Annotated in this window: 98 protein-coding genes, 5 tRNA genes, 3 rRNA genes and 7 pseudogenes (1 of these 113 cut by a window edge); 43 read left to right on the top strand and 70 right to left on the bottom strand. The window is 64.5% G+C overall.

Translation table 11 applies throughout. The features are described from left to right. Together QP164_RS00560 and QP164_RS00555 are read left to right on the top strand one after the other, a co-directional pair. A protein-coding gene (locus tag QP164_RS00560; protein WP_333921780.1) for a sensor histidine kinase crosses the window boundary here: on the top strand, window positions 1-1,308 show its 3' portion. It extends 105 nt beyond the left edge of the window; 1,308 of the gene's 1,413 nt are visible here — the last part of the coding sequence; its start codon lies off the left edge, out of view; it ends in the stop codon at window positions 1,306-1,308. 24 nt (window positions 1,309-1,332) lie between these two features. After that, a complete protein-coding gene (locus QP164_RS00555) occupies window positions 1,333-2,223 on the top strand; it encodes an NAD(P)-dependent oxidoreductase (RefSeq protein WP_333921779.1) in 891 nt (296 codons plus the stop codon). A gap of 3 nt (window positions 2,224-2,226) precedes the next feature. Here QP164_RS00555 and QP164_RS00550 read toward each other — a convergent pair whose 3' ends face one another. The 3 genes from QP164_RS00550 to QP164_RS00540 form a co-directional block, all read right to left on the bottom strand. Then, complete coding sequence (locus tag QP164_RS00550) at window positions 2,227-2,583, bottom strand: DUF427 domain-containing protein (RefSeq protein ID WP_333921778.1); 357 nt, start codon at window positions 2,581-2,583, stop codon at window positions 2,227-2,229. A 133-nt stretch (window positions 2,584-2,716) separates the two neighbouring features. After that, on the bottom strand, window positions 2,717-3,082 hold the full coding sequence (locus QP164_RS00545; RefSeq protein WP_333921777.1) for a thiol-disulfide oxidoreductase DCC family protein: 366 nt from the start codon (window positions 3,080-3,082) through the stop codon (window positions 2,717-2,719). Beyond that, window positions 3,079-3,654: a TspO/MBR family protein gene (locus QP164_RS00540; RefSeq protein ID WP_333921776.1), complete on the bottom strand. Its 576-nt coding sequence runs from the start codon at window positions 3,652-3,654 to the stop codon at window positions 3,079-3,081. Before QP164_RS00540 ends, QP164_RS00545 begins: the two co-directional genes overlap by 4 nt. A 137-nt stretch (window positions 3,655-3,791) precedes the next feature. Between QP164_RS00540 and QP164_RS00535 the strand changes: the two genes are divergently transcribed. Beyond that, window positions 3,792-3,865, top strand: a tRNA-Gly gene (locus QP164_RS00535). Window positions 3,866-4,053: 188 nt separating this feature from the next. On the opposite strand, the gene QP164_RS00530 is transcribed toward QP164_RS00535, so the two are convergent. Both QP164_RS00530 and QP164_RS00525 read right to left on the bottom strand, forming a co-directional pair. After that, complete coding sequence (locus QP164_RS00530; RefSeq protein WP_333921775.1) at window positions 4,054-5,088, bottom strand: phytase; 1,035 nt, start codon at window positions 5,086-5,088, stop codon at window positions 4,054-4,056. After that, window positions 5,088-8,300, bottom strand: coding sequence for a TonB-dependent receptor (locus QP164_RS00525; RefSeq protein ID WP_333921774.1), 3,213 nt, complete (start codon window positions 8,298-8,300; stop codon window positions 5,088-5,090). Before QP164_RS00525 ends, QP164_RS00530 begins: the two co-directional genes overlap by 1 nt. A gap of 152 nt (window positions 8,301-8,452) precedes the next feature. On the opposite strand from QP164_RS00525, the gene QP164_RS00520 reads away from it, so the two are divergent. Next, window positions 8,453-10,978 carry a TonB-dependent receptor gene (locus tag QP164_RS00520; RefSeq protein ID WP_333921773.1) on the top strand — a complete coding sequence of 842 codons (2,526 nt, stop codon included), beginning with the start codon at window positions 8,453-8,455 and terminating at the stop codon, window positions 10,976-10,978. Window positions 10,979-11,118: 140 nt separating this feature from the next. Here QP164_RS00520 and QP164_RS00515 read toward each other — a convergent pair whose 3' ends face one another. The 6 genes from QP164_RS00515 to QP164_RS00490 form a co-directional block, all read right to left on the bottom strand. Beyond that, window positions 11,119-11,520 (bottom strand): sensor histidine kinase, encoded by a 402-nt coding sequence (locus QP164_RS00515; RefSeq protein WP_333921772.1) that lies wholly within the window; start codon window positions 11,518-11,520, stop codon window positions 11,119-11,121. After that, on the bottom strand, window positions 11,517-12,455 hold the full coding sequence (locus tag QP164_RS00510) for a histidine kinase dimerization/phospho-acceptor domain-containing protein (RefSeq protein WP_333921771.1): 939 nt from the start codon (window positions 12,453-12,455) through the stop codon (window positions 11,517-11,519). Before QP164_RS00510 ends, QP164_RS00515 begins: the two co-directional genes overlap by 4 nt. Next, complete coding sequence (locus QP164_RS00505) at window positions 12,455-13,135, bottom strand: response regulator transcription factor (protein WP_333921770.1); 681 nt, start codon at window positions 13,133-13,135, stop codon at window positions 12,455-12,457. Before QP164_RS00505 ends, QP164_RS00510 begins: the two co-directional genes overlap by 1 nt. A gap of 74 nt (window positions 13,136-13,209) precedes the next feature. Beyond that, window positions 13,210-14,739, bottom strand: coding sequence for a methyl-accepting chemotaxis protein (locus QP164_RS00500; RefSeq protein ID WP_333921769.1), 1,530 nt, complete (start codon window positions 14,737-14,739; stop codon window positions 13,210-13,212). Then, window positions 14,736-15,056: a hypothetical protein gene (locus tag QP164_RS00495; protein WP_333921768.1), complete on the bottom strand. Its 321-nt coding sequence runs from the start codon at window positions 15,054-15,056 to the stop codon at window positions 14,736-14,738. Before QP164_RS00495 ends, QP164_RS00500 begins: the two co-directional genes overlap by 4 nt. A gap of 80 nt (window positions 15,057-15,136) precedes the next feature. After that, on the bottom strand, window positions 15,137-16,120 hold the full coding sequence (locus QP164_RS00490; RefSeq protein ID WP_333921767.1) for a quinone oxidoreductase family protein: 984 nt from the start codon (window positions 16,118-16,120) through the stop codon (window positions 15,137-15,139). Between the two features lie 106 nt (window positions 16,121-16,226). Between QP164_RS00490 and QP164_RS00485 the strand changes: the two genes are divergently transcribed. Further along, window positions 16,227-17,687 carry an aldehyde dehydrogenase family protein gene (locus tag QP164_RS00485; protein ID WP_333921766.1) on the top strand — a complete coding sequence of 487 codons (1,461 nt, stop codon included), beginning with the start codon at window positions 16,227-16,229 and terminating at the stop codon, window positions 17,685-17,687. A gap of 100 nt (window positions 17,688-17,787) precedes the next feature. Here QP164_RS00485 and QP164_RS00480 read toward each other — a convergent pair whose 3' ends face one another. From QP164_RS00480 to QP164_RS00460, 5 genes are all read right to left on the bottom strand, one after another. After that, the gene (locus tag QP164_RS00480; RefSeq protein WP_333921765.1) at window positions 17,788-19,563 is read right to left on the bottom strand and encodes an SLC13 family permease; all 1,776 of its coding nucleotides are present in this window, start codon (window positions 19,561-19,563) and stop codon (window positions 17,788-17,790) included. Between the two features lie 69 nt (window positions 19,564-19,632). Next, a complete protein-coding gene (gene metH, locus QP164_RS00475) occupies window positions 19,633-22,347 on the bottom strand; it encodes a methionine synthase (RefSeq protein ID WP_333921764.1) in 2,715 nt (904 codons plus the stop codon). A gap of 141 nt (window positions 22,348-22,488) precedes the next feature. Then, complete coding sequence (locus QP164_RS00470; RefSeq protein ID WP_333921763.1) at window positions 22,489-23,547, bottom strand: homocysteine S-methyltransferase family protein; 1,059 nt, start codon at window positions 23,545-23,547, stop codon at window positions 22,489-22,491. A gap of 113 nt (window positions 23,548-23,660) precedes the next feature. Beyond that, complete coding sequence (metF, locus tag QP164_RS00465) at window positions 23,661-24,605, bottom strand: methylenetetrahydrofolate reductase (RefSeq protein ID WP_333921762.1); 945 nt, start codon at window positions 24,603-24,605, stop codon at window positions 23,661-23,663. Further along, window positions 24,602-25,555: an ArsR/SmtB family transcription factor gene (locus tag QP164_RS00460; protein WP_277984315.1), complete on the bottom strand. Its 954-nt coding sequence runs from the start codon at window positions 25,553-25,555 to the stop codon at window positions 24,602-24,604. Before QP164_RS00460 ends, metF begins: the two co-directional genes overlap by 4 nt. Window positions 25,556-25,748: 193 nt before the next feature. Between QP164_RS00460 and QP164_RS00455 the strand changes: the two genes are divergently transcribed. The 3 genes and pseudogenes from QP164_RS00455 (at window position 25,749) to QP164_RS00445 (ending at window position 27,414) form a co-directional block, all read left to right on the top strand. Then, window positions 25,749-26,120, top strand: coding sequence for a hypothetical protein (locus QP164_RS00455; RefSeq protein WP_132739398.1), 372 nt, complete (start codon window positions 25,749-25,751; stop codon window positions 26,118-26,120). Between the two features lie 114 nt (window positions 26,121-26,234). Continuing rightward, window positions 26,235-26,471: a hypothetical protein gene (locus tag QP164_RS00450; RefSeq protein ID WP_333921761.1), complete on the top strand. Its 237-nt coding sequence runs from the start codon at window positions 26,235-26,237 to the stop codon at window positions 26,469-26,471. Then, window positions 26,468-27,414, top strand: a pseudogene (locus tag QP164_RS00445) (aldo/keto reductase). The gene QP164_RS00450 and the pseudogene QP164_RS00445 overlap by 4 nt, the downstream one beginning before the upstream one ends. A gap of 191 nt (window positions 27,415-27,605) precedes the next feature. On the opposite strand, the gene QP164_RS00440 reads toward QP164_RS00445, so the two are convergent. From QP164_RS00440 to QP164_RS00425, 4 genes and pseudogenes are all read right to left on the bottom strand, one after another. Beyond that, the gene (locus QP164_RS00440; protein WP_333921760.1) at window positions 27,606-27,920 is read right to left on the bottom strand and encodes a hypothetical protein; all 315 of its coding nucleotides are present in this window, start codon (window positions 27,918-27,920) and stop codon (window positions 27,606-27,608) included. A 48-nt stretch (window positions 27,921-27,968) separates the two neighbouring features. Further along, window positions 27,969-30,077 carry a S9 family peptidase gene (locus QP164_RS00435; protein ID WP_333921759.1) on the bottom strand — a complete coding sequence of 703 codons (2,109 nt, stop codon included), beginning with the start codon at window positions 30,075-30,077 and terminating at the stop codon, window positions 27,969-27,971. Next, a complete protein-coding gene (locus QP164_RS00430) occupies window positions 30,074-32,149 on the bottom strand; it encodes a S9 family peptidase (RefSeq protein ID WP_333921758.1) in 2,076 nt (691 codons plus the stop codon). Before QP164_RS00430 ends, QP164_RS00435 begins: the two co-directional genes overlap by 4 nt. A gap of 42 nt (window positions 32,150-32,191) precedes the next feature. Next, window positions 32,192-33,561: pseudogene (locus tag QP164_RS00425) on the bottom strand (cytochrome P450). A 104-nt stretch (window positions 33,562-33,665) separates the two neighbouring features. On the opposite strand from QP164_RS00425, the gene QP164_RS00420 reads away from it, so the two are divergent. Next, the gene (locus QP164_RS00420) at window positions 33,666-34,445 is read left to right on the top strand and encodes an SDR family NAD(P)-dependent oxidoreductase (RefSeq protein ID WP_333921757.1); all 780 of its coding nucleotides are present in this window, start codon (window positions 33,666-33,668) and stop codon (window positions 34,443-34,445) included. 214 nt (window positions 34,446-34,659) lie between these two features. Here QP164_RS00420 and QP164_RS19670 read toward each other — a convergent pair. Both QP164_RS19670 and QP164_RS00405 read right to left on the bottom strand, forming a co-directional pair. Then, window positions 34,660-36,278: pseudogene (locus QP164_RS19670) on the bottom strand (choline dehydrogenase). Between the two features lie 57 nt (window positions 36,279-36,335). After that, window positions 36,336-36,890 carry a TetR/AcrR family transcriptional regulator gene (locus QP164_RS00405; protein ID WP_333921756.1) on the bottom strand — a complete coding sequence of 185 codons (555 nt, stop codon included), beginning with the start codon at window positions 36,888-36,890 and terminating at the stop codon, window positions 36,336-36,338. A 113-nt stretch (window positions 36,891-37,003) separates the two neighbouring features. On the opposite strand from QP164_RS00405, the gene QP164_RS00400 reads away from it, so the two are divergent. From QP164_RS00400 to QP164_RS00375, 6 genes are all read left to right on the top strand, one after another. After that, window positions 37,004-38,257 carry an acetyl-CoA C-acetyltransferase gene (locus QP164_RS00400; RefSeq protein ID WP_333921755.1) on the top strand — a complete coding sequence of 418 codons (1,254 nt, stop codon included), beginning with the start codon at window positions 37,004-37,006 and terminating at the stop codon, window positions 38,255-38,257. Continuing rightward, entirely contained in the window at window positions 38,257-39,795 is a 1,539-nt protein-coding gene (locus QP164_RS00395) for an acyl-CoA synthetase (protein ID WP_333921754.1), read from the top strand. The genes QP164_RS00400 and QP164_RS00395 overlap by 1 nt, the downstream gene beginning before the upstream one ends. Further along, window positions 39,792-40,889, top strand: coding sequence for an acyl-CoA dehydrogenase family protein (locus QP164_RS00390; protein ID WP_333921753.1), 1,098 nt, complete (start codon window positions 39,792-39,794; stop codon window positions 40,887-40,889). Before QP164_RS00395 ends, QP164_RS00390 begins: the two co-directional genes overlap by 4 nt. 12 nt (window positions 40,890-40,901) lie before the next feature. Then, window positions 40,902-42,107: an acyl-CoA dehydrogenase family protein gene (locus QP164_RS00385; RefSeq protein WP_333921752.1), complete on the top strand. Its 1,206-nt coding sequence runs from the start codon at window positions 40,902-40,904 to the stop codon at window positions 42,105-42,107. A gap of 37 nt (window positions 42,108-42,144) precedes the next feature. Then, window positions 42,145-42,825 carry a hypothetical protein gene (locus QP164_RS00380; RefSeq protein WP_333921751.1) on the top strand — a complete coding sequence of 227 codons (681 nt, stop codon included), beginning with the start codon at window positions 42,145-42,147 and terminating at the stop codon, window positions 42,823-42,825. Window positions 42,826-42,889: 64 nt separating this feature from the next. Beyond that, window positions 42,890-44,296, top strand: coding sequence for a coniferyl aldehyde dehydrogenase (locus QP164_RS00375; RefSeq protein WP_435368399.1), 1,407 nt, complete (start codon window positions 42,890-42,892; stop codon window positions 44,294-44,296). Window positions 44,297-44,477: 181 nt separating this feature from the next. Here QP164_RS00375 and QP164_RS00370 read toward each other — a convergent pair whose 3' ends face one another. The 3 genes from QP164_RS00370 to QP164_RS00360 form a co-directional block, all read right to left on the bottom strand. After that, entirely contained in the window at window positions 44,478-46,457 is a 1,980-nt protein-coding gene (locus tag QP164_RS00370; RefSeq protein WP_333921749.1) for an ATP-binding protein, read from the bottom strand. A 1-nt stretch (window position 46,458) separates the two neighbouring features. After that, window positions 46,459-47,970, bottom strand: coding sequence for an ATPase domain-containing protein (locus QP164_RS00365; protein ID WP_279388901.1), 1,512 nt, complete (start codon window positions 47,968-47,970; stop codon window positions 46,459-46,461). 155 nt (window positions 47,971-48,125) lie between these two features. Continuing rightward, a complete protein-coding gene (locus tag QP164_RS00360) occupies window positions 48,126-49,283 on the bottom strand; it encodes a lactonase family protein (protein ID WP_333921748.1) in 1,158 nt (385 codons plus the stop codon). Between the two features lie 219 nt (window positions 49,284-49,502). On the opposite strand from QP164_RS00360, the gene QP164_RS00355 reads away from it, so the two are divergent. Genes QP164_RS00355 through QP164_RS00345 form a run of 3 tightly spaced genes read left to right on the top strand, consistent with a single transcriptional unit; the run spans window position 49,503 to window position 52,053 of the window. Next, a complete protein-coding gene (locus QP164_RS00355; protein ID WP_333921747.1) occupies window positions 49,503-50,240 on the top strand; it encodes an MFS transporter in 738 nt (245 codons plus the stop codon). Then, the gene (locus QP164_RS00350; RefSeq protein ID WP_333921746.1) at window positions 50,237-51,052 is read left to right on the top strand and encodes a hypothetical protein; all 816 of its coding nucleotides are present in this window, start codon (window positions 50,237-50,239) and stop codon (window positions 51,050-51,052) included. Before QP164_RS00355 ends, QP164_RS00350 begins: the two co-directional genes overlap by 4 nt. Next, on the top strand, window positions 51,049-52,053 hold the full coding sequence (locus tag QP164_RS00345) for a helix-turn-helix domain-containing protein (RefSeq protein ID WP_333921745.1): 1,005 nt from the start codon (window positions 51,049-51,051) through the stop codon (window positions 52,051-52,053). The genes QP164_RS00350 and QP164_RS00345 overlap by 4 nt, the downstream gene beginning before the upstream one ends. A gap of 16 nt (window positions 52,054-52,069) precedes the next feature. On the opposite strand, the gene QP164_RS00340 is transcribed toward QP164_RS00345, so the two are convergent. From QP164_RS00340 to radA, 7 genes and pseudogenes are all read right to left on the bottom strand, one after another. Next, window positions 52,070-52,396, bottom strand: a complete 327-nt coding sequence (locus tag QP164_RS00340; protein WP_333921744.1) for a DUF423 domain-containing protein — start codon at window positions 52,394-52,396, stop codon at window positions 52,070-52,072. After that, entirely contained in the window at window positions 52,393-54,156 is a 1,764-nt protein-coding gene (locus QP164_RS00335; RefSeq protein ID WP_333921743.1) for a cation:proton antiporter domain-containing protein, read from the bottom strand. The genes QP164_RS00340 and QP164_RS00335 overlap by 4 nt, the downstream gene beginning before the upstream one ends. Beyond that, window positions 54,156-54,587: an iron-sulfur cluster assembly scaffold protein gene (locus tag QP164_RS00330; RefSeq protein WP_333921742.1), complete on the bottom strand. Its 432-nt coding sequence runs from the start codon at window positions 54,585-54,587 to the stop codon at window positions 54,156-54,158. The genes QP164_RS00335 and QP164_RS00330 overlap by 1 nt, the downstream gene beginning before the upstream one ends. Then, window positions 54,584-55,150: a CvpA family protein gene (locus tag QP164_RS00325; RefSeq protein WP_132897589.1), complete on the bottom strand. Its 567-nt coding sequence runs from the start codon at window positions 55,148-55,150 to the stop codon at window positions 54,584-54,586. The genes QP164_RS00330 and QP164_RS00325 overlap by 4 nt, the downstream gene beginning before the upstream one ends. A 59-nt stretch (window positions 55,151-55,209) precedes the next feature. Further along, the gene (locus QP164_RS00320; RefSeq protein ID WP_333924146.1) at window positions 55,210-55,776 is read right to left on the bottom strand and encodes a YkgJ family cysteine cluster protein; all 567 of its coding nucleotides are present in this window, start codon (window positions 55,774-55,776) and stop codon (window positions 55,210-55,212) included. 23 nt (window positions 55,777-55,799) lie between these two features. Continuing rightward, window positions 55,800-56,114: pseudogene (locus QP164_RS00315) on the bottom strand (hypothetical protein); the annotation flags it as partial. A 415-nt stretch (window positions 56,115-56,529) separates the two neighbouring features. Further along, window positions 56,530-57,900 carry a DNA repair protein RadA gene (gene radA, locus QP164_RS00310; RefSeq protein WP_056052850.1) on the bottom strand — a complete coding sequence of 457 codons (1,371 nt, stop codon included), beginning with the start codon at window positions 57,898-57,900 and terminating at the stop codon, window positions 56,530-56,532. 103 nt (window positions 57,901-58,003) lie between these two features. Between radA and QP164_RS00305 the strand changes: the two are divergent. Next, window positions 58,004-59,154: pseudogene (locus QP164_RS00305) on the top strand (glycosyltransferase family 4 protein). Window positions 59,155-59,321: 167 nt separating this feature from the next. Here the strand turns inward: QP164_RS00305 and QP164_RS00300 are convergent. Further along, window positions 59,322-59,612 carry a DUF2218 domain-containing protein gene (locus QP164_RS00300; RefSeq protein WP_333921741.1) on the bottom strand — a complete coding sequence of 97 codons (291 nt, stop codon included), beginning with the start codon at window positions 59,610-59,612 and terminating at the stop codon, window positions 59,322-59,324. Then, on the bottom strand, window positions 59,609-60,193 hold the full coding sequence (locus QP164_RS00295) for a PadR family transcriptional regulator (RefSeq protein WP_333921740.1): 585 nt from the start codon (window positions 60,191-60,193) through the stop codon (window positions 59,609-59,611). The genes QP164_RS00300 and QP164_RS00295 overlap by 4 nt, the downstream gene beginning before the upstream one ends. 285 nt (window positions 60,194-60,478) lie before the next feature. Between QP164_RS00295 and QP164_RS00290 the strand changes: the two are divergent. From QP164_RS00290 to QP164_RS00280, 3 genes and pseudogenes are all read left to right on the top strand, one after another. Continuing rightward, window positions 60,479-61,796: pseudogene (locus tag QP164_RS00290) on the top strand (replication-associated recombination protein A). After that, window positions 61,789-62,661, top strand: coding sequence for a hypothetical protein (locus QP164_RS00285; protein WP_333921739.1), 873 nt, complete (start codon window positions 61,789-61,791; stop codon window positions 62,659-62,661). The pseudogene QP164_RS00290 and the gene QP164_RS00285 overlap by 8 nt, the downstream one beginning before the upstream one ends. A gap of 32 nt (window positions 62,662-62,693) precedes the next feature. Next, window positions 62,694-62,769 (top strand) — tRNA-Thr (locus tag QP164_RS00280). A gap of 124 nt (window positions 62,770-62,893) precedes the next feature. Here QP164_RS00280 and QP164_RS00275 read toward each other — a convergent pair. Further along, window positions 62,894-63,520, bottom strand: coding sequence for a hypothetical protein (locus QP164_RS00275; protein WP_333921738.1), 627 nt, complete (start codon window positions 63,518-63,520; stop codon window positions 62,894-62,896). A gap of 162 nt (window positions 63,521-63,682) precedes the next feature. Here QP164_RS00275 and QP164_RS00270 point away from each other — a divergent pair, with 162 nt between their 5' ends. The 5 genes from QP164_RS00270 (at window position 63,683) to QP164_RS00250 (ending at window position 67,456) form a co-directional block, all read left to right on the top strand. Then, on the top strand, window positions 63,683-64,174 hold the full coding sequence (locus tag QP164_RS00270) for a hypothetical protein (protein ID WP_333921737.1): 492 nt from the start codon (window positions 63,683-63,685) through the stop codon (window positions 64,172-64,174). A gap of 218 nt (window positions 64,175-64,392) precedes the next feature. Next, window positions 64,393-65,028: a hypothetical protein gene (locus tag QP164_RS00265; RefSeq protein WP_333921736.1), complete on the top strand. Its 636-nt coding sequence runs from the start codon at window positions 64,393-64,395 to the stop codon at window positions 65,026-65,028. 273 nt (window positions 65,029-65,301) lie between these two features. After that, complete coding sequence (locus tag QP164_RS00260) at window positions 65,302-65,817, top strand: hypothetical protein (protein WP_333921735.1); 516 nt, start codon at window positions 65,302-65,304, stop codon at window positions 65,815-65,817. A 357-nt stretch (window positions 65,818-66,174) separates the two neighbouring features. Next, window positions 66,175-66,354: a hypothetical protein gene (locus QP164_RS00255; protein ID WP_333921734.1), complete on the top strand. Its 180-nt coding sequence runs from the start codon at window positions 66,175-66,177 to the stop codon at window positions 66,352-66,354. A gap of 181 nt (window positions 66,355-66,535) precedes the next feature. Further along, the gene (locus QP164_RS00250; RefSeq protein ID WP_333921733.1) at window positions 66,536-67,456 is read left to right on the top strand and encodes a hypothetical protein; all 921 of its coding nucleotides are present in this window, start codon (window positions 66,536-66,538) and stop codon (window positions 67,454-67,456) included. A gap of 237 nt (window positions 67,457-67,693) precedes the next feature. Here the strand turns inward: QP164_RS00250 and QP164_RS00245 are convergent, their stop codons facing one another. The 6 genes from QP164_RS00245 to QP164_RS00220 all read right to left on the bottom strand — a co-directional run bounded on the left by QP164_RS00245 (window position 67,694) and on the right by QP164_RS00220 (window position 70,818). Continuing rightward, window positions 67,694-68,131: a hypothetical protein gene (locus tag QP164_RS00245; protein ID WP_333921732.1), complete on the bottom strand. Its 438-nt coding sequence runs from the start codon at window positions 68,129-68,131 to the stop codon at window positions 67,694-67,696. A 139-nt stretch (window positions 68,132-68,270) separates the two neighbouring features. Beyond that, window positions 68,271-68,549 (bottom strand): hypothetical protein, encoded by a 279-nt coding sequence (locus QP164_RS00240; RefSeq protein ID WP_333921731.1) that lies wholly within the window; start codon window positions 68,547-68,549, stop codon window positions 68,271-68,273. A 217-nt stretch (window positions 68,550-68,766) separates the two neighbouring features. Next, on the bottom strand, window positions 68,767-69,012 hold the full coding sequence (locus tag QP164_RS00235) for a hypothetical protein (protein ID WP_333921730.1): 246 nt from the start codon (window positions 69,010-69,012) through the stop codon (window positions 68,767-68,769). Continuing rightward, window positions 69,009-69,377 carry a hypothetical protein gene (locus QP164_RS00230; RefSeq protein WP_333921729.1) on the bottom strand — a complete coding sequence of 123 codons (369 nt, stop codon included), beginning with the start codon at window positions 69,375-69,377 and terminating at the stop codon, window positions 69,009-69,011. Before QP164_RS00230 ends, QP164_RS00235 begins: the two co-directional genes overlap by 4 nt. Window positions 69,378-70,059: 682 nt before the next feature. After that, window positions 70,060-70,443 carry a hypothetical protein gene (locus tag QP164_RS00225; RefSeq protein WP_333921728.1) on the bottom strand — a complete coding sequence of 128 codons (384 nt, stop codon included), beginning with the start codon at window positions 70,441-70,443 and terminating at the stop codon, window positions 70,060-70,062. A gap of 3 nt (window positions 70,444-70,446) precedes the next feature. After that, window positions 70,447-70,818 carry a hypothetical protein gene (locus tag QP164_RS00220; protein WP_333921727.1) on the bottom strand — a complete coding sequence of 124 codons (372 nt, stop codon included), beginning with the start codon at window positions 70,816-70,818 and terminating at the stop codon, window positions 70,447-70,449. A 507-nt stretch (window positions 70,819-71,325) separates the two neighbouring features. Here QP164_RS00220 and mobV point away from each other — a divergent pair. Continuing rightward, window positions 71,326-72,561, top strand: a complete 1,236-nt coding sequence (gene mobV, locus QP164_RS00215) for a MobV family relaxase (RefSeq protein WP_333921726.1) — start codon at window positions 71,326-71,328, stop codon at window positions 72,559-72,561. 473 nt (window positions 72,562-73,034) lie between these two features. Here mobV and QP164_RS00210 read toward each other — a convergent pair whose 3' ends face one another. Further along, window positions 73,035-73,271, bottom strand: a complete 237-nt coding sequence (locus QP164_RS00210; RefSeq protein WP_333921725.1) for a hypothetical protein — start codon at window positions 73,269-73,271, stop codon at window positions 73,035-73,037. A 348-nt stretch (window positions 73,272-73,619) separates the two neighbouring features. Here QP164_RS00210 and QP164_RS00205 point away from each other — a divergent pair, with 348 nt between their 5' ends. From QP164_RS00205 to QP164_RS00190, 4 genes and pseudogenes are all read left to right on the top strand, one after another. Next, a complete protein-coding gene (locus QP164_RS00205) occupies window positions 73,620-74,090 on the top strand; it encodes a LexA family protein (RefSeq protein WP_333921724.1) in 471 nt (156 codons plus the stop codon). Continuing rightward, window positions 74,087-75,355, top strand: coding sequence for a Y-family DNA polymerase (locus QP164_RS00200; RefSeq protein ID WP_333921723.1), 1,269 nt, complete (start codon window positions 74,087-74,089; stop codon window positions 75,353-75,355). The genes QP164_RS00205 and QP164_RS00200 overlap by 4 nt, the downstream gene beginning before the upstream one ends. Window positions 75,356-75,454: 99 nt before the next feature. After that, a pseudogene (locus QP164_RS00195) lies at window positions 75,455-75,988 on the top strand (ion channel); the annotation flags it as partial. A gap of 88 nt (window positions 75,989-76,076) precedes the next feature. Next, window positions 76,077-76,421, top strand: coding sequence for a hypothetical protein (locus QP164_RS00190; protein ID WP_333921722.1), 345 nt, complete (start codon window positions 76,077-76,079; stop codon window positions 76,419-76,421). A gap of 21 nt (window positions 76,422-76,442) precedes the next feature. On the opposite strand, the gene QP164_RS00185 is transcribed toward QP164_RS00190, so the two are convergent. From QP164_RS00185 to QP164_RS19665, 3 genes are all read right to left on the bottom strand, one after another. Beyond that, window positions 76,443-77,102 (bottom strand): SOS response-associated peptidase family protein, encoded by a 660-nt coding sequence (locus QP164_RS00185; RefSeq protein WP_333921721.1) that lies wholly within the window; start codon window positions 77,100-77,102, stop codon window positions 76,443-76,445. 189 nt (window positions 77,103-77,291) lie between these two features. After that, window positions 77,292-77,471, bottom strand: a complete 180-nt coding sequence (locus QP164_RS00180) for a hypothetical protein (protein ID WP_132897255.1) — start codon at window positions 77,469-77,471, stop codon at window positions 77,292-77,294. Between the two features lie 873 nt (window positions 77,472-78,344). After that, complete coding sequence (locus tag QP164_RS19665) at window positions 78,345-78,587, bottom strand: DUF6894 family protein (RefSeq protein ID WP_431358289.1); 243 nt, start codon at window positions 78,585-78,587, stop codon at window positions 78,345-78,347. Between the two features lie 201 nt (window positions 78,588-78,788). On the opposite strand from QP164_RS19665, the gene QP164_RS00175 reads away from it, so the two are divergent. Then, window positions 78,789-78,977 (top strand): hypothetical protein, encoded by a 189-nt coding sequence (locus QP164_RS00175; RefSeq protein ID WP_333921720.1) that lies wholly within the window; start codon window positions 78,789-78,791, stop codon window positions 78,975-78,977. 56 nt (window positions 78,978-79,033) lie between these two features. Here the strand turns inward: QP164_RS00175 and QP164_RS00170 are convergent, their stop codons facing one another. Next, the gene (locus QP164_RS00170; RefSeq protein WP_333921719.1) at window positions 79,034-79,699 is read right to left on the bottom strand and encodes a hypothetical protein; all 666 of its coding nucleotides are present in this window, start codon (window positions 79,697-79,699) and stop codon (window positions 79,034-79,036) included. Window positions 79,700-79,880: 181 nt separating this feature from the next. Here QP164_RS00170 and QP164_RS19660 point away from each other — a divergent pair, with 181 nt between their 5' ends. Then, window positions 79,881-80,396 (top strand): SH3 domain-containing protein, encoded by a 516-nt coding sequence (locus QP164_RS19660; protein WP_443027401.1) that lies wholly within the window; start codon window positions 79,881-79,883, stop codon window positions 80,394-80,396. A 678-nt stretch (window positions 80,397-81,074) separates the two neighbouring features. Continuing rightward, a complete protein-coding gene (locus tag QP164_RS00165) occupies window positions 81,075-81,965 on the top strand; it encodes a putative phage abortive infection protein (RefSeq protein WP_333921718.1) in 891 nt (296 codons plus the stop codon). Window positions 81,966-82,208: 243 nt separating this feature from the next. Here QP164_RS00165 and QP164_RS00160 read toward each other — a convergent pair whose 3' ends face one another. The 13 genes from QP164_RS00160 to QP164_RS00100 all read right to left on the bottom strand — a co-directional run bounded on the left by QP164_RS00160 (window position 82,209) and on the right by QP164_RS00100 (window position 91,200). Continuing rightward, a complete protein-coding gene (locus tag QP164_RS00160; protein ID WP_333921717.1) occupies window positions 82,209-83,954 on the bottom strand; it encodes a hypothetical protein in 1,746 nt (581 codons plus the stop codon). Beyond that, complete coding sequence (locus QP164_RS19655; protein ID WP_443027463.1) at window positions 83,954-84,115, bottom strand: ribbon-helix-helix protein, CopG family; 162 nt, start codon at window positions 84,113-84,115, stop codon at window positions 83,954-83,956. Before QP164_RS19655 ends, QP164_RS00160 begins: the two co-directional genes overlap by 1 nt. Window positions 84,116-84,347: 232 nt before the next feature. Then, window positions 84,348-84,638 (bottom strand): hypothetical protein, encoded by a 291-nt coding sequence (locus tag QP164_RS00155; RefSeq protein ID WP_333921716.1) that lies wholly within the window; start codon window positions 84,636-84,638, stop codon window positions 84,348-84,350. Window positions 84,639-84,733: 95 nt separating this feature from the next. Then, window positions 84,734-84,955: a hypothetical protein gene (locus QP164_RS00150; RefSeq protein WP_333921715.1), complete on the bottom strand. Its 222-nt coding sequence runs from the start codon at window positions 84,953-84,955 to the stop codon at window positions 84,734-84,736. A gap of 190 nt (window positions 84,956-85,145) precedes the next feature. Beyond that, window positions 85,146-85,325 (bottom strand): hypothetical protein, encoded by a 180-nt coding sequence (locus QP164_RS00145; RefSeq protein WP_333921714.1) that lies wholly within the window; start codon window positions 85,323-85,325, stop codon window positions 85,146-85,148. Continuing rightward, window positions 85,322-85,504: a hypothetical protein gene (locus tag QP164_RS00140; protein WP_333921713.1), complete on the bottom strand. Its 183-nt coding sequence runs from the start codon at window positions 85,502-85,504 to the stop codon at window positions 85,322-85,324. The genes QP164_RS00145 and QP164_RS00140 overlap by 4 nt, the downstream gene beginning before the upstream one ends. Next, window positions 85,501-85,806, bottom strand: a complete 306-nt coding sequence (locus QP164_RS00135) for a hypothetical protein (protein WP_333921712.1) — start codon at window positions 85,804-85,806, stop codon at window positions 85,501-85,503. The genes QP164_RS00140 and QP164_RS00135 overlap by 4 nt, the downstream gene beginning before the upstream one ends. Window positions 85,807-85,931: 125 nt before the next feature. Further along, window positions 85,932-87,464, bottom strand: coding sequence for an AAA family ATPase (locus tag QP164_RS00130; protein ID WP_333921711.1), 1,533 nt, complete (start codon window positions 87,462-87,464; stop codon window positions 85,932-85,934). Next, a complete protein-coding gene (locus tag QP164_RS00125; RefSeq protein ID WP_333921710.1) occupies window positions 87,461-88,447 on the bottom strand; it encodes a CHC2 zinc finger domain-containing protein in 987 nt (328 codons plus the stop codon). The genes QP164_RS00130 and QP164_RS00125 overlap by 4 nt, the downstream gene beginning before the upstream one ends. Then, window positions 88,444-88,776: a hypothetical protein gene (locus tag QP164_RS00120; protein ID WP_333921709.1), complete on the bottom strand. Its 333-nt coding sequence runs from the start codon at window positions 88,774-88,776 to the stop codon at window positions 88,444-88,446. Before QP164_RS00120 ends, QP164_RS00125 begins: the two co-directional genes overlap by 4 nt. Further along, entirely contained in the window at window positions 88,773-89,111 is a 339-nt protein-coding gene (locus QP164_RS00115) for a hypothetical protein (RefSeq protein WP_333921708.1), read from the bottom strand. Before QP164_RS00115 ends, QP164_RS00120 begins: the two co-directional genes overlap by 4 nt. Beyond that, window positions 89,108-89,401, bottom strand: a complete 294-nt coding sequence (locus tag QP164_RS00110) for a hypothetical protein (protein WP_333921707.1) — start codon at window positions 89,399-89,401, stop codon at window positions 89,108-89,110. Before QP164_RS00110 ends, QP164_RS00115 begins: the two co-directional genes overlap by 4 nt. A gap of 659 nt (window positions 89,402-90,060) precedes the next feature. Continuing rightward, a complete protein-coding gene (locus QP164_RS00100; protein WP_333921705.1) occupies window positions 90,061-91,200 on the bottom strand; it encodes a tyrosine-type recombinase/integrase in 1,140 nt (379 codons plus the stop codon). A 260-nt stretch (window positions 91,201-91,460) separates the two neighbouring features. Here QP164_RS00100 and QP164_RS00095 point away from each other — a divergent pair, with 260 nt between their 5' ends. After that, on the top strand, window positions 91,461-93,461 hold the full coding sequence (locus tag QP164_RS00095; protein WP_333921704.1) for a beta-N-acetylhexosaminidase family protein: 2,001 nt from the start codon (window positions 91,461-91,463) through the stop codon (window positions 93,459-93,461). 306 nt (window positions 93,462-93,767) lie between these two features. Here QP164_RS00095 and QP164_RS00090 read toward each other — a convergent pair whose 3' ends face one another. The 4 genes from QP164_RS00090 to QP164_RS00075 form a co-directional block, all read right to left on the bottom strand. After that, a complete protein-coding gene (locus QP164_RS00090) occupies window positions 93,768-94,433 on the bottom strand; it encodes a UPF0149 family protein (RefSeq protein ID WP_333921703.1) in 666 nt (221 codons plus the stop codon). 28 nt (window positions 94,434-94,461) lie between these two features. Then, on the bottom strand, window positions 94,462-94,644 hold the full coding sequence (locus tag QP164_RS00085; RefSeq protein WP_333921702.1) for a hypothetical protein: 183 nt from the start codon (window positions 94,642-94,644) through the stop codon (window positions 94,462-94,464). A 102-nt stretch (window positions 94,645-94,746) separates the two neighbouring features. After that, the gene (rsgA, locus tag QP164_RS00080; protein WP_333921701.1) at window positions 94,747-95,769 is read right to left on the bottom strand and encodes a ribosome small subunit-dependent GTPase A; all 1,023 of its coding nucleotides are present in this window, start codon (window positions 95,767-95,769) and stop codon (window positions 94,747-94,749) included. A gap of 265 nt (window positions 95,770-96,034) precedes the next feature. Continuing rightward, complete coding sequence (locus tag QP164_RS00075; RefSeq protein ID WP_333921700.1) at window positions 96,035-96,298, bottom strand: hypothetical protein; 264 nt, start codon at window positions 96,296-96,298, stop codon at window positions 96,035-96,037. Between the two features lie 305 nt (window positions 96,299-96,603). Between QP164_RS00075 and QP164_RS00070 the strand changes: the two genes are divergently transcribed. Further along, complete coding sequence (locus tag QP164_RS00070) at window positions 96,604-97,419, top strand: glycoside hydrolase family 16 protein (RefSeq protein WP_333921699.1); 816 nt, start codon at window positions 96,604-96,606, stop codon at window positions 97,417-97,419. Between the two features lie 11 nt (window positions 97,420-97,430). Here QP164_RS00070 and QP164_RS00065 read toward each other — a convergent pair whose 3' ends face one another. Then, entirely contained in the window at window positions 97,431-98,648 is a 1,218-nt protein-coding gene (locus QP164_RS00065; protein WP_333921698.1) for an MFS transporter, read from the bottom strand. Window positions 98,649-98,929: 281 nt separating this feature from the next. On the opposite strand from QP164_RS00065, the gene QP164_RS00060 reads away from it, so the two are divergent. From QP164_RS00060 to QP164_RS00035, 6 genes are all read left to right on the top strand, one after another. Next, window positions 98,930-101,980: a TonB-dependent receptor gene (locus QP164_RS00060; protein ID WP_132739491.1), complete on the top strand. Its 3,051-nt coding sequence runs from the start codon at window positions 98,930-98,932 to the stop codon at window positions 101,978-101,980. A 230-nt stretch (window positions 101,981-102,210) separates the two neighbouring features. Further along, window positions 102,211-103,791 carry a tryptophan halogenase family protein gene (locus QP164_RS00055; protein WP_333921697.1) on the top strand — a complete coding sequence of 527 codons (1,581 nt, stop codon included), beginning with the start codon at window positions 102,211-102,213 and terminating at the stop codon, window positions 103,789-103,791. Beyond that, window positions 103,791-104,501, top strand: a complete 711-nt coding sequence (locus QP164_RS00050; RefSeq protein ID WP_333921696.1) for a SapC family protein — start codon at window positions 103,791-103,793, stop codon at window positions 104,499-104,501. Before QP164_RS00055 ends, QP164_RS00050 begins: the two co-directional genes overlap by 1 nt. After that, window positions 104,494-105,525, top strand: a complete 1,032-nt coding sequence (locus QP164_RS00045) for a cupin-like domain-containing protein (RefSeq protein ID WP_333921695.1) — start codon at window positions 104,494-104,496, stop codon at window positions 105,523-105,525. The genes QP164_RS00050 and QP164_RS00045 overlap by 8 nt, the downstream gene beginning before the upstream one ends. Then, entirely contained in the window at window positions 105,522-107,033 is a 1,512-nt protein-coding gene (locus tag QP164_RS00040) for a tryptophan halogenase family protein (RefSeq protein WP_333921694.1), read from the top strand. The genes QP164_RS00045 and QP164_RS00040 overlap by 4 nt, the downstream gene beginning before the upstream one ends. A gap of 10 nt (window positions 107,034-107,043) precedes the next feature. Continuing rightward, window positions 107,044-108,090: a LacI family DNA-binding transcriptional regulator gene (locus QP164_RS00035; RefSeq protein ID WP_333921693.1), complete on the top strand. Its 1,047-nt coding sequence runs from the start codon at window positions 107,044-107,046 to the stop codon at window positions 108,088-108,090. A gap of 89 nt (window positions 108,091-108,179) precedes the next feature. On the opposite strand, the gene QP164_RS00030 is transcribed toward QP164_RS00035, so the two are convergent. The 6 genes from QP164_RS00030 to QP164_RS00005 all read right to left on the bottom strand — a co-directional run bounded on the left by QP164_RS00030 (window position 108,180) and on the right by QP164_RS00005 (window position 113,820). Continuing rightward, window positions 108,180-108,256 (bottom strand) — tRNA-Met (locus tag QP164_RS00030). Window positions 108,257-108,340: 84 nt separating this feature from the next. Beyond that, window positions 108,341-108,455 (bottom strand): 5S ribosomal RNA (gene rrf / locus QP164_RS00025). A 221-nt stretch (window positions 108,456-108,676) separates the two neighbouring features. Beyond that, window positions 108,677-111,474: ribosomal RNA gene (locus QP164_RS00020) — 23S ribosomal RNA — on the bottom strand. Window positions 111,475-111,935: 461 nt separating this feature from the next. Then, window positions 111,936-112,011 (bottom strand) — tRNA-Ala (locus QP164_RS00015). 15 nt (window positions 112,012-112,026) lie between these two features. Next, window positions 112,027-112,103, bottom strand: a tRNA-Ile gene (locus QP164_RS00010). 230 nt (window positions 112,104-112,333) lie between these two features. Further along, window positions 112,334-113,820, bottom strand: a 16S ribosomal RNA gene (locus tag QP164_RS00005). Together the 16S, 23S and 5S rRNA genes with 3 tRNA genes alongside form the textbook arrangement of a ribosomal RNA operon. Between the last annotated feature and the right edge of the window lie 400 nt (window positions 113,821-114,220).

The following is a 114,220-nucleotide window of genomic DNA, read 5'->3' as shown; positions in this document are numbered from 1 at the left end:
CATGTCCTCGAACGCTTCGTCACACGCGGACTCGACGAGCGGCTCGATGCGCAGGTCGCGGTGCTGGCGCGTGCGGTCCGTCCCGACGCGACGCTCGACCGGACGCGCGCGGTCGACCTGCCCGAATTCGGCGAGCCCGGATCGGACTGGTCGTGGCAGGTCGAAGGCCCCGCCGGTCGCTTCGATAGCGGCACGACCCGCCCCCTGCCCCCGATCACACCGCCCGCCCCCAAGCCGGCGCCACCGATCGACGCAGTACCGCCAGCCCCGCAGCCCGATCCCGAGCGTCCCCATCCTCCCGGCCCCGGCGGTCCCGAAGATCACGCCCTCCATGCCGGCGACACGCGCGATCGCAGCGGCAATCGCCTCCACTCGCGCACGATGGATGTCGCCACGCCGCGCGGCTCCGTGACGATCACCGCGATCGGGCCGCGGCGGATCGTCGAGGACCCGTTGCGCGAGGCGATGATCCCGCTGCTCGGCTCGCTCGCGCTGCTCGGAGTCGGGCTGGCGCTGGCGACGTTTGTGCAACTCCGCTTCGGCCTGCGTCCGCTGCGCGACCTCCGCACGGCGCTCGCCGCCGTCCGCGCCGGTACTGAGCGTCACGTCCCCGACGACCAGCCCGGTGAACTGCAACCGCTCGTCACCGAACTCAACGCGCTGATCGACCAGAACGCCGCCGGGCTCGCGCACGCACGCCAGCATGTCGCCAATCTCGCGCACGGCCTCAAGACCCCGCTGGCGGCGCTGTCGCTCAAGCTGGCGGAGACCGGCGCGGACGACGACGTCCGCGACATGGTCGAGCAGATCGACCGCCGCGTCCGCCATCATCTCGGTCGCGCGCGCGCCGATGCGACCGGCGGCGCACGCGTTCGAACCCAGATCGCCCCCGCGGTCGACGACCTGCTCGCGGTGCTGCGGCGGATCCATGCCGATCGGCCGATCGCGGTCGAACGCGCCATCCCCGCCGATCTTGCGGTCGCGATCGACCCGCAGGATCTCGACGAGATGATCGGCAACCTGCTCGACAATGGCTGGCGCCATGCGCGATCGGCGCTGACGATCGATGCGCGCGCCGCCGACGGCATGGTGACGCTCGGCATCGCCGACGATGGCGACGGCCTCGACGACAGCGCGATCGCGGAAGCGATGCTGCCCGGCCGCCGGCTCGACGAACGCAGCGACGGTCACGGCTTCGGCCTGTCGATCACGCGCGAGCTTGCCGAACTCAACGGCGGCAGCCTCGCATTGGGCCGATCACCGACCGGCGGACTGATCGCGCGTCTCAGCCTGCCGCTGCGCGCCTGACGCAGCGATCCGCTGCGGCGTGCGTTGGCCCGCTACGGACAGTCGGAAGGATCGAGCATGAAAGTCGGATTCATCGGTCTCGGCCAGATGGGCAGCGCAATGGCCGCCAATCTCGTCAAGGCAGGGCATGAGGTGACGGTGTGGAACCGCTCGCCCGACAAGGCGGCGGACCTGGTTGCAGCCGGCGCGACGCTGGCCGCAACGCCCGCGGCGGCCGCGCAGGGCGACGTGGTAATGACGATGCTCGCGGACGACACCGCGCTCGAAGCCGTGGTGTACGGCGACGACGGCATCCTGAACGCGCCCGCGCTCCACGTGTCGCACAGCACGATCGGCGTCGCGCTCGCCGACCGCCTCGCAGCGGTCTCGGATCGCTATATCTCGGCACCCGTTTTCGGTCGCCCGCCCGCCGCCGAAGCCGGCAAGTTGTTCATCGTCGCAGCCGGCGCGGACGATCTGATCGATCGCTGCGAACCGCTGTTCGAGGCGATCGGCCAGCGCGTCTTTCGCGTCGGCACCACGCCGTCGGCCGCCAATCTGGTCAAGCTCAGCGGCAATTTCATGATCATGGCCGCGGTCGAGGCGATGGCGGAAGCGATGACGCTGGCGGAGAAGGGCGGCGTCGATCGCGCGACCCTGCTCGAGGTGCTGACCGGCACGTTGTTCTCGGCACCCGTCTACAAGACCTATGGCGACATGCTGGTGGCCGATGCGTTCAAGCCGGCCGGTTTCGCCGCCCCCTTGGGCCTGAAAGACATGAACCTCGTCGATGCCGCCGCGAGCACCTCGCGCACGCCGATGCCGCTGCTCGGAATCGTCCGCGATCATCTGCGCACCGCGATCGCGCTGGAGGGCGACGACGTCGACTGGGCCGGCGCAGGACTCGCGGTGCGCCGGGCCGCCGGACTCAAATAAGGCTTACCAATAGCGGCTGCCGGGCACGCCCTTGAACGGCCCGGCGAGATCCGCGGTGATCCAGCCGCCATAGAAGCCGCCGGGCTGCGGCACGACCGTCTCGCCATCGACGGTGCACACATCGAACGGTGCAGCATAGAAAGCGAGATGGTCGCGCAAGGCCGCAAACGCGCGGGTCGGTGCGGGATAGCTCCAGGCGATGTCGCGGTGCGTCTCGCCGTCGAGCACGAGATCGTAATAGACCGCATCGCCCTTCCACTCGCAGAACGACCGATGCGTGGAGCGCCGAAGCAGCGCCATCGTCACGTCGTCGGGCGGGATATAATAGCTCGGCGGGTGGCTGGTTTCGAGCGTCCGCACGCTCGCGCGCGTATCCGCGATGACCTGCCCACGATGCTCGATGCGGATGTGGCGCGCACATCGCTCGGCGATCGCAGGACGAGGAAGTCCCAGACGCTGGTCTGTCCGGGCAACACCGGATCACGGGCGACGGTCATGGCTTCACCGCCTCGCGCCGTCGCAGCGCGCGCTGCAACTTGGGTCGGACGCGCAGGAAGCCGATATAGACGCGCTCGAGCAGGCCCAGCACGATCGGCTGGCGCGCAGCCAGACCCAGCGGGCGGAGAACCGGGATCGCCCGCCACATCGCCGCGAATGCCGCCGCGCCCGAGAGCAAATGCCCGTCCTCGCGCGCATGAAACCGGGCTAGCAGATCGCGTCGGTCGATCGGGCAGGAGGCGTCGCCATCGGTCGCATCGATGAACTCGATCGCGCCGCGCCGGTCGAGCCGCCGCATCAGCGCGATTTCGCGCCGGCATAGCGGGCAGTCGCCATCATGCCATACGGTCAGCCGGCTCATCGTCGGGTGTCGTTGCGCTGGCTGATCCGGGTCGCGAGCACCGTCGCGAAGCCGAGCCAGGCGACGAACGGCACGCCCAGTCCTGCGGCCGGGCGATCGACCTTGGCGGCGGTGGCGACATAGGCGACGCCGGTGACGACCATCCCGCCTGCCGCGATCGCGCTCGTCTCCAGCGCGCGCTTGCGGAAGAACAACTCGGTCCAGCCACCGACCATTGCGGTGTTGAGCAGCCACAGCCCAACCGCGGCGTTGCGACGCGGATCGGCCGGCGCGCGCATCAGGCGATAGCCGCCAACCGCCAGCCCGGTTTCGAGCACAGGCCAGACCGCGCCGAACACCGCGTCGGGCGGCGTGAAGCCCGGCTTGTCGAGCCGTTTGTACCAGCGCCGCGTCTTGGGGTGCGAGGGATCGGGCGCGTTACGCCGTCCCAACACTGCGCTCGCGCCCAGCACGCCGGCCACGATCAACGCCGCAACCGGCTTGGACAAGCCCGTCCGCGACACGCCGGTCCGCGACGGATCGGTCAGCGCAACGTCCGACGGGTCGGTGTGAATCGGTGTGGAGGTCGACATGCCCTGGTCCTTTCGGGCACGACGCCCGTGGTGCTACAGCGTCGGACGCCCGCGGACGTTCCGTGTGCGCTTGATACTTGAACTTCGCGATCGTGCCGGGTACGGACACCGCACCACGCCTCGAACGACGCGTGTCGGCGGGTGTAGCTCAATGGTAGAGCTTTTGCTTCCCAAGCAAGTGACGAGGGTTCGATTCCCTTCACCCGCTCCAAATTTCATCGATGTGGTGTGATCGTAGCCCGGCTATCGTAAGGGGCGCGCACGACGGATCGACCCTCATCCCGTTGGCCGACAACGCGCCGTACCGCGCCAAGCGCCGGTCGCGACCATGTGGTGGTCGCGGACCAGCTACCTAAGCTGTCGATCGCGGCGGCATAGCGCGCGCCTGCGTGGCGGCGGTCAGCGCAGTTTCAGCGCCCGCCGGACGGCATCCCAACCGACATATTTGAAATTCTGTGTGGCGGGCGCGTTGTCGCCGTCCTGTGCTACCAGCAGGCCGCGTGGATAGGCGCGCCCGAAATCGCCGAGCATCAGGTCGATGCCGTCGGTGTCACTGGTGCCGTCGATCCCGCCGCCTCCGATCCGGAATCGGCCCACATAGGTGACGCCGGGCAGACGGTAGAGCGTGTAGGCGTTGTCGCCCTGGCTCGACACGACCAGATAACCGCCGGTCCTGCCCGAGGGTGCGAGCGCCAGACCCTCCGCATCGGCGACCAGCGTCCTGCCGTCGACCTTGGCGATCGGGGTCCCGGTGACGGGTGCGGACGGATCGGCGTCGAACCGCCAGAGCCCTACGTCTTCCTCCGCGACATATAGCTGCCCGGTGCGATCATCGACGACGCAGCCTTCGGACTGGGTGCCGAGCTTCATCGAGCGGACCGTCGTGACCTTGGGCGCTGCGCCGGAGAGGTCGATGGCGACCTGGTCGATGCGGCCGTCTTTCAGCACGACAAAGCCGAACAGCGCGTGGTCGCGCGCGCGGGTCCAGAGGCACATGCCGTAGGCCTCGCCCGGCCCGACCGAGAAGCGGCCGAGCGGGACGAGCTTTGCTGCCGCCGTGTCGAGGGTGAACAGCGAGACGTGTGCGGTGGCGATGTCGGCCCGGTCGCTGGCAGCGGCGATCACGCGCCCACCGGTCTTGCCGCCAAGATCGCGCAGGTCGACGTTGTTGAGCCGCGCGGCGGGCGTGAAGCTCAGTCGCTTGCCCGTCAGGCTGTAGACGTGGATGCCCGCCTTCTTGTCTGTGCCGATGACGAGGCTCTTCGCCGGATCGCTCGCGTTGCGCCAGATCGCGGGATCGTCGGCGGCATCGGCGGCGGTATCGACCGGATCGGTCTCCGCCGTCGCCGCAACCATCGGTGCCTCGACCGCGACCGGGACCGAGGTCGTGGCACATCCCGCGAGGAGCAGCGCCGCAAACGGAAGCGCGCGCATCAGAACGTCACCCGCACGCCGCCGGTATAGCGCCGCCCGAACGTCTCATGTTCGATCGTGTACGCCGACGATCCGACATAGCGGCGGCCGGGACCGTTCAGCAGGTTGGCGAAATCGCCGTAGATCTCGACATTGCCGTTGATCGCGTAGCGCACCGATGCGTCGAGCTCATTGTCCTTGGCCCAGTAGAAGTCGCCGCCATCGACGCCGCGGACGGTGTCACCGACCTTCGCGACCGATCCGATCGCATCGAGCCATGCCGAGCGGTTCTGGTACGAGACGCGCGCGGAGAAGCCGTATTTCTCGTAATAGGCGATCAAATTGTAGATCGCGTCCGACGCGCCGGGCAGCCGTACCTTCCGCGACGGGATATCATCCGTACCCGGCGTGTCCGCGCGGCTCTTGTTGATCGTCGCGTTGAGCTGGATGCCGAAGCCACCCATCCAGTCCGGCAGGCCGAGAGCGGCGGTAAACGGATCGAGCTGCTGCTGGATCGCGCCCTCGATGCCCATGATATAGCCCTTGCCGCCGTTCAGGACGGTCGAGAACTGATATTGCGAGCGATCGGTATTGCCGCTGTTAAGGATCGTGCTGCCGAAGGTCTGCACCGAGTCGAACAGGACGTTGGTGACGTCCTTGTAATAGGCACCGATCGACAGGAAGCCGCGCGGCATTGTGTAATATTCGACATAGGCATCGACGCCCTTGGCCTTTTCGGGCTTCGCGTCGGGGTTGCCGCCGGACACGGTCAGGTTGGCGTCGTTATAGGTCAGGTTCGGGCGCAGCTGATCGTAATCGGGCCGCGCGGCGCCGGTGTTGAACGACAGCCGCGCCTTCATCCGATCGTTGACGTCCCAGTTGAGGTGGAGGCTCGGATAGACCAGCGTCTGGCTCGATTTCGCCTCGACCGGCGTCGCCACGCTCGTAGCGGCGTTGATCGAGAACGCCCGCGCGTCGTTGCGGATATGCTCGACGCGGGCACCACCGATGATGCTGCCCCAGTTGGTCGTCACCGTGGCCATCGCGTACGCCGAATAGACCTTCTCGCCGACCTTATAATAGTTCGCGTCGACCGGCAGATAGCTGGCGACGGTCTTCGCCTGGTCGACCAACCCGAGCACCTTGTCGCGGTCGAAATACTGGAAGGTGTAGCCGAGCGGAATCTCGCCCTGGAACCCGCCGGACTTGGCGATCGCGGAATAGTTGGTCGAGATTCCTGCGGCGGCGAATTGCGCTGCGCTGTTGATATCGAGCAGATCCTCGTTCGCGGTCTTGGTGCGATCGTCATAGCGGACGCCGGCGGTGAACACCGTCTGCGCGCCGAATAGCGACGCCTCGCGGCTGACGTCGAGCTTGGCGGTGTACGCCTCGGTCACGTCCTGCGCCTTCAGCGAGCGGAGACGGGTCAGCGACGTCGGGAAATCCTCGATCGCGGTTACCTGCGCCCCGCGCGAGAACGTCCCGTCGGCGTTGCGGATCGTGCGGAACAGCTGGACCTTGGCAAGCTGCGGGTCGGTCAGGTCATAGCCCACGGTCAGCCGGTTGGTGGCGTTCGTGAAGCTAGGGCTTTCGTAGTTCAGCTGCGCCGGCTGCGTTCGGTCGTCGATCGAACGCGTGAAATTACCGCGCCATGCGACCTTCCACTCGCCGAGTTCGTGATCGCCGCCGACCGTGTTGGTGAACACCGACTGCTTGTATTTGCGCACCGTGAAGTTCGCGTTGAGATCGACGCCGTAGACGGTGCCGAGCAGCGGCGTGTTGCCGGTGCAGATGTCGGCATAGCCGGTGGTGCCCGATGCGGGCCGAGCGTTGACGGTGCAGGCGGCGCTGCCGGTCGGCGCACGCGACTGCTGGTCGTCGAGATCGAAGATGTAGTTGTTGCGCTGCTCGTCGTCCTGGAACGCCGAGTAGATCGTCTCCGCGAACAGCTTGTGGCCGGGCGCCGGGCGCCAGTCGAGCCGGGTCGACAGCGAGTAGTTCTTCCGCGTCAGCCGGTATAACTTGTTCTCGGTCTCGCGTGCCCAGTTGCGCGTCTGATAGCCGGGCCGCTTGTCTTCCTTGACCGCCTCGAAATCGGTCTCGAAATTGTCGGTGACCATGCCGCGGCGATACAGGCTGGCGGAGGATACGATGCCGAACTCGCCGATCCCGGTGTCGATCCGGTCGGAGATGACGAGCGAGCCTTCATATTCGGTCTTCTTGCCGAGTTCGACATGGCCGAGGCCGCCCTTGGCCTGCACCTTCATGCCCGGATAATCGAACGCGGATCGCGTGATGATGTCGACATTGCCGGCGATCGTTTCGCCGGTCATGTCGGGGGTGACGGCCTTGCGCACGATGATCTGCGAGGCGATCGCCGACGGGATCGAGTCGAACCGGGCGTCGCGACCTTCGGGGCTGACGACGTTGATGCCGTCGATCGACAGCGTGGTCCAGTTGATCGGCGCGCCGCGCAGCGTGATGTAGCGCGCCTGGCCCTGGTCGCGCTGGACGCCGACGCCGGGCAACCGGCTGACCGCCTGTGCGACGTTCTGATCAGGCAGGCGACCGATCGAATCCGAGGCGATGACCGAGACGAGCGACGGACTGGTGCGCTGGATCTGGAGCGCTGCGGCTTCCGATTCCGCGATCGGACGCGAGCCGGAAACGACGATCTCCGCCCCCTCGCCTGCGCCCGCATCCGTGCCAACGGCCGCGGTCATCGCCACGTCGAGCGTTACCGGGGCATCGGCGACCGTGACGGTCCGGCGCGCATCGGGGAAGCCGACATAGCGGATCACGAGTTCGTGCGTGCCGGCGGGGACGCCGTTCAGCGAGAACCGCCCGGTGCGATCGACGACCGTCGACAGGTCGAGCGCGGGGATCGAGACCGATGCGCCATCGAGATAGTCGCCGCTACCAGCCTGCGACACCGTGCCGGTAACTGATCCAGGCGCGCGCGGCGCCCGACTGGCGTTACGGCGACCGGGGTTGCCGCGACCGGCGTTGCGGCGATCGGGGCGGCAATCGGGCCAGCATGCGCGGCGGCGATGCTCAACGGCATCAGCGCGCAGCCAGCGAGCAAGCCATGCGCGAAAACAGGGCCGCGAAAGCGGCGCGACAGGTTGGATGTCATGATGGGTCCCCGGATGTCCCGGCTTTGTCCAGCCGGCTTGGGAGGCGCGGTAGCCGCTGCGGATGGCAGCCGCGTTACGCGTGCGTGACAGGAACATGACAGCCCCGTCATCTCGCGCGACGCTGGCGACGCGCATTAAGCCAACATTAAAAACGTCGGACACGCGATTCTTATAATCGTAACGGACGTGCCACGACCGCCGCCTATCGCGCCCTTCAAGGCAAACACTGCCGAAAAGGGAACTCCTCGATGTTGAATTCAGCAAGCCTGCGCTTGCGGCTGCTGGCCGGCGCCGCCTTGACGGTCGCGATCGCGTCGCCCGCCTTCGCCGCTGCCGCCACGCCGACTGCCACCAAGGATACGGCGACCGTCGCCGCCGCCGATCCCGTGCCCGTCGATCCTGCCGCCCCCGTGACCGCCGACCCTGCCGACCAGACCGGCCTGGGCGAGATCGTCGTGACCGCGACCAAGCGCGAGACCAACCTGCAGAAGACGCCGATCGCGATCAACGTGCTCAGCAGCCAGGCGCTGACCGATCGCCACGTCCAGAGCCTTTACGATCTCGCCGACGGCGCGGTGCCGTCGCTGCGTGTCGCGACCTTCGAGGCGCGCCAGTCCGCGCTGACGATCGGCATCCGCGGCATCGTGCCGCTCGACGCCAACCAGCCCGCCCGCGAGCAGGGCGTCGGCGTCTATATCGACGGCGTCTATCTCGGTCGCCAGCACGGCCTGAACGCAGCGCTGTTCGACGTCGACCGGATCGAAGTGCTCAAGGGCCCGCAGGGCACGCTGTTCGGTCGCAACACCGAAGGCGGCGCGCTCAGCATCGTCACCAAGGGCCCGAGCGGCAAATGGGGCGGCAGCGCGACCGGCGGGATCGCGAACTACGGCAGCTACAACGGTACGCTGCATCTCGACCTGCCGGAAACCTACGGCGTTGCGCTGAAGCTCGACGGCGTCATCCAGCATCAGGATGCGACCACCAAGAACCCGCTCGAGGGCCAGACCGGCTTCAACTATTATCATCGCCGCGGCTTCAAGGCGACCGCGCGGGTCCACCCGATCTCGGGCATGACCGCCGATTTCAGCTACGATAACGGCTATGACTCGAACAGCCCGTTCTACAGCCAGCTGCTCAACGTGAACCCGAACGGGTGCAAGGCGGGGGCGCAATCGGCATCGTCCGCCTGTGCCCTCCCCGGCACCAACTACACCACGCTTACCGGCACCGTGAAGCCGCTTCCGAGCCAGGTCGTGGTCAACGGCACCAGCCGCGCGAAGGTCGCCGATATCGGCGTGCCACAGCAGCCTAGTGTCGACAAGACGCACGGCTTCACCTCGAACATCCGTTGGGATGTCGCACCCGAGATCGAACTCCGCTCGATCACCGCATGGCGCGGCGTGAACGCGACCCAGTATGACAATAGCGGCGGCTATCACCGCGTCCCCGTCGTTGCCGCTGGCTGCGTTGGCAGTGCGTGCAACTTCAGCCGCTACAGCCTTGCCGACCTGCATCAGAACCAGTTCAGCCAGGAATTCCAGGCAGTCGGCACGGTCGGCCAGTTCGATTACGTCGCCGGGCTCTATTACTTCAACGAACATATCAGCGACGACGCGGCGACGCCGAACTCGCTGGCGTTCAATTCTGCGCTGACGACGATCTCAGTGCTCGATCCCTGCACCGGGTCGGGCGGGTTCGGCTCGCTCGTGGGCTGTCGATCGATCGATCGTGCCTCGGAAGTGCATTCGAAGAGCTATGCCGGCTACGGCCAGGTCACCTGGAACGCGACCGATCGCGTCCACCTGACCGCCGGTGGCCGTTACACGCGCGACGAAAAGCAGGGCGTGCTGCATTATTCGCGCAACCTGAACTACGACACGGCGACTGCCGCTCAGCTGACCGCGGCCGGCTACAAGCCGCTCGACGCCACCTGGAACCGGTTCAATCCGATGGCGACGCTCGCCTATGATGCCAGTGACACGGTCCATGTCTACGCCAAATACGCGACCGGCTATCGCGCCGGCGGTGCCAGCTCGCGCACCTCGAACTACCAGACGTTCAACCCGGAGGACGTGAAGTCGTACGAGATCGGCGCGAAGACCGATTTCTGGAACCACCGTGCGCGCCTGAACCTTGCCGGCTACATCATGGATCGCAAGAACAGCCAGGTCGACATCAGCTCGATCCAGACGACCGCGTCGGGCAGCTTTAACAACCTCGTGACGATCAATGCGCCGGGGATTACCAAGATCCGCGGGATCGAGGCCGATCTGACCGTGCAGCCGGTCGACGGGCTGACGCTGACCGCAGGCTATGCGTACACCTACACGAAGATCCCGCCGGTGCTGATCGCGTCGACCGGGGTGTACCAGAACTTCTACATCGTGTTCACGCCGCGCAACGCCGCCAACGGGTCGATCGACTACACGATGCCGATCAGCGACATGGACCTGAAGTTCCACCTCGACGGCAACTACTCGCAGGCCACGCAGACCTTCGACCAGTTCGCGACCAAGAACGATCCGGCGTTCATCGCCAACGCGCGTCTGGCACTGGCGAACATCCATGTCGGCGGCAGCAATGCGGTGACGATCTCGGCCTGGGTCCGCAACCTGTTCGACAAGCAGTATGTGTTCCGCCGCGATCCGTCGAACAGCCTGCCGGGCGCCCCGACGACCAACCTCACATCGGGCAGCGTCAACAACGTGCTGGGCGACTATGGCAACTTCAACGCGCCGCGCACCTACGGCATGGAAGCCTCGGTCAAGTTCTGACCTCACGATCCTCCCCCGCAAGGGGGAGGCGGCGCCGAAGGCGACGGAGGGGAGGATACCAAACATAGGGTGTCGCCCCCGCCCCCTCCGTCAGGCTCCGCCTGCCACCTCCCCCTCGCGGGGGAGGATTACTTGTTGGCTCAGCCGCGTGGCAAGCTCAGCACCACGCGTAACCCAGGTCCCGCGTCCTCGAGCGACAACGTGCCGCGGTGCAGGCGAACGATCGCATCGATCAGCGCGAGGCCCAGGCCGTGCCCGACATCGTGACGGCTGATGTCCAGACGCCCGAACCGGCGAAGCGCCAGTTTGCGCTGGTCGGCCGGGATGCCTGGGCCATCGTCGGTCACCGTCAGCATCGTCGCGACCTTGGTCGAGACGACGCCGATCTCGATCCGCGTGCCCGTGGGCGTATGGCGGATCGCGTTCTCGATCAGGTTGACCGTCGCCTGACCCAGCAACTGGCGATCTCCAACGATAGGGGCTGGTTCCTTCACGACGATGTCGAGCCGCCGACCGCTATCCACCACGACCGGCTGCATCATGTCGCCGACCTCCCGAACCAAGTCGGCGACATCGACCGCCGCGAACGCGGCGCGACGATCGCCCCCTCGACCTCGGCGATCCGCAGCATTGCCGCGAACATCGCGAGCAGCTCGTCGCTCATCGCGATTGCGGCTTCGAGATCCTCGCGCTGCGCCGCCGTCTCGGCCCTGCGTACAGTCAGCGCAAGCTGGCTGCGCAACCGCGCGAGCGGCGTGCGCAGGTCGTGCGCGATGTCGTTCGAGACGTTGCTGATGCTCGCCATCAGGTCCGAGATGCGATCGAGCATCCGGTTGAACGCCATCGCCTGATGCGCGAACTCGCCGCCCGATGGGTGGATCGGCACGCGTCGCGTCATGTCGCCGTCGATGATCGCCTCGACCGTGCGCCGCGTCTCACTGATCCGCCGGCCGATCGTGACGACGAAGAAGACCATGCCGCCAATCACGATCAGCACGATCGAGCCGAACCCGATCAGGTAGATCCGCGTGCGCGCGGCGTTGTAGTCGTCGAACGGCTCGGTCTCGGCGACCGTGGTCAGCGTCATTCCGCCGCCGACGGTACGGACCAGCGCACGGCCCGCGGACAGCCCGGCGATCCGGTCGTCGCGCGCGATTGTGGAGAAGCCCAGCGGCAGGCGGCGCGACAAGGTGATGTTGCCGCCGAGCCGACGGCCGTTCGCATCGACCAGCAACAAACCGATATCGCCGGTGTCGCGTTCGCGCATCGCCGCGTCGATCCGGCGAAAGACGTCGGCCGATCGCCGGTCGCCCGGCACGCCCGCGATCGCGTCGCTGACGACCAGGATACGGCGATCGACCAACCGCTCGATCGTCTGCAGCGTGATACCGTGGATCGCGACCCCGGTCCCGATCGTCGCGACCAGGAACGCCAGCAGAAAGGCCCCGGTCAGCGTGCGAAGCGACCGGAACCGCATCAGCCGCGCAACATGTAACCGACGCCGCGCACCGTCACGATCGGGTCCTCGCCGCCCGCCGCGGTCAGCTTGACGCGGAGGTGGCGGACATAGACGTCGACGATGTTGGTGGTCGGCGCGAAGTCGTAGCCCCAGACGCGCTCGACCAGCATCGCCCGCGTCAGCACCGCATCGGCATTGGCAACGAACTCGGCGAGCAGCTTGAACTCGAGCTTGCCGAGGTCGAGCGCGATGCCGTCGCGCCATGCGCGGAACTTGGTCGGGCTGACGACGATGTCGCCCGCGCGGATCGTGTCTGCGCTACCGCCGGTCCAGCCGCGTCCGCGTACCACCGCGGCCAGCCGCGCGCTGAGTTCGGCGGCGGCGACCGGCTTGACCACGTAATCGTCCGCCCCCGCCTCGAGCCCTTCGACCTTCTCGACCGACCGGCCGAGCGCGGTGAGCATGATCACCGGCACCGTCATGTTGCCGCCGCGCAGCCGCGCGAGCACCGACATCCCGTCGACCTTGGGCAGCATCCGGTCGAGCACCACCGCATCGAACGGCGCGCTGTCGACCGCGGCCAGCGCCTCGCGGCCATCGACCGCGACCGTGACGCGGTGATCGAGCCCGCGCAGTTCCTCCGCCATCGCCTGCGCGAACACCGCATCGTCCTCGACCAGCAACAGGTTCAGGCTCATCGTCGTCTCGCCGAAAGGATCACTTGGATGGGGCCCCGCCCTACCGCGCTTTCGCCCCCCAGGCAAACCGCGCGCTACGCGGCCTTCAGCTGGATCACGAAGCGGTCGGTCGCCGCGCGGAGCTGGCGCGCGGTATCGAGCAGCCCGGTCGCGGCGCGGGCGACCATGTCGGACAGCCCCGCGGTCTCGCCTGCGACCCGCGCGATCCCAAGCAACTCGTCCGCCATGCTGTCGATCCCCGCCGCGGTGCTGTCAGCGGTGCGCTCGATCGACGCCGCGGTCTGGTGGTGATGCCGCACCTCCGCCTGGATCGTGTCCGCGGCGGTCGCGAGGTGGCCGATCATCGTCGCGATCCGGCCGAGCGCATCGTTGGCGACCCCCGCCCCCTGCTCCGCGGAGCCAGCCAGCGCACGGATCTCGCTCGACGCGCCGGTCGCCTGCCCGGCAAGCTGCTTGACCTCGCTCGCGACCACCTTGAACCCGTTGCCGGCATCGCCCGCGCGCGCCGCCTCGATCGTCGCGTTCAGCGCGAGCAGGTTGGTCTTGGCGGCGATCTGTTGAATGGAGTTGGCAAAGCTGCCGATCGTCTGCGTCCGTTCGACGAGCGCGATCATCGCCGTGTGGCTGAGCGTCGATGCGGTACGCGCCTCGGTCCCGAGCTGGACCTGCTGTTCGGCCACGCTTGCGATCGACGTCACCGACTGGGTCAGCGCATGGATCTGTGCCGACAACCGCCCCGCGCTCTCCGACGACTGCGTAGCCGCGGCGGCGCTCGCTTCGGTCTGGCGGGTGGCGACCTGCGCGAGTTCGTTCAGCGCGCGCGCCGATCCGTCGAGCCGGGACGACGCCGACCCGACCGAATCGACGATATCGGCCACCGACGCCTGGAACGCCTCCGCCAACGCCAGCATCTCGGCGGCACGCTGCGCGGCGAGTTCGCGCTCGATCTCCAGCCGACGCTGGCGTTCGCGCGCCTCGCGTGCCTCGGCCGCGCGCATCCCGGTGATCGCCTCCTCCATCCGGTTGCGGCTGTCGATCGCCTCGTTCGCGAGCGTCTCGCTCTCGCAGCGTGCAGTCTCCTGGCGGATCATCAGGCTGCGCAGACGGGCGGTGACATAACCCAGCACCGCGAGCTGCAACCCCACCGCGGCGGCATGAATGACGACGCGGCCGATATTGCCCGAGCCCGTGAACACCCACCCGGGTGCCGCCGTCTCCAGCACCAGATGATGCACCGCGATCAGGCCCGCGGCGAGCGCGATCGGCCGCCAGTCGCAGAGCACCACGAGGGCGGCGAGCGCGACGAAAAAATACATGTGCGCATCCATCTGCCAGGCATGCCCCTGCAACAGATAGACGCCGAGCGCCGGATACACCGCGGCGGGCGTGCCGGAGACCAGCCGCGCAACCGGGTCATGACGCCGCCGCACCGCCATCAGCGTCGGCGCGAGATTGACCAGCACCGCGACGACCAGCACCGGCACGAGCCCGTCGGCATCGAGCCACAGGCCCATCACGCCAAGCCATAGCGTACAGACCCAGCCCGCGATCGCGACGATGGCGATGCCGCGCGCGCGGAAGATCTGGAGGTCGGTGGGGTTCATGCCGCGACCGCCGTTTCGCCGCAGGCTGCGGCCGACGCGCCGAGCAGCACCACGCCATGCGCCATCATCAGCCCTGCCAATTGCGCACGATCGCCCCTGACGATGTAGCTGTTCGGCAACGGCCCGGCACCGATCAGCAGGGCATGGCCCGCGACCGCGGTCGGCAACAGGCTCGCGGCCGCGTTCGCGCCGACCGGTACGAGCAGATATTCGCCATGACGCGGCGGCCAGGCCATCAGTACCGCGAAGCCGATGACGACTGCGATCCCCTGTGCGGCGATGCAGATCGCCACCGCGGAATTGTAAGAACGAACCATATGTTCGACGTAGGTACAATGCGTTAGGCGGCAGTTAACGTATCGGTCACCGTTTCGCTATCGCTCAATCAGCCAGTCGATCACAGGGCCTTACGGCAGCAGCAGCGTGCTCCCCAGGTACGCCCGCTCTCGACCGCGCGATGCGCATCGGCCGCGTCTTCGAGCGCGAAGGTCTGGCCGATCTCGGGTGTGATCGCGCCGCTGTCGAGCATCGCGAACAGGCGGGCGATGCCGGTCTGCCTCTCCTCGGGCGTAACATAGTAATCGAACAGAGTCGGCCGGGTCACGAACAGCGACCCTTTCCGCGCGAGGATGCCGATGTTGACGCCCTCGACCACGCCCCCCGCATTGCCGTAGCTGACGATCAGGCCACGTTTCGCCGCACTGTCGAGCGAGGCGTTCCAGGTCGCGCCGCCGACGCCGTCGAGGATGATGGGCACACCCTTGCCGTCGGTGATCTCGCGGACCCGCGCGGCGATGTCCTCGGACTTGTGGAGGATGACGTGGTCGGCGCCGGCTTTGCGGGTACGCGCCGCCTTGTCCTCGCTGCCGACGCTGGCGATGACGGTCGCACCGATCGCCTTGAGCCAGCCGACCAGGATGTGGCCGACGCCGCCCGCGGCCGCGTGGACGAGCACGGTCTGGCCCGCCTGCACCTTGGCGCAGCGCTCGACCAGGAACTCGGCGGTAGTACCTTTGAGCAGGATCGCCGCGGCGGTGCGGTCGTCGAGCGTGTCGGGCAGCTTGAAGAGTTGGTTCGCAGGCACGTTACGCTCGGTCGCATACGCGCCGCGCGACGGGCCGAAGGTGCCGACACGGTCGCCGGGCGCGAAGTCGGTGACGCCCTCGCCGACCGCCATCACCACGCCCGCCGCCTCGCTGCCGAGCCCCGAGGGCAGGTCGACCGGGTACACCCCGCTGCGGTGGTAGGTGTCGATATAGTTCAGGCCGACCGCCGTGTTGCGCATCCAGACCTCGCCCTTGGCCGGAGGCGGCAGTTCGACGTCACGCCACTGGATGACCTCGGGACCGCCGATCTTCTCGATGAATGCCACTCTCGCCATGCCGGCCTCCCAATGAATTTCCCGGTCAACCTACGGCATGCGTTTCGGGTTGCAACCGATCTCCGCCGAGCCCATTCCTTGGCGAGACAAGATGCGGAGAGGCACGATGAAAAGCTATTTGAAGCAGTATATCGATGGCGCGTGGGTCGAGAGCGAGGGCGGCACCGTCTATCAGGTGATCGACCCGTCGACGGAACAGCCCTGCACCGAGATCACGCTGGGCACCGCCGCGGATGTCGACAAGGCGGTCGCCGCGGCCCGCGACGCGTTCGAGAGCTGGAGCCAGACGAGCGTGCAGGAACGGCTCGACGTGCTCGGCCGGATCATGACCGAATACAAGGCACGGATGCCCGATCTGGCGAAGGCGATGTCGCAGGAGATGGGCGCACCGATGGCGCTCGCGTCGATGGCGCAGGCGCCCACCGGGCTCGCGCATTTCTCCGCGACCGCGAAGGCGCTGGCGGCGTTCGAATTCTCCGAGACCATCGGCAAGGCGACCGTCGTGCACGAGCCGCTTGGCGTCGTCGCGATGATCACGCCGTGGAACTGGCCGCTGAACCAGATCTGCGCGAAGGTCGCGCCTGCGCTGGCGGCGGGCGACACGATGATCCTGAAGCCGTCCGAGGAGGCGCCGTCGTGCGCGGTGATCCTGGCGGAGATCATGGATGCGGCGGGCGTGCCGGCGGGGGTGTTCAATCTCGTCAACGGCGACGGTCCAGGCGTCGGCGCGGCGCTGTGCGCGCACCGCGAGGTCGACATGGTGAGCTTCACCGGGTCCACGCGCGCCGGGATCGCAGTGGCGCTCGCGGCGGCGCCGACGGTTAAGCGCGTGCATCAGGAGCTTGGCGGCAAGGCGGCGAACCTCGTGCTGGAAGGCTCCGATCTTGCGGCTGTGTTGCCGCCGACGGTTGCTGGCGTGCTCGCCAATTCGGGCCAGAGCTGCATCGCGCCGACCCGCCTGCTGGTCCATGCGAGCCAGGTTGCGGAGGCGACCGCGATCGTGAAGTCGATGATGGAGCAGACCAAGGTCGGCGATCCCGCGGAGATGGGTCAGCATATCGGCCCGGTCGTCAACAAGGCGCAGTTCGACAAGATCCAGGGGCTGATCCAGTCGGCGATCGACGAAGGCGCGACGCTGGTGACCGGCGGCGTAGGTCGGCCGGACGGGCGCAATGCGGGGTATTATATCCAGCCAACGCTGTTCACCGACGTCCGCCCCGACATGCGGATCGCGCAGGAGGAGACGTTCGGCCCGGTCGCGACGATCACCTCGTATGCCGATCAGGACGAGGGCATCCGCATCGCCAATGCGACCGAATACGGCCTGTCGGCGACGATCTCGGGCGATCCGGCGGCGGCGGCGAAGGTCGCACCAAAGTTGCGCGCGGGGCTGGTGACGATCAACTCGTGGAGCCCGGACATCGGCGCGCCGTTCGGTGGCTACAAGCAATCGGGCAACGGCCGCGAGAACGGGCGCTATGGGCTGACGGACTTCATGGAGGTAAAGACAATCACCGGCCTGCCGGGTGACGTACGCGAGGGAAGGCCGGCCGAAGCCGGGGCCTGACCCTGCAACCCTCCATCATCCTGACGAAAGTCAGGATCCAGAGCCGATAGGACGGCGCGCGTAACACTGGATCCTGACTTTCGTCAGGATGACGGGTGACTCAGTGCATCGGCCAGACCGCGACGATCAGCGGGGTGCCTACCAGCAGCACGAGCAGCGACAGCGGTGCGCCGAGCCGCGCGTAGTCGCTGAACCTGTACCCGCCCGGCCCCATCACCAGCGTGTTGCACTGGTGGCCGATCGGGGTGAGGAAATCGCATCCCGCCCCGACCGCGGTCGCCATCAGGAAAGCCTCGGGCCGGAACCCGAGATCGCCGGCAAAAGTCGCGGCGATCGGTGCCATCACCAGCACGGTCGCGGCATTGTTGAGAAACGGCGTCACCGCCATCGCCGCCGCCAGTATCAGCGCGACCGCGCCCCAGGGCGGCAGCGTCGCCGCGGTCGACGACAGCCACGTCGCGATCACCTCCGACGCGCCGGTCGTGCGCAACGAGTCGCTGACCGGGATCAACGCGCCGAGCATGATCAGGATCGGCCATTCGACATGGTCGTACGCCTCGCGCACCGGCAGCACGCCGGTCGCCATGATCAAACCCGCCGCGGCGAAGAACGCGACCGCCACCGGCACGAACCCCATCGCCGTCGCGCTCATCGCCACCGCGAGAATGGCGATCGGCAGCCAGCTCCGCTTCGATACGCCGAGCCGCATCTCGCGCTGCGCTAGCGGCAGACAGCCAAGATCGCGCAGCTTGCTCGGCAACTGCTCGAGAGGCCCCTGCAGCACCAACACGTCGCCGGCGCGCAATTCGGTATTGGCGAGGCGCCGCGAGAGATGCTCGCCCTGCCGTGAGATCGCGATCAGGTTCACGCCGTAGCGCGCCTGCAACGCGAGCCGCGCCGCGGTCTTGCCGACCAGCGCCGAGCCGAGCCCGATCACCGCCTCGATCACGCCGACCTCGTCGTCGTCGTCCTCGTCCGCCTTCTCCCGGTCCTCGCCTTCCAGCTTCAGCCGATCGCGCGCGATCACCCGTTCGAGCGCATCGGGATCGCCCCCGAGGATCAGCGTATCGCCCGCGCGCAGATGTGTGTGGTCGTGCGGCGCGCTGCGCATCCCGGCGCGAAGGATGCGGGTGATCGTCACCTCGCGGTCGTGGCGGTCGAGGAACGCATCGACGGTCTCGTCGACCGCGGGCGAGCCGTCGGGGATCATCGCTTCGGTAACATAGCCTTTGATGTCGAGCGCCTCGCCCATCGTCGGCGCGGCACGGCGATCGCGCGGCAGCAGCCGGTAGGCGAAGCGGAGATAGATCAGCCCCATCAGCGTCAGGCCGAGTCCGACCGGCGCGTAGTCGAACATCCCGAACGGGTGCCCGGTCATCTGTTCGCGGACGCGGCTGACGATGATGTTGGGCGACGTGCCAACCAGCGTGATGAGCCCGCCGAGCAGCGACGCGGACGCCATCGGCATCAGGAAGACCGAGGGCGAGGTGTCGTTCTTCTTCGCCATCTGGAACGCGGCGGGCATCAGCATCGCGAGCGCGCCGATGTTCTTGACCAGCGCGGAGGCGAACCCGACCGAGGCGGTCAGCAGCAGCAGTTGCGAGCGGACGCGGGTCACGCGGCTGGCGAACTTGGCGAGCGCGCGTTCAATAATTCCCGAGCGCTGCACCGCCGCCGAGATCACCAGCGCCGAGCCGACGATGATGACGATGTCGTCGGAGAAGCCCTTGAACGCGTCCTCCGGGCTGACAATGCCCAGCGCGATGCTGGCGAGCAACGCGAGGATCGCGGTGACATCGTAGCGGAACCTGCCCCAAATGAAGAGCGCCATCATCCCGAACAGCGTGGCGATCGAGAGATACTGGGGAACGGTCATCGGGTCTCCGCATGTCGACCCATAATAAGCGCGGGCTCGCGGCGGTTGTTCCGCGCGCGAGCCCGGACCTTAGTCGAGGTTAGGACGAAGCCAGCGTTCGGCGGTCTTGAGGTCCGCGCCACGGCGTGCGGCATAGTCTTCGAGCTGGTCGCGGCCGACGCGGGCGACGCCGAAATACTCGGCCTGCGGATGGCCGAAATAGAAGCCGGAGACGGCGGCGGTCGGGAACATCGCGAAGCTCTCGGTCAGTTCGAGCCCGGTCGCGGTCGGGGCGTCGAGCAGGTCGAACAGGATCGGCTTGAGGCTGTGATCCGGGCAGGCGGGATAGCCGGGTGCGGGGCGGATGCCGCGATACTGTTCCTTGATCATCGCCTCGTTGGTGAGCTGTTCGTCGGGGGCATAGCCCCAGAGATCGGTGCGGACGTGCTTGTGTAGACGTTCGGCGAAGGCTTCGGCGAAGCGGTCGGCGAGTGCTTTCAGCAGGATGTCGTTGTAATCGTCGTTGTCCGCCTTGAAGCGGGCGATGTGCTCGTCGATCCCGTGGATGCCGACCGCGAAGCCGCCGAACCAGTCGTCCTGCGTGTCGACGAAATCGGCGAGGCACATGTTGGCGCGGCCTTCGCGCTTGGCGATCTGCTGGCGCAGCATGGGGAGCCGATATTCCTCCCCGGCACGGGGAGGGGACCATCCGCAGGATGGTGGAGGGGGCCTCCGCGAGCGGGACGCTGTGTGGCACGCCCCCTCCACCGCTGCGCGGTCCCCTCCCCGTGCCGGGGAGGATACAAGTATGTCATCCCCCACGCGGCGTGCCGGCCACAGCCCTGCGACGCCGCGTGGGGTCAGCCACTTCTCCGCGACGATCGTGTCGAGCATCGCCTGCGCATCCGCGTACAGCGAACTCGCGCTCTCGCCGACGACCTCGTCGGTCAGGATCGCCGGGAAATTGCCCGCCAACTCCCACGCGCGAAAAAACGGCGTCCAGTCGATATAGTCGCGCAGATCCGACAGATCCCAATCCGCGAACACATGCACGCCAGGCTTCACCGGCGCAGGCGGTTTCAGCGCGAAATCCGCAACGAACGCGCGCTCGCGCGCGGTCGCCAGAGGCAGCAACTCGCTCTGCCCCTTGTTCGCGCGCGAGATCCGCACCGCCTCATACTCGTCCGCGGTCTTGGTCACGAACTCGTCGCGGATCGTGTCCGACACCAGGGTCGACGCGACGCCGACCGCACGGCTCGCGTCGAGCACATGCACCACCGGGCCATCATACGCCGGCGCGATCCGCAGCGCGGTATGCACCTTCGACGTCGTCGCGCCGCCGATCAGCAGCGGCATCGTCATCCCCGCGCGCTTCATCTCCTCGGCGACCGTGACCATCTCGTCGAGGCTCGGTGTGATCAGTCCGGAGAGCCCGATCATGTCCGCATCATTCTCATTCGCGGATTCGAGGATCTTCGACCACGGCACCATCACGCCGAGATCGACCACGTCGAAGCCGTTGCACTGCAGCACCACGCCGACGATGTTCTTGCCGATATCGTGCACGTCGCCCTTGACGGTCGCCATGATGATCTTGCCCTTGCCGCGCGCGCCGGGCTCCTTGGCCGCCTCGATATACGGGAGCAAATGCGCGACCGCCTTCTTCATCACGCGCGCCGACTTCACGACCTGCGGCAGGAACATCTTGCCCGATCCGAACAGGTCGCCGACGACGTTCATGCCGTCCATCAGCGGACCTTCGATGACCTCGATCGGCCGCCCGCCATTGCCGGCGATGACCAGCCGTGCTTCCTCGGTATCCTCGACCACGTGCAGGTCGATGCCCTTGACCAGCGCATATTCGAGCCGCTTGTTGACACCCAGCGAGCGCCATTCCGCCGCCGCCTTCTCCGCGACCACGTCGGTGCCGCGATAGCGTTCGGCGAGCGCGACCAGCCGATCGCCCGCCTCGGGATCGGTGTTGAGCACGACGTCCTCGACTGCCTTGCGCAGTTCGGGATCGATATCGTCGTAGATGTCGAGCTGGCCGGCGTTGACGATCGCCATGTCCATGCCCGCGGGGATCGCGTAATACAGGAAGACGCTGTGCATCGCGCGGCGCACCGGTTCGTTGCCGCGGAACGAGAAGCTGAAGTTCGACAGCCCGCCCGAGATATGGACGTGCGGGCAGCGCGCCTTGATCTCCTTGCACGCCTCAATGAAGTCGACGCCGTAGTTGTTGTGCTCCTCAATTCCCGTCGCGACCGCGAAGACGTTGGGATCGAAGATGATGTCCTCGGGCGGGAAGCCGATCCCGACGAGCAGCTTGTACGCGCGCTCGCAAATCTCGACTTTCCGGTCCTTGGTGTCCGCCTGGCCGACCTCGTCGAACGCCATCACGACCACCGCCGCACCGTACGCCATGCACTTGCGGGCCTGCGCCAGGAACTGCTCTTCGCCCTCCTTCATGCTGATCGAATTGACGATCGGCTTGCCGCTGACGCACTTCAGCCCGGCTTCGATCACGCTCCATTTCGAACTGTCGACCATGAACGGGATGCGCGCGATATCGGGTTCGGCGGCGATCAGCTTGAGGAACGTCGTCATGGCGTGATGCGCGTCGAGCAGCCCCTCGTCCATGTTGACGTCTAGCACCTGTGCGCCGCTCTCGACCTGCTGGCGCGCGACCTCGACCGCGGCGGGATAGTCGCCCGCCATGATCAGCTTCTTGAAGCGCGCCGAGCCGGTGACGTTGGTGCGCTCGCCGATGTTGACGAAAGAGGTGGAGGAGGAAGTCGTGGTCATCGGTTTTCCAATTCCTCCCCGGTACGGGGAGGGGGACCGCTCGCAGAGCGGTGGAGGGGCTCTCCACGAACGTTACGCTTGGTGGAGAGCCCCTCCACCACGCCTTTCAGGCGCGGTCCCCCTCCCCGTGCCGGGGAGGATTTACGCCGCCATCGTGAACGGTTCTAGGCCGGCGAGTTTGGTCCGCACTTCAGGCCGCGCAACCGCACGCGGTTCGAGCCCGCGCACGCCGTCGGCCATCGCCTTGATATGCGCCGGCGTCGAGCCACAGCAGCCGCCGAGCACGTTGACCTGTTTCGCCACCGCCCACTCGCCGACCAGCCCCGCCGTCGTCGCCGGCTGCTCGTCATACTCGCCGAGTTCGTTGGGCAGCCCGGCGTTCGGGTAGATCATGATCAGCGTGTCCGCGATCGCGCTCAGCGTCTTGACGTGCGGGCGAAGCTGCTCCGCACCGAACGAGCAGTTCAGGCCGATCGTGATCGGCTTGGCGTGCCGCACCGCATGCCAGAACGCCTCGACCGTATGCCCCGACAGGTTGCGCCCAGACAGATCCGTCAGCGTCATCGACATCATGATCGGCACGTCGCGCCCGAGCGCATCGCCCGCCTCGATCGCCGCCATGATGCCTGCCTTGGCGTTGAGCGTGTCGAACACCGTCTCGATCAGGATGAAGTCGACACCGACCCCCTCGCCGCCTTCGAGCAGCGCGTCGATCTGTTCGCGGTACACGCCCTTCAGATAATCGAAGTCGATCTCGCGAAAGCCGGGATCGTTGACGTCGGGCGACAGCGACAGCGTCTTGTTGGTCGGCCCGATCGCGCCGGCGACGAAGCGCGGACGGCCGTCCTTGGCCTCGTATTCGTTGGCGAGCGCGCGAGCGATCCTGGCGGACTCGACGTTGATCTCGCGCACCAGATGCTCTGCGCCGTAGTCGGCCTGCGAGATGACGTTTGCGCTGAACGTGTTGGTCGAGACGATGTCAGACCCCGCCTCGAGATATTCGCGCGTGATCGTTTCGGGGACGTCCGGCTTGGTGATCGCCAGGATGTCGTTGTTGCCCTTCTGGTCGTGCGACAAGCCGAGCGACCCTGCGTAAGCCGCCTCGTCGAGCTTCCAGTTCTGGATCTCGGTGCCGAACGCGCCGTCGGTGATCAGGATGCGCTTGGCGGCTTCCGCGTTGAAACGTTCACGTGGTGTCATCGTCAATCTCCTCCCCTCCCGCTGGCGGGAGGGGTCGGGGAGGGAAGTGCCGCAAACGAGACGGTCGGGTTGGGCCACGCCCTCCCCGACCCCTCCCGCAAGCGGAGTGGTCGCTACGCCGCAGCGACCTTTTCGCTCGGCTTCGCGCGAACACCGAGCATGTGGCAGATCGCGTACGCCAGCTCGGCGCGGTTGAGCGTGTAGAAGTGGAAGTCCTTCACCCCGCCCGCGTAGAGCCGCCGGCACATCTCGGCCGCGATCGTCGCGGCCACGAGCTGCCGCGCCGAAGGATGATCGTCGAGGCCTTCGAACAACCGGTCCATCCACGCCGGAATCTCCGCACCGCAGAGCCCAGCGAACTTCCGCGTCTGCGCGACGTTCGACACCGGCAGGATACCCGGCAGGATCTGCGCGGTGATCCCGGCGGCTGCAACCCGGTCGCGAAACCGGAAATACGCTTCGGGCGAGAAGAAGAACTGCGTGATCGCGCGGGTCGCACCGGCATCGATCTTGCGCTTCAGATTATCAATATCCGCGTCATGCCCGCCCGATTCCGGATGGCATTCGGGATACGCCGCGACTGAAATCTCGAACGGATGCAGCCTCCGCAACCCCGCGACCAAAGCCGCGGCGTTCTCATACCCGCCCGGATGCGCCTGATAGGGCTGACCCAGCGTCGGCATGTCGCCACGAAGCGCGACGATGTGGCGCACGCCCGCTGCCCAATATTCCTCGGCCACCTGGTCGATCTCGGCCTTGGTCGCCTCGACGCAGGTCAGATGCGCGGCGGCGTTCATCGATGTCTCGCGCTGGATCCGCGCGACCGTCGCATGTGTCCGTTCGCGCGTGGACCCACCCGCGCCGTACGTCACCGATACGAAATCGGGCGCTAGCGGCTCCAGCGTGCGGATCGCCTCCCAGAGTTGATTCTCCATCTTCTCGCTCTTCGGCGGAAAGAATTCGAAGCTCAGCCCGACATCGCCCGCCAGATCCGCGAACAGCGGTTCTTCGAGCGCACGGCGCGCTTCGGCCAGTTGGGGGATCGAAATGTTCGTCATGCCGCCTTCACCTCACGCAAGCCCGCGCCGATCTTTCGGCCGAGCCATAATTTCACCGTCAACTCACCGCCCTCGAGCGTCTCCACGCGCGCCGTCTGCAAGCCCGCGGCCTCGAACCACGCCGCCATCTGCTCGTCCGCAAACCCGAGACGAGTATGGGCATCGCGCACCCGCAATTCCTCGCGGTCGTGGCTCGCGAAATCGGCGATCAGCAACCGACCGCCCGGTGCGAGCACCCGCGCCGCCTCGCTAACCGCCGCTCCCGGCTGCTGCGCGAAATGGAGCACGTGATGCAGGATCGCGACGTCCGCCGCGGCATCGGCCATCGGCAACGCGTACAAATCAGCCTGACGCAGTTCGGCGTGCGTCATGTCGTGCAGCTTGGCGCGCGCCAGCCGCAGCATCTCCGAACTGCGATCGATCCCGAGCGCGACCGTAGCCTGCCCGCCAAACAGTTCGAGCATCCGCCCGGTGCCCGTACCGATATCGATCAGCGTCCCCACCGGCGCGTCGCCGAGCACTGCCGCCATCGCCGCCTCGACCTCGCTGTCCGCGACATGCAACGACCGAATCGCGTCCCACTCGTCGGCATGCCCCTCGAACCACGCCGCCGCCGACGCCGCCCGATCCGCGCGCACCGCCGCGAGCCGCGCCGCGTCCGCCACTGCCCAATGATCCGGCTCGGTCTTCGCCCAGGTATCGAGCGCGCCTGCAACCGGCTCGACCACGTCCGGCGCGCCGAGCGCGACGAACACCCAGCTGCCCTCCTTGCGACGTTCGGCCAGCCCTGCATCGCACAGGATCTTCACATGCCGCGAGACACGCGGCTGGCTCTGCCCGAGCACCTGCGCGAGTTCGCCGACCGACAGCTCCATCCGCCGCAACAGCGCAAGGATCCGCAACCGGGTCGCGTCCGCCAGTGCACGGAAGATTTCGAGCGCCATCGTCATGAAAGTTCATATAAAGATTTCTTTATATGAGGTCAACGCGGGCGTGCGCATCTTCCATTTCCGCCATAGGTCTCTGCGACTTATCGCATCGCGCGCGATCGTGACGGATCGGAAACGCTTTCTCCGCGTTCGATTGCGCTATGGGCTGGGGATTCCCCGGTCCACAAGACGACATCCACGGGAGTAGATACCTATGAAGAAGTTCCTGATCCCCGCCCTGGCGCTCACCGCCGGTCTCGCCGCTTGCAGCAACAACGCGCAGGACCAGACCGCACAGGCCGCCAACGCGATCGCCGCCGACGCCAGCGCGACCACCGCCAACGCGGTCGACGACGTCAGCGCAGCCAGCGATCGCGCGCTGGGTTCGGCCGAGCGCTCGCTCGACAACGCCGGTGCGAAGCTCGACAACGCCACCGACAATCTCGATGTGAAGGCCGATCGCGCCGGTGACCGCATCGAAGCCGGTGCAGACCGCGCAGGCGCCTCGATCAGCAACGGGGCCGACCGCGCCGCCGACGCCACCGGCAACGCGCTGACCCGCGCCGGCAACGCGATCAAGGACTAAGCCTTGCCAAGGCGCCCCCACCTCCCCGTCATCCCAGCGAACGCTGGGATCTTCCGGTTCGGGTCACGACGACCGACACGGAAAGATACCAGCTTTCGCTGGCATGACGGTGTGATGGTGGGGGCGCTGTTTGCTATTTCTTCGCTGGCGGCCTGCTCACCCGCCAGCGATCCCGGTGCCGTTACCGCCGACGAAGCGCATCAGTTGAACGAAGCGGCCGCGATGCTCGATGCCAACAGCGTCGAGCTGAACGCGGTCGCCGCCGCTCCTGACGACACTGCGCCCGACACCGAAGCATCCTCGAATTCTCTCTCGAATCCCCTCTCGAATCAAAGCGATCAGACCCGATGACCCTTCGCCGCCTCGGCTCGACCGATCTGAAGATCGCCCCCTCGTTCTCGGCGGCAACGTATTCGGTTGGACCGCCGACCGCGCCGCCAGCTTCGCCGTGCTCGACGCATTCGTCGCGGGTGGCGGCACAATGATCGATACCGCCGACGTCTATTCGGCGTGGGTCGACGGCCATAAGGGTGGCGAATCCGAGAGCATGATCGGCGAATGGCTGAAGGCCAGCGGCAAGCGCGACGACGTGCTGATTGCGACCAAGGTCGGCATGCTCCCCGGCGAGGGCGGCGAAAAGCTTGCCCCCGCGCGTATCGCCGCGGCGGCCGAAGCCTCGCTCAAGCGTCTCGGCACCGATCGCATCGATCTGTATTACGCACATCAGGACGACGACTCGCAGACGCGGGAAGCCGTCCTCGAAGCGTTCGGTAAGCTGGTCGATGCGGGGAAAGTCCGCGTGATCGGCGCATCGAACTTCCACGCCGCCCGCCTCAAGTCCGCTGTCGAGGCCGCGAAGACGTCGGACCTGCCGCGCTATCATGTGCTCCAGCCCGAATATAACCTCGTCAGCCGGACCAAGTTCGAAGGCGAATTGCAGGATTACTGCGTCACCGAGAATATCGGCGTGCTGCCCTATTACGGTCTCGCCTCCGGCTTCCTGACCGGCAAATACCGTACCAAGGACGATCTCGGCCAGAGCGTTCGCGGCGGCCGGATGGGCGAATTGCTCGAAGGCAAGGGCAAGGCCGTGCTCGACGCGATGGACGCGGTCGTCGAAGCCACTGGTGCGACGCACGCGCAGGTGGCACTGGCTTGGCTGATCGCACAGCCGGGCGTGACGGCGCCGATCGCCAGCGCCACCAGCGTGAAGCAGGTCGAGGATTTGCTGCCCGCGATGACGCTTGAATTGTCGAAGGACCAGCTCGACACCCTGACTGACGCAGGTGCGTAGACTTTCAAGTATCAGACGTCCGCGAACCTCCACGTCGTCCTGACGAAAGTCAGGACCCAGGGTTACAGTAGTCAACGTTAGACAACGTTTGGTGCTCTGGGTCCTGACTTTCGTCAGGATGACGGGTTTTGCCGGGTGATTTCGGACAACCATTTCAGAACTGTGGCGTGACGCTTCGCAACGACAGAGCCTCATGAACCCCAAGGGCTAGCCGTCTTCGGCACCGACACACCCGGCGTCTTCGCGGAAACACCATCCAACCCGGCGAGCGGCAGCGCATCCGCCGCATTCCCGCTCGCAACCGGCGCCGACACCAGAACCGCGATATCCGCCGCCGTCTCCTGATCGGTCAGCCGATGGACGATGTCGCGCACCGTCGCCACCTCCCAACCATCGTCATACGCGATCGCGAGCTTGTGCCCGACCGACGGCAGCGCATCGAACTCGTAATCCTCTTGCCGGTCTGCCGCAGCCCAACTCGCGCCCATGAAAATCCGAACCAGCATCCGCGCACCTTCTCGTTTCGATACGGCACCGCTCCGAGTGCCAGGCCGCTATTTAGCCAGCCCAAGTTGTTGCAACATGAACGCCTGCCACTCGGAATTCTGGCGATAGCGCTCGAACCGGCCGGACTTGCCGCCATGCCCCGCCTCCATGTTTACCCGGAACAGCAGCGGGTTCTTGTCGGTCTTCAGTTCGCGCAACTTGGCGACCCACTTGGTCGGCTCGTAATATTGCACCTGGCTGTCCCATAGCCCGGTGCCGACGTAGAGCGCCGGATACGCCTTGGCCTTGACGTTGTCGTACGGCGAATAGCTCAGCATATAGTCGTACGACGCCTTCTGCGCGGGGTTGCCCCACTCGTCATACTCGAACGTCGTCAGCGGGATCGACGCGTCGAGCATCGTCGTCACAACGTCGACGAACGGCACCTGCGCGATGATCAGCTTGTAGTCCGCCGGCGCCATGTTCGCGACGCCGCCCATCAGCAGGCCGCCCGCGCTGCCGCCCATCGCCGCGACGCGGTCCTTGGCGGCGTATTTCTGCGCGACGAGATACCGCGTGACATCGATGAAGTCGGTGAAGCTGTTCTTCTTGTTGAGCAGATGCCCGTCGTCATACCAGCCACGGCCCATCTCCTGCCCGCCGCGGATATGCGCGATCGCATACACCACGCCGCGATCGAGCAGGCCGATGCGGCCCGGATCGACGCCCGGATCGCTCGATATCCCGTAGCTGCCATAGGCGTATTGGAAGAGCGGCGCGGTGCCGTCGCGCTTGGTGCCCTTGGCGTAGACCAGCGACACCGGCACGCGCGTGCCATCCCGCGCAGGCGCCCAGACGCGTTCGGTGGCGTATTTCGCAGGGTCGTATCCCGGCACCGGCGCGACCTTCAGCACGCGGCGCTCGCCGGTCTTCGCGTTGACCTCGTAGGTGGTCGTCGGGGTGACGAGCGAGCCGTAGGTGTAGCGAACCCAAGGCGTCGCCGTCTCTTCATTCACCTCGAGCGCCATGCGATAGGCAGGTTCGTCGGCGGTGACCGCGGTCGACTTGCCCGCATCGTTCAGCACGCGGATCATCCGGTTGCCGCCCTCGCGCTGGTCGATCGCGACGAACCCGTCGAACGGCTTGAAGCTCTCGATGAAGACGGTGTCGCTGGCGGGAGTCAGGTCGCGCCACGCCGCCGTGCCCTTGGCCAGATCGGCGTCGGCGACAGTCACGAGCTTGTAGTTCTTCGCGTCCCTGTTGGTGCGGATGATCCAGCGGTTGCCGATGTGATCCGACCTGTAGCGGAACTCGCGCGCGCGCGGCGCGACGATCGTGAAATTCGTCGGGGCGGCGGCTGGGGCGCAGCGCTGCTCGTCGCTGACCGTGCTGCTCACGCCGATGCAGACGAACTTGTCGTCGGACGTGCGCGAGACGTCGATCGAGAAGGTGTCGTCCTTCTCCTCGTACAACAGCCGATCGCTGGCGACCGGCGAGCCGAGGACGTGCGCCTTCACGCGGTAGCCACGCAGCGTCACCGGGTCCTTTTCGACGTAGAGCAAGGTCTTGTTGTCGTCCGCCCAGACGACGTTGGGTTCGATGTTCGAAACGGAGTCGGCGATCGTCGCGCCGGTCGCGAGGTCCTTCACCTTGAGGACATATTGGCGACGGCCGACGGTGTCTTCGGCCCAGGCGACGCGGGCGTTGTCGGGGCTTACCGCCCAGTCGCTCAGCGCGAAGAAGCTATGGCCCTTCGCCATCGCCGGTTCGTCGAACAGCGTTTCGGCAGGCGCGGTACGGCTGCCCTTGCGACGCTCCAGGATCGGGTAATCCGCGCCCGTCTGGAACCGCGAACCGTAATAATAGCCGTTCTTCGCATACGGGACCGAGCTGTCGTCCTGCTTGATATGCGCGACGGTCTCTTCGTAGAGCTTGGCCTGAAGCGGCTTCAGCGACGCGAGTTGCGCATCGGCGTACGCATTCTCCGCAGCGAGATAGGCGAGCATCTCGGGGTTTTTCCGCGTATCGTCGCGCAGCCAGTAATAATCATCCTCGCGCGCGCCGTTGGGCGACGTCACCTGGAACGGCTTCTTCGCCACGCGCGGCGGCTGGACCTGCGCGACCGCCGCCGTCGAGACCAGCGCCACGCCGGCGAGCATCATGTACCGTATCGTCACTGTGCTGCTCCCTGTGCCGGTGCTGTTGCGACTGCCGGCTTCCGGTATCGATCGAACCAGGCGATGATCGCCGATGCCTTCGCCGCGGATTGCGACGGGCGAGCGGCAAGGCCACCGTGGCTCGCGCCCGGCACCTTCACCAGCGCGGTCGGCACGCCGCGGATCTGGAGCGCCGCATAATATTGCTCGGACTCGCTCACCGGGGTCCGGTAATCGTCGCCCCCGACCACCACCAGCGTCGGCGTCTTGACGTTGCCGACCAGGCTCAGCGGCGAGCGGTTCCAATAGCTCATCGGATCCTCCCAAGGCAGCTTGGTGAACCAGTAGCGTGAAGTGAACAGCGTGTTGTCCATCGTCAGCGCCTCGCTGATCCAGTTGATTACCGGCTTCTGCGTCGCGGCGGCCTTGAACCGGTCGGTCTTGCCGACGATCCACGCGGTCAGCAGCCCGCCGCCCGAGCCGCCGGTTACGAACAGGTTTTCGGGATCGGCGGTGCCGTCCTTGATCGCCGCGTCGACCGAGGCGATCAGGTCGTCGTAATCGGCAGCGGGATAGGTCTTGTCGATGAGGTTGGCGAACTCGGCGCCGTAGGAGGTCGATCCGCGTGGGTTGGTCCAAAGCACCGCATAGCCAGCGGCGGCATAGAGCTGCATGTCGGTCGCGAAACCAGGGCCGTAGGCGGCGTTAGGACCGCCGTGGATTTCGAGGATCAGCGGCACGCGCTGCCCCACAACCCGGCCCGGCGGGGTCGCGAGCCACGCGTCGATCGAGCGACCATCGGGTGCGGTCACCGCGATCTTGCGTACCGGCGCGAGCGCCTTCGATCCGGTCAGCACCGCGTTGAGCATCGTCAGGCGTCGCGATTTGCCGCCCGCCAGCACCCAGACGTCGGCGGGCGTGCTCGCATCGCCGCCGGTATAGGCGATCGTCCCACCCTTCGAGACCGAGAACTCGCCGCCGGTATAGGGCCGGTCGAGCCCGCCGCCCGCGACATTGTCGATCAGCGGCGTGACGCGGCCGTCGACACCGACGCGGGCGACGCGGCGCTGGCCGTGGTCGTCATAGCTCGCGTACAGGCTGCGGCCATCGGCCGACCACACCGCATCGTCGATCGCGCGGTCGAGCGTGGCGGTCAGCGAGCGGGGCGATCCCGCGTCACGGTCGCCGACATAGAGTTGCGTGTTCTCGTAGCTGCGGCGCTTGTCGTCGAAGCCGAGCCACGCGATCTTGCTGCCGTCTGGCGATACGCGCGGCTGCGCGTCGGGACCGTCACGCGTCGTGAGCGTCCGCATCGTGCCGCTCGTCGCGTCGACCGCGATCACGTCGGAGTTCATCACCTGGCGATCGGCGGCGGGCCCACGGATCGCGGCGAAGACGATGCTGCGGCCGTCTGGCGTCCACGACAGCGGGCCGCCATCGTCGAACTTGCCGTATGTCAGTTGCCGCGCCGCGCCGCCGTCCGCGCCGACCACGAAGAGGTGGTCGTAACCCGGCTTTACATAGCCCGGCCCGTCGTTGCGGTAGTTGACGCGGTCGATGATCGTCAGCGGCTCGGCCCATTTCGCGCCCTCGGGCTTGGGCGGCTGCGTGCCGAGCTTGGCGCCCTCGCCTGCTACCGTCGCGATATAGGCGAGCTTGGTGCCGTCGGGCGACCAGGCGAGCGCCTGCGGATCGCCGGGGAAACTGGTCACGCGCGCGCTCTGCGCACCGCCGATCCAACGGACGAACAGCTGTGATCCCTCGCCGTCGCGCGCGGCGTAGGCAATACGCGCCCCGTCGGGTGACCAGCGCGGGCTGCTGCCGTCGGTGGCGAACGGCGTCTGGCGACCGCTTGCGACGTCGATCAGCCAGAGCGAGGACTGCATCTTGTCGGTCATCACGTCGCCCGTGCGGCGGACGTAGACGATCGTCCTGCCATCCGGACTGATCTGCGGGTCGGCGGCGATCGTCAGGCCGAACAGGTCGCTGCCGGTGAAGCTGCGTGTCGGGCCGTCAGGTATCGGCGCGGCCGGCTGTTGCTGGGCAAAGGCCGGCGTTGCCGCGAGCAGGAGGAGGGCAAGGGTCAAGCGCAACGAACGGCTCCTTCGAATGAACCGCGCGAAGATGACACACTATTACGGGGTGGCAAGCGGTACGAACGTCACCGGCAAACCATCCTTCGGCCGCGGGATCGGGAAGACCTGCCATGTGTCGCCGCTGCCCGCCGCCGCCTCGATCCGGTAGCGCGTGAGCAGATGCGCGATCAGCAGTCGCATCTGCATCGTCGCGAAATACAGCCCGATGCACATATGCGCGCCACCGCCGAACGGCACCCAGGCGAACCGGTGGCGGCCCTTCGATGCCTCGGGCGTGAAGCGCAACGGGTCGAACCGCTCGGGATCGGGCCAGTATTCGGGCATCCGGTGCGTATAGGTGATCGCCGTCCCGACGCTCGTGCCCGCGGGAATGTCATACCCCCAAAGCTGAAAGCCTTCAGCGCGCGGCGCGGGATCGACGGGACCGGCGGCATCATCCGCAGCGATTCCTTGAACGCATATTCAGTCAGCACGAGACGATCGAGCTGCTCGGTCAGCGGCAGCGCCGGGTCCAGCGCAGCGACTTCCTCGCGCAGCCGTTCCTGCCACTCGGGGTTGCGCGCGAGCAGCATCACGAGGCTGGTCGCGGAGGACGTGATCGTGTCGTGCGCGGCCATCATCAGGAAGTTCATATGGTCGGCGATCGCCAGCGCGGACAGCGGCGCACCGTCGTCATCGGTCGCACGGCAGAATTGCGAGAAGAAATCCTGGCCGTCGCCGGTCCGCCGCGCAGGGATTTCACGCTCGAAAAGGTCGACGAGGTACGCGCGCGCCTTCACGCCCTTGCGCATCTGCGTGCCGGGCCAGGGTTTGCGGATCGGCGACACGCTTGCCTGCACCTCGTCGACGAACGCCTGATTGATCCGGTCCGCCTCCGCGCCGAGCGGCACGCCGAGGAAGCTGGTCGCGGCGAGATCGAGCGTGAGCTTTTTCACCACGTCGTAGAAGCGCAACGTCTGCCCGGCCCAGCCACCGATCGCCGCCTCGATCCCCGCATCGAGTTCGGTCGCATAATGCCGCATCGGCTCAGGCTTGAACGCGACCGACAGCGTCTTCCGGTCGGCGCGATGCTTGTCGAAATCCATCAGCATCAGGCCGCGCGGGAACAGCAGGTTGAGCACCGGTCCCCAACCCTGTTCGGACGAGAAGATCTTGTCGCGGTCGAACAGCACCAGCTCGTTCGCGTCGGGACCGAGCAGATTGACGCCGGTGCCGCCGAGCGCGCGATTGCGATACACCGGGCCATAGCGCGCCGCCATATCCTCCGAGAACGCGATCGGATCGGCGAGCAACTTGAAGGTGTTGCCGACGAACGGCAGGCCGTAATTGCCCGGGATGTGATCGAGCGCGCCCTTACGCTGACGCGGGAGCCAGTGCGCGCTGGCGTTCTGCAACATGGCGTGGCTCATCGACGGATCCTCAGCGACATGCCGGCTTGGCAACGCCAGGATACGGGCATAACTATTGTTCTGCAACCGGGGCGCGGATCCCGGGGCTTTGACAGGAGAGATGCATGGACCTCGCACACACTGCTGCCGTCGTGACCGGCGGCGCGTCGGGATTGGGCGCAGCAACCGCGCGCGCGCTGGCCGCCAAGGGCGCGAAGGTGGCGATCTTCGACCTCCAGGCGGACAAGGGCGAAGCGCTCGCCGCGGAGATCGGCGGGGTGTTCTGCAAGGTCGACGTCACGTCCGACGACAGTGTCGATGTGGGGTTCGCGGCGGCGCGCGCGGCGCACGGCCAGGAGCGGATCCTGGTCAATTGCGCAGGCACGGGGAATGCGGCGAAGACCGCGGGGCGCTCGAAGCAGGACGGCTCGATCAAGCATTTCCCGCTCGATGCGTTCGACCGGATCATCCAGATCAACCTGGTCGGCACCTTCCGCTGTCTCGCCAAATCGGCGGCGGGAATGCTGACGCTGGAACCCGGCGAGGACGGCGAACGTGGCGCTATCGTCAACACCGCTAGTGCTGCGGCGGAGGATGGCCAGATGGGACAAGCGGCGTACTCTGCGTCAAAGGCCGGCGTGGTCGGGATGACCCTGCCGATCGCGCGCGACCTGATGAGCGAAGGGATCCGGGTGAACACGATCCTGCCGGGGATCTTCGACACGCCGCTGCTGGCGGCGGCGCCACAGCCGGTGCGCGATGCGCTGGCGGCATCGGTGCCGTTCCCCAAGCGCTTGGGGCGGCCTGAGGAGTTTGCGGCGCTCGCGCTGACGATGATCGAATGCGGGTATTTCAATGGCGAAGACGTGCGGCTGGACGGCGCGATCCGGATGGCGCCTCGGTAGGATCTACCTCACCGTTCCCACGGAAAAGGCGGCAAGGGGCCAAGTCGTTCCGTCCAGGTGAACGCGACCTGCTAATCCTCCCCCGCCAGGTGGAGGTGGCTGGCGCTTGCCAGACGGAGGGGAGGAAAGCGAAACGCCGGCTCCGTGTCCTCCCCTCCGTCACCTACGGTGCCACCTCCCCCTTGCGGGGGAGGATGCAAATACCGATCGCCCTCTAAGCAGCACGCGCCAGTTGCCGCCCCTTGATCATATCCGCCGCTTTCTCCGCGATCATGATCGTCGGCGCGTTGGTGTTCGAGCCGATCAATGTCGGCATCACCGACGCATCCACCACCCGCAAACCTTGCAACCCGCGCACCGCCAACGTCGCATCGACCACCGCCAGCTTGTCGTCCGCGGTGCCCATCTTGCACGTCCCCACCGGGTGATAGATCGTCTCCGCCGTCCGCCTTACCCAAGCGTCGATCTCGTCGTCGGTCCGCACATCCTCGCCCGGCGACAATTCCCCCGCACGGTACGGATCGAGCGCAGCCTGCCGAGCGACCTCACGCCCGATCCCGACACACGCCCGCATCACCCGCCGATCCTCCGCGGTCGCGAGATAGTTCGCGACGATCACCGGATCGGCGAACGGATCGGCCGAGCTTAGCCCGATCCGACCCCGGCTTTCCGGCCGCAACTGACACAGATGTAGCGTGAAGCCGTCCTCGGTCGCCTTCACCTTGCCGTGATCCTGCATGATCGCGAGCACCGCGTGGATCTGCACGTCGGGCCGCGACAGCCCCTCACGCGACGCCACGAACGCACCGGCTTCAAGGAATTGCTGCCGCCCCGCGCCCTTGCCGCGCAACAGGTAATTGAGCCCGACCCCGATCATCCCGACACCCTTGGTCATCGCGTATCCGGTCCTCAGCCCGTGCGATTTCCAGTTCATCACGACGTCGAGATGATCCTGTAAATTTTCGCCGACGCCGGGCAGCGCATGCACCACGCCAACCCCCGCCGCGGTCAGCCGATCCGGATCGCCGATCCCCGACAACTGGAGAATCTGCGGCGACTGCACCGCCCCCGCACACAACAACACTTCGCGCGCCGCCGTCACCGACTCCGCCCGCGCCCCCTTGTCGAGCACATAGTCGACACCGACGGCACGCCCCTGTCGATCCGGATCCGCGTCGTCCGCGCGCCGGTCACGCAGGTCAGATTGCGCCGCGTCAGCACCGGCCGCAGATACGCCGCCGCCGTGCTCCACCGCTTCCCGTCCGCGACGGTCAGGTCGTACCGCCCGAACCCCTCCTGGCTCGCCCCATTGAAATCCTCGGTTACCGGGTACCCCGCCTGCCGTCCCGCCTCGACCAGCGCGTCGTAGAACGGGCTGTCCGACTCGCCGCCCGAGATCGTCAGCGGACCGCCGCCACCGTGCAGGGCGCACTCGCCGCGATGATGCCCCTCGAGCCGCTTGAAATACGGCAGCACGTCGTCGAACGACCAGCCCGGCAGCCCCATCTGCCGCCACTCGTCGTAATCCTGCGGATGGCCCCGCGTGTAGATCATGCCGTTGATCGACGAACTGCCGCCCAGCCCCTTGCCGCGCGGCCACCACAGGCGGCGATTGTCGAGATGCGGCTCGGGCTCGGTCGAAAAGCCCCAGTTGCTCGCATTCTTGCTCTTGATGAGTTCGCCGACGCCCGCGGGCATCCGCACGAGCACGCCGTCGTTGCGCCCGCCCGCCTCGAGCAGCAGCACGCTAACATCGGGGTCCTCGGTCAGCCGCGCGGCGAGCACACAGCCGGCCGAGCCCGCGCCGATAATTACGTAGTCATACGTCTGCATGCCCGCATCCTCTTGTTCACGCTCCGCTTTTTTACGGAGTCGCGTCAGTTCGCTACGCTAGCGCTCGCACAGCAGGGTCAGCAATCCCTCACGCAACACGCTACGCTCGATCCCCTCGTCCGCGTGGACCTGACTGAGCCCGATCGCCAGCAGCGCATAGCTGCGGATCCCGGCTTCGACCGGCTCGAACCCATGGGCGGCCAGCTCCGCGATCAGGAACGCCATCACTTTTTCATCGTGCTCGCGGATCGCCGCCGCCGCCCGCACGTCGCTTTTCCCCCAGGCCCGCATCGCGAGCGCCAGCTGCGCCATGTCGTGATCGCGGACATGGTCCGCAAACGCACGAATACGCTCGACCGGCGACAGATCCGACGCGGAGAGCGATACGATCAACGGATCGATATGCGCCTCGACGAAATACCCTGCGAGCGCCGCATGATACCCATCGAAGTCCTTGAAATGATGGTAGAAGCTCCCCGTCGACGCGCCAAGCGTCTGCGCCAGGCCTCGGAGCTTCAACGCGCGCAGCCCGCCATCCTTCAGCAACTGCAAGCCGATTTCCAGCCAATCGCGCGGCGCCAGATCCGCCCGCGATGCCGTCGCCTCGTCCACCAATACCCTGCTTGACAAGCCATTCCCCATAACGAATGTTACGTCGTACCGAAGCCGGACGCAATCCGGCTCAGGCACCACGACCGAACCGGCGGGTGCAACAGGAGAGCGATGTGGCCGAGGCACTGATCATCGACGCCGTCCGTACCCCGCGCGGTATCGGCAAGACCGGCAAGGGCGCGCTTGCGCACATGCACCCCCAACATCTCGCCGCGACCGTCCTGAAGGCGATTGCCGAGCGAAACAAGCTGGATACCGCCAATGTCGACGACATCATCTGGTCGACCTCGACGCAGCGCGGCGAACAGAGCGGCGATCTCGGGCGGATGGCGGCGCTTGATGCGGGCTATGACGTCAAGGCGAGCGGGACGACGCTCGACCGGTTCTGCGGCGGCGGGATTACCGCGGTAAACTTCGCCGCGGCGCAGATCATGAGCGGGATGGAAGACCTCGTCATTGCCGGCGGTACCGAGATGATGTCGCTGACCACGACGATGATGCAGGACGACATGGCCGCGGGGAAGCGCCCGCTCGGGATCGGCTCGGGCAACGCGAGACTCGACGCGGCGCATCCGCAATCGAACCAGGGCATCTGCGCCGACGCGATCGCCAGCATCGAGGGTATCGACCGCGAAACGCTCGAAGCACTTGGGCTTGAGAGCCAGCGGCGTGCCGCGGTGGCGATCGCCGAAGGGCGGTTCGACCGCAGCCTCGTCCCGGTCACCGACGCGACCGGCGCGCTGGTGCTTGAAAAGGACGAATATCCGCGTCCCGATACGACCGCCGAGGGCCTCGCGGCGTTGCGCCCTTCGTTTGCCGGGATTGCCGACATACCGCTCGACGACAAGGGCACGACGTACCGCAAGCAGATCAACCGCCGCTATCCCGACGTCGATATCAAGCACGTCCATCACGCCGGCAATTCGTCGGGCGTGGTCGACGGCGCCGCCGCCGTGCTGCTCGCCAGCGCCGACTATGCCGCCAAGCACGGACTGAAACCGCGCGCGCGGATCGTCGCGATGGCGAACATGGGCGACGACCCGACGCTGATGCTTAACGCCCCCGTCCCCGCCGCGCGAAAAGTGCTGGCGAAGGCTGGATTGACGGTCGACGATATCGATCTGTGGGAGATCAACGAGGCGTTCGCGGTGGTCGCCGAGAAGTTCATCCGCGACCTGAAGCTTGACCGCGACAAGGTGAACGTCAATGGCGGCTCGATCGCGCTCGGCCATCCGATCGGCGCGACCGGCGCGATCCTGATCGGCACCATATTGGACGAGCTCGAACGCCGCGACCTGAAGCGCGGGCTCGTGACGATGTGCGCGGGCGGCGGGATGGCCCCGGCGATCATCATCGAGCGCGTCTGATGCACCCCGTCGCGCACGCGCTGACGACGCCCGACAAACCCGCCTATATTATGGCGGCGACGGGCGAGACGGTGACGTATCGGGACTTAGATGTGCGGGCGAACCAAGGCGCGCATCTGCTCCGGTCGCTCGGGCTGAAGCGCGGCGACGGCATCGCCGTACTGATGGACAATTCGCCGCGCTATCTGGAGGTGATGTGGGCGGCCGAACGCACCGGTGTGTACTGCACCTGCCTGTCGTCGAAACTGACCGCGAGCGAAGCGGCCTACATCATTCGCGACGGCGATTGCCGCGTGCTGATCGCGAGTAAAGGTTGCGCAGAGGTGGCAGCGGCCCTCGTTCCAATGCTCAATGACGTGCGGCGCTACGTCGTAGACGGCGCGGTCGACGGGTACGCGTCTTACGAAGCCGCGCGCGATGCGAAACCCGCCGCGCCTATTGCCGATCCCTCGCCCGGCGGCATCCTGCTCTATTCGTCGGGCACCACCGGCAAGCCCAAGGGGGTGAAGCACGCGCTGTCCGACGAGCCGTTCGGGACCAACGTCTCGCCGCTCGTGATGCTCGGCAAGGGGCTGTACGGGTTTACGCCCGAGATGGTCTATCTCTCGCCCGCGCCGCTCTATCACGCCGCGCCGCTGCGCTGGTCGATGGCGGTGCATCAGGTCGGCGGCACCGTCGTCGTAATGGAGCATTTCGACCCCGAGGCCGCGCTGGCCGCGATCGAGCGGTTCCACGTCACGCACGCGCAATGGGTGCCGACGCACTTCATCCGCCTGCTCAAACTGCCGCCCGAAGTCCGCGCGCGTTACGACGTGTCGTCGCTGAAAGCCGTCTGGCACGCCGCCGCCCCCTGCCCGCTCCCGGTCAAGCAGGCGATGATCGACTGGTGGGGGCCGATCATCGGCGAATATTACGCCGGCACCGAAGGCAACGGGTTCTGCGCGATCTCCAGCGCGGAATGGCTGACGCACAAGGGCTCGGTCGGCCGCAACCTGACCGCGCAGACGATGATCTGCGACGAGGACGGCAACGCGCTGCCACCACGCGCGGAAGGTGACGTGTATTTCGCGGGCGGCGGCGCGTTCGAATATCACAACGATCCCGCCAAGACCGCGGAGGCGGCCAACGCGCATGGCTGGACGACGCTCGGCGATGTCGGCTGGCTCGACGAGGAAGGCTATCTCTACCTCACCGACCGCAAGAGCTTCATGATCATCTCGGGCGGCGTGAACATCTATCCGGCCGAGATCGAGAATCTCCTCGTCACTCACCCGAAGGTCGCCGACGTCGCGGTGATCGGCGCGCCCGACGACGAGATGGGCGAACAGGTGGTGGCGATAATCTGCCCCGCCGACCCGACCGAGGATCGCGTGCAACTTGCCGCCGAACTCAGCGCCTTCGCCCGCGCGAACCTCAGCCATGTGAAGGCGCCGCGCCGGATCGACTTGCGCGAGACGCTGCCGCGGCACGAGACGGGGAAGCTCTACAAGCGCCTGCTCCGCGACGAATATTGGGCGCATTCGAAGGAGTCCGCATGAACTTCGATTATACCGACGACCAGAAATTCCTCAAGGACGAAGCGCGCAAGTTTCTCGGCGCACATTGCGGCAGCGACCGTGTCCGCACAGTGCTCAACGATCCCGCCACCGCGTATGACGCAGATCTCTGGAAATCCGTCGGCGCACAAGGCTGGCTCGGCGCAGCGATCCCGGAAGAGTTCGGCGGACTAGGCCTCGGCCATATCGAACTCTGCGCGATCGCCGAGGAACTGGGGCGGGCCTGCGCCCCGATCCCGTTCGCCTCGACCATCTATTTCGTTGCCGAAGCCTTGATGCTGTACGGCAGCGACACCCAGAAAGTCCGATGGCTGCCGAGGATCGCGGCGGGCGACGTCATCGGCGCGTTCGCCACCTCCGAAGGCGCCGGCCCCGTCACCGCACGCTCGATCCGTACCACCGTCTCCGCCGGCAAGCTCACCGGCGAGAAGATCCCCGTCACCGACGGCGATGTGGCTGACTTGATCCTCGTCCTCGCGCGCGACGGCCTGTACCTCGTCGAGAAGGGCGCGGGCGTTACTGCGGAAGTCCTGGAAACGCTCGACCCGACCCGCAGCGCCGCCCGCCTCACCTTCACCGACGCGCCCTGCGAAAGACTTGGCACCGACGACGGCATCGCCGCGATGCAGGCGGTGTTCGACCGTGCCGCCGTGCTCCTCGCGTTCGAGCAGCTCGGCGGCGCGGATCGCTGTCTTGAGATGGCGAAGGGCTACGCGCTCGATCGCTATGCGTTCGGCCGGCAGATCGGCGGCTACCAAGCGATCAAGCACAAGCTCGCCGACATGTACGTGAAGAACGAACTCGCGCGCTCGAACGCGTACTATGGCGCGTGGGCGTTGAACGCAGGCGCTGCCGAACTCCCGCTCGCCGCCGCGACCGCGCGGGTTGCTGCGTCGGACGCGTATTGGTTCGCGTCGAAGGAGAACATCCAGACGCATGGCGGGATGGGTTTCACCTGGGAGTCCGATTGCCACCTATACTACCGCCGCTCGCGCCAGCTCGCGCTCGTCGCCGGCAGCCCCGCGGCGTGGCGCGAACGCCTCGTCGGCCAACTCGAAATGCGCAACGCCGCCTGATCGGAGCAGCACATGGACTTCAAGGATAGCGACGCCGAAGCCACCTATCGCGCCGCCGCGCGCGCCTGGCTCGACGCAAATATCGCCGAGCATGACGCGGGCCATTACCCTGACGACATGGCCAAGGCGAAGGCGTGGCAGGCGCGCAAGGCGGCGGGCGGCTATGCGTGCATAACCTGGCCGCAGGAATGGGGCGGTGGCGGCGGAACGCCGATCGAGAGCGTCATCTTCGGGCAGGAAGAAGCGCGCCACGCGGTCGACGGCAGCTATTTCACGATCGGCCTCGGCATGTGCGTGCCGACGGTGATGGCCTATGCCGACGACGCGACCAAGCGGCGCTTCGTCGGCCCAGCGGTGCGCGGCGACGAGATCTGGTCGCAGCTCTTCTCCGAACCCGCCGGCGGCTCCGACGTCGCCGCGATCCGCACGCGTGCGGTGCGAGACGGCGACGACTGGGTGATCAACGGCCAGAAGGTCTGGACCTCGGGAGCGCATTACAGCGACTATGGCATCGTCCTCGTCCGCACCAATCCCGACGTGCCCAAGCACCAGGGCCTGACGATGTTCTGGCTCGACCTGAAGGCGCCGGGGATCGAGATCCGCCCGATCCACCAGATGTCCGGTGGGTCGAGCTTCAACGAAGTCTGGTTCGAGGATGTCCGGATTGCCGACGCACAACGCCTCGGCCCCGTAGACGGCGGCTGGAAGGTCGCGCTGTTCACGCTGATGAACGAGCGCCTCGCGATCGGCACGAGCGGCGGCGTCGGCCCCGAGGACATCCTCGCCTTCGCCGCCCAGGCCAATGGCGCAGACGGCCCGCTGCTGAAGGACACCGCGTTCCGCCAGACGCTCGCCGACTGGTGGGTGCAATCGGAGGGCCTGCGCAACACCCGCATGCGGACGATCACCGCGTTGTCGAAGGGTCAGGTACCCGGCCCCGAAAGCTCGATCGGCAAGATCGTCGCCGCCAACCAGTTGCAGGACATCGGCAACACCGCGGTCGAGGCGGGCGATCAATACGGCATCATATCCGACCCCGCACTGACCCCGCTGAAAGGCGCGTTCCATGCCGCCACGATGTGGGCGCCCGGCCTGCGCATCGCCGGCGGCACCGACGAGATCCTCAAGAACATCATCGCCGAACGCGTCCTCGGCCTCCCCGGCGAAATCCGCGTCGACAAGGACCAGGCGTTCCGGGATTTGCCGGTGGGGGCATGAACATTAGCAATCGCGCCCTAGCCGTTGATCGTCGCCGATGACTGGCGATCATCCCGTCATCATACTTGATAACGGTGATGATCGAACGACGCGCCGCCCGTACAAGTCAACGCTTCGCGTCGCGCATAGAACGTCCGGCCTGGTGTTGCTGACGTTTGCCGTCCTGCACATGGCTAATCACTTGGTGGGCCTGCAGGGTCAGGCCGACCATATCGCGTTCATGGCCTCGATCCGCCCCGTCTATCGCAACCCGGTCGTGGAGCCGATCCTTCTCACGCTGATCATAGTCCAGGTGTTGAGTGGTATCACGCTCGTCATTCGCGGCTGGCGCGGAAGAACGGGCATCGTGGCTTGGCTTCAGGCCATCTCCGGTCTGTACCTGTCGGCGTTTCTGCTCAATCATGTCGCCTCCATACTCTACGGGCGGATCGTGCTCGCGCTCGACACCGATTTTCGGTTCGCTGCGGCAGGCTTTCATGTCGCCGGATTCTACTGGTTTTTTGCGCCCTATTACCTGCTCGCGATCACCGCGCTTTTCACGCATCTGGGGTGCGCGGCCTATTGGCTGACATACGCCCGAAGCCAACGGTTGGGAGTCGGCCTGTTGGCGGCTTTCTGTAGTCTCGGCGTCGTCTTCGGCGCGTTTGTAATCGCGGCCTTGTCCGGCTTGCTGTACGCGGTCGATATCCCGACGGCGTACCTCAGAACATATCAATAGCATCACCAATCATGCGCTCGAATGCCTGAAAACTCCCCATTCCTAGGATGTCCCGATGACCGACATGCACACCATCCTGACCACCCAGCGCGAAGCGTTCATGGCCGAGATGCCCGTCACCAAGGCCGTCCGCCTAGACCGCCTCAAGCGCGCGGCGGCGATGGTTAGGGATAACGCCGCGCGGTTCTGCGACGCCGTTTCGGAGGATTTCGGCCACCGGAGTCGAGAGCAGACGATGATGACCGATATCGGCGCCTCGCTCGCGCCGATCGCGCATGCCGCCAAGCATCTCGACCGCTGGATGAAGCGCGACCGCCGTCCGGTCCAGTTCCCGCTTGGCCTGCTCGGCGCGAAGGCGTGGGTCGAATACCAGCCCAAGGGCGTGATCGGCATCATCGCGCCGTGGAATTTCCCCGTGAACCTGCTGGTCGGGCCGCTCGCGGGCGTGTTCGCCGCGGGCAATCGCGCGATGGCGAAAACGAGCGAGTACACCCCCGCGACCGCCGCGCTGTTCGAGGAACTCGCCGCGCAGTATTTCGCGCAGGACGAACTCGCGATCGTCTCGGGCGATGCGGAGGTGGGCAAGGCGTTCTCCGCACTCCCGTTCGATCACCTCATCTTCACCGGCGCGACCGCGATCGGCCGCCACATCCTCCACGCCGCCGCCGACAATTTGACCCCTGTCACGCTCGAACTCGGCGGCAAGTCGCCCGTCATCCTCGGCGCATCGGCGGATATCGCGAAGGCCACCGAACGCGTGACGCTCGGCAAGATGATGAACGCGGGACAAATCTGCCTCGCGCCGGATTACATGCTCGTCCCCTCGGCGGACGAGGCCAAGGTGGTCGACGGCATCAAGGCCGCGGCCAGCGCGATGTACCCCACCCTGCTCGCCAACGCCGACTACACATCGGTGGTCAACGATCGCCACCACCAGCGCCTCACCGACTGGATCGCCGACGCCCGCGCCAAGGGTGCGACGATCGAGGTCGTGAACCCCGCCAACGAGGATTTCGGCGCCGCCAATTCGCGGAAAATGCCGCTGCACATCGTCCGCGACGTGACCGACGACATGATCGTCATGCAGGAGGAGATCTTCGGCCCGGTCCTGCCGATCCGCCGCTACGACGGCATCGACGACGCAATCGCGCAGGTGAACCGCCGCGACCGGCCGCTCGGGATCTATTATTTCGGTAACGACAAGACGGAACGCCGCCGCGTGCTCGACCGGACGATCTCGGGCGGGGTGACGCTCGACGACGTGATCTTCCACATCTCGATGGAGGACCTCCCGTTCGGCGGCAGCGGCCCGTCGGGCATGGGCGCGTATCACGGCATCGACGGCTTCCGCACGTTCAGCCATGCGCGCGCGGTCTTCAAGCAATCGCGGCTGGATGTCGCCAAGCTCGCTGGGTTGAAGCCGCCTTACGGCGCGGCGGCGGCCAAGACGATCGCGCGCATGATCCGCTGAGTATCCTTTTCGAGTAAGCAAGCCTGTTTCCCCGCGAAGGCGGGGATCCAGACCGGGCTCCGCCTTCGCGGAAGAACAGGGCGCGGGGCCGTCGATTTTACAGACCTTGCAGGCCGGACCGTGTCCGGCATGACGGTGAGAAAGCCGAGGTGGCAATCTCAAATCGAATGCGCGATCAGCCTTAGTCGGATGCGCGCAGTTTCGGCCGCCCCGCGGGCGATTGCCGCAGCAATTCGTCGACCCGCGCGGCCAGGTCGACCTGGCGAAACGGCTTGGCGAGCCGGATGATGTCGTCGGGGACATCCTCGCCCGCCGCCGCATAGCCGGTGACGAGCAGCGCCGGCATGCGGTTGCCTGACGATCGCAACTCCCCGATCAATTGGCCCCCGGTCATCCCCGGCATCAGGTAGTCGCTGACGAGAATATCGGCATCGACGCCCGATCGGATCGCCGACAGCGCCTGGCTCGCCGATGCCATCTCGATGACGACATAGCCGATGTCGCGCAGCATATCCGCGGTTGCCGCGCGCACCAAATCCTCGTCGTCGACCAGCAGCACCTTCGCGCCCTGTCGCGCCTGGACGGGTTCGGACGCGGTTTCGATCGTATCGACGGGCGTCTCGGTCGTCGCGGGCAGCCAAAGCTCCACTGCGGTCCCCGCGCCTGGCTCGCTCGTCAGGCGCAGCGTGCCGCCCGATTGTGCGGCAAGACCATGGACCATCGACAGGCCGAGCCCGGTGCCTTTGCCGACGCCCTTGGTGGAGAAGAAGGGCTCGGTAGCCCGTGCCAGCGTCGCGCGGTCCATCCCGGTTCCGGTATCCGCCGCGGTCAGCCGGACATAACTCCCCGCCGCGAGCCCGACCATATTGCGATCGTCGACCACCGACTGACTGACAGACAGCGTCAGCCGCCCGCCCCCCGGCATCGCATCGCGCGCGTTGATCGCGAGATTGAGAAGCGCCAGTTCGAGCTGGTTGGGATCGACCCGCGCGGACGACAGATGCCGCGGCACTTCGAGCACCACGGTGATCGACGGTCCGAGCGATCGACGGATCAGGTCGACAAGCCCGTCGATCAATGCGCCGATATCGACCGCGCGCGGCTGCAACGCCTGGCGCCGTGCGAACGCGAGCAGGCGCTGGGTCAGCGTCGCCGCGCGCTCGGCCGCCTGTAGCGCGCCCCCGATCATCCGCTGCGTCCGCTCGTCATCCTTGTGCCGCCGTCGCATCAGGTCGAGGCTGCCGACGATCGGGGTCAGCAGATTGTTGAAATCATGCGCCACGCCACCGGTCAGCTGGCCGATCGCGTCCATCTTCTGCGCCTGCGCGAGTTGTGCATCGGCTTCCTTGCGATCGGTCACGTCGGAGATGACGCCCGACATCCGCACCGCGGCACCTTCGGGATCGTGGCGGACCCGGCCTTTCAGGACAACCCAGCGCTTGACGCCGTCGGCCGCATCGATGCTGCATTCGAGATCGAGCGTCCCGATCCGCCATGCCTCGTCGACCGCATGCTTCACGTCGTCGCGCTGCTTGGGATCGATATGCTTAAGAAACGAGTCGAGGTTCCACTGCGCAACCCCGTGCGGATACCCGAAGATATCGTCATGCCGCTGGGTCCGGCGCGTTTCCCCGGTCTTCAGGTCGAAGTCCCAACTGCCCATCCCGGCCGCATCGAGCGCGATTTCGAGGCTTTCACGCGCCAGCCGGAGTTCGGCGGTACGATCCTCGACCGCGCGCTCGAGCGTGACCGCGACATCGCGCAGTTCATATTGCCGACTGCGTGCGGTCAGCGCCGACCGGATCGCGCCCAGCATCGCCTCGGCATGGAGCGGCCGTTCGAGCAGCACGACATTGCCAAGATCGCGCAGGCGCTGCGTCGCGTGCAATGTCCGCGGCGTCTTGGTGCCGTTTGTCAGCACGACGAACGGGATATCCGCCCAGCTTGGTTGCGCGGACACCCAGGCGGTCAGCGCGGTCGAATCCTCGGCGGTCAGCGCTTCCTCGGTGAGCAGCACCGCACCCGCCCCGACATCGAGGTGTCGGAGCAACGCCGCTTGATCGTCGCAGATCGTCGCAACGATCGCGTTTCTGTCGAGCAGGTCGGCCGCAATTGCCGCATCGCGGCCACGCGGCGCGAGAATTAGCACCCGATCCTGCATGCTAGCGCTGCGCGTCCTCGGTCCCGATCCGGCTAGCCATGAGTGTTTTCCCTTCACCGGAGAATGTCGGCACGCCGGTCAGCACGCCCTGGAAATGCCGGAGAGGTTCGCCGACATGCAGACCACTGCTGCCGATCTGAAACTCCCGGATCGTCCGTTCGTGCCGTGCGGTACGCGTCTTGATCACCGAAATCGCCTGACGGACTTCGCCATGCGCCTCGAAATAGCGCAGTTGGACGATCGTGTCGGACAGATAGCTCAGGTCGACATCGGACCGGACGTCGCCGGTGATCCCGTGCAACCCGAGAATCAGCAGGCTGACGATCCCCTTCTGGCCGAGATAGGTCAGCATCTCGTGCATCTGCAGGATCAGGAACTGCTCGTTCGGCATCGCTTGCAGATATGCGTTCAGGCTGTCGATCACGACGACCTTGGCACCGTGTACCTCGACCGCCGCACGCACCGCGTTCGAGAATTCCCCCGGCGACATTTCGGCAGGGTCGATCGCGCGCAACAGCAATTGCCCGCTGTCGACGAACGGCGCCATGTCCATGCCGAGCGCGTCACTCCGCTTGAGCAACGTCGGCAACCGCTCGTCGAACAGGAAATAGGCGGCGCGCTCACCGCGCTTCAGCGCTGCGATCATGCACTGTACCGATGCGGTGGTCTTGCCGACGCCCGCCGGGCCGGTCAGCAGCGTGGCCGTGCCGGGAATGAGCCCGCCGCCAAGCAAAGCGTCGAGTTCGTTCGACCCGGTCGACATCGCCTCGTCCGAATAGGGATCGCCGTGCTCCGACGCGACTAGTCGAGGATAGACGCGAAGCCCGCCTCGCTCGATCTCGAAGTCGTGATAGCCGCCGCGGTACCGCACGCCGCGCATCTTGACGACGTGCAGCCGCCGCCGTTGCGACCCGAAGCCGGACAGCGTCTGCTCAAGCGACACCACACCGTGCGCGATGCTGTGCAACTGGAGATCGCTGCCGCTGCCGCTCTTGTCGTCGAGAAACAGCACGGTGCAGTCGCGCGTCGAGAAGAAGTGCTTCAGCGCGAGGATCTGGCGACGATAGCGGATCGGGCTCTGCGCGAGCAGGCGCAATTCGGACAGGCTGTCGATGACGATCCGCGCCGGGCGGATTTCGTCGACCTTTGCCATCACGTCGCGGACCGTTTCGCCGAGTTCGACTTCGCTCGGGTGGAGCAACGTCTGTTCGTGATCTTCGCTGAACCCGTCCGCAGGGACCATCTCGAACAGCACCAGCGAGTCCAGCGACCAGCCATGCGTCTTGGCGACCGCGCGCAGTTCGACCTCGGTCTCGGCCAGCGTGATATACAGGCCGATTTCACCCGCCTCCACGCCAGCCAGCAGGAACCCCAGCCCGAGCGTGGTCTTTCCCGTGCCCGGCGTCCCCTCGATCAGATACATCCGGTCCGGGGTCAGTCCGCCATTGAGGATATCGTCGAGCCCGTCGATCCCTGTCCGTGCCCGCGTCGGCAGGTCGTCGTCTTGTGCCAATTGGCACTCCTTCCTCTCGCCCGGCGCGCCACTATCGGACACCAAAGCTCGGTGAACATAGGAGGTCGCGGGATAATCGCAAAGCCGGGGCAATGTCCGCGCCGCCGCTGGCTCAAACGACGCGCAGATCGACGCCCCGGTCGCGTCGGATACGGCTATTCCGGTCGCCCGAGGAACACGACGCCCGGTACGGACAGCGTCTCCCCGGTCGCCGCGAGACGGCCATCGCCGGCGACCCGGAAGACCACCAGCGTCCCCGATCGCTCGTTGCCCACGACTAGCTGCCGTTCGTCATCGAGCAGCGCGAAGACGCGCGGCCAGTGGCCACCGCTGGCGATGTGCTGGAGCAGCGTCGGCACGCCCGCGGCATCGAGCGCGAACACGGCGATGCTGTCATGGCCGCGGTTCGAGACGTAAAGCCGCCGCCCGGCGCGATCGATCGCGATATGCGCAGCCTGTGACGCGCCGGTATGGCCTTTGGGCAGGGTCGAGATGCTATGACGCGTCACGAAGTGCCCGTCCGTGCGCGCATCGAGCGTATAAAGCGTGTTCGACAGCTCGCAGACGACATAGGCCAGCGGCTGCCGCGGGTGCCGGGCGATGTGACGCGGGCCCGCCCCGGCCGGCGCACGCCATGCGACCACCGGCGGCGCCACGCTTCGCGCCTGCGGATCGAAGCGATAGGCGAAGATCGCGTCGGCCCCGAGATCGACCGCATGAAGCCAGCGCCGGTCCGGACTGAACCCGACCCAGTGCGCATGCGGCGCTTCCTGGCGGTCGTGGTCCTTCCCAGTACCGATACCCGCGCCGATACCGGTATCCGCATGGCGGAACACCGTCGCGGGTGCGGGCACCCCGGTACGCCGATCGAGCTGGATGAACGCGACGCTGCCGCTCGAATAATTCGCGACGGCGAGGCAAGCGGATGGCCGATCGAGCGCCAGGTGGCACGGGTCGGCGCCACCGGTCGACACCGTCGCGCGGCGATTCCAGCCGGTGGCCCAGCCAGTGGCATAAGCGGACACTTCGCCCTGCGCCTGCTCACGGACCAGATACCACATGCCGCCCGGACCGCCGCCGATCCCGAACGATGCATCCGCGATCCCCGTGACCGGCGTCCCGACCCGCCATCGATCGCCTTCTCCGGCGATCGGATACAGACCCTTGCCGCCCTCGCGCGCATAGGTTCCAGCGATCAGTCTCGGTGCGAGGCTCGCTGCCCTCGATGCGCGCGCCGCCGCCGCCGCCAGCGGAAAGGCGAGGGTTGCGCCCATCGCGCCGAGCATCGTCCTGCGTGTCGTTCGATATGCCATGCCCTACTCCCCTGCACCGGGTCTTTTAGACGCCGGCGCCAGCCAAGCAAGCATCGTCGCCTGGGCAAAAGATCGGCATCACTCTATCGATTAACTATACTCTGCAGGGCCATTTGCGCTGATTGCTCGACCAGTTTTCGCGATATCTGCAACAAGCATAACAATACTTATCCCAGACCGGTCGCCAAAACCTTGGTTATAAAAACCAGCCCGATTTGGATGTTTTTATACTCTACCCGAAGACAAGATTCGGCCACGCTAGTCCTGCCCCCCGCCCCCACGATCTTGTCACAATCACACAAGCCACCGCCGCCTGATCGCACGGCCACCGGCCGGTCGCGACCAAGGCTTGACCCCTGCGACGGCGAAGACCAAGTCGCTGCTGTTATTGGAAATATCGAACGCCGGGGGGCGCGGGTCATCAGGCGTATTATTACCATATTCGCCACGCTTCATTGTCTCGCGTTCATCGATCGTACCATGATTGGTGGCGCGTTGCCGTTGATGCGTGTGGACCTGCCGATGACCGATGCCGGAGCGGGTTGGCTGATCGGGACCGCGTTCGCCTTGCCGTATGGCGTGACCGCACTGGTGCTGGCGACGATCCTCCGCGGGCGGCGAGCATCGCTATGGTGGTTGATCGGCGGCGTGACGATCTGGACCGCTGCCACGCTCGTGACCGGCGCAGCACAGTCCACCGCCGCGCTGATGCTGGCGCGAGCGGGGCTCGGCATTGGTCAGGCGATGTTCGTGCCGGTCGCGATCGCCTGGCTCGTCGACGTTGCAGGCATCGACGGTCGCGCACGCGCGCTGTCGCTCTTCACGAGCGGGTCGACGATCGGGCGAAGCACCGCGCTGTTGACGATCGGCGCCCTGCTTTCGGCATTGACCGTCATCACCCCGGTAATTCTGCAAGCGCTCTCGGCGGCATCGCGCATTGGCGCCTGCTCTTCATGATCACCGCGTTGCCGAACATCGTGATGATCCCGCTGCTCGCCGGTCTCCGCAAGAGAGACGTGCGCCACCGCTCCGTCGGGCCTGCGTTCGATGATCCCATGCCCGATATGCTCCCCAGCCCATCGGCGACTGCGCTACGAGCGCCACCCCGGGCGTCGGCACACGCCGGTGTCCAATGGGGGACCATCGCGCTGTTCTTTGCGGCGGCGATCATGCCCATAATGCTTATTCAGGCGATGGGCGCGTGGTTGCCGACTCTGTTTGTACGAGACCGCGGGATCCTGCCCGCCCAGGCGGCAATGCTGCTGGGGGCCATCACGCTATTCACCGCGCCCGCGGGCCAGCTTGCGGGCGGCTGGCTGATGACGCGCTTTGCATCCTGGCACCGTCATGTCCCGGCGATCATCCTGGTCAGCTTGATCGCAACATTGCTGCCGCTGGCGGCGCTGGTCTGGGCGCCTGGTTTGGCGGGGGCGGGCGTCGGCGTGGCGATCGCGAACCTTACGCTCGGGATCGCATCGTTTTGCGGGCTGTTCGGTGTCCAAATGCTCAGTCCGGTGTCGGCACGCATCACTATCAACGGCATCTTCTTCGCGCTGGTCACGCTGGTCGGCGTGGGTATCGGACCGTTGCTGACGGGGGCGCTGGCGACCTTTGCCCATAGCGGTCCCGCTACGATCGGGGCGGGTACCATGTCCCCGGCCGGGGCGCTCGGCACAGCGTTGTTCACGACGGGCGTCATCGCAAGCTGCGTCTGCGCCATGGCCGTCGGTGCGGTACGATATCGCTATCGCCAGCACTGCGCCGCATGACCAGCCCCGAAACACCCGAGCGGGTCGCGTTCGACAGCGAGGCGTTGCCGCCGGACGAACGGATGGATCGCTATCGCGCATTATATGCGATCGGCGCCGACGTCACGCAGGTCGGCCCCAACCCGCGTGCGACGTTCGAGGCGTGGCGACTGGACCGCGCGCTGCTCTACAACCGGCGGCTGAACGACATAAGCCATAGTCGGAGCGAACAGCGGGTCGGTCAGGACGGGTTCACGCACTGGACCGTCACCCTGGTATTCGAAGGCCTGTTGCAGGTCGATTTCGGCGATGGCATGCTGGATATCAGGGCCGGCGAGATCGTCCTGATCGATGTCAGCCGCGCGACACGCAACATGATGCGCGACGCGCGGATCGCGACGCTGGCGATCGCGCAAGACCGGATCGAGGAGACCGTAGGCCCGATCGGCGCGCTCCATGGGCGCGTGCTGGCCGCCGATCATTGCCGGCTTTACGCCGATTTCGTCGGGTCGCTGCTATCCAACCTGCCAACGATGAAGACGTCGTCGCTTCCGGCTGCGACCTCCGCGCTGTGCACGCTGTTGAAGGTTGCGCTGGAAGCCTATGGTCTGCACGACGCCGTGGTCGAAGGCAGCCGCGACGGGCGGCGGCTTGGTCAGCTTCGCACGTTGGTCGATGGACGGCTGGGCGACCCGACCTTCGATCCCGAGACGGCGATTGCGGAAAGCGGCGTCTCGCGCGCAACGCTGTACCGGATGCTGCGGCCGCAACGCGGGCTTGCGGCCTTCATACTTGCACGCCGCCTGGAGCATGTTCGGCGGGCGCTCTCCAACGCCGCCGAACGACGCTCATTCGCGGACATCGCGCTCGATGCAGGGCTCGTCACCGAAAGCCATGCGAGCCGCGCGTTTCTGGCCCGCTATGGGCTGCGGCCCGGCGGCTATCGGGCGGCGATCGCCACCGCCATCGCCGAGACGGATCCGATCGAGCAAATGCGGTTATGGCAGCAGGAACTGCGCTGATCTGCACGCGAAAGGTTTAGCCGCGCGCGGTCCAGGCCAGCCACAACCAGCCGCCGATCAGCAGTGCCCCACCGATCGGCGTGATCGCGCCGAACCAGCGCGGTGCGCCCAGCGCCATCGCGTACAGCGTCAGCGCAAAGATCGCCGCACCGACCACGAACAGCCACGCCGGCCCGCGCGCCTCCATCCGGATGGCGACCAGCGCCGCGACCACATGGACGAGCTGATATTGTGCGCCCGTCTTCAACCATTCCGCGGCCGACCCGCTCGCGCCGTGTGCGCCGAATGCCCCCGCCGCGACCGCGATCGCGCCCGACAAGGCTGCAAGAATGGCGATGATCATTGCGTATCATTCCCCCAGGGAAAGCGTTTGGCAGTCTCGGCCCGCGCTGCGCGCATGTCGCCGGAGTCGATCTGCAACTGCAACCGCTCCTTGTCGCGCGACCGGTATTGCTCCTCCGCACGGTCGATATCCGCCGGCGACACGTCGAGCCCGCGCAGCGCCAGGCGCGCCATCTTCACCGCGGACTCCATCACTTCGCGCACCACCGCGGTCGCCGACGTGTTCTTCAGCTTCACCAGCGCGCGGCGATCGAACGCACGGACATAGATCGCGGCGTCCGGGAACGCCTCATGCACGCCCTCGATCGTGTCGGGATCGAGCTGGTCGCCGTCCATGCAGAAGCAGATGATCTCCGCCTCCGCCGCGCCCGCCTGTCGCAACAGGTCGAGCCGCGTGCCGTCGCCATAATAGACCTTCGCGCCGAACTCGCCGGCGATGTCGATCATCTCGATATCGGTGTCGATCAGCGTCACCGGGATGTCCTGCGCGAGCAGCATCTGGCCGACTGTCTGGCCGAACCGTCCATAGCCGACGATGATCGCATTGGCGCCGTCGACCTTGGGCCCGTCGCGCTCCTGCCCCTCGGCGATCGGCTCGGTCCGGAAGCGGCGTGTGATACCCATCAGGAACGGCGTGGTCGCCATCGACAGCGTGATGATCGCGCCGAACAGGCTGGCCGCCTGCGGTTCGATCAACAGCCCCGCCTGCGCCTGCGCGAACAGCACGAAGCCGAACTCGCCGCCCTGGCTGAGTAAAAGGCCGAGCGCGAACGCCTGCCGCCACGTCATCTTGAACGCCATGCCGATCAGCATGATCACGCTGGTCTTGGTCAGGATCAGCGCCGCCGCCATCGCCATCACGAAGAACGGCCGCTCGGCGATCGCGCCCAGGTCGAGCACCATGCCGACCGCGAGGAAGAACAACCCGAGCAGGATCGAGCGGAACGGCTCGACATCGGCCTCCAGTTCATGCCGATACGGGCTGTCCGCGAGCATCACGCCCGCGATGAACGCCCCGAGCGCGGTCGACAGCCCGAGCCATTCCATGATCGCCGCGCTGGCGATAACCGTGAACAGCCCCGCAAACACGAACATCTCGCGCTCGCCGAGATTGCCGATCAGGCGGAAGAACGGCCGCAGCAGGAAGCGCCCGGCGATCACCAGACCGACGACCGCCAGCACCGTATAAACCGCGAGCAGCCAGCCCGGCGGCGCGTTGGCATCGGCCGGGTTGCGGCTCATCGCCGCGACGATCGTGATCAGGGGGACGATCGAGAGGTCCTGGAACAGCAGGATCGAGAAGGCGCGCTCGCCGAACGGCGTCCGCATCCGCCCCGACGAGCGCAGCATCGGCAGCACCTGCGCGGTCGACGACAGCGCGAGCGGGAGCCCGAGCGCGAGCGCGGCGGGGAGCGAGAACTTCGCCCCGACCCAGACGATCGCGGTGATTGCGAGCCCGCAGATCGCGACCTGCAAGAGGCCGAGCCCGAAGATCTCCTCCTTCATCCTCCAGAGGCGTGACGGGTTCAGTTCGAGCCCGACGATGAACAGCAGGAGCGTGATGCCCAGTTCGGCGAACCCGAGCTTCGACTCCGCATCGCCGACCAGTCCCAGCACATGCGGCCCGACGACTGCGCCCGCGACCAGGTAACCCAGCGTCGCACCGAGCCCGAGCCGGCGGAACAGCAGCACGAACATCAGGCCGAAACCGAGCAATACGACGCCGTCGCGGAGCAGCGACGGGGCCGTACCCTCCGCCATCAGACTTTCGCCTTTGCAGCGGTGTCGGCAGCCTCGGCGGCGGCTTCGAAGGCTAGCCGGATCGAGGGGTGGCGCGCGGTATAGTCTAGCGCGGGGGTGAAGATATCCATCCCCGGCCAATCGGGCGCATCGCCTTCGCGCGCAAGCCACGCGGTCAGCGCGTCGCGGGTCGCGGCGAGTTCGGCAGGGGTGCGGCCGAGGATGTTCGCCGCCAGCAACGATGACGACGCCTGCCCCAGCGCGCAGGCCCGGACCAAGAGGCCGACCTCGCTGACGCGACCTTCACCGTCCACCGCGACGTCGATCGTCACCCGGCTGCCACAGATCGGCGAGCGTTTCTCCGCGGTCGCCATCGGCTCGGGCAGGCGTTCGTGATGCGGGATCGTCGCGGCGAGGCGGAGGATCTCGGCGTTGTAGAGGGGCGCGCTCATGGCTTTGGTTCGCTTGCGTTATCGGATTTGGAAGGCGGCGTTCTGGCACCGAACACCGGCTGACCGCGGCGGCGGCGGTCGACGAAATCGGCGATCCCTGCGCTGGTCGCGTTGAGCAGCGGGTACGTCCGTGACCGGGTCATCCATTCCGGCCGGCGCGATGGTCCGCCACTCATCGTGTCGATGACCAGCGTCGCGAGCAGGAAGACGAGGCTGGCGAGGATCAACCCTTTCAACGCCCCGAAGCCGAAGCCAAGCGCACGGTCAACCGGACCAAGGATCGAAGTCCGCGTCCGCGCCCCGATCGCATTGGCGACCAGCCGCCCGCCGATATAGGTGACGCCGGTGATGATCGCGAAGGCCAGCACCGCGGCGCCACCAACCGTCCCGATCATCGGCGACAGCGCGGCGGCGAGCGGGATGTGGAACAGCTTGAGCATCGCCACCATCGCCACCCAGGCGAACATCGACAGCACTTCGGTGACGAACCCGCGGATCAGCCCCAGCACCGCCGAGCCGGCGACGGCGAGCAGGACGACGATGTCTAGGGCGGAAAGGTTCATGGCTTCTGGAATAGGGACGCGGGAGGCGAACCGCTAGTGCGGGTTGCGCCCGACGAGTCTTAGCGGTTCAAGCCGAAAACACCGTAGCGTTCGCGCCACGCGGCGACTTCGCCCTGCAGATGCCTGGGCGCTGCCTCTCCCGAGAGGACAAAGCCAGCGACGTCGTTGTCGGGATGCATCAGCATTTTCTCCGCCCCGTCGCTGAACCACACCGGGACTAGCTGGTCGCACACGGCGTCCAATACCGCCGCCGCCATGCCGTTCGCGATCGCATCGCTGCCGGCGAGCATACGGACATGGATCGAGACGCCTTCGAGACAGGTCTGCGGCTTGTCGACGAAATTGAGCGACACGAGCAGCCCGGACCGGTCGGGCCGAGCCGCGTCGGGCAGGCTCGCGACCCGGCGCCAGACGCAGAACCACGTCCGGCAGATGCGCGGGCGGATCGCATGGATACCGCACCCTTGGTCGCAGAGGTGGATACACGGCGTTCCCGCGGGTTTGGCGAACTCTGGCGTCTTCACCGTCAGTTCGGTGCAGCACGCGGTGCAATCACCGCACTCGCGATTGAGAAGGATCGGTCCCAGCAGCGTGGTTTCCACATCGGCGTGCGGTTGGGTCGGGATGTCACGCCGATCCACGGTTCAATTCCTTCGGAATCCACCGTGAAGACCATCGGCTTGCCCCGAGACATCGGCTCCCATCCCGCCTGCAAGGCGGCCCGCACGCCGCGCACGATCGTCGCGTCGTCGATCTGGAGCCGCCCGCGTGGCAAGCCCTTCAACAGACGCTTAGGCGCGGGGAATTCCAGCAGCGCTTCGCGTTGCGCATCGTCCTGCAACAGCGAGATCGTCATGCCCTTCCAACCATCGGCATCCGTGTGCTGCGGCTCGCGCTCGAGGTTCCAATCGTATCGGGTGCCATCGACCTCGACGGTACCGGTATTGCTTTTCGTGTTCGCCATGCGGGCGCCTTAGCATGGCTGTCGCGAGAGGCCATGCGCTCGCCGCGTGACCGAACCTGCCGCGACGATGGTGCTGTGTGCGGTTCGATCGACTGATGACCGACAACGGCCATCACCGCCCCACCCCGGCGAAGGCCGGGGCCCAGTTGGAAAGGTCGTGGTAATTAAGCGCAGCGGTCGCCAGCAACGTCCCCCAACTGGGCCCCGGCCTCCGCCGGGGTGGGGCTTCATCTATTGGGTATCAGTGCCAAACGAGTCCACGATGACGCGATACGCTGATGGGAACGCAGCCCCCCGATCGGACCTGTCCGCACGGCCCAGCACAATCACCACCGTTTCCTTGTTCTCCCGCGAAGGCGGGACCCCAGTCTGGGTCCCCGCCTTCGCGGGGAAACAAGCTACCTTCTTGTGTTCGTTATCCCCGCCCCATCATGTGATCGACGAACGACGCCAGCGTCTTGAACCCCGACAGCTTCATCCCGCTCTTCTCCCCCGTCATCGACGCCGGCACCAGCGCGCGTTCGAAGCCGAGCTTGCTCGCCTCTTTCAAACGCAAGGGCCCATGCGCGACCGGACGGATTTCCCCTGACAGCGCGACCTCACCAAACGCCACTGCATCGACCGGCACCGGCCGCTCCGACATCGCCGAGATCAGCGCCGCCGCCACCGCCAGATCCGCAGCCGGATCCTGGACGCGGTAACCGCCGGCGATGTTGAGATAGACTTCGGCGTTGGAGAAGCTCAGCCCGCACCGCGCTTCCAGCACCGCAAGGATCATCGCGAGCCGCCCCGAATCCCAGCCGACCACCGCACGCCGTGGAGTCGCGCCCGACGCCAGCCGGACCGTCAGCGCCTGGATCTCGACCAGCACCGGCCGCGTTCCCTCCAGTGCCGGGAACACCGTCGCCCCCGTCATCGCATCGTCGCGGTGCGTCAGGAACAGCGACGACGGATTGCCGACCTCCGCCAGTCCTTCGGTCTGCATCGAGAACACCCCGATCTCGTCGGTCCCGCCGAAGCGGTTCTTGATCGCGCGGAGGATGCGGTATTGGTGGCTCCGCTCGCCTTCGAACGACAGCACCGTGTCGACCATGTGCTCGAGCACGCGAGGGCCGGCGATCGAGCCGTCCTTCGTCACGTGGCCGACCAGCACCACCGCCGTGCCGCGCTCCTTGGCAAAGCGGATCAATTCCTGCGCCGAGGCACGGACCTGGCTGACCGTCCCCGGAGCGCCCTCGATCAGGTCGGAGTGCATCGTCTGAATCGAATCGATCACCAGCATCGCGGGCGGCTTGGTCTGCAACGTCGTCAGGATGTCGCGCGTCGACGTTGCCGCCGCAAGCTGCACCGGCGCATTGCCCAGGCCCAGCCGCCGCGCGCGCAGACGCACCTGGTCCGCCGCTTCCTCGCCCGAGACGTACGCGACCGACTGCCCCGCCAGCGCCATCTTCGCCGCCGCCTGCAACAGCAGCGTCGACTTGCCGATCCCAGGATCGCCGCCGATCAGCGTTGCCGAACCCTCGACGAACCCGCCGCCCAGCGCACGGTCGAGTTCGGCGATGCCGGTCGCCATCCGGTCGGGCAGCTTGATCTCCGCATCGAGCCCGACCAGCTGGATCGCGCGGCCGCCGGTCTGGAGATTATGCTTCGAATGGAACGGCGTGGCGGCGGTGTTCGCCTCCTCGACCAGCGTGTTCCACTCGTTGCAATCGGCGCATTGCCCCGCCCAGCGGTGCGACACCGATCCGCAAGCCTGACACACGTAACGCTTCTGGGGTTTCGCCATCCGAGCGATGTACGAGAACGATACGGGAACATCAATGGCCGGCATACGACCTATGTTGCGGATTTAGTGGCGCTTGACGGCGCACGGCGTTATCCGCGCGATGATGCACGCCACCGACCTGCGCATCGCCCTGTTCAGCGGCAACTATAATTACGTCCGCGACGGCGCGAACCAGGCGTTGAATCTGCTCGTCGGTCATTTGTTGTCGAAGGGCGCGACGGTGCGTGTCTATTCGCCGACCAATGCCAAGCCGGCCTTCCCGCCGACCGGCGATCTGGTCGCGGTGCCGTCGTTGCCGCTGCCGGCGGGGCGCGGCGAATACAAGATGGCGCGCGGGCTGCCCGCGGCGATCCGCCGCGATCTCGACGCGTTCGCGCCGAACATCGTCCACGTGTCAGCGCCCGATTTTCTTGGCCACCGCGCGATCAGTTATGGACGCCGAAACGGTATCGCGACGGTTGCGTCGCTGCACACGCGGTTCGAGACGTATTTCCGCTATTACAAGATGGCGTTCTTCGAGCCGATCATGGTGAAGATCCTGACGCGCTTCTACAACCGCGTCGATGAAGTGCTGGTGCCCGGGCGCGGCATGGCGGAGATCGTCCGTGACTGGGGCGTGACGACGCCGACCGCGATCTGGTCGCGTGGCGTTAACCACGACCGCTTTACGCCAACGCGCCGCGACCTAGAGCGGCGGCGCGCGCGGGGATCGCAGACGGCGAGGTCGCGGTCGGGTTTCTCGGGCGACTGGTGAAAGAGAAAGGTCTCGACGTCTTCGCCGACGTGATCCGAACGCTGGAGCAGCGCGGGGTACGGCACAAGGTGCTGGTGATCGGTGAAGGTCCGGCGCGCGACTGGTTTGCCGAGCGCGTGCCCGGCGCGGTCTTCGCCGGGTTCCAGTCGGGTGACGATCTCGGCCGCGCGGTCGCGTCGATGGATGTGTTCTTCAATCCGAGCGTGACCGAGACGTTCGGCAACGTGACGCTGGAGGCGATGGCGGCAGGTGTGCCGGTGGTCGCTGCGCGTGCGTCGGGTGCGGTCGGGCTGGTCGATGACGGCGTGACCGGGTTCCTGGTGCCACCTACGGACATCGCAGGATATGCCGACGCGATCGGGCGGATTGTTTCGGAGCCGGGCCTGCGCGAGACGATGGGCTGGGCCGGACACGACAAGGCCGCCGGGTATCTGTGGGATACGATCAACCAGACAGTGCTGGATACGTATCTCGAGGTGATGGCGCGGCGGGGTGGCTAAGTTGTCTGCCACGTGTACCTTTCGAATTCACCTTCCCCCGCTCCCTCCCCGTCACCCCAGCGAAAGCTGGGGTATCCCTGTTGGCGGGCGCCGCGACCCGAATGGGGAGTTCCCAGCTTTCGCTGAGATGACGATTGAGGGCCGGGATGACGGTTTGGGGGACGATGTCAGACCGTCGCCCAGTCGAACGTCAGCGGCGCCTCGCGGAAGGCGAAGCGGTCGAGGTGGCTCGACACCACCCCGCGCATCCGCTCGACGTCGTCGCCCTCCGGCACGGTCAGCGCAACGTCGAGCGTTTCGCTGTCCGCGCGCATCTCCAGCACCGCGCCGTTCGGAAAGGCGATGCGGCCCTCTTCCTCCGAGAAGGTGACCTCCATCTTGTGGCTCCAATGCTTGGCCAGTTGCTGGAGATACTTGCTGGCCGAATGCGTCGGCACCCTTGCGACCGAGACGCTCACTTCAAGCGCTCGATCTTCTGCGCGGCTTCGTCGAGCAACGCGGCGACTTCATGCAGCGTGTCCTCGTTGACGTCCTCGCGCATCAGCCGGTGCTGGAGCACCTGTCGAAGATTGCCCATCGCCCGCCGGATTGGCGCGCCATCGGTCCGCTCGGATTCAGCCCCGACCGCCGCCAGCCGCGCGAACAGGCCGTCCACCACGGCCGCATTCTCGGCCAGATGCGCGCGGCCCTCGTCGCTCGCCGCAAAGCGCTTTTTCGCGCCTTCCGACTGCTGCTCCTCGATCAGCCCCATCTCGTCGAGCATGCTGAGCGTCGGATAGACGACCCCCGGGCTCGGCGCATAGCCGCCGCCGGTCAACCCCTCGATCTCGCGGATCAGGTCGTAGCCGTGGCGCGGCGCGTCCGCGATCAACTTCAGCATCACGAGCTTCAGCTCGCCGCCATCGAACAGCCGACGCCGACCACCGGGGCCACCGCGATGGCCGTGGCGACCATGACCTTCGTGGCCGGGGCGACCGCGGCCTTCGCCGTCAGCCCGCGGACCACCGATCCAAGCTCCATATCCCATACCAAAACGCATTTGAGTGTTCTCCGATATATCTTTATTCATGATTTAAGATATATCGCAGAATGTTTCCGGTTCAAGTGGTGCGCGGCAAATTTTCATGTTTCTTCCTCTGTCATCCCCGCGGAGGCGGGGACCCAGACCCTCGAACCGAGCGAGCATGCATGCCGTCAGCCAGTATGGATCCCCGCGTCCGCGGGGATGACGATGCGTGTGACGGTGACGATACGGGGGAAGGGGACGATTACGCCCGGATGGCAGACGGATGGGCAAACCGGCCCCCGCCCCTATCTTGCCGGCATGGCCGATCTCTTCGCGGGCTTCGAACCCGCCGCCCCCACCGAACCGCATCCCGAAAACGCGCCGCTCGCCGACCGTCTGCGCCCGCGCACGCTGAGCGAGGTGGTTGGACAGGATCATATCACCGGTCCCGAAGGCGCAATCGGGCGGATGGTGTCGGCTGGGCGGCTGTCCTCGATCATCCTGTGGGGGCCGCCCGGCACGGGAAAAACGACGATCGCGCGGTTGCTCGCAGATGCGGTCGACCTGCGGTTCGTTGCGATCTCCGCGGTGTTCTCCGGAGTCGCCGACCTCAAGAAATCCTTCGCCGAAGCGCGCGAGCACGCCAAGATCGGCAAGCGCACGCTTCTCTTCGTGGACGAGATCCACCGCTTCAATCGCGCGCAACAGGACGGCTTCCTCCCCTATGTCGAGGACGGCACGGTGACGTTGGTCGGTGCCACCACCGAGAACCCGTCGTTCGAACTCAACGCCGCTCTGCTCAGCCGCGCGCAGGTGCTGATCCTCGAACGCCTCGGCCGGGGTGCGCTCGAACAGTTGCTCGACCGCGCCGAGACGGAGATGGAGCGCCCCCTCCCTGACCCCGCCCGCCAAGGACGCGCTGATCGCCAGCGCCGATGGCGACGGCCGCTTCCTGCTCAACCAGGCGGAGACGTTGTTCTCGGTAAACCTGCCCGAACCGCTCGATCCCGCCGGCCTCTCGAACTTCCTGCAACGTCGCGTCGCGGTGTACGACAAGGACCGCGAGGGGCATTACAACCTCATCTCCGCGCTCCACAAATCGATCCGTGGGAGCGACCCGCAGGCGGCGCTCTATTATCTCGCGCGGATGCTGACCGCGGGCGAGGAACCGCTGTTCCTGCTCCGCCGCCTGACCCGCGCCGCGGTCGAGGATATCGGCCTCGCCGACCCCCAGGCGCTGGTCCAGTGCATCGCCGCCAAGGACACCTATGATTTCCTCGGCAGTCCCGAAGGCGAACTCGCGATCGCCCAAGCCTGCGTCTATCTGGCCACGGCGCCCAAATCGAACGCGGTCTACAAGGCGCAGAAGGCGGCGTGGAAATCGGCGCGCGAGACCGGCTCGCTGATGCCCCCCGCGTCGATCCGCAACGCACCGACCAAGCTCATGCGCGATATCGGCTACGGCAAGGGCTATGCGTACGATCACGATACCGAGGATGCGTTCTCCGGCTCGGATTACTGGCCCGACGAGATGAGCCCGCAGACCTTCTACACGCCGACCGAACGTGGCTTCGAGAAGCGGCTGTCGGAACGGCTCGCCTATTGGGACGGCTTGCGCGCCGAGAAGAATGGCTGAGCCACGGTTTACGCGGTTTGCGGCGATCGACTGGTCCGGCGCGCAGGGGCATCGTCACAAGGGCATCGCGGTCGCGATCTGCGAAACCGGTGATGCCGCGCCGAGACTGGTCGCGCCACCGGGGGCGTCGGCATGGTCGCGCGAGGATGTCCTCGACTGGTTGATCGACCAGGACACGCCGACGCTGATCGGTCTCGACCTGTCCCCCGCCTTCCCGTTCGTCGACCTTGACGGCTATTTCCCCGGCGCGCCCGACAGCCCCCCAGACGCCCGCGCGCTCTGGGCGATGGTCGATGAAGCCTCCGCCGCCGACCCGCACCTCGCCGTCTCGAGCCTGCTCACCGATCCCGAACTCCGCCGCCACTTCCGCCAGCACCGTGATTGCGGCGACCTGTTCCCCGGCGGAGCGGGCCGGATGCGCGTCTGCGAGCACGGCCAGCGCGCGATGGGTTTCTCGCCGACAAGCTGCTTCAACCTCGTCGGTGCGGCGCAGGTCGGCAAGTCGAGCCTCACCGGAATGCGCGTGTTGCACAGCCTCGCCGGCCGCGTCCCCGTCTGGCCGTTCGATCCGCTGCCCTCGGAAGGACCAGCGATCGTCGAGATCTATACCACGATCGCCGCGCGCGCCGCGGGTATCCGCAAGGGCCTCAGCAAGATGCGCGATGCGGGCGCGCTCGATACCGCGCTGGAAGCGCTCGGCAGCGCGCCGCATGATCCTCTGGCCCACTATGATGATCACGCCACCGACGCGATCCTGACCGCCGCCTGGCTCCGCACGGCAGCGCACCGCCCAGACCTCTGGACACCGACCGCGATGACACCGCATATTGCGCAAACCGAGGGCTGGACCTTCGGCGTGTCTTGAAGCATTGGGCGGTTAGGCCTGACACGCACCGGGCCGGTTTAGCTCAGTTGGTAGAGCGCCAGTTTTGTAAACTGGATGTCGCGGGTTCGATTCCTGCAACCGGCACCACCTTTCTTGCCTTAACGCTTTGATAACGTTGTAGAATATGGTCGATGTGAGGGCGCCACTCCCTCAGCTACTCCCACATTCAGACGCGGTTAGCGGCGAACAACTGCGAAATGCGCAGACCGCCTTACGGCCTCCAAGAAGCCCATCCGGTAGCGAACACAGGCAACCCGCGGTCACTCGCGAAACGTCCGAGACCCGCTCCGAATCCCTGAGCTGTCAGTTCGCGGGCCGGGATGACCATGTGAATATGATTCGCCGCGCGGCTGCCCGCATGCGCGGGGACATGTTCGACTAAGATCACCGCCAATCTTCTGTCGACTGCAAGACGCTGGTGCGCGAAGCTGCGTACCCGTTCCCAGTAGGCGTGCATCGGCTCGGCGCCATGCAGGCGGATCGTGGCTACGATGGCCAAGTCCTTGGTCTCGGGCAAAGCCGAGGACTCGTACCGTTCGCTGAGCACACGCACGTCACATAGGTCGTCGTTAGCGACGGGTGGCAGCAACACGTCGTCACGCCAGCACGACCGCTCCCATGCCTCGGTCGCGGTCTCGCGCTTCATCGGCTGCAGCTTCGTCTGGACGAACGCCGGCAGATTGTTGATCGTGTCGTCGACCTGCCGGCGGAGCACTCCCCAACCGATGTCCGGATGCGCCGGATCGTGGACCGGGATGTAGACGGTCCCGCGGATTGTTCTTCTGATGCTCTTCATTTCGGCTCTCCAGCCGACGCGTCGACCGCGCAGCGTCGACACCGTTTTCATCTCTTCGCGCGGTTCAACCGCCCCCTCGCCTTCCCTTACTCACAACCTACGACCTGAACCGGTAGCTGGCCCGGCATCGTTGCCGAGCCATCTTCAACTCGACAGCGCCTGATCGCTGCGCCACGCTGCGTCAGTTATCGGGGAGGCAACGGGATGAGATGGCTGGTTAAGCTAGTCGGCGCTGTGGCGTTGGTCGCGGCCTCGCCGGTGTTTGCGGATAGTTGGATACCAGCTACCCGAACGAGCTACCTTTCGCCTGATAAGGCAACGCGGCTGACCGTGGTCCCGCGAGATATAGAGACCCCGCTCGCCTACTTTACTGACAAGGTCGACGGCAAAGAGCCTGCAGGCCAGCGCCGCGGCGGCGAACCTCGTGCGCTCGGAATTCTAGAGCGGCGATCCGGCCAAACGTGGACCAAAGTGTGGGAGATGCCGCTCGTTAACGAGGTGGCGCCCGTGCACGCGCTGGTCGCGAACGGCGGCGGAAACATTGTCACCTTTGACAACTGGCATTCGGTCGGCTTCGGCGACAACGTGGTAGTGATCTATCGCAGTGACGGATCGCTGGTGCGGTCGATGAAGCTAGCCGACATCCTCCCCGACGATTACGTGCGAGCCCTGCCAACGAGCGTGAGTTCGATGTGATGGGGTGGCGAGCACGAGTTGTCGCGCGATGGCAGGCAAGTGGTGCTGAAGGTCGTCGTGCCGAGCAGCCGCGGATCAGTCGGCGCGCCGCGCGGCTATGTTGATGTGAGGATCGATCTCGCGACAGGGGCGGTAGAGAAGCTCGCGGGCCCTGCATGGGCTCGAGCAGTGGCAGCGGCCGCGCCTATCGCGGCTCGTTCGAAGGCCCAGGAGGCGACTTGGCGCGCGCAAATGATCGCTCCCTCGCGCCGCCGTTGGGCACCAAAGACATTGATTGGAACCGGTATCTCTACCAGGCAGTCCAGCGTCTTGCTCCGAAGAAAGAGCGAATGGGGTTCGATCCGGTCTGGGTCCTTCCGGCACCCGGGGCGCCGGAGTTTGCAGAGCGGGCAAAGAACATCGCCGAGGCATTTACTGGGTCGGACGAAACGAACGACATAGCCTTTGCGAGCCCCTCCGCCCCCGAGGCGTTGGCCCGAGTGCTGATCGAGGCTATGCAGGCTGCGCCAGCCGGCGGTCTTGTCGGATCGCGCGTCTTCGTCGCTTTGCCTTCAGCCCTGGGAGCGAGAGTTCGTACCGCGCTGAGCCGTAGTGGCGCGACAGTGATCGTCTTTGATCCCGCCCTTCCGATCCCACAACGCGCCGAGGCGCTGAGCAAGGTCGGTGTCACACCTGACCAAGCTGCTACAGCATCCGCTCGGGCTGTTGCAGAAGCCCGCCAGTTCGAAGCGGATGCAGTGCGCCTTGAGGCGCTAGCACCGCCCGAGCCGAGGGCGACTGACAAAGGCGAGGAAGCAATGGAGGTGATGGCAGATCGCCTAGAAGTCGAAGCCGACAAATCGGAGCGGCGATAGCCTTCCGCGCGACATCATGGGCAATATGGGGTCAAGCACTCCAACCCGACCGCCTCGCCCTTGGTGCGGTCCTCGTATTCGAGCATGCTGATGGTGGTCATCTCGGCTTTTACGCCGCGGCGATCTGAAGGACTGTCACGTCCTAGCGACAACCAAGGGTAGCCGGTGCAGATGGCGACGGGCAAGCCGAGCTCCACCGATGAGGCGTAACCAACGCAACAGGACCTTAACTATCGGCGGTTACCGCACGGAGATCCATTAAAGGGATCTGCGATGAAGCGCTTCTTGTCTTGCCTCGTTCTGTTGGCAATTGCCCAGCCTGCGCAAGCCGGTGGCGATGATGCGCCATACTACGGCCCAATGAAGCGCTGGAACATCATCGGCTTCCAAACCGGCTACAAAGACCGAACCGAAAAAGACGGATCGTGGCGTATTGATGCCGCGGTCCACGGTCGGACTGATGCGATAGACATGGCCCTATACCGAGCTGCAGAGCGTGCGCATGAGCTCGGCTACCGCTACCTCTTCCTCCTAGGTGGTAACGGATCGAAGACGCCTGGCCTGGATATGGCAACGGTCTACGCCCGACCGAGCCGTGATGCTGTGCCGCCGATCGGCTGCCGTTCTAAGAAGGTGACGAGCTGTTACACCGCGGACGTGATCGAAATTATGCGCATCCTCGGTGGCCCGGGAGGATCACAGCCAGGTGTGCCTATATTAGCAGGCCGAGACGAGTTCGGCCGGGATGTGTTTTCGTCAGGGTATGGGACCGGGGGATTACTTCGTTGATTCCAGGCGGCGTGGTGCGCAGCCAGGTGACGACGATCGTCGACGGCAAGTTACGCATTCGGGGTGGCCGCCCTCTGCAAGTTCGGGATGGGTTCGTTCCGGTCGCCGTTCCCACGGCCCCTGCGCAAGTGAAGGCTGAGGCGGTGGCTCCTCCAGCGTTGAAGTATGCACAGCCCGTTGTTCAACACTCCCGCTCCCTCGAAGCGCCGACCAACACACGTTTCCAGCAGGCGCTAAAAGCAGCCCAGCCCGTTCGTGGCCGCGAGCCCAAGCTAGGTTGGACTATCAGCGACTGATAATACCTGAGCCGTCACTGGTGCGGTACTCGGCGGTGCTGTTGGCGGTCTGGAGAAGGTGATGACCGATCACGGTGTCAGCCAAGTCGATGCAAGCTACTACGAAGGCCGGATCAACGAGGGCGGCGTTTTTGTCTCCGTCGATACCAGCGCCGCAGGCATCAGCACGGACGATGCTGCCGATGTTCTTTATCGTTCTGGCGGGCATACCTCGACCCGCACCAAGGTCGCGGTGGCGTAATGTCCGCGCGGAAACTAGCAAAGTCGGGCGCTCCGATGTCGGGGCGCCCCATTTTGCGCTTAACGCGTGCTCTTCCGTGGCCGCCGCCTAACCGAACAAGTCCAGGTATGGCCAATCAGCGAGGAGGCCAGTTTCTTCGGCCCGACTCGACTCTAGTAACAGTCTCGGCAAAGATGCCGGGATGATGATAAATTCTATCGAACCACTCGATGGCGTTCCCCTCCGACTTTACCTCGATCATCGTCAGGGCGATTACCCCGACGCGATTGTGGTCTCCCAAGCAACAATCGCTTTTGTGCAGGGTATCAAAGAGATCGCCTTTCTCTTGGACCCGGCACTAGATTTTCAGGTGGCTCTGCGTCCAAGTACCGAGGGCAGTTATTGGCAAAATACGTATCTGCGAGCGCAAGCCGAATACGCAAAGCGCAAACGCCTCTATCAACTAGCTGCTGCCTCTATCGTGTGGTTCGTACAGCCGCCGCTCGAGCGGATACGAGGCGAGCAGTGGAGGCCTATCCTCGACAAATATCTGCCTGAAGCTACGCCGGCAGAACGTGACGAACAGTCCTCCGCCATCAGTCGTGTGCTTGCGAATAAAGTGGCGGAGAAGGAGCGCCAAGCAGCGTTCAGAGCGCTTGATCGTGACACATCAATCACCGCCGCAGGGGTTAACATCGAGAAGGTTCGCCCGCCGCTGTTGGTCCCACATTCAAAGTTTGCCGCGTTCTCAGGCCGGGAGGAAAACGTAACCAGCGAGCTCGATCGAACGACTACTGGTTCTCTTCATGTTACCCTTGTCAGCCCGGTCCTTGATACCGGCAATAGGCGATGGAAGTTTGCCACCGCTCAAGGTGAGTTCGGGGCAGCGGTAAAGGACAAGGAGTTTCTTGACCGGACCGTCCGCGGCCAAGTTGGCGTTCCAATGCGGGGCGGCATTGAAATGGACATTGTTCTCGAGACCCGCGAGCGTCTTACCGATGGCGTCTGGCAGATCGTCGACCGGAACGTAATTGAGGTAGAGGCGGTCCACTCACCTACGCCGGAACGGCAGGGTTCAATGTTTCCGCAAGACAGCGGCAACGAAGAATCCAGCGGCCAATAAGACGGTCGAGGCGGCGACAATGCCAGCGGCTTCCATGCTGTACGATGCAAGCATGTTGAGCCCAACGATGCCGCCGATGACGACGACAAAGCCAGGAACCCCTTTACGCTTAGCGCTCTGCTGGTTCACCTGTGACATGTGCGATTTAAAACGGTCGCATGCCGAGCCGACGACGTAAAGTAATATGCGCCAGTCTGGACGCTCTCGTCGGCAGCGAACGAACACTCCCGTCGGCCCTCAACTCACGAACATCGCTTCGACGATCGCCTGCATCAGCACCCCGCGCGGCACCGGTACGCTTACCGACGTGTAGCCCTGGTTAGCCGCCCGCCGCGTTCCGTACAGGCCGATCCATTGCCGGCCATGTTGACGCCAGGCACGCTGCAGCGCGGGCACCGGTAGCAAGACGCAGGTTGCGGCCGGCGCGTAGGCATAGGCGATGAAGTCACAGGCCAACGGCTTCTGGACCCACCCCGGCGATCGGCGCGTCTCGTCCGACCAGCGCTCAAGCAGGACGTCGGGCCAGTCCTGGGTCCGGATCTTCTCGTCGACCGTGAACGTCCGCCCGCAGGCCAGCGTCAGCAGCCGATCGATCCCCCCACGTTGCGCCCAGCCGTCATCCGACACCGCGACCGCGGACATGAGCGTCGGGAAAGCACGCCGGTAAATCGGCAACCACCAGTCCGGTCCGTATTCTGCGGATAGGTCGAGGCTTTCTTGGAACCGATGCACACGCATCAGACCCGCCGACCGGGTTCTGCGGGCTACGGGCTGATGCTGTAGCGGCCGGGGTGATACCGGCCGAAGTGCGGTGCTATTCGTATGCCTGCTCCCGTTCGTGGTCGTGATTGTCCTCGTCCTCGTCGCGAAGGTGTTCGAGGTCCGGATCGCCGTCGATGTCATCCATGCGGTCGATCATCTGCATGGTAAGCCTCGCCAGCTCGGCTCGCGGCAGCGACGGGATCGCGGCAAACAGGCGGGACGATGAAGCAAGGTCGTTCGGTCGCAGCCAGGCACGTCGCCTTGATCGTGTCCAAGGGCGAGCGGAGCGGCGGGTCTGGATAGCGGTGGCGGATAGCTGGCCCATCATCATACTTCCTCGTCACAGGGTGGCTGGGGCGTAGGGCGATGCGATACGATGGAGCGGCAGACTTTCGATGCCGTGCTCCGAGGTCTGCGACCCTTCTTCAGGGCGGCGATGAGCTGCGCATCTCCCACCATCTTGCTGCTAAAACTCGTCGTAGTGATGTGCCGAGCCCGACAGTATCGGCGGACCCCAAGGAGCAGGCTGCGAGGCGTGATCATCGTTGTCATGCCATCTCCCCGTTCTGCCGCCGCTCGATGGTAAGCCGCACCGCATCCTGCCGATCCGGATACCCCACCACCTGCGCCATAACGCTGGTCAACTCATCGGCCGGGCATTCCGCGACGACGAGCCATAAGCGCTTGTCGGACGCGAGGGCGTAGCCGCCGCCGATCTGCACTAGGGAGTGAAGCCAGCGCGCCGGGTTGAAGGTGGGAGAGGCCGAAGCCTCTCCCCGTGGCGTGTGGTTCATGCCGCCCTCCGCATCTGGATCTCGTCGGACGCGCCGGCAAGGCTGCCGATGTCCAGCAGGCATTGCGCCTCGCGGACCAGATCGGCCGCCGATTCTTGAGAAAGCTCGTGCCCCTCCGCAGTCACCTGGAGGGCGAGAACCATCTTCGCCAAAAGCGCATCCGACGTCCGCGCCGGCGTCTCTTCAATGCGTTTCTCGATCGCAATCATCGTGGCCAGCAGGCCGTTAATCTGGGCTTCGGTAAGGGCACCATCCTTGTTGATCGTTGCCAAGATCTGGTTGCGATCGTCGAGCCATGCGCGGTGCGGATCGGTGCTGGTGCCAGCAGTTGTCGTAATATCGGGGGTAATGACTGCCTGGGCCATGTCAGCGGCCCTCCTGGCCAAGTAGACGGCTCACGTCAGCCTGGACGGTGCGGAGCAGCGTGTCAGGCTCGGACCCTATCTTTTCAAGATGAGCCAGCTTCGAGGAAAGGTCCGCTAGGCATGACACGGGGAAGCTCTCGATAGCCCGATCGCAGCGCGTAATCGGCTCCCACAACTTGTCTTCTTCGACGCGAAGGAGCTTGGTTTCGCGGCTTGCTTGGGCAAGCGCGCGCTCCCGGCGAAGATGCGCAGCGGTGAACTTCCGAGCGTCGCGGCGCCGAGTCTGCCACGCTTCCCCTTGGTTCTGCCGATCAGCCGCAATGCCTGCGATCCCTCGAGCATAGCCGATGCTCGCCCTGTTCGCGGTTGACCATATGATAGGGTTAGGGGTGAGCCCGGCAAAGGCGGCGTTACTACCTCGACGTGTGGCACTGCTGATGTAGCGGCTACACTCCGGTCAACAGCGGGGTTCCATACCGCCTCATACCATTCGTCTAGGACCGCGTCGGCGGCGTCTCTTTCGGTGAGTAGCTTTGCGAGCTCTGGGGAGACGCTGGGCCCCGCCCCTTCGCTTGGGACGCGAGCGTGATACCCCCGGTGACGACCGATGCGCTGGCCGCGTAGGCCGCTGCGGCGGTGCCGACGCGCAAGAGGTTGCGGCGTGTGGTGATGTTGTCCATGCTCAGGCTCCCTTGCTCAGGAGGCATTTGGCGTGGGCCAGCAGCCTCTTGGCGTTGTCATCATCAAGGCTGCTCAACCCGCCGTCGCACTGGTGATCGAAGAGGCGCACAAACTCGGCCCAAGTCGTCGGGGTCGCGCGATCCGCCACGCGGGCGGCGGCGATCATTGCGTCCATCTCACGTGTGTGCGCCGCCTCGTCGTCGGTCTCGAGGTTCACCGGCAGGGTGTTGAAACGTCGAGCGGCTGCATCGCTTGCGTCCAGTGCCTTACGGAACGCGGTGGAGCCGGTGGACGCGGATACCGCGGCAACAGCCGGGACGATCGCGATGGCAGCGGCGAGGCCGGCGCCTCCCAGAAGGGCGCGGCGGGTGGTTTGCGTCGTCATCGCTCAATGCTCCGTGCTGGAAGCGAGGACGGCGGCGACGGCATCGCTCGCGTTCGGCTGCTCGCACCAGTCGCGGAACGGCTCGTAAGCGTCCGGTCCCTGCTGGTGGTATGCCTGCAATAGGCGTTCGCCTACTTCCATGCGGATCGCCTCCAGTGCCTCGACGCGGTAGCCGGCGAAGGCCGTCCAGCGATCGACCGCGTTGCCGAACCGGCTGCGGTGTTCGAGGATGACGGGTGGAAGCGCAGCACACGAAGCCAGCAGCTTTGCGGCGCGGGGATCTGCAGTCCAGCAGGGCGAGGCAGCGCTTGGGACGAGCGCGAGATGCGGGGTGGCAGCAGCGGACGCGCCGATGCTATAGGCGGGGGTAGCCATAATCGATCTCCTTAGGATCGGTGGTGGTTAAGCCGGGCGGGGAAGGTCCAATTTCCCCGTTCGGCTGCTTATGATCTAATCAGTATCAGTGTTTATACTGGCCTGCAACGGCTAATTGATGCTAAATAGATCACGATGATAACGCCGGATCAGTGCCGCGCTGCTCGCGCGCTTTTGGGTTGGTCCGTCCAGGACCTGGCGTCAGCGGCAAGCTTAGGAACAGCGACGATCAAGCGGCTGGAGGCTGGCCAGGTCATGCAGGCCGCCACGGTGTCCGCTGTTGCGACTGCTATTGTTGATGCTGGCCTCGTTCTCCTTGCTGCTGGTGAGGCCTCGCCGAATGGCGGCGAAGGCGTGCGCCGAGCGAGCAACTGACCGCATCGCGGTTTTCATCTCGCTGGTAAGCTACATGATCCTGTCAAACCGCTACTAGGCTTAGCGATTCCGTAGATCCGCCCGTGACATTTGCGACGTGTTATCACGCTCAATAATATTCGAAGGGGGTGGTTGCGAAAAATCGCCGGCTGCTCGACACTAGTTGGCGAGCGGGAGGTGATCGTGATGGAACAGTTCGGTGTGCTGACTTTCGATGATCGTGGCCCGATCAAGTCATGGGCGCGTCTCAGTGCCATCAACTCGCACAACACGCGTGCAGAACAGGAACTGAACTGCGATCCGACGGAACCACCACCGGCCCATATCTGCGGCACTGGAAGCCTGATCGCGGACGTAAAGCAATCGCTCCGTAAGCACGGCATCGATCCTGCAACGCTCAGGAAGAACGCTTGTATCGCCTACGAGGTCATTCTGACCGCCACCCACAGCTTCTTCGTCGCCGGCGCCGACGCCCAATCACGGTTGGGCCGCTGGATAGCCTCGGCTTATCAGTTCGCATGCAGGCACTGGGGCAAGAACCGCATCGCGTCCATGGTGCTGCACGTCGATGAGCACACACCGCACCTACACGTCGTGCTTGTCCCTCTCGTTGAGAAGATCTTCAAACGCTGGCCACAGCGCGGCAAGACTTGGACATTGAACGGCCGCGTCATCAGTGGACCGGGCGAATACCAGCGCGCACACGACGCCTACGCCGAAGCGATGGCACCGCTCGGCTTGCAGCGCGGTCGATCCGGCGGCGGCGGGAAATATCGACCTTACTTGCAGGAACTGGCTGATCTCGAAAAGGCGAAGGCTGACGCGCTCACCGCCGCAGATGCAGCGGGCAGAGCGGAGCGCGAAGCGAAGCGGCTAGCTGACCAACTGACGGAAGAACTAACACGACAGGAGCGGAGCAGGATGAACATTGATGATCGTGAGGCGCGTGTCAGCGCGGCTGAACAGAAGATCCGGCTCCAAGAGGAGGTTATCCGCCGCGCTCGGGCGGACATCAACACGGCCCGGAGCGCAGTCAGTGGCATTGTAGAAGACGCGGAGATGGACCGCCGTGACGCGGCCATCGCGCGGATCGACACCGATACGGACCGTCTCGAGGCCGCAGCGGAACGGCGAACGGCCGAGCGGGCCATGGATGCGCTGCAAGAGACGATCGAACATGCGATCGCCTTCAGGCTGAGCCTCCGCACCGTGCCCTTGGCCGCTCTACCGTTGGAGGCAATCAATGTGTTGCGGGCCATCAACGGCTTCGAACGTGCTGCTGAACTGACCGACCTTCCAGCAAATGACATGGACGAACTGCCGATCGGTCTTCAGCAGAGGTTTATGGCCATGCGGCGAGGGTCCTGAGACCAACGGCGGAGCGGGGTGGCGTTCTAGACAACCCACCGCGGGAGCCGGCGCTATTGGCAGTCGCCCATTCGGTATTGCCGCCAATATCGATCCCAACGAACTGCCGCGCCAGACGCAATTGCCGCACAAGAGAGCGACCGACCGTCGGGCAACGTGCACCGCGCCACGACACGGCTGTAGCTCTTGCCAGTCGCCTCACATCGGAGCGTTTTCCGTATCACCAGTTGCTCGACGATCTGCTGGCTGCGATTGGCGGCAGCGTTGTCGCAACGATAGTTCACGCGTCGTGGATCCGCCGCGCGGCAAGGTGACGCGCTTTCGAAGTCAGGCGCCTGCACTCCGGCGATCCGCACCTTGGTGCCATTCGAGCACCATAGGGGGCCATCGCCATCGTGAACGCGGGTCACCGTGCACGTGAATGCCGTTGTCGGGGTCACGGCCGATAGGGCCAGCATCACGAGCAGCACCGTCTAGACCGCCATCCAGTCGCTCTCGGCGTCATCGATCGCCGCGAAGGCGTCACCGTCGGCCTGCTGCTTGCGGAGATGCCCACGCACTGCTTCCGGGTCGCCGTTCTTCGGGAATGTCCGATCAGCGCGCGCCGCGTCGGCGATGCCATCAACCCAATCACCTCGGTCCCGCTGTGATAGCAGCCACTTCCCGAACGATGGCTTAGGTTCCTGCTGGTCGTCGTCGTAATTTGCCATGATCGTGTCCTTCGAATCGTTGGCCCGCTCATCGCATCAGATTGATGTTCCCGCAATGTTCTTGCGAATCAATCAGGATCGCGCCTAGCTATGGGCATGCCGCTCGCGGCGACTCGACACTGATGGAGCAACGAAATGCAGCATGATCTGCGGCTGAGAGCGGCTGCGCGCGCCATATATGAGAACGTCTATCCGCCCGCGGATTCCGCCCCATTCAGTTTCGACGAGGCCGAACGATTCGGGACCGTGGAGTATCGGCAAGCGGTGGGCGCCGCTCAGGATGCACGGTCCGTGCTGGCTGCTCGGCACGAGCAGCTCCTTTTCGCCGCAATCCTCTAGGTCATGCCCGTGACCCACCCAGGCCGCCCGGTCGTGGTCCCGCTGAACCGTCGTGATGATGCGCTACGGCTTCACGACGTGCCCTTCGAACTGGTGCCGTGCGAAGTGCCGTTCTTCCTCGTCCACACTCAGGCCGGGTTCCCGTCGCCTGCGCAGGACGACATGCAGGAACCCATCGACTTGGGCGCGTGGCTCGTCGAGCATCCAGCTGCGAGCTACATCATGCGCGTCGATGGCCGATCGATGTCGGGCGCTGGGATCAACGATGGTGATATGATCGTCGTGAACCGTGCCAAGAAGCCGAAAGCCGGTTCGATCGTCGTGGCACTGGTGCACGGTGACCGAACGTTGAAGCGGTTGCGCTACGTGGATGGCCGCCATTGGCTCGTCCCAGAGGCGGAAGGGTTCGCTGACATCCTGGTCGACGAACATGTCGAGATATGGGGCACGGTCGTCGGCGTCGCGCGCAAGATGGCATGAGCCCGCCAATCGCCCTGATCGACTGCAATAACTATTACGTCTCCTGCGAGCGCGCCTTCGACGCCAGCCTGGTCGGAGTCCCGGTCATCGTTTTGTCGAACAACGACGGATGCGCGATCGCACGATCGGCCGAGGCGAAGGCGCTCGGGATCAAGATGGGCGATCCGATTCACCACTTGCGCGACAAGGTGAAGCGGCACGGCATTCAGGTCCGGTCGTCGAACTATGCGCTCTACGGTGACATGCAGCGTCGGGTGATCGCCGCCTGCGAGCCCTTCGCCCGTGACTTCGAGATCTACTCGATCGACGAGACGTTTCTGGATCTGGCGGGGTTCGAGAGCCGTGATCTTATCGCCCACGCGAACGCGATGCGTGCCCAGGTCCAGCTATGGACGACGATCCCGACCTGCGTCGGCATTGCGGAGACGAAGACGCTGGCGAAGCTGGCGAACGCTGTTGCCAAGAAGAACCCGCAGTTCGACGGGGTGGCCGATCTTCGCGACAACGACGTGCGGCGCGATGTCATGCACGCCTTCGCAGTGGGTGACGTGTGGGGCGTCGGTGGTGCGACCGCACGCAAGCTGACCGATCTGGGCATCCACACCGCCGGCGCCCTACGCGACATGCCTATGAAGCAGGCGCGCGCCGTCGGAACGGTTGTCCTTGAGCGGCTGGTTGCCGAGCTGCGCGGCGTCCCGTCCAATGCCGTTGAATCCGTCGAGCCGCGGCGGAAGGGGATGGCCGTCACCCGGTCATTCGGTACGCCCATCTGCGACTTCGAGCGGATGATGGGCGCGCTGTCGCAATACGCGCTGCGGGCTGGCGAGAAGCTGCGATCGCACGGGTTGGTCGCGGCCCGGCTGACCGCGTTCTTCCACACGAACAAGCATAAGCCCGACCGGCCCCAGTACGGCGGGTCGCGTATGGTGACGCTGCATCCGATGACGAACGACAGTCTCGAGCTGGTCGCGGCGGCCAGGCGCGGTGCCGAGAAGGCATGGCGCGACGGCTACGCTTACACGAAGGCGGGCATAATGCTCGACGATCTGCTTCCCGAGGATGAGCGGCCCCGCACACTGTTCGAAGCTGACACGGCCAAGCGGGACCGACTGATGGGGGCGCTCGATGCGATCAACGGCAAGTTCGGCACGTGGACCGCGGTGACGGCGACGCAGGGGTTCAAGCGCGAGTGGAAAATGCGGTCGGAGATGCGCTCGCCGGCGTGGACGACGGACATTGGGCAGGTGCCGACGGTTCGAGCGTAGTCGCGTTCCCTTCAAGCTCACGTCCACGACATGGTGGATCAATGAAGCGAACAGCGATACGCTTTACCGCAGCGGTCCGGGGGCGGGCGCCAACGAGGGTGGGCTATGAAGAAACTCGCATCGCTAATGGGCCGATCGTTTCTCCTCGTCGCGGTAATCTACTTCTTCACCGTTACTACATCAGCGATCATTTTCGAGATTGCCGAGGGTAAGTATGACGCGGTCGACTCATTCTGGTGGGCGTTCACCACCGCGACGACCACGGGCTATGGCGACATCTACCCCGTCACGAAGACCGGTCGGGCCGTAGCGCTCTTCCTCATGCACTTCGGTCCAGGCTTCGCTTTCCCCATGATGACGGCAATCATGTCGGCCAAGCTGATCGTAGACAGTGACGCATTCACCCACGGTGAGCAGGAGCAGCTGAAGGAAGACATCGCGGCGATCCGGGGAATGATAACTTCCACCAAAGACGGGAGCTTTGCCGCTGCAGCCCGACTTGAGGCCGACATGCGGCGCTACCTACACGATGAGGAGCCGACCCGTCGCGCCCAATGCCTTGATGAGTTCCGGCAGCGGCTGGCGCTGACACCTTGGGCGGAAGCTGAACAACATTCAGACGGCGGTAGATGAGACGAATTTTCCAAAGGGAGGTGACAACGTAACGGGACCTGGACGACGAAACACGGCGTTAAAGTACGAAACTTAGAAATGAGATCGCATGCCCCACGCCAGTAATATCGTTTTCTGCGACGGACCCGACAGCCCCCACGCGTTCGACGTCGTGCCGCTTCAGCCACGCAACGGCAGCCTCGATGCGATGTGTCCGGTCTGCAAAGGCCGCGGGCAGTGGAATACCGAGATCGATCTCGTCAGCTTCCGATGCAAGCGAACGGCATGCGATCGGTGCCACGGTGCCGGCTGGGTGGAAACCGGTACCGATCCGATCGGCCTGCCCGACATTGAAGTTTCGCCGGACGGGTATCCCCGTTGGACGATCCGCTTCGAGCCCAGCGACACGGAGGTGAAGGTCGACCCGGCCCAGCCTGGTCTGGCTAAAACCTGAGCCGGCCGAAGTTGACCGTGCTTAGATCAGCCGAGGCGTCACCGTGCGCGTCGGGAACACCGGCCCCCGCACCGTCATTCGGTCGGCCGAATATGGCCGCTGCAACGACAGGACGTCGTCATAGCTACCGGTCAGCCACCGCTCGTGATCGTCCGGTCGCAGGATCGTGATCATCGCCTTGGGGTGGATCGGCGCCACCAGTTCGTTCGCGTCGCAAGTGACCATCGCGAAGTAGCGCTGTTCGCCGACCTGCCGCCAGAAACCTGCGATCGCGAACACGGGCTGGTCGGTCACCCCGAACCACATCTCCCCCTTGATCGGCTTCTTGCCGTCGCCGAGGTCGGTGGGCTCGAGCGCCCATTCGCAGAACTCCGTCAGCGGGATCAGGCAGCGGTTGGCTGGATCAGTGACCAGCGACCGCCATTGCGGGAGATGAAGCGTGCGGACGTTCGTCTGCGCAACCTTGCGGCCGGCCTGTTTCGCCTGCCCCGCCAGGACGTCCCATTCCATAACGTCGAGCCCGCGGCGGTCACCTTCGTTCCGCACGACATATGCCCGACCGAACGGGCGCAGCTCCTTCGGATCGAACCGATTGTCCATCGGCTTGTCGGCAAGCCATTCGGCACCGAACCGTTCGGCGATGGTCTCCGGCTCGCCGTCGAACCGGGCGCGATTACACATTATAGATTCACCCGACCAACGAAGGCGCCGACCGCGATCACGGCGACAATGATCGCCCAACCCTCCCAGGTCCGCGGTGTCCAGCCGATGCCCACGACTTTGGGCTGAAACCATTCTCGGGGGTGGTTCATCACGGCTCCATATGAAGGGCGTTCCTCAATCACCGGAACAGGCGCTCGCTTTCAAAAGTCAGGTAAAATCTCTTTTGCTCACGGCAACGCCCCAGTTCGATGCCGCCCGGTTCGCCGACGTGCTGGTCACACTCCAGATCTTTCCAGCATACTCGCCCGTCGCCTTCCATCGTCCCGGTTCAATTTCCTCGACATACACTTCTGTGCGTTGCCCATGGACCGACACCTGCCGCTTCATGAATCGCTTCTACCTCCGCCGGATTTGATCATTCGGCCACGGGTAGCCTCCAGATTGGCGATTGTCTCCAGTCACGTACTTCGAAACCGCCACTGACGATGCCGTCGGTAACGGCTCGCCCTGACAAGGGAGAGAGGGCGAGCCGGCCAGTCACTTTCCGGGCACCTGGCTGAACGAAAACGCAAAAGCATGCGTGAGGTTCACTGGTAAACGGCTCGCCCCTGGCGGAATCCAAGGACGAGCCGACCAGGGTATGTTGGGGTTGCACTGGCCGGATAGATACGCGCCTACGAGCGGGTTCGCTTCACATAGGAAGGAACGCACAATCATACCGGGCCTGCGTGGAGCACTGGCGCGCCGTCGTTCAGTTTAAAAACGGCCCGCCCAAAGGTCACAAAGGGCGAGCCGGCCGGAACGTGCATTTGGGAGGATCCATCCCGGCGCTCCAGATACGAACTCACAAGAGCTACGGTTTCACCATAATAACGTCCCGCCTCAAGCGCCCGTGTAAACGCGAGGCGGGCCGGCTGGTTCGGCTGGAGTAATCCGCACCAGCCATGAGCAAACCGACGAGGCGCACAAACGCCCCATCCTATGATAAAGGTAACATGGCGAGGCACCGGGGCCAGCGATCGGCGCTAGACGTCCGGTCATCAAACTGACCCCGCCGAGACCGGAACACAGCATTAGGTTGTCGCAACGGCCTGATCTATGTTCCCGCAATGAAGCCCAGCAAAGTTCAGCCGTACCTAGAACGTACCTTTGGTCGACCTTTGACGGTAGATGAGTTGGCCGCGATGAACGCCGCACGCGCAGCGAGCTTGGGCGGGGGCAACGCGGTGCAGGCGATGCGCGCCGCAGTTCACGCCGCAGTCAGCGATCGGTTACGAGCACTAAATCCTTGAACCAGGCAGTATGCATCGTTGCGCCTCGACCGTTTAGGATTTGAATAGAGGTGGCGAAGCAGAGCCTACCAGATAGAATTTCAGCTGCCATAATTTCTCGGGCACCCGCAGTGGCTACTCGAATGGCGTCGTTCAGGTCCACTGCTAAGAACCCTTCATCGTCGGCTATCCGGGAACCCGGCTCGTTCAGATATAGGAAATATCGTTCCATCTCGTCCGTATGAGGAACCGAGCCGCCGACGTCCTGAACCGGTGATAGGATAAGCAGGAATAACACCGATCAACCAAGCGCCTGAATAGCCCTCCGTCGATCCGAAATGCACTCCCTTCGGGCGTCGGAACGCAGCCGTTGACGAGCGGCCTAGGACGCCGCAGTTTCAAGATGCCCGGTCCTCGGGCAGGAGAATGCCAGATGCGTAAACTGCTGTTCGCTGCTGCTTCGCTGTCGTTGCTCGTCGGAGCGCCCTCGCTGGCTGCGCCGTGCAAGGACGCCAAGGGCCGCTTCACCAAGTGCCCAAAAGCGCCGACCAAAACCGTCCGGTGCAAGAGTGCGAACGGCAAGTTCGCGAAATGCGGCACGGCCGGCGCAAAGCCGGTCTGAAAGGCCGATTCGATCGGTGAACTGTGTGCCCCCGGTAGCACGGGGGCACACGAGACTTACTTCGCCTTGGGTTTCGTCGAGATCGTCTGAAGGACGGCAGGCTGTGTAGCGGGTTGTGGTGAGGCCGGCGCTATGGATACCGCGACGGGCGCGGCCGGCGCGGCTACAACGAGCGGAGCAGGCCCTGCCGCTGGCATAGCTAATGCAACGTCCTCATCAACGAAGCCCTTTACCTGGGCGCCGATTGCGATCCGCGCGCTGGTTCCAGTCATGAAAAAGCCGGCCGGCAAGAATACTAGCGCTGAAACTGCAGTAGCACCGATGCCACCAGCCGTACCCTTGTCATCGAAGGCTCCGCTCAAGCGGATTTGTCGTCCGTTCACCGTGACGTACATAATCCGAGCATTTAGATGGCCAGACTTACCCCACATCCCCTTATTGCGGATGTCGGTAATCTCTCCGACTGCTGGACTTCCGGCGGGAATGACGACTACGCCTTGAACAGCGACTGCTTCCGCAGTTTCCATATGAAAACGCTGACCAACACGGAGCTTCTTCCCCTTGGTCGTCAACTCCTCGGTCAATTTCAGAGGAACCTCGGTGCCAGTGCGAAGGACTGCACTCGAAGTGGTCGGCGACGCGATAGGTGAGAAGCTCTGGGCCCAAACGGCAGGCGCAGCAAAAGTAAGCGCGCACGCGAGCGCGCCAATTGTAAATTTCATAAGATAACCCCTCCTGATTCGGCCTCCCCAGGCCGATGTCCGAGCGTGTCGCGCAAGTCATTCGCGGTCAACGATAAATTCCCATCCGAATTGGATGTAACGGTGATCGTTGATTGACATGGGATGCGCCCTTGCAGCCTAATCAGGGAGGGCGGATGCTTAATAAACACGGGGGTGGTGAATGCGCGGTATTATGAGATGCCTGGTGGTCATCGCCGGGCTAATTTCCGGAACCGCAAGCGCGACGACTGTGACGAGCAACGTCAACTGCCGAAACCAGCCCAAGGCCACTACGCGGATCGTCGCCCGAATCCCTGCCGGTACCGACGTGTCCGTAGAACGGCGCCAGGATGATTGGTCGTTGATCCGCCATACGCCCCGAAGCTGCTGGGTAGCATCGCGTTATCTCGGTGAGCAGAGCACCGCGGACGCCAACCGCGCAAGCTTGCGTCAGACAAGTGCCGTAAGCCGTGGTGCTTACACGAACAGGGAGCGCATCAGCCGGCCTAGCCGCCGCTCCTCGTTCTGGTCCAGCACGCCTCACCGTTCAACCCGGCGACAGAGCCGCGCGCGCAGTGCGCCGAGCTACAACTATGGTGGCGGGTCTTGTCCGTGCTCTGGCCGCAACATCTGCGTCGGCCCGCGTGGTGGACGGTATTGCATCACCAGCGGCGGGAACAAGCGGTACGGGGTCTAGCCGTGCGCTTTGCTGTCGCGCTCGAAGTCCTTAGCATTGCGGTTTCGCCGCTAGTCTTGCTACCAACTGGCGCAACATCGATGACATGTCGATGGACAATGAAGCAGCAATGCGATCCCGACGCCGCATGCAAGCCAGCACCGAATAAGGTCTGGGCTGTCGCCGACGCGAGCCGTGGGAGATACTCCCGTTGCGATCGGAACGGGTGCGACGACTATGAGGCGACCGTCACGGTAGGGCCCGGAGCATTCACTACGTTCGATATCATAGGCCGCGGCGTGTTCATGAAGATCGGGCCGGCTGGTCGAGCAACCGAGGTCGTTAGCTTGGGGAACAGCGTGCTGGTCTCCCAAGGCGCGTGTCGCTCATGACGGCGACTGCGAGTGCAAGCGATGGCGACCAGCCAGTCGCGTCGAAGCCCCGTATTGTTGGAAAATCGGTTTCTTCGTTTTACTGCTGCTATTCGAGGTGGCGAGAGGATGGGCCGTCATCGCATCGTCCCAGATGGCGCAGCCGAACGCGTCGGCCCACGCCTTCAGCTACGAGGTGTCCGCAGTGTCGTGCAATCGCGAATCCGCCCTGGTCACGCCTTCGAACTACGTTTCCCCTTGATCGACCCAATCCTGATAGCCATTGGATCGCGCCATTGTACTCACGGCATCTTATGGAGAAAACCTCATGGAAGAATCATTGGGTAACCAAAATAATATTCCACGGGGGCGCAAATGGGGTCTTCGTAGGCTATTGGCAGCTGGCGCTTTCATCTATGGCACTTGGGGGCTTGCCGTTCTGGCATCAGGTGCAGGATTTAATCCGTTAAACTTAGCCCTCAATTTTGAGCGAATAGGCCAACTCGGTGATGCGTTTGGTGTAGTTGGTGCTGCGATGGCAACCGCCGCAGCCGTTTTCACCTGGGACACTCTGAGTCTCGAGAGGGAGGAAACCGCTCGATTGCGTATTAGGGAAGCAAAAAGAGACGGAGAAGACTTAGTTCGAATGGACGCCGAACTCAAAAGGCAGTCTGATCGAGACCTTTCGCAGAGAAAAACAGCAGCAGAAAGCACGTTTTTCCGATTGCTTGACTCCCGGCTTACCCTCTTGGACAATGTTCAGATCACGTTTTCGGACGCTTCGGATTACCTTCTTAAAGATACAAAATACACTGGAACTGCTGCGATTAGTAAGTTTCTTCTGGAGTACTCCAGCAAACGTGAATTACGAGCTGATGGCCTATCCTCCCATGAGGACAGAATTCGCGCCGCCTTCGAAAGACATTTCGACGCTCTAGGTCACTATTTCCGATTTACCTACAGCATAATCCAGTTTGCAGATACCAAGTTCGGTAAAGATGCATACGAATATGTCAGGATATTGCGTGCACAACTCAGCGACTCAGAACAGCTAATTATAGCATTAAATTGTCTATTCGGACATGGCCAAGGTAGCTTTAAGCAGTTTACTGAGAAATTTGCGCTGCTTAACAATGTATCTAAGGAACGGATTGAGATTTACGAGCTTCGCGAACGGTTCTCGGATTCGGCATTTAGTCGGTCTCCGACTAGCGCATGATTCAGCGCCTTACTCTTCGCGACACCCGCTGCAGCTTATCCTCTGATATGCACTATCGTAAAAGTGCTGCAGCCTTAGCCCGGACGAACGCCTCGAGCGCCGCATCCTCTTCCGCCCCAACATACGACCCTGAATAGCGCTCAAAGCACCGCATCAATATGAAGCCGCGACGGAACCTACCCGCGGTCGGCTCTCCGTCAACGTTCCAGCCCGTCGTCGTGATCTTCCAACCAGGAATATCCATTACTGTTTCTCCACGGAAAAGTTGTTGCGCAGACCGTCGCCGAGCGTGGCGAACTGATCCCACTCGATCTCAAACCCGACCTGAAACACGGCAAGCGCACCGGCCGACACGCCAGCGATTGCCCCTCGCAGCATGATCATGGACGGCGATGCGCCAGTTGCGCTGACGGCGAAGTTCGCGCCCGACCCGGTGTTGACCGCGATCTCGGCGCCGGCGGTGTACGTGACGTCAGCCGACCCTTGCGTGTTCAGGTTGAACGGGATGCGCCGGTTGAACGTGCCGAAGATACCGCCATCTGCGCTCGAATACAGACCGCTGATCGTCAGCACGCCCGACAGGTTGTTGAAGTTCGTTGGGTCGTTCACCGCATCGGGGCGCGTGAATTTGCAGATGTCGAACGTCGTCGAGGCGGGGCGGTACGGCATACGGCGGTCACTGCCGCGCCACTCGGAACGGATCAGGCCGGGGCACTCACCCTCGACACGCGAGTTCGGCGGAATCCGCATCGGATAAGTGCACTGGCAATCGCGGAAGACGATCGTGCCGGTGCCGTCGACCAGCCATTCATAGGATAGATCGGTGTTCTTGACGCCCGTCCCGGTCCAATGGAAGCCGGTGAACGACACGACCCCGCCCGGCGAGTTGACCAACCGCATGGCGTATTGGTGTGTGCTTTCCATGTACCCGCCGATGAACGCAATCAGGCGGACGGCGCCGAAGTCGAGCGTCGATTTGCCCAGCATCCCGCCACCCTCGAACCGAGCACCAATGAACAGGAAGTCTTCGGCACCAGCCAACACGACCAGGCTGTTCGTGCAGTTCTTGAACCCGCACTGGTTGACGGTCACGCGGTTGGCGACTGCGGATGTTGAGAAGATCGCCGTGGGGCACGCGTCGAACTCGACTTCATCGATCATCGTCGTCTGAAGGAGGCCCTCCAGCAAAATCCCGTACGTGCATCGCAGCATGTGTAGCCGGCGGAAAGCTAGGCCATCTGTCGCCCCCAGCACGCGGATCCCGGCGGTATAACCTCGGAAGCCGATGCCCTCGATCTCGGTAAACCCGACCTGTACCGACGACCCCAGGAGGATCGCTGGCGCGTTGAGCGGGTGCTGCTCGTTATATAGAATCGTAGCGCGCGGACCTTCACCGCGCAGGCTGGTGTAATCGCTGACGGTCAGGGACGCATCGAGGTAGTAGAGCCCCCACGGGATCTCGAGGTGCCCGCCGAGCCCGACGTTGTAGCTCGATGCTGCGTCTATGCCGCGCTGGAGAGCGGCAGCCTGTCCGTTGCCGCTATTGCCGTCGCTCTGCACCAAACCGAACGACTGGGCACGGCGGGTGCGGTTGAGCAGGCCATCTAAACGAAGCGTGACGGCGCCTACATCATTCTGCCTGAAGCCGACCTTAGACGATCCGTCGGCTGCTATTAGCTCGGGCAGATCTGGCGTGTTGATCACCGCCTGCCCAGGATAATAGGGATCGATGTCGGTGCCGAGAGCGAGCCCGTTTCTATCCACGATCCGGACGCGGTAAACGGCATCATCGCGCAGATAGATGTTACGCAGTTGACCAAGACCATCGGTGACGACGGGGTTGGTCAACGGTGTTGCAAGATCGCTATCGGCGTATACCGCCGCTAACTCGGTGGTTCCGGACTTGTAGAAGAAAGCCTTGGCTCCGCCGACCGGCAGCCCGCGAGAGTTGAAGACAGGGCGGAACGGCAAATAGAAGAGTTTGGACATCACCCGCGGCCCACTTCGTGGCGGAGGGCGGTTCTTACAAACTCGGATAGGCTGACGCCGGCGGTCCGTGCCGCGTGCTTTGCGCGGCCCAGAAGCGCAGCGCTGACCCGGAATTGGATACTGTTGTCGTGAACAGATTGGCGTGGTTCGCAAGATGCCATGATAAACCTCAGCGGTTGCATAGGCTCGCGACTGGCGAGACAAACTGCTCGAGGTTCCAAACCTCTTGCCCGCTCGGGCTATCTCTGTTGGCTTCCGCCTGCTTCCTATCTGAGGAAGATAACTAAACGTTTACGGGCGAACGTGACACCTTGAAAAGCGTTACTTTAGTAGCACTTTCGGGGAGGTGGTACAAGCTGGACGGGCAAGCGCTGTCGTGTTTGCAATGGCTGATCACCGCTTCGCCGCCTCGCGCAACGCCGCCGCGTCCCAGTCCATCCGGTGCATGAGGAAGTTCCGGTTGCTCGTATCGACGAAGTATCGAGTCGAACTGAGCCCGAGAAATGCTGCTGCGACCCAGAGACCCATCCCCCAGCCGTTGAAGTCAGTGAGGGCGCCGATAAGCGCCGCAGCAGTCGCTATGTCTAGTATGCGCAACGTGCGGGCATCGCGAGCTTGGTGCTCACATAGCGCGCGATAAACCTCATCAGTCGAATGACCGGTGTCGAATAGATCGATGTGCATGTTACGCCCTCTTCCGTCTTTATTATAGCGTGTGTAGTCAACAGACTGGCGAATATGCGAGAAGCGCACAAACTGTTTGATATATGGCTTAATATTTATGCTAAAGCTCGGCTTACGCCGTCAACCGTAACTGTGTGCGCTGCACCTCTTTTCGGCTTGGAGACCACGAGAAGGAGATCTAGCTTGGTCCGTGCTACTCCGCGGCGGCGGCGGAACTCGGCTTCGTAGTCAAAGCCGGCCGGGCCAATCGCGACGATGAAACGGCTCAAATCTCCTGCTGCATTCTCCAAAACAGCCAACCTGCGCTTGATCGTCATTGCCCGGCCCTTTGGTTTTCCAGCATACTGCCTGTCCAGCAGGAATCACGCTGCCGGTCCGCCTCATTGATGTGCCGCCGTCGGAAGCACCCGATCACAGCCGCCAAATCCATCACAACGCCTTCTACTAGGTAAGTGCCGCGTGGATGGCGGGCGCTTTCCAGAGATGCGACACGGCGCGCCAGCGGCGTCATTGGTCACCGCCCGTCAGCACGATGAATTTGACCTCGTCGCCTGGCTCGACGCGATGCCGGCCGTAACCGTCTAACGCTCGGTCCTCTGGCTGCCAGTCAGCGCGTAAGATCACGTGCGTTCTATGGTCGGGCGGTACGGCTTCTTCGAGCCGGTCGACGCGCGCTTCCAGTCTCATGCTGTTTCTCCATCGCCAATCTGATCAAGAGCCCGCAGCAGCGCGGGACTGACCGTAATGCCCGACCAGTCCACGACGCCCCCGCCGCCGACTTCGGCCATCGCGTCGAGCATGTCCCCGATCGTTGAATGCTTGCCGCCGCCCTCGAGCTGCGAAACCCTGCGTTCCAGTTGCATCATTTCGTGTCCCTTTCTTCCAACGCTGAAATGCGCTTCTCCAAATCGCCTGCTTCAACGATCGTCTTGTGTGCCGTCAGGAGCGCCATCACGCGGCCGGCCTCATCCGGTGTGACCTCGCCCGCTCCAACAGCATCCAGCACGGCAATTGATGCCTCAACTGCGTCAGCCGCAGATCGGACCGGTGGCAGGCTGATGCAGATCGGGGCGTCTCTCCGAGGCGGCGCCAAACGGTCGAGACATAGACGCAGAGCCGTCGGGTCACCTGTAAGCGCTTTGTCGATAGCGGCCTTCGTCAGGGCCACATGCTGCCCCTCTAAAAGCCCTTCGATCGCGATCGTGGTTCGATTACGGCTTCCCGCCACTCGACCGGGATTCCCCGGCTCAAACGGCCTACCACGCGTTGCTGCGCGGGGTTTACGCGGCTCGGTCATTCGAAGTCCTCATATCCTGGTATCGGTTCGTTGCCTGTCTCACCGGGTGCGAGGATCGGGCGGAGTGCGGGATTGCCTGCAGGGAAGACCGTCGGGGTGCGGGGTGCCGCTTCGTCTTCCCCACCTGGGTTTTCCCCACCTTGGTATTCTACCCGGGGACCACCTTTCCCCACCCCTGCCCCTATAGGGGGGCAGGTGGGGTGAGGACGATTTGGTCCCCCACCTTCCCCACCCGTCCTCACCTCACCTGACGAGGTGGGGGGAACGTCCTGCAGTGCCCAGGTGCCGACCTCGACGAAGGTCCGGTCGTTGCTCTTGTCGTCCTTGCCGTCGACCTTCACGAGCGCGCCGGTCGCGAACCAAGTGCCGAGCATCTTGTTGATACGGGCGCGATCAGCCTTCACGCTGCTGTCGGCGCTGAGCCCGAACACGTCGGCGACGACCTTGCCAACCCATGCCTTGGCCTGGGCGTCAGCGCGGTACCGCTGCGCGTTGGCGACGCGGCCGATTGCATGCTGCACGGTAAGCAGGTGGTCGGCTGTGACGCCCTCGAACGCGTCGGGCGGTGACCACGGGATAACGACACCCATGTTGTCACCGTCGTCGTTCACGCCGTTGCCGAGGCTCACCGATGCCATCGTGTACCAGTCGGACTTGTCGCTGGGCGGGGCGCGGTTGTTCTTGTCGTCATACACTCGGAAGAACCGGCGGCGGCGTTCCTCCTCGATCCCCCACATCCTCGCCTCTTCCTCACCCATGCGATTAAGGACCAGCACCGACCGACAGGCGTTGATGAGTGCGACTGCGCCGCGGCCGGACAGCGCGGTGACCTCTGCTGCGCCGGCCTTGCTGACGTGGTGCGCAAGACCGATCCCGCACTTGGCGTTCTTCGCGACCATCGCCCATTCCTTGGCAATGGAGTCGATCTCCATGTTGTCGTTCTCGTTGGCCGAATGGGACGAAACGAAGGGATCGGCGTGCAGGTAGTCGACGCGACGGTCTAGCAGCTCGTCAGTCAGGCCGGCGACGAGAGGGCGGTTGATGACAAGCCCTTCCGCTGCGGTCGAGGTCGCCAGTTTGAGGATCGCCCCCTCCAAGGCACTGTCGACGAACAGGTGATCGCGGATGTGCTCAGGACCGATCGACCAGTGCTTGCACGCCGCCTGGATGATGCGGGCCAGCTCCTCTGCATCGTCTTCGAGGTTCCAGAGCCAGACCCGCTTCGGTCCTCCCGGGACCTCCTGCCCGAGCAGGTTACGGCCCGTGGCCATTGCGAGTGCCTCACCGACGCTCAGGATGGTCTTGCCGGCCGCGCCAGGCGCAAGGATCGCACGGACATGCCCACGCTGGATGGACCGGCCATAGACCCACTCACGGGGCTTGATCGTGGCCGGGTCCCGCCAGACGTAAGGCGTGGCGACCACCTTGACGGGTTCGGGCTTCGGCTTCAGTGCGCCGCCGCCGATCAACGGGGTGGGACAGAACGGGCGGGCGTCCTCGTAGCTCGCCTGCATCGCGGTGACGTTCATGACCGCACCCCCATCAATTCGGCGTTGAAGTCGACGAAGGGCGGCGTCGGGCGCATGATACGAACCGACAGGCCCGATGCGGCGTACGCCTCAGCCGCCTTCTGTGCCGCCGCCTCACCGGGTGCGTTACCGTCCGCCCCGATCACGACCGAGCGCACTGCGGGTGGGAAGATCATGGCTGGCATCATAGACGTACCTGCCGCGACCCAGACTGATCGCCCCAAGCCCTGCGCCAGCGTCAGTCCGTCCTCCAGGCCCTCACAAACGAGGATGCTGGCTGAGGGTGGCCCAAGTTGGATGGAGCCGCCAATGACGTTGCCGAGGCTGTACTTGACTTTGGGCTTACGGTCGGTGTCCGTCGCCTTCGTCGCGGCCTTGCACCCGTCTTCCGTCAGGTACGTGCGTTGTAGCGCGACGAGATCCCCGGTGGCGTCCGTGACGATCGCGACTAGCGTCGGCAACAACCCCGGACCGTTCGCCGCCAGTACCCCGTTCCCTTCGATTTTGGGCGGCGCAAGGCGGGCGAACCGCAGCGTGTGCGGCAAGTCGATGGTGATGCCGCGCGACCGCAGATAGATCGCGGCCGGCGTCCCCTTGATCGGGACCGACTCCTTGATGATCCGCTGCGCGATCGGGCGCATGTCGGTTTTCGGCTTAGCTGGTGCGCGCTGCTGTTCCAGCTCACGCAAGGCGCCGCCGTCCAGCATGCCGATCGCCTCGCGGGTCTTCACGTTATAAGCGCGCATGACGAAGTCGATGACATCGCCTTGGGCGCTGCACCCGAAGCACTGAAACCGGCGGTCGTCCGCGTAGATCGTAAACGATGGCGACTTATCCTGGTGGAACGGGCAGCACCCCTTCCACTCGCGACCGGCGCGAGAGAGCTTCACCCCCGCCTTGGTCGCGACGCCGGACACCGGGAAACGGTCACGGATCTGCTGGGTGACTGCTGCGAAAGCGGTGCTGTCCATGCGTTCGTTCATGCGGCACCCCCTATCGGCTCAGGCCGATTGATATGGAAAGGCCGCATGCTACGCTCGCCGGGGCGGACATAGGCGATCGGCAGGCGGTGCTTCCGCCAAGCCTTCTCCGCTACAGCGCGGGCGGCGGCATAGGACGTGGCACCGCACAACCATTCCGGCTTCTTCCAGATGCCATAACGACGTTCCATCAGTCCGACGCCCCACCCGCCATCCGGGCGTTGCCGGATCACGAGCATACGGATCACCGCGAGCCGCGGAGCCTTGCCAGACAGTGCACGATCAGCGCGAGCGCGAACCCATGCAGCTGCCGAGTAAACCTGCGCCGTCATGCTGCGCCCTCCCCGTACGATCCGTACAGAATATGGTCGAGGTCTGACCGACCGCGGAACCGCTGGTGCCAGAAGGCGCGCGACGGCTCGAAATGCCCGAGGGGCTTCGGCACATCGTTGTACCGGGCGACCATGACCGGCAACCCAGTCAGATCAGCAACATCGACGGCGCGCGATGCTGTTGAGGCAAAAGAGCCGACTCCGGTACCTGCGGCCTCCAACGACCCGCCAGGCACCTCCTCACCCTGCACGGTGGCGTGCCACTGGTCGGGGTTCAGCTGCTCGATGACGATCGCGCGGACGATCTCACCGGGGAATGTGCAAAGGGAGGTCATGCCGCGTCCTCCTGTCGGTCGAGAACGGTGGCGCGCCAGACGATAGCGTTGGCACCCGAGATGTTCCGCCGGCGCAGACCGGTGTCCCGAATCATCCCCTTCTTCAGCAGCTCGGTGAACCGCGGCTGGAGCGAGTACCGTTTGTAGCCTGCGATCACGCACGTCTCATCGACGGTAAGACCGTCGGGATGGGCGCAAAGTACCTTGTGAACGATCGCGCGGAGGTGGTCGGCCATCGGGGCGATACCTGCATAGGCGGCGGCGCTGGTGTCAGTACGATGTCGGCTCATGCGTCGCCTCCATCGGCGAGAGGGGAAGACCGTGCTTGTCGAGCAAGATCACGAGCCAGTTGCGCTGTTTCTCGGTCAGGGGGTCGCGTCGAATGCGACACCGCCGAGAAACTGCCCCTCGCGGGGCTTGAGGGTGACGCCCGCGGTGAGCAAGGACATCGCGGCGCGTTGGTGTTCAACCATGCTGCAGGTCTCCCCACGCGAGGGCGGCGACGAGCGCCGCGCTACATCCCTGCAAACCGACAACATGAAGCCGTTGCAGACGAAGCACGGAAATAGTATCTACAGTGTAGTTGACGTTTTGAAGATCCCGAGAAGGTCGCCCTGCCAGGCGGCCTTTCTCACTTACGGGTTGAGGCGCCCGTGCCCTTGCGGATGGCATAACGGGTCAAACGGTCTCGACCAGCGCACGGATGCTACTGGTATGAACCAGAGTCCGGCGACCGATTTTCACCGTAGTGAGGCGGCCCTCACCGATTAACTTGTAAAGCGTCGTATGCCCAACGCTTAGGGCGCGCTTGGCGCCTTCGATTGTGACGGTGACTGTTTCCATCGTGCGGTCTCCTCGCTTGAGCCGCTGTCCGCGGCTCTTCATGACCGCCCGCCAATGTTCACATATTTTTGCGCCCAGAAAGTGGTTATAAATCAGCTCAGGCGCTTCAGGTCGCGAATGCACACCAAGCGTCGAGCAGTTGTCGGCGCATTTCTAAGAACTGGGTTCGCTTGTAAGCGCGCACTACGCGGTCAGGAACAACGTGAGCCAAGGCAGCTTCTGCGACCGCGTCTGGAATCTGGTGCATCTTCTCCGCCGCCCAGTCGCGGAAGGAGCTGCGGAACCCGTGCGGCGTAAAGGCTTGCCCGGCATCCTTCATGACCTTGGACAGCGTCATGTCAGAGATCATCACGCCTTTGGCCGAAGGGAACACGTGGTCATCATGCTTCGGCCTGCGCTCCAAGTGCCGACGTTTGAGCAGATCCACCGCCGCCTCACTCAAGGTGACGGTATGCGGTTCGCGGTTTTTCATCAACGCAGCTGGACGGTGCCATTCCGCAGTTTTCAGATTGATATGAGCCCACTTCGCGGACCTTACTTCGCCGGTGCGCGCGGCGGTCAGGATCTGAAAAAGGAGCGCGTCGCGTCCAACCGACGGGACCTTGTCGCGCATCTGCTGCACGAAGGCGGGCACGTCAGCGTAAGGCATGGCTGCATAATTGCTGCCTTTAGCCTGTTTCGACAGCCCCACTGTGACCGACTTGCGGGGCGCCTCGGTCGGGCGCCAGCCTTTCGAGTGCGCGAAATTCAACACCGAGCTGATCCGTACCTTCACCTTTCGGGACGTCTCAGGCACCTTCGTCCATATTGGAGCCAGGAGGTCACGAATATGAGACGCCTCAATCGTGTCGACCTTCAGGTTGCCGATCACCGGATTTGCATAGGTTTCGAGCGACGTAAGAAAATCCGCCGCAGTTTTCGCCGACCAACCCGCTTTCAGCGCCTCGTGCGTCGCTTTGACGGCGTCGTTGAACGTTGGTGTCGGACGGCGGTCGCGATCACGCTCTTCGATCGGGTCGCGACCGTTGAGGGCATGCTTGCGCAGGTCAGCCGCCTTCGTGCGAGCGTCCGCTAAACTGAGAGCGGCCAACGACCCCAGGCCGATGTCCCGCCGCTTGCCATCGCGCTGGACACGGATCATCCAGGACTTGGCACCGGTCGCACTGACGAGCAGGTATAGGCCGTCTCCGTCCCCATGCCGGCCAGGCTTCGCGTTCTTCACCCCCAACGCACTTAGCTTGCCCATGTCGCTCCCTCACCTACTCCCACACAATCGCGCGAAGAGTAGCGAAGGTCAACGAACAAAGGCAAAACGCCGAACGTGAATCAATCGGGAACGCTAGGGGCTGGCCGAAGAACTGCGAATAACGGCGAACAGCTAGTTGGGCTCCTGCAACCGGCACCACCCCTTCCAAATACTGTCGTACGGGATCTCCTCCCTTGCCGCATCCGCGTCATAGCCTTATCGAATTGCAACAAGACCAATCTGATACCGGGGAGCAACGGATGGCGCGACGTAGCGGAAAGATTGGCGCCGTCGTAGCGCTGATGGTGACGTCCGCGAGCTTGGCGATCGCGGTGCCGAGCGATGCATTGGGACATCCCGTAACGCGCCCCGCAATCTTCCCGGCGCCCACTTCGATGGTGCTGACTTCGGACACACTCGCCTTGGGCACCTCCGTCGTGTTGATCACAGCGCCGGGTACCGATCCCGAAACCATTGCCCGGGTCCGCGACATCCTGACGGCGGCGGGGGTGAAGACGATCACATCGGCGCGCCGGCTGCCCGTCGCGCTCGATCGCGTTCACATCGTCCTCGGGCTTGGCGACTCAGGCGTCGTGCGCGACTCGCTGTCACGCAGCAAGGCCACGCTGGACACGCATGCCGAAGGCTACACCCTCGCCGTGGTAGCGGCCGGCGCGGGCATCGTCACGCTTGCCGGTCACGACGCCGATGGCCTGTTCCACGCGGTCCAGACGTTCCGCCAGCTCGCCCGGCGCCCCGCTCTGCCTACGCTGGTGATCCAGGATCATCCGGCAATGCCGATCCGCGGCACGATCGAGGGCTTTTACGGCGCGCCCTGGTCGATGGCGGATCGCACCAAGCATCTCGACTTCCTCGCCACGGTGAAGGCGAACACCTATGTCTACAGCCCGAAGGACGATCCATACGCGCGCGATCGGTGGCGCGAGGCCTATCCCGCCGCGACGCTGTCGGCGCTCGGCACGCTGGCCCAGACCGCGCGGCGCAATCATGTCGACTTCGTCTACGCGGTCTCGCCCGGGCCATCGGTCTGTTTCTCCGACCCCGCCGATGTGCAGGCGCTGGAACGCAAGTTCGACGCATTGCGGGCGATCGGTGTCGGCAGCTTCTACGTCGCGCTCGACGACATCGAATACACCAAGTGGAATTGCGAGCGCGACAAGACCGCGTTCGGCCCCTCGGGCGCGGAGGCGGCCGGCGTCGCGCAGGCGCAATTGCTCAACGCGGTGCAGGCCAGCCTGAGCGCCAAGGACCCAGGCGCGCGCCCGCTGATCATGGTGCCGACCGAATATTACGATGCGAAGGAAACGCCGTACAAGGCGGCGTTGCGCAAGCATCTCGATCCGCGGATCGTCGTGCAATGGACCGGCACCGACGTCGTCCCGCCCGCCATCTCGATCCCCGATGCCAAGGCGGCGACCAAGGCATTCGGCCGCAAGACGCTGTTGTGGGACAATTATCCGGTCAACGATTACGCACAGACCACCGGTCGGCTGCTGATGGCGCCCTATGCGCGGCGCGAGGCCGGGCTGTCGGGCGAGCTGACCGGCATCCTGTCGAACCCGATGAACCAGGAGGCCCCGAGCCGCCCGGCGGTGACCGGCGTTGCCGCGTTCGGCTGGAACGACACCGCCTACGATGCCGAGCGGACCTGGCATTTTTCCGCGCGTGAACTGGCGGGCGGCGACGAACGCGCGACCGCGGCCTTGCTCACCTTCTTCGATACGCAGCACATGGCGCCGACCTTTGGCAGCCAGCCCTGGCAGGAGCAGGCACCGCGACTGAAGGCAGCGCTCGACGCGGTCCGGGAAGCGCTGGCGGATGGCGATACGGCGGCGCGGGAGCGGGCGATCGCGGACCTGACCACGCGTGCCGACGCAATCGCCAACGCGCCCGACATCATCCGCTCCGGGACGATCGACCCCGGATCCGCGGTGCAGGCGCGGCCTTGGCTCGATGCGATGCAGCGCTGGGGCCGCGCGCTCCAGTTGACGGCCGCCGGGCTCGGCGCCGCCAATAGCGGCAGCACTGCCGCCGCGCGCTATTTCGCAAACGCGCGGACACTGGCGCGCGAGGCGGCTGCGATCACGACGATCCCCGGCGCGACCCGGTTCGATGGTCCGATCAAAATCGCGGACGGCGTGCTCGACGCCTTCGTCAGCGACGCGCCGACCCTGATTGCCGCCGCGCCGGCAATCGAGGCTGACGGCGCGGTACCGGTGCGATCCGATGGCCCCGAATGACCGGTCTTCAGTCGAGGCTCGCTGGCTGACGCTGACCCGCGACATCCTGCCGACAGCGGCGCCGACGCGTGGCTGGCCGGTCCGGGCCGATCATTGCTTCCAGCGTATCTTCCTCGACAACGCCTGTGGCGGCGTCTGGTACGACTTCATACCCGATCGACCGGCCATGCGCGCGCCGACCGCGTGGTGCTCGATCGCGCTATCGCGCTCGCCGAAGCGAGCTTGGCAGGCGAACTGGATCTGGCCGTACTCAATCGGCAATCGCTGGCGTGGCGAAGGGCCCGCGCGGCACGCAAATGACGCCCGTCACCCGCAGCAGCGTTTGGACTTCTTGCCCGATCCGCATGGACAGGGATCGTTCCGTCCCGCTTTGACCCGCGCTGCGCCGGCCGTTGGCAGCGGAACGGCGGCAGCTGCCCGCAATCGGGACGCATGGAGCTGGAGGACACTCGTGGCGAGATCGGCCGGTGCCTGGTCCTCGCGTTCGTTGATCTCCATGCTGTCCAGCGCGCTTTCGTTGCGCGCGATCGCGATCAACACCGACAGACGCGCGAGACCATCGACCGCCTCGGCATCCTCGCCAGCCGCCACGGCATCCCAGCTTTCGGGTCGCAACGCCATCGCTTCGGCAAACCCGTCGATCCACAATTCCCAAAGGACGTCGCCGGTCCGCTCGTCAACGTCGAAGATCGGACGCAGCTTGCCACGCTCCAGATCGCGGGCGATCTCGGCGTATCGTGCCATGACGGCGTCGACGAACCATTGCACGTCGAGCGGATCCTCGAACGGCGCGATGCCGTCCTCATCGAGCCCCCATATGCTCTGCAGCCATTCGCCTTGCTCGATAGGCTCGGGTCCGACCAGCAGCCCGGTGAGAAACCCGTCGAGCTCGGTCAGTAGCATCGGCTCTTCGAGCGGCAGGTCGGCGAGCGCATCGTCGAGGCGACGGAGTCGGGACGGGCGCGGCTTCATGACGCCTCTTTCGAGATACTCGGTATCGTCACAGGCGGAGATTCCGTTTTTCCATCTCGGCAGCCGCCATGGCAGCGAGCGGAGAGCCCGGCGCCTGCGCAAAGATATCCGCAAGGTCGAGCACGTCTTCATTGTTCAATGCGGAGACCGAGGCCTTGATCGCCGCCAGACCTATGACGGCTTGGTCACGCTCGATCGTCAATCGCTTCATGCGGGATTTCAACATTGTCAGGCCGATAGCAGGAGGGGATGGAGGAGCAGACGCAGATGCAATCAGCTTTGGGGCCAGCGTTCGGGGGCGCGCCGGTGGCTGTTACACTCCTTTAGGAGACCTTCGCTTAGTCTGTTTGGCGGTGTTCGCGCGCTCTTCGGCGCCCAGCCGCTGCCAACGCTCGAACCGGGCACGCGTGAGATGTCCCGCTGCGATCCCGGCCTGAACCGCGCACCCGGGTTCGACGCTATGCGAACAGTTGGAAAAACGACACTCCTCCGCAGCCGCGACGAAATCGTCGAAGATCTCCGCGATCCCGGTGGCCGCGTCGGCCAACTGCAACTCGCGCATGCCCGGCGTATCGAGCAGCCACCCTCCCTGCGCCAGCCGGTGCATCTCGCGCACCGTCGTGGTGTGGCGGCCAGTGGAGTCGTTCGCACGAATGGCCTGGGTCGCGATGCTGTCCGAGCCGCGTAGCGAGTTGACCAGCGTCGACTTGCCGACCCCGGACGAGCCGAGGAACGCGACGGTCTGGCCGGGGCCGCACCAGTCCGCGAGGCCGGTGACGGCGTGTGGATCACGCCCATTGACGATCTCGACCCTCAGGCCGGGCTCGATCGCTCGCGCCGCTGCGACGTAAACGTCCGGTGTGTCGGTCAGGTCCGCCTTGGTCAGCACGACGACCGGGGTAACCTCCACGTCGTGCGCCAGCACCAGATAGCGCTCGAGCCGCGCGACGCTGAAGTCTTCGTTGCACGATGCGACGAGGAATACCGTATCGACGTTCGCGGCGATCATCTGCTCGCGACGCGGATCGCCCGGCGCGCGACGCTTGAACAGGTTCTTGCGGTGAAGCACGCGGATCGGCAAGCCGGTGGACGTCTCGATCAGCACCCAGTCGCCGACGGTCGGATGATCGTCGGTCGGTTGCGCCCCCGCGATATAGGGCGTCACGAGCTGCCGGCCGCCGGCTCCCGCCACCGCGATCTGACCACGATGGACCGACATCACCCGGACGGGATGAAGGTCGCGCAGGTCCTCGTCCGACAGCTGGGCGCTGAAATGGTCATCCCAGCCAAGATCTTCCAATGTCTCGTCGGTCGGCATCATAGGGCGCAGCGGCATCTTTCTTCACGACGGTTCGCGATCATCGTAGGTCGGGCTCACCGATATGGTGATCCCTGCCCGGTATGGCACGCTCGGCTCCGCGAAGCGACCATGCAGAGCATCCGGCGGGACGGCAAATCGGCAACGCCCGGTTTACTGGTCCCGATTTACTGGTCCCGGTTCACTGGTAATGCGTGACTTTCTCGAAGCCATCGTTGAGCTTCACCATCCGGATCACCTTCTTCACATAGCTTCGGACATGGCGGTCGAAGCGCGTGTCGTTTTAGACGCCGCGCCAGATATAGTCGTCCCGCTCCAGCAGCGCGCGGAGGAGGTTCGATACCGCCTCCTGCGTATCCAGCGATGCTTTGGCCTTCAGGATCAGCGAGCAGACCATCTCCTCGGCGCTCGCCTTGTCGCAATCGTCCTGAAGCTCCCGCCCGCCGCGCTCCGCGACGACCTGATCCGCGCGCGCCGCAACGACCCGGCTTTCCAGCCATTTGCGGGCCACCGCCCCGTCCCAGGTCTTTACGATCTTGTCCGCCACACGCTTCTCGCATTCTCTCGCACGCGACGCAGGCCTGCCGACGTTTCCCGGCCGGCCACGGTGATCACGCCAGCCGACCGCCGCCGATACCACCGACGCTCGGCCAGGTACACCGCGCCTTGGTAGGGCCGGAGTTGAGCTCCCGTGCCAATTGACATAGCTTTGCCGTGCTACCCGAACGCATCCGCATCATGCGGTGACGGCTCCGGGGCGAATTGGGAGAGGTGCCGCATGGACCAGCAACCAACGCACCGGTTTGTGCCGGACGGGTCGATCGGGCGCATCATGATGGCGAGGGCGATCCGATGATCCTGCTGATACTTGCCGCGCAAGCCGCCACGCTGGGCGCGACCAATTACAGCGTCGATGCACCGATGCCCGTACCCAAAGGGCGCCCGAGCTTTGCCGACGAGTTCGACGGCAAGGCGATCGACCAGACCAAATGGCGCTTCGACGTGTCGCGCAACGCCGAAGGATGGTACAATCACGAACGCCAATATTACGCCAAGGACCGGGCCGAAAATGCGCGGATCGAAAACGGCGCTCTGGTGATCGAGGCGCGGCGCGAGACGCTGTCAAAGGCGCGCTTCGCCGATTGGGGCGGTCAGGCGTACACCTCAGCCAAGCTCGTCTCGCGCACCCCGCGTGGGTATGGCTTTTACGAAGTCCGCGCGAAACTGCCGTGCGGGCGTGGCAGCTGGCCGGCGATCTGGCTGCTGCCGTCGGGCGGAAAATGGCCCGACGAGGGCGAGATCGACATCATGGAGATGGTCGGCTGGGATGCAAACGTCGTCCATGCGACACTCCACACGGCGGCATTCAATCACACCAAGGGCACGCAACGCGGCGCGCAGATCGGACTCGCGACCGCCTGCACGGCATATCACCGCTATCAGCTCGACTGGCGCGCGGATGCGATCACGATCGGTGTCGATGGCCGCGCGATCATGCGCGTCGCCAACGACCAGCCCGGCGGCAAGGCGGCGTGGCCGTTCACGCGCCCCTATGACCTGATCCTCAACCTCGCGGTGGGTGGCGACTGGGGTGGCCAGAAGGGGATCGACGACGTGGCGTTTCCGCAGCGGATGGCGATCGATTACGTCCGCTACTGGCAGCGCTGACCAAAGCCCCTTCACCGGCGGCCCTGTGCGAAAAGGATGACCAGCCCGCCGCACAGCGTCAGTGCGGCGAGCACGAGCATCACCCCATCGAAGTCGGTCGGCGTGGCAAGCGCCCAGGTCAGCGTCGGTCCAAGCAGGCCGGGCAGCGTGTTGGTCAGGTTGAGCAACCCGAGATCGCGGCCACGATGGCGGGCGTCGGGCAACAGCTGCATCGCGAACGACGCATGGAGCGCCAGGAACACCGACGTCCCGGTGCTGTAGACGCAGAACGCGACCGCACCGCCCGTAAAGCTCTGCGCGCCCGCCATTCCCAATAGTCCCGCAGCCGCGACGACGGTTGCCGCGAAGAGGAACGGCTTGGTCCGACCCGAACGATCGGCAAGACGACCGACGAAGACCGCGATCGGCAGCGGCACCGAATAGGCGACGATCATCACCGTTCCCATCCGCGCCGCGATCGTCGCTGGTGCGACTGCCGGCGTGACGCTTTCGAGATAGTAGAAGAAATAGACGAACAGCGCGCTGCCCGCGATCTGGACGAACAGCCGCGCGGTCCAGGCCAGCGCCAGGTCGCGCCGTAGCACCGCCCTCGCCGGCCGTGGCGGGTCGTCCGGCACCACCGGCTGCGCGCGCTGCAGCAACAGGGGCATCGTACAGGCGACCACTGCGAGCGGCACGATCGCCAGCCGCGCCGCCTCGCCGAGCAGGGCGGTTGCCATCAACGCCGCCGCCAGCGCCGCGGCGACCGGGCTTGCCACCGCGAGCAGACCGCCGGCCAGACCCTTCTGCGCATCGGGCACCTCGTCGGCCATGATCGCCAGCAGCGGCGCGAGCACTGCATTCACCGCGACCTGGAACGTCACAACCGACAGGATAAGACCGGTCGACGACGTCGCCGCGCCGATCGCCGCATAGGAAAGCGTCGTGGCGACGAGCCCGCCGGCGAGCCACTTGCGACGCCCGCCGCCGCGGGCGACCGATCGGTCGCTCAGCCAACCGAACGCGATGTTGGCGACGCTGGCCGAAAGCGCGCCGGCAACCACGATCACGGTGAGGACGCCCAGCCGCCCTGCCCCGGCGACGGCAGCGACCTTGATCGGCAACAGCAACGTCAAAAACGGCAGGTAGCCGATGACTCCACCGACATAAGCGAGCGCGAAAACCAGCAGAAAGCCGGTTGACCGACGATCGGGTAGCGGCGCGGTCGGGAGAGCGGGATGGCGCGCCATTGCGCTGTTCCTAGGCCGCGCGATACCAGCAGGGCAACCTCCGTCCGTCGCCGACATGGGGCGTCTCGAAGGCCCTTGGCGTGATGCATTGCGTCACCGCACGACCCGACGCGCGGCCGCTTCGAACCCCGATATGTTGCAGCGCGGACACTATAATCGACATATTTTGTGAACGTTCACAACGGTAGCGCTACCGTGCTTGACACACTGTGACGGACAGAGAATGTGAACGTTCACGGGGAAGGCGCAGCTCATAGCGCCGTCTACAGGGGAGGACTATCATGCGTGGCTTCACAGCTCGCTCGCTTTCGCGTTTCGTCATCGGCACATCGGCACTGGCCTTAGTTGGCCTGCCCGGCATCGCCATGGCGCAGGACGCTGCCGCAACGGTCGGCAATCCAGGCTCTTCGGACATCGTACCGCAGGCCACCCCCACCGGTCCGAACGAGGCCACCGACGATATCGTCGTCACCGGCATCCGCGCATCGCTGCGCGAGGCGATCGACATCAAGCGCAATGGCCAGGGCGTGGTCGACGCGATTTCGTCGGAAGATATCGGCAAGTTCCCCGACACCAACCTCGCCGAGTCACTGCAGCGCATCACCGGCGTATCGATCGACCGCTCGAACGGTGAAGGCTCGACCGTCACCGTCCGCGGCTTCGGCCCGGAATATAACCTCGTCACGCTGAACGGTCGCCAGATGCCGACCTCGACACTCGGCGACGGCGCCAGCGCGCCCGCCTCGCGCTCGTTCGACTTCGCCAACCTCGCCTCCGAAGGCGTCGCCGCGGTCGAGGTCTACAAGACCGGTCGCGCCGCCGTGCCCTCGGGCGGCATCGGCTCGACGATCAACATCCGCACCCCGCGCCCGCTCGACAAGCCGGGCACGCGTGGCAGCATCGCCGCCAAGGGCGTGCTCGACAGCTCGCGCAACGGCAAGGACCAGATCACGCCGGAAGTGTCGGGCATCCTGTCCACCACCTTCGCCGACGACCGGATCGGTATCCTGTTCAGCGGCGCGTATCAGCGTCGCAAGGCGAGCAACAACTCGGCGAGCGTCGGCTTCCGCGACGGGTTCCTGGGGGCTGAGAATAACTGGGGCACGCTGGCACAGCCCGGCACGCCGGGCGCCGCCAACATCACCAACCGCCCCGGTCCGACCGACGTCTATGAGATCCCGCAGAGTGCCGCCTACGACGTCATCGACATCGACCGCGAGCGCATCAACGGCCAGCTGGTCCTTCAGGCCAAGCCGACCGACACGCTGACGGCGACGCTCGACCTCACCTATTCGAGCAACAAGGTCGAGGTGCGCGACAGCAGCGTCGGCATCTGGTTCAACTTCGGCGACACGCGCAGCGCATGGACCAATGGGCCGGCAGCCGGTCCGGTTTTCTATTCGGAGAATTTCGCGCCGGGCAAGGATCTGTCGTACAGCAGCTCGCTGACCGCGAACAAATCCGAGAACAAGTCGATCGGCGGCAACCTGACCTGGGAAGCGCCCGGCAATGTCACGATGTCGCTTGACGCGCATCACTCGACCGCGGTCTCGAAGCCGACCAACGATTACGGCAGCAGCACGTCGATCGGCGGCGCGATCTTCGGCGTCCAGTCGCAGACCGTGAATTTCGAGAACGACCTGCCGATTATCTCGTACCAGATGTACCCCGGCATCGACCCGCTGAACGCGTCGTTGATCACGCCGACCGGCAACGCGTTCCGCAACGCGTATTTCAAGGACGAGATCAACCAGCTCCAGCTGAAGGGGCATTACGACCACGACGGCGATTTCCTCGACAGCATCGACTGGGGCTTCTCGTACGTCGACAACAAGGTCCGCTCGGCCTACGGCTTTATCCAGAACGAGACCTGGGGCGGGATCGATCCGCGCGGCGCGGCAGCCGGTGCAGCGGCGGTTCCCGACGATTTCTTCAACCTCACCAGCATCCCCGACAAGTTCAAGGGCGTATCGGGCGCGAACAATCCGGCGATCCCGCAGTCGATCTACACGTTCAATTTCGAGCAGATGGCCGAACTGCTGCGGTCGCAGTATAATATCTGCAGCGCCCCGCAGACCGGCACCGCCGCGCCTGGCACTTGCCTTGCCAACTACACCAACGATCGCCGCATCCGCGAGCGGACGATCTCGCCCTACATCCAGTTCAACGGCAAGTTCGACGTCTTCGATCGACCGGCGCACATCATCGGTGGCGTCCGCTACGACGAGACACAGGTGAACTCGTCGGCATTGGTGCCGATCCCGACCGGTACACGCTGGACCGGGGCGAACGAATTCGCCCTGACCTATGCGGCCAACGCCGCGTTCACGACGCTCAAGGGCCGCTATCACAATTGGCTGCCCGCGGTCGATTTCGACATCGAACCGGTCCGCAACGTCAAGCTGCGCGCGTCGTACAGCCACACCATCACGCGCGCGGATTACGGCAGCCTCCAGGGCGGCCTGAACATCGACTCCAACCCGCGGATCGGTGGCGGCACCGGCAGCCAGGGCAACCCGAACCTGATCCCGTACAAGTCGAAGAACATCGATCTGTCCGCGGAATGGTATTACGGCCGCGAAAGCTATATTTCGGTCGGGTATTTCACCAAGGACGTACAGAACTTCATCGGCACGACGCAGATCAACACGCCGGCATTCGATCTGCGCAACCCAGGCTCGGGCCCGCGCTATCGTCAGGCGGTGGCGGCACTCGGATCGACCGACAACAATTTGGTACGCGATTACATCCTGCGCAACTTCCCGGCCTCGTCGCAGGTCACGGGGACGAGCGATGCGGGGCTGCTGACGGGCAATATCTTCGGCCTGCCGCAGGACGATCTGTTCAACTTCCAGGTGAGCCAGCCGTTCAACAGCGACCAGACCGCCAACATCAACGGCTGGGAATTCGCGATCCAGCACCGCCTGTGGGAAACCGGGTTCGGCGTCATCCTGAACTACACGATCGTCAACGGCGACGCGAAGTACGACAACGCGCTCGATCCGAATATCGGCCAGTTCGCGCTGACCGGGCTCAGCGACAGCGCCAACGCGGTCGGCTATTACGACAAGAACGGCTTCCAGGCGCGTGTCGCGTATAACTGGCGCGGGCAATTCTATGCCGGCGGCGCGTTCGACCCGACCTATGTCGAGGCGTACGGCCAGGTCGATGCGAGCGCGAGCGTCCAGATGACCAAGGGGCTGGCGGTGTTCGGCGAGGTCATCAACCTCACCGGCCAAGGGCGTCGCGGGCATCGTCGCTCGGACAATTTCGTAACCTTCGCGCAGCCGGGCTACGCACGCTACTCGGCCGGCCTGCGCTTCAACTTCTGAGGCGGGTGTTTGGAATCCTCCCCCGCAAGGGGGAGGTGGCGCCGGAGGCGACGGAGGGGAGGAACACGGGACCGCTGTTACCCTTACCTCCCCCTCCGTCTGGCAAGAGCCAGCCACCTCCTCCTGGCGGGGAGGATTCGAGCGACCGCAATGACCGGGGAAAGATGGCGTTTTCGGCGATGGCAAGGCAAGTCGAGATGCACTCGAATGAGGGAAACAGGCAGCAAACGATGGCCACGAATACCGGCCCCGAAGCAACGAACGACCACCCGATCACGAACATCGTGATCGTCGGCGGCGGTACGGCCGGTTGGCTCGCCGCCTGCCTGATCGCCGCCCGCACCGATCACGGCGCCGCACACCCCCTCAAGGTAACCCTGATCGAGTCCCCCGACGTGCCGACGATCGGCGTCGGCGAAGGCACATGGCCGACGATGCGCCGCACGCTCGAACGCATCGGTATCGCCGAGGCCGACTTCATCCTCGCCTGCGACGCATCGTTCAAACAGGGATCGCGGTTCGACGGCTGGCGGACCGGCGCCCCCGACGACAGCTATCTCCACCCCTTCACCGCACCCGTCGACGGCGACCCGCGCGACATCGTCGCAGCCTGGGCCGAGCATGGCGGTCAGTTCGCGAACAGTGTCGGCGCGCAAGGCGAGATCTGCCACCGCGACCTCGCGCCCCGCCAGCGGGCGATGCCTGACTACGCGGGCACGCTGAACTATGCCTACCACCTCGACGCCGGCAAGCTCGCCGCACTGCTGACGCGCCATGCAACCGAGCGGCTCGGTGTCCGCCACATCCGCGACCACGTCGTCGGCATCGACAACACCGAGCACGGCGACATCGCCGCGGTCCAGACGCGCGCGTCGGGTGCGATCGCGGGCGACCTGTTCCTCGATTGCACCGGTCACGCAGCACTGTTGATCGGCGGGCATTACGACATCGCCACGATCGACCGCGGTGGCGAGTTGTTCAACGATCGCGCGCTGGCGGTGCAGATGCCCGTCGCGCCCGACAGCGCGATCGCCTCGCAGACCAACGCCACCGCGCACGCCGCGGGCTGGATCTGGGACATCGGCCTGCCCACCCGCCGCGGCATCGGCTGCGTCTATTCCTCAGCGCATCTGAGCGACGACGCGGCGGCTGAGACGCTTGCGCGCTATATCCGCACCACCGTGCCCGACGCCGCATTACCCATTTTCCGCCAACTCAAGTTCCAGTCGCGCCATCACGAGCGATTCTGGGAACGCAATTGCCTGGCGGTCGGGCTGTCGGCCGGATTCCTGGAGCCGCTCGAAGCGTCGGCGATCGTCCTGATCGAACTGTCGCTCGATGCGCTACTCGACAATTTCCCCAGCCACCGCGGCGCGATGGATATTCACGCGACGCGCTTCAACACGCTGTTTCGCTACCGCTGGGACCGGATCGTCGAGTTCCTGAAGCTGCATTACGTGCTCAGCGAGCGCGACGAACCCTATTGGCGCGATCACCGCGACGCCGCATCGATCCCGCCGCGCCTCGCCGAACTGCTGACGCTCTGGCGCCACCAACCGCCATCGCGCGCGGATTTCCCGATGATCGACGAGATCTTCCCGGCCGCGAGCTATCAATATGTCCTGTACGGCATGGGCTTCCCCGTGCCGACCCGCGGACCGATCGCCACGGCGGACCGTACGCGGACGGAAACCTTGCTGGCGCAGGTCGATCAGCGCAAGCGTATGCTCGCCGCTGGCCTGCCGACCAACCGTGCCTATCTCGATGCCCTGCGGCACGCGACCGCTCCCGCCATGGAATTGTCAGCCTGATGTCCGACCACGTCATCCTTACCGCCGAAGACCACCGCGACCTGCGTATCCGTACCGAACGCGCCCCCGAACTGGGCGACGCGGTGATGACGTGCATCACCGTCCCGAGCGAGTTCCGGCGGGTCCAGACGCACTATCCGATCCTGTTCCAGCTTGACGCGGAGCGCGACAGCTTCACCGCGCTGGCGATGTTCGGGTTCGAGCCGGGCGAGAACCTGTTCCTGACCGACGCCGGATGGGACGCGCGCTATCGTCCGCTCGCGATCGACAGCCAGCCGTTCCTGGTCGGCCGCGGCGCCGGCGACGTCCGCCAGGTCCATATCGACATGGCGAGTCCGCGGATCGGGGCGGACGAAGGCATGCGCGTGTTCGACGATACGGGCCGACCGACGCCGTATCTCGAACGGATCACCGATCAGCTCCGGGCGCTCGACACCGACTATGTCGCGTCCGCGGATTTCTTCGCCGCAGTGCGCCGCTACGAGCTGCTGGAACCGCTGACGCTCGATGTCACGCTCGACGATGGCGCGAAGAACCGGCTGGTGGGCTATCACGTGATCGACGAGGACCGGCTGGCCGCGCTCGACGGCGCTGCGGTAGCGGACCTGCACGCTGCCGGGCACATGATGCCGATCTTCATGGCGCTCGCCTCGCTCGGCAACATCGGCGATCTCGTCGCGCGGAAGAACCGGCGGATGACGCGTGGCTGACGCGGAGCCCGGCATCTTCGCGACCATGCCGCGCATCCGCGAGATCGTCATCCGCGATGCCACGGATCTGGACGTGCATCTGCGCGAGGCGACCACGCCGTTCATCGTGCGCGGGCTAATCGCCGACTGGCCGATGGTCCGCGCCGGGGTGCAATCCGCGAAGGCCGCACGCGACTATATCCAGGCCCACGCGCGCGACCTCCCTTTCGCAGTTTCAGTCGCGATGCCCGACAGCGGCGGCCGATTGTTTTACGACGCGGCGCACGCGATGAACTTCCAGATGCTGCGCGCGAAACTGCCCGAGATCTTCGCGCGGATCGACTCCAACGAAGGCGCGGCCGAGGCGCATGCCATCTATCTCGCGTCGATCGACATGCACCAATTCTTCGTCGGATTGCACGAGGCGAACCATGTGGATCTCGGCGACCGCACGCCGCTCGCCAGCATCTGGATGGGCACCCGGACGCGGATCGCCGCGCATAACGACGTGCCCGACAATCTCGCCTGCGTCGCGGTCGGGCGGCGGCGCTTCACGGTCTTTCCGCGCGACCAGTTCCGCAATCTCTACCTCGGCCCTGTCGACAACACGCCGGCCGGGCGCGCGGTCAGCATGGTCGATTTCCACGATCCGGACTTCGCCACACACCCCCGTTTCCGACAGGCGCTGGAGCACGGCCAGGTCGCGGAACTGGAAGCTGGCGACGCGCTCTACATCCCGGCGATGTGGTGGCACCATGTCGAGGGGCTGTCCGACTTCAACGTGCTGGTGAATTACTGGTGGCGCGAGACGCCGCGGTGGCTCGGCCAGCCGCAGGATGCGCTCAACCACGCGATGCTGGCGATCCGTGACCTCCCCGCGGACGAGAAGACGCATTGGCGCGAGATGTTCGACCAGTATGTCTTCGCCAACGGCCCCGACGTCACGGACCACATTCCCGAGGCGGCGCGCGGCGTGCTCGCGCCGCTCACTGCCGACACCGCGGGTCGCCTCCGCGCCTTCCTCCTGAGAGCGCTCAGCCGATGACCGAACACCCTATACGCCGCGTCGTGATCGCGGGCGGCGGCACCGCAGGCTGGATGGCAGCCGCCGCAATCGCGCGCACGATGGGCAGCACGATCGAGCTTACCCTGGTCGAATCCGATGCGATCGGCACGGTCGGCGTCGGCGAATCGACGATCCCGCCGATGATCACCTTCAACCGCCTGCTCGGGATCAACGAAGCCGAGTTCATGCGCGAGACGCAGGCGACGTTCAAACTCGGTATCCTGTTCGACGACTGGAAGGATCGCGGCGAGCGCTATTTCCACTCGTTCGGGATCACCGGCAAGGATCACTGGTCCGCAGGTTTCCAGCATTTCTGGCTGCACGGCCTGACCAAGGGTCACGCGCAACCCTACGACGATTACTGCCTCGAACTGCGTGCGGCGTTGCAGGGCAAGTTCGCGCACCTGCCCGACGACCGGATGAACTATGCGTACCAGCTCGACTCGACGCGCTACGCCAAGTTCCTCCGGAAAATGGCGGAGGCCGACGGCACGCGCCGCCTCGAAGGCAGGATCGCGCAGGTCGAGCTGAACGGCGAGAGTGGCGACATCGCCGCGCTGGTGCTCGAGTCCGGTGTGCGGATCGAGGGCGACCTGTTCCTCGACTGCACGGGGTTTCGCGCGTTGCTGATCGAGGGCGCGCTGCACGCCGGGTTCGACGACTGGACGCATTACCTGCCGTGCGATTCCGCGATCGCGATCCAGACCGAGAGCGTGCGGCCTGCCTTGCCCTATACGCGGGCGATGGCGCATGATGCGGGCTGGCAGTGGCGCATCCCGCTCCAGCATCGGACCGGCAACGGCATCGTCTATTGCAGCCGCTATCTCGACCGCGACGCAGCACTCGACCGGCTGCTCGGCAATATCGAGGGCAAGACGCTGACCGAGCCGAACGTGATCCGTTTCGTGACCGGCGCGCGGCGGCAGCAATGGCATCGCAACTGCATCGCGATCGGGCTGTCGGGTGGGTTCATGGAGCCGTTGGAATCGACCAGCATCCACCTGATCCAGCGCGCGGTACTGCGGCTGTTGCGGCTGTTCCCGTCGGGGGCGGTGAGCCCCCGCGACGTCGCCGAATTCAACGACCAGCAGCATACCGACATGCTGCAGATCCGCGATTTCCTGATCCTGCATTATAAGGCGACCGAGCGCCGTGACAGCGCGTTCTGGCGGCAATGCGCGGCGATGCCGATCCCCGCCTCGCTCGAACAGAAGATCGAGCTGTTCCGCGCGACCGGCCGCGTGTTCCGCAAGAACGAGGAGCTGTTCGCGGAAAACAGCTGGGTGCAGGTGATGCTCGGCCAGGGGATCGTGCCGCGCAGCTATCACCCGATCGCCACCAAGCTGCGCGACGAGGAACTGGCGCGGCTGCTTGGTGGCTTGCGCGACGGCACCAACGCGACCGTTGCCGGGCTGCCCGAGCACGCCGCCTATGTCGCGCGCTACTGCGGCAACGCCCCCACTCCCTCGCCCGTCCTCACAGCCTGAATTCAGACGCATGGCACGGCGACGTCAAGCGGTAACGATCAAGCATGTCGCGGCGGATGCAGGCGTTTCGCTGCAAACCGTCAGTCGCGTCGTCAACAAGGACTCGGGCGTGCGCCCCGAGATGATGGCCCGCGTCCAGGCGTCGATCGACAAGCTTGGCTACGTCCCGTCGATCGCCGCGCAACGCATGGGCGGATCGCGCTCGTACCTGATCCTCGCGCTCAACGACCGCGAGCGGACGATCGCCGACTGGCGCGCGCGACAGGGCACCGATTGGTTCGACCAGATGATGCTCGGCGGCATGCTGACGTGCGCGGAACACGGGTACCGGTTGATCGTCGAACTCGTCGACACGCATAGCGACCATATCGAGCGCGAGCTGCAGGCCGCGATCGCCGCGCTGCAGCCCGATGGCGTGATCCTGACGCCGCCGCATTCAGGCAATCCGCTGATCATCAACCTGCTCGAGGCCCATGGCATCAGCTTTGCACGGATCGGCTCGCTGATCGAAGGGCCTGGCCTCCGACTGATCATGGACGATACGCGGGCCGCATTCATCGCCACCGAGCATCTGCTCGAACTCGGCCACCGGCGCATCGGCTTCATCGCCGGGCCGGCAGACTATGAACTCAGCGCGTGGCGGGTCGATGGCTGGCGCGCGGCGATGCAGGCGGCGGGGGTCGCATGCGATGATCTGTTGGCGGTCGGCGACTTCAGCCACGCGTCGGGACGCGCGGCGGCGATGCAACTCCTGGCGCTCGCCGAGCCCCCGACCGCGATCATCGCGAGCAACGATCAGATGACGCTTGCGACGCTCGAATTGGCGCGCGAGCGCGACTTAGCAATCCCTCGCAATCTGTCGTTGATCAGCTTCGACGACACGCCGATCATTCGTCTCGCGCATCCACCGCTGACTGCGATCGTCCAGCCGATCGCCGAAGTCACCGCGCGTGCGGTTGCACTGATCATCGCGGATCTCGACGCCCGACTGGCAACGACCACTCCCGTGACAGTTCCTGCGGTGCTGACATTACGCCATTCGACATCCGCACCTTAACGGTGGGCTGTACGCATGCTGGAGTTTGCGAGCGGTGTGTGTCGGCCAGACACGACAAAGCCCCGCTTTGTGGGCGGGGCTATTGTAGATGGTTGCGGGGACAGGATTTGAACCTGTGACCTTCAGGTTATGAGCCTGACGAGCTACCGGGCTGCTCCACCCCGCGACATTCGCTTTCGCGAAGGGGGTATGAGACATGGTGAATGGGTTTCAAGCGTTCTGTGTTACGTATTGCCGCACGGGCTTCAATGCCTGGCGACGACCTACTCTTCCATCGCTTGAGCGATAGTACCATTGGCGCAGTCGGGTTTCACGGCCGAGTTCGGAATGGGATCGGGTGGGACACCGACGCTATAGCCACCAGGCAATGGAGCCGGTGCGACGATACGTTGGGGAATGCTATGGGTACCCTGGCCCCGGCTTTCGCCGGGACAGGGTTTTAAAATCGATACCGTGCAAGGTTTGTAGTGGTATTTGACCAATCCCTCGACGGCGAGGGGATTGGCAATCTGGCGTCGTCTTAATCATCCGCACGCATCGTTTGTCGCTACTGGTGACCCAGTGTTGTCATTGATGGTGTGAGACTCTCAAGCGCGAATAGAGCAATTAGTATCGGTTAGCTCCATGCGTTACCGCACTTCTACATCCGATCTATCAACGTCGTGGTCTCCGACGGCTCTATGAAATCTTATCTCGAGGGAGGCTTCCCGCTTAGATGCTTTCAGCGGTTATCCCGTCCATACATAGCTACCCAGCTGCGCTCCTGGCGGAACGACTGGTACACCAGAGGTATGTTCAACCCGGTCCTCTCGTACTAGGGTCAACTCCTCTCAAATTTCGACGCCCACGGCAGATAGGGACCAAACTGTCTCGCGACGTTCTGAACCCAGCTCACGTACCACTTTAATTGGCGAACAGCCAAACCCTTGGGACCTGCTCCAGCCCCAGGATGTGATGAGCCGACATCGAGGTGCCAAACAACCCCGTCGATATGAGCTCTTGGGGGTTATCAGCCTGTTATCCCCGGCGTACCTTTTATCCGTTGAGCGATGGCCCTTCCACGAGGGACCACCGGATCACTATGACCGACTTTCGTCTCTGCTCGACTTGTCAGTCTCGCAGTCAGGCGGGCTTATGCCATTGCACTCTAACAGACGGTTTCCGACCGTCCTGAGCCCACCATTGCGCGCCTCCGTTACTCTTTAGGAGGCGACCGCCCCAGTCAAACTACCCGCCACAGAGGGTCCCTGTTCCGGCTTACGGAACGAGGTTAGACATCAGAAACAAACAGGGTGGTATTTCACCTATGGCTCCACATCAGCTGGCGCCGATGCTTCAAAGCCTCCCACCTATGCTACACAGTTTCTTCCTAATGCCACTCTGAAGCTGCAGTAAAGGTGCACGGGGTCTTTCCGTCTAACCGCGGGTACTCCGCATCTTCACGGAGAATTCAATTTCGCTGAGCATGTCCTGGAGACAGTGGGGAAGTCGTTACGCCATTCGTGCAGGTCGGAACTTACCCGACAAGGAATTTCGCTACCTTAGGACCGTTATAGTTACGGCCGCCGTTTACCTGGGCTTCATTTCAGAGCTTGCACCCCTCCACTTAACCTTCAGGCACCGGGCAGGCGTCAGGCCCTATACGTCGTCTTGAAGCCGACTTAGCAGAGCCCTGTGTTTTTGCTAAACAGTCGCTACCCCCTGGCCTGTGCCCCCTCAAAGTGCTTGCGCATAGTGAGGGCCTCCTTCTTCCGAAGGTACGGAGGCAATTTGCCGAGTTCCTTCAGGACACTTCTCTCAAGCGCCTTGGTATACTCTACCTGACCACCTGTGTCGGTTTCGGGTACGGTCTATACGGTGGGGCTATTTCCTGGAACCATTTCGAAGCCATCCCAATCCGATAAGGGATGACAACACACATGATCCGTCACACACCACCAGGCCCACGAATATTAACGTGGTTCCCATCGACTACCCCCTTCGGGCTCGTCTTAGGGGCCGGCTCACCCTGCGCGGATTAGCCTTGCGCAGGAACCCTTGGTCTTTCGGCGAGAGGGCATCTCACCCTCTTTATCGCTACTCATGTCTGCATTCGCACTTCCGATACCTCCACGACCCATTACCAGATCGCTTCACAGGCTTACGGAACGCTCCGCTACCGCGTACCACATCAGTGGTACACCCTAAGCTTCGGCACGTATCTTGAGCCCCGTTACATCTTCGCCGCAGGACCTCTTGTTTAGACCAGTGAGCTGTTACGCTTTCTTTAAAGGATGGCTGCTTCTAAGCCAACCTCCTGGTTGTTTTGGAAGTCCCACATGCTTTCCCACTTAGATACGATTTGGGGGCCTTAGCTGTAGGTCAGGGCTGTTTCCCTTTTGACGACGGACCTTAGCACCCGCCGTCTGTCTCCCGCATATCACTCTTAGGTATTCGGAGTTTGGTTAGGTTTGGTAGATCTCGCGACCCCCTAGCCCATCCAGTGCTCTACCCCCTAAGGTGTTCGTGCGAGGCACTACCTCAATAGTTTTCGCGGAGAACCAGCTATTTCCCGGCTTGATTGGCCTTTCACCCCTAAACACAACTCATCCGGTAACTTTTCAACGTTAATCGGTTCGGACCTCCAGTGCATGTTACTGCACCTTCATCCTGGTCATGCCTAGATCGCCGGGTTTCGGGTCTAATACATCAAACTCTGGCGCCCTATTCAGACTCGCTTTCGCTGCGCCTACACCTATCGGCTTAAGCTTGCTTGATACATTAAGTCACAGACCCATTATGCAAGAGGTACGCTGTCAGGCCATAAAAGCCCTCCAACTGCTTGTAGGCAATCCGTTTCAGGTACTGTTTCACTCCCCTCATCGGGGTGCTTTTCACCTTTCCCTCACGGTACTAGTTCGCTATCGGTCACATACGAGTATTTAGGCTTGGAGGGTGGTCCCCCCATGTTCAGACAGAATTTCACGTGTTCCGCCCTACTCGAGTCCTGAATTCTCACTTTCGTATACGGGGCTGTCACCCGCTATGGCGTCTCTTTCCAGAAGACTTCTACTAGTTGAAATTCAGGCACTGGCCTGGTCCGCGTTCGCTCGCCACTACTAACGGAATCTCGGTTGATGTCTTTTCCTCCAGCTACTGAGATGTTTCAGTTCGCCGGGTTCGCTTCACGAAGCCTATGTATTCAGCTAAGTGATACCTAACCTAATTAACCCAACACCCTGCGTTACCGCACGGCTTGGATTAATCGGGATAGGTGGGTTTCCCCATTCGGAAATCGTCGGGTCAAAGCTTGCTCACAGCTCACCGACGCTTATCGCAGCGTGCCACGTCCTTCATCGCCTGTATGTGCCAAGGCATCCACGAATTGCCCTTACCTCACGCTTGAGAGTCCACACCACCAACGACATCACTGGGTGCGTTCCGAAGAACGTCACCAACTCGGCAGAGCAGTGCGCGTTGGCCTTTGTCAGGTGCGGATGATTATAATCTCAGCCAGATTATTAGTATGATGATGTCGATATCTGGAGCCTCGAACCGCTCGTTCAGATCGCGCTGCACAGAGTGCCTCACGAACCGCCGAAGCAATCCTCGTCTCCAAAATCGAGCACCTCACGGCATCGATTTTAAAAACCCATTCACAATGTCAAATACGGGTCGTCTCGACCCAATCACCGTGCTCTCGCACGGCGAACCGTTTCTCTTCATCTCTAGGTTGTGCTGATGGTGCGTTGCCCGCGAGCCCGTCAGTCGCAGCGAAGCTGCGCCTTGTGGGCGCGCTTTGCGGCGCTGGCCGTTCTTGGCGACGTGCGCGGCAGCTTTGCTGCCTCGTCTCGTCTCCTGCGAAATGGTGGAGCCTATCGGGATCGAACCGATGACCTGATGCTTGCAAAGCAACCGCTCTCCCAGCTGAGCTAAGGCCCCAAACGCACTTGTGTGTGGTGGGCCTAGGTGGATTCGAACCACCGACCTCACCCTTATCAGGGGTGCGCTCTAACCAACTGAGCTACAGGCCCACACCCGCTGCGCCCGTCAGACGCAGCAGAACTGCGCCCAAGAGGCGCGCTTCGCGCGCTGGCCGAGCTTGCCCACGTGCCAAATAGCAAAGCTATTCGTCTCGTAGACTAACCTAGTGATGAAGGGACATGAGGACGGCGGCTAATGTTCTTTGGAATGGAAGAAGCTCTTCCGACAGGGTGGCACCATAAGATGCGGGCCTATCAGCGCTTTCTGCCGATATCCTTAGAAAGGAGGTGATCCAGCCGCAGGTTCCCCTACGGCTACCTTGTTACGACTTCACCCCAGTCGCTAAACCCACCGTGGTCGCCTGCCTCTCTTACGAGTTAGCGCAACGCCTTCGGGTGAATCCAACTCCCATGGTGTGACGGGCGGTGTGTACAAGGCCTGGGAACGTATTCACCGCGGCATGCTGATCCGCGATTACTAGCGATTCCGCCTTCATGCTCTCGAGTTGCAGAGAACAATCCGAACTGAGACGGCTTTTGGAGATTAGCTCACACTCGCGTGCTTGCTGCCCACTGTCACCGCCATTGTAGCACGTGTGTAGCCCAGCGCGTAAGGGCCATGAGGACTTGACGTCATCCCCACCTTCCTCCGGCTTATCACCGGCGGTTCCTTTAAAGTGCCCAACTAAATGATGGCAACTAAAGGCGAGGGTTGCGCTCGTTGCGGGACTTAACCCAACATCTCACGACACGAGCTGACGACAGCCATGCAGCACCTGTGTGCAGGTCCCCGAAGGGAAGAAATCCATCTCTGGAAGTCGTCCTGCCATGTCAAACGCTGGTAAGGTTCTGCGCGTTGCTTCGAATTAAACCACATGCTCCACCGCTTGTGCAGGCCCCCGTCAATTCATTTGAGTTTTAACCTTGCGGCCGTACTCCCCAGGCGGATAACTTAATGCGTTAGCTGCGCCACCCAAACACCAAGTGTCCGGACAGCTAGTTATCATCGTTTACGGCGTGGACTACCAGGGTATCTAATCCTGTTTGCTCCCCACGCTTTCGCACCTCAGCGTCAATACATGTCCAGTCAGCCGCCTTCGCCACTGGTGTTCTTCCGAATATCTACGAATTTCACCTCTACACTCGGAATTCCACTGACCTCTCCATGATTCAAGCGATGCAGTCTAAAAGGCAATTCCAGAGTTGAGCTCTGGGCTTTCACCTCTTACTTACAAAGCCGCCTACGTGCGCTTTACGCCCAGTAATTCCGAATAACGCTAGCTCCCTCCGTATTACCGCGGCTGCTGGCACGGAGTTAGCCGGAGCTTATTCTCCCGGTACTGTCATTATCATCCCGGGTAAAAGAGCTTTACAACCCTAAGGCCTTCATCACTCACGCGGCATTGCTGGATCAGGCTTTCGCCCATTGTCCAATATTCCCCACTGCTGCCTCCCGTAGGAGTCTGGGCCGTGTCTCAGTCCCAGTGTGGCTGATCATCCTCTCAGACCAGCTAAGGATCGTCGGCTTGGTGCGCCTTTACCACACCAACTACCTAATCCTACGCGGGCTCATCCCTCGGCGATAAATCTTTGGACTTACGTCATCATCCGGTATTAGCAGTCGTTTCCAACTGTTATTCCGAACCAAGGGGCAGATTCCCACGCGTTACGCACCCGTGCGCCACTAAGGCCGAAGCCTTCGTTCGACTTGCATGTGTTAGGCATGCCGCCAGCGTTCATTCTGAGCCATGATCAAACTCTCAAGTTTATGTCACCAGCCAATCGCAGTGGAATTCCACGATCAACCAGCTCATCTCAAGGAGCCGCTCTGCACAATATCATTCAGACGACCGCCCCGGTGCCAACAGCCAAGACAGAGCGTCCATTACATATGGAATATGTGAAGGACATATGAGAACGACTTAGCTTTAAACGATACCCCGAAGCCTTGAGGACCCCGAGAACCGCAAGCCGCCGCCCACATGTCCCTTCATCTTAACCTACAATGTCAAACAGCCGACAAAAATACCGACACTCGCATAACCCTCCCTTCCGAGAAAGCTTGCAGCATCTAGTTTTTTGCGACCACCGCGGTAACCACTAAGGCACTTCGCTGCGGTGACACCCCTCTAAGACCACCTCGCCATACCGTCAAACACTATTTTACA

The organism is Sphingomonas sp. LR59 (assembly GCF_036855945.1).
In the GTDB taxonomy this organism is placed as follows: Bacteria; Pseudomonadota; Alphaproteobacteria; order Sphingomonadales; family Sphingomonadaceae; genus Sphingomonas.
Note: the sequence above shows the minus strand (reverse complement) of the source record. Positions and strands in the feature narration are given on the sequence as shown.

Bases quoted from the DNA above. Each gene is read 5' to 3' on its own strand.
- QP164_RS00545 (WP_333921777.1), bottom strand. From the start codon at position 3,082: ATGAGCCGGCTGACCGTATGGCATGATGGCGACTGCCCGCTATGCCGG.
- QP164_RS00540 (WP_333921776.1), bottom strand. From the start codon at position 3,654: ATGTCGACCTCCACACCGATTCACACCGACCCGTCGGACGTTGCGCTG.
- QP164_RS00530 (WP_333921775.1), bottom strand. From the start codon at position 5,088: ATGCGCGCGCTTCCGTTTGCGGCGCTGCTCCTCGCGGGATGTGCCACG.
- QP164_RS00525 (WP_333921774.1), bottom strand. From the start codon at position 8,300: ATGTTCCTGTCACGCACGCGTAACGCGGCTGCCATCCGCAGCGGCTAC.
- QP164_RS00520 (WP_333921773.1), top strand. From the start codon at position 8,453: ATGTTGAATTCAGCAAGCCTGCGCTTGCGGCTGCTGGCCGGCGCCGCC.
- QP164_RS00515 (WP_333921772.1), bottom strand. From the start codon at position 11,520: ATGATGCAGCCGGTCGTGGTGGATAGCGGTCGGCGGCTCGACATCGTC.
- QP164_RS00510 (WP_333921771.1), bottom strand. From the start codon at position 12,455: ATGCGGTTCCGGTCGCTTCGCACGCTGACCGGGGCCTTTCTGCTGGCG.
- QP164_RS00505 (WP_333921770.1), bottom strand. From the start codon at position 13,135: ATGAGCCTGAACCTGTTGCTGGTCGAGGACGATGCGGTGTTCGCGCAG.
- QP164_RS00500 (WP_333921769.1), bottom strand. From the start codon at position 14,739: ATGAACCCCACCGACCTCCAGATCTTCCGCGCGCGCGGCATCGCCATC.
- QP164_RS00495 (WP_333921768.1), bottom strand. From the start codon at position 15,056: ATGGTTCGTTCTTACAATTCCGCGGTGGCGATCTGCATCGCCGCACAG.
- QP164_RS00490 (WP_333921767.1), bottom strand. From the start codon at position 16,120: ATGGCGAGAGTGGCATTCATCGAGAAGATCGGCGGTCCCGAGGTCATC.
- QP164_RS00485 (WP_333921766.1), top strand. From the start codon at position 16,227: ATGAAAAGCTATTTGAAGCAGTATATCGATGGCGCGTGGGTCGAGAGC.
- QP164_RS00480 (WP_333921765.1), bottom strand. From the start codon at position 19,563: ATGACCGTTCCCCAGTATCTCTCGATCGCCACGCTGTTCGGGATGATG.
- metH (WP_333921764.1), bottom strand. From the start codon at position 22,347: ATGACCACGACTTCCTCCTCCACCTCTTTCGTCAACATCGGCGAGCGC.
- QP164_RS00470 (WP_333921763.1), bottom strand. From the start codon at position 23,547: ATGACACCACGTGAACGTTTCAACGCGGAAGCCGCCAAGCGCATCCTG.
- metF (WP_333921762.1), bottom strand. From the start codon at position 24,605: ATGACGAACATTTCGATCCCCCAACTGGCCGAAGCGCGCCGTGCGCTC.
- QP164_RS00460 (WP_277984315.1), bottom strand. From the start codon at position 25,555: ATGACGATGGCGCTCGAAATCTTCCGTGCACTGGCGGACGCGACCCGG.
- QP164_RS00455 (WP_132739398.1), top strand. From the start codon at position 25,749: ATGAAGAAGTTCCTGATCCCCGCCCTGGCGCTCACCGCCGGTCTCGCC.
- QP164_RS00450 (WP_333921761.1), top strand. From the start codon at position 26,235: ATGGTGGGGGCGCTGTTTGCTATTTCTTCGCTGGCGGCCTGCTCACCC.
- QP164_RS00440 (WP_333921760.1), bottom strand. From the start codon at position 27,920: ATGCTGGTTCGGATTTTCATGGGCGCGAGTTGGGCTGCGGCAGACCGG.
- QP164_RS00420 (WP_333921757.1), top strand. From the start codon at position 33,666: ATGGACCTCGCACACACTGCTGCCGTCGTGACCGGCGGCGCGTCGGGA.
- QP164_RS00395 (WP_333921754.1), top strand. From the start codon at position 38,257: ATGCACCCCGTCGCGCACGCGCTGACGACGCCCGACAAACCCGCCTAT.
- QP164_RS00390 (WP_333921753.1), top strand. From the start codon at position 39,792: ATGAACTTCGATTATACCGACGACCAGAAATTCCTCAAGGACGAAGCG.
- QP164_RS00385 (WP_333921752.1), top strand. From the start codon at position 40,902: ATGGACTTCAAGGATAGCGACGCCGAAGCCACCTATCGCGCCGCCGCG.
- QP164_RS00380 (WP_333921751.1), top strand. From the start codon at position 42,145: ATGACTGGCGATCATCCCGTCATCATACTTGATAACGGTGATGATCGA.
- QP164_RS00375 (WP_435368399.1), top strand. From the start codon at position 42,890: ATGCACACCATCCTGACCACCCAGCGCGAAGCGTTCATGGCCGAGATG.
- QP164_RS00370 (WP_333921749.1), bottom strand. From the start codon at position 46,457: ATGCAGGATCGGGTGCTAATTCTCGCGCCGCGTGGCCGCGATGCGGCA.
- QP164_RS00360 (WP_333921748.1), bottom strand. From the start codon at position 49,283: ATGGCATATCGAACGACACGCAGGACGATGCTCGGCGCGATGGGCGCA.
- QP164_RS00355 (WP_333921747.1), top strand. From the start codon at position 49,503: ATGTTTTTATACTCTACCCGAAGACAAGATTCGGCCACGCTAGTCCTG.
- QP164_RS00350 (WP_333921746.1), top strand. From the start codon at position 50,237: ATGATCACCGCGTTGCCGAACATCGTGATGATCCCGCTGCTCGCCGGT.
- QP164_RS00345 (WP_333921745.1), top strand. From the start codon at position 51,049: ATGACCAGCCCCGAAACACCCGAGCGGGTCGCGTTCGACAGCGAGGCG.
- QP164_RS00340 (WP_333921744.1), bottom strand. From the start codon at position 52,396: ATGATCATCGCCATTCTTGCAGCCTTGTCGGGCGCGATCGCGGTCGCG.
- QP164_RS00335 (WP_333921743.1), bottom strand. From the start codon at position 54,156: ATGGCGGAGGGTACGGCCCCGTCGCTGCTCCGCGACGGCGTCGTATTG.
- QP164_RS00330 (WP_333921742.1), bottom strand. From the start codon at position 54,587: ATGAGCGCGCCCCTCTACAACGCCGAGATCCTCCGCCTCGCCGCGACG.
- QP164_RS00325 (WP_132897589.1), bottom strand. From the start codon at position 55,150: ATGAACCTTTCCGCCCTAGACATCGTCGTCCTGCTCGCCGTCGCCGGC.
- radA (WP_056052850.1), bottom strand. From the start codon at position 57,900: ATGGCGAAACCCCAGAAGCGTTACGTGTGTCAGGCTTGCGGATCGGTG.
- QP164_RS00295 (WP_333921740.1), bottom strand. From the start codon at position 60,193: ATGCGTTTTGGTATGGGATATGGAGCTTGGATCGGTGGTCCGCGGGCT.
- QP164_RS00285 (WP_333921739.1), top strand. From the start codon at position 61,789: ATGGCTGAGCCACGGTTTACGCGGTTTGCGGCGATCGACTGGTCCGGC.
- QP164_RS00270 (WP_333921737.1), top strand. From the start codon at position 63,683: ATGAGATGGCTGGTTAAGCTAGTCGGCGCTGTGGCGTTGGTCGCGGCC.
- QP164_RS00260 (WP_333921735.1), top strand. From the start codon at position 65,302: ATGAAGCGCTTCTTGTCTTGCCTCGTTCTGTTGGCAATTGCCCAGCCT.
- QP164_RS00255 (WP_333921734.1), top strand. From the start codon at position 66,175: ATGACCGATCACGGTGTCAGCCAAGTCGATGCAAGCTACTACGAAGGC.
- QP164_RS00250 (WP_333921733.1), top strand. From the start codon at position 66,536: ATGATGATAAATTCTATCGAACCACTCGATGGCGTTCCCCTCCGACTT.
- QP164_RS00240 (WP_333921731.1), bottom strand. From the start codon at position 68,549: ATGATGATGGGCCAGCTATCCGCCACCGCTATCCAGACCCGCCGCTCC.
- QP164_RS00235 (WP_333921730.1), bottom strand. From the start codon at position 69,012: ATGAACCACACGCCACGGGGAGAGGCTTCGGCCTCTCCCACCTTCAAC.
- QP164_RS00230 (WP_333921729.1), bottom strand. From the start codon at position 69,377: ATGGCCCAGGCAGTCATTACCCCCGATATTACGACAACTGCTGGCACC.
- QP164_RS00225 (WP_333921728.1), bottom strand. From the start codon at position 70,443: ATGACGACGCAAACCACCCGCCGCGCCCTTCTGGGAGGCGCCGGCCTC.
- QP164_RS00220 (WP_333921727.1), bottom strand. From the start codon at position 70,818: ATGGCTACCCCCGCCTATAGCATCGGCGCGTCCGCTGCTGCCACCCCG.
- QP164_RS00210 (WP_333921725.1), bottom strand. From the start codon at position 73,271: ATGGCAAATTACGACGACGACCAGCAGGAACCTAAGCCATCGTTCGGG.
- QP164_RS00200 (WP_333921723.1), top strand. From the start codon at position 74,087: ATGAGCCCGCCAATCGCCCTGATCGACTGCAATAACTATTACGTCTCC.
- QP164_RS00190 (WP_333921722.1), top strand. From the start codon at position 76,077: ATGCCCCACGCCAGTAATATCGTTTTCTGCGACGGACCCGACAGCCCC.
- QP164_RS00185 (WP_333921721.1), bottom strand. From the start codon at position 77,102: ATGTGTAATCGCGCCCGGTTCGACGGCGAGCCGGAGACCATCGCCGAA.
- QP164_RS00180 (WP_132897255.1), bottom strand. From the start codon at position 77,471: ATGAAGCGGCAGGTGTCGGTCCATGGGCAACGCACAGAAGTGTATGTC.
- QP164_RS19665 (WP_431358289.1), bottom strand. From the start codon at position 78,587: ATGGAACGATATTTCCTATATCTGAACGAGCCGGGTTCCCGGATAGCC.
- QP164_RS00175 (WP_333921720.1), top strand. From the start codon at position 78,789: ATGCGTAAACTGCTGTTCGCTGCTGCTTCGCTGTCGTTGCTCGTCGGA.
- QP164_RS00170 (WP_333921719.1), bottom strand. From the start codon at position 79,699: ATGAAATTTACAATTGGCGCGCTCGCGTGCGCGCTTACTTTTGCTGCG.
- QP164_RS19660 (WP_443027401.1), top strand. From the start codon at position 79,881: ATGCGCGGTATTATGAGATGCCTGGTGGTCATCGCCGGGCTAATTTCC.
- QP164_RS00165 (WP_333921718.1), top strand. From the start codon at position 81,075: ATGGAAGAATCATTGGGTAACCAAAATAATATTCCACGGGGGCGCAAA.
- QP164_RS00160 (WP_333921717.1), bottom strand. From the start codon at position 83,954: ATGTCCAAACTCTTCTATTTGCCGTTCCGCCCTGTCTTCAACTCTCGC.
- QP164_RS19655 (WP_443027463.1), bottom strand. From the start codon at position 84,115: ATGGCATCTTGCGAACCACGCCAATCTGTTCACGACAACAGTATCCAA.
- QP164_RS00155 (WP_333921716.1), bottom strand. From the start codon at position 84,638: ATGCACATCGATCTATTCGACACCGGTCATTCGACTGATGAGGTTTAT.
- QP164_RS00150 (WP_333921715.1), bottom strand. From the start codon at position 84,955: ATGACGATCAAGCGCAGGTTGGCTGTTTTGGAGAATGCAGCAGGAGAT.
- QP164_RS00145 (WP_333921714.1), bottom strand. From the start codon at position 85,325: ATGAGACTGGAAGCGCGCGTCGACCGGCTCGAAGAAGCCGTACCGCCC.
- QP164_RS00140 (WP_333921713.1), bottom strand. From the start codon at position 85,504: ATGATGCAACTGGAACGCAGGGTTTCGCAGCTCGAGGGCGGCGGCAAG.
- QP164_RS00130 (WP_333921711.1), bottom strand. From the start codon at position 87,464: ATGAACGTCACCGCGATGCAGGCGAGCTACGAGGACGCCCGCCCGTTC.
- QP164_RS00125 (WP_333921710.1), bottom strand. From the start codon at position 88,447: ATGAACGAACGCATGGACAGCACCGCTTTCGCAGCAGTCACCCAGCAG.
- QP164_RS00120 (WP_333921709.1), bottom strand. From the start codon at position 88,776: ATGACGGCGCAGGTTTACTCGGCAGCTGCATGGGTTCGCGCTCGCGCT.
- QP164_RS00115 (WP_333921708.1), bottom strand. From the start codon at position 89,111: ATGACCTCCCTTTGCACATTCCCCGGTGAGATCGTCCGCGCGATCGTC.
- QP164_RS00110 (WP_333921707.1), bottom strand. From the start codon at position 89,401: ATGAGCCGACATCGTACTGACACCAGCGCCGCCGCCTATGCAGGTATC.
- QP164_RS00100 (WP_333921705.1), bottom strand. From the start codon at position 91,200: ATGGGCAAGCTAAGTGCGTTGGGGGTGAAGAACGCGAAGCCTGGCCGG.
- QP164_RS00095 (WP_333921704.1), top strand. From the start codon at position 91,461: ATGGCGCGACGTAGCGGAAAGATTGGCGCCGTCGTAGCGCTGATGGTG.
- QP164_RS00090 (WP_333921703.1), bottom strand. From the start codon at position 94,433: ATGAAGCCGCGCCCGTCCCGACTCCGTCGCCTCGACGATGCGCTCGCC.
- QP164_RS00085 (WP_333921702.1), bottom strand. From the start codon at position 94,644: ATGAAGCGATTGACGATCGAGCGTGACCAAGCCGTCATAGGTCTGGCG.
- rsgA (WP_333921701.1), bottom strand. From the start codon at position 95,769: ATGCCGCTGCGCCCTATGATGCCGACCGACGAGACATTGGAAGATCTT.
- QP164_RS00070 (WP_333921699.1), top strand. From the start codon at position 96,604: ATGATCCTGCTGATACTTGCCGCGCAAGCCGCCACGCTGGGCGCGACC.
- QP164_RS00065 (WP_333921698.1), bottom strand. From the start codon at position 98,648: ATGGCGCGCCATCCCGCTCTCCCGACCGCGCCGCTACCCGATCGTCGG.
- QP164_RS00060 (WP_132739491.1), top strand. From the start codon at position 98,930: ATGCGTGGCTTCACAGCTCGCTCGCTTTCGCGTTTCGTCATCGGCACA.
- QP164_RS00055 (WP_333921697.1), top strand. From the start codon at position 102,211: ATGGCCACGAATACCGGCCCCGAAGCAACGAACGACCACCCGATCACG.
- QP164_RS00050 (WP_333921696.1), top strand. From the start codon at position 103,791: ATGTCCGACCACGTCATCCTTACCGCCGAAGACCACCGCGACCTGCGT.
- QP164_RS00040 (WP_333921694.1), top strand. From the start codon at position 105,522: ATGACCGAACACCCTATACGCCGCGTCGTGATCGCGGGCGGCGGCACC.
- QP164_RS00035 (WP_333921693.1), top strand. From the start codon at position 107,044: ATGGCACGGCGACGTCAAGCGGTAACGATCAAGCATGTCGCGGCGGAT.